Consider the following 115,343-nt stretch of genomic DNA (forward strand, 5'->3'; position numbering starts at 1 on the left):
CGTTCGACTTCGTTCCGTCGCGGCGAAACCGAGCTGGTGATTGTCATCACGCCCTATCTGGTCAAGCCGGTGAACGGCAATGACATCGCGCTGCCGACCGACGGCTATCAGAGCCCGAACGAGTTCCAGCGCATGTTGGGGTTCCAGCAAAACGGTCCGACCGCCGATCCGGCTGCGACCAAGCCGAGCACCCGCGAAGGCGATGCGCCTCCGCCGGCTGTCGGCTCGATCGAACCGCTGGCCGTGTTGCCCGGCTCGTCGCCCGAAGACGGCAAGAAGCCGAAAAAGAAGAAGCAGTCGGAAGACCGCGCCGAATCCGCGGCGCCTGGCTTCAGCCTCTAATCAGGGAGTGAGACCAATGACCAATCTCAAGCGCAATTTCGCCGGGCTTCTCACCCTGTCGGTCGGCCTGTCACTGGCTGCCTGTGGCGGAATGCCGCAGAACGCGACGCTGTACAGCACCAAGCAGCCGGTGGTCGAACGCACCAACTACACCTTCGACGTAAAGACCGATCGCGGCGGCCTGTCGATCCCCGAGCAGCAGCGCCTCGCTGGCTGGTTCGCGGCGATGGACCTTCGTTACGGCGATCGTGTGGCAATTGAAGATCCGATGATGAGCCCTTCGACCAAGGAAGCGATCAGCTCGCTCGCCGGTCGTCACGGCGTCCTCATCGCCGAAGGTGCGCCGGTAACCAGCGGCTATGTCCAGCCCGGCTTTGCCCGTGTGGTTCTGACTCGCTCAAGTGCGTCGGTTCCCGGCTGCCCGGATTGGTCGGTTCAGTCAGAAATGAACTACACCAACGGAACGCATCCCGGTTACGGTTGCGCGATCAACAGCAACCTCGCCGCCATGGTCGCCGATCCGGAAGACCTCGTCGCCGGGGATGAAGGCTCGGGCGAAACCTTTGTCCGCCGGTCTTCAAAGGCCGTCGAAGCATATCGTGATTCAGCCAGTGAAGGTGCCGGCGGCAAGCTGCCTGGCGGCGGTGTCGGAGGAGGTCAATAATGAACGCGCCCTGGAGTTCCGGCATGTCCGGCAATCGTGATCCATTCGCCGCTTATATCTGCGACGACACCGCGCTGGATATCCTGCGCCCCGTGGTCATCGAGATGGGCTGGCAGCCCGAGAAGTGCAACAAGGGCGGCCTGCGCAACGCTGTGCAGTCGCTCTCGGTCTCGGCCAGCCCCAACATCCTGATGGTAGACCTGTCGGAAAGCGGCGACCCGCTCAACGACATCAACGCCCTTGCCGAGGTTTGCGAACCCGGCACGGTTGTCGTGGCGATCGGGCAGGTCAACGATGTCCGCCTCTATCGCGACCTGCTCGCAAGCGGCATCCATGACTATTTGCTCAAGCCGCTTTCGGCAGGGCAGCTGCGCGACTGCTTGAATCAGGCCCAGGCCGTGTTCGCCGCGCCCAAGCACAGCGATCCAGATGCGGTGAAGCGCCACATCTCGACCGCTGTCGTGGGCACCCGTGGCGGTGTCGGCGCGTCGATGCTGACGACCTCGCTAGCATGGCTGTTCAGCGACGATCACAAGATGCCGACGGCACTGCTCGACCTGGATGTCCATTTCGGCACCGGCGCGCTGGCGCTCGACCTCGAGCCGGGTCGTGGCCTGACCGACGCAATCGACAACCCCAGCCGTATCGACGGTCTGTTTATCGAACGCGCCATGATCCGCGCCAACGACAACCTCGCTATCCTTTCGGCCGAGGCTCCGATCAACTCGCCGTTGATGACCGACGGGTCGGCATTCCTGCAACTGGAGGAAGAGTTCCGCCAGGCGTTCGAAATGACCGTCATCGACCTGCCGCGCAACATGCTGATCAACTTCCCGCACCTGCTCGCCGATGTGAATGTCGTCGTGCTGGCCACGGAAATGACGCTCGCATCGGCGCGTGACACGATCCGCCTGCTGTCGTGGCTGAAGAGCAACGCAGCCCACGCACAGCCGATCATTGTCGCCAACAAGGTGCAGACCGGCGCGATCGAGATCAGCAAAGCCGATTTCGAAGCCTCGATCGAGCGTAGCATCGACTTCACCATCCCGTTGGATGCCAAGGCAGCCGCCAATGCCGCCAAGCTGGGCCAGGTGTTTGCCGATGCCAATCGCAACGCAAAATCGAGCCAGGTCATCCGCCAGCTGGCGGAGCGCATCATCGGCGCTTCCGACGAGGAAGTTACCGACGGCACATCGGCCAAGAAGGGCTCGCTGCTCGGCAACTTCGACTTCAAGTCGCTGTTGAAGAAGAAAGAGTCCGCCAAGGAAAAAGCCACGGCGGGCTAAGGAATTGCCGCCGGAGGGAAGGCCCGCCCCTCCCTCCGGTTTGGCACCAGGTACGAGAAAGGCAGATCGCGCATGAGCATCTTGCAGCTCTTGCTGTTCGCAGGTGGCCTGATGGCCATGTTGGTGATCGGCTATGCCGCTTTATCCGGCCCTTCGGCAGCCAAGGAAAGCCAGCGTCGGCTGAACGCCGTGCGCTATCGCCATTCCGAAAGCACGGATGCGAAGGTCGAATCGCAACTGAAGAAGGCCATTGCCGCGCGCAAGCCCAAGGCGATGAAGCTGGCCGGGTCGGGTTCGCGGCTGGAAGCCCTGGAATTGCGGCTCGACCGGACCGGCAAAGGCTGGACCGTCAGCCAGTATTTCTATGCCTCGCTGGGGATCGGCCTCACTGTCGCGGTGCTGATGTACCTGCGCAGCGGCGCCGCGATGATGTCGCTCGTAGTCGGCGTTATGGTGGGCGCAGGGTTCCCGCACCTTGCGGTCAATTTCATGATGAACAAGCGTACCAACGCCTTCAATGCGAAGTTTCCCGACGCCATCGAATTGCTCGTGCGCGGACTGCGCTCGGGCTTGCCGGTGACGGAAACACTGCAGGTCGTGGCGCAGGAAATTCCCGGCCCGGTCGGCTTCGAATTCAAGGCAATCGTCGACCGCATCAAGATCGGCAAGCCGATGGAGGAAGCGTTGGCGCAGACGGGCGACAAGCTCGGCATTGCGGAGTTCAACTTCTTCTGCATCACGCTTGCGATCCAGCGGGAGACCGGGGGCAACCTGGCTGAAACGCTGTCGAACCTGGCCGAGGTGCTGCGCAAGCGAGGTCAGATGAAACTCAAGATCAAGGCGATGAGCTCGGAATCGAAAGCTTCGGCCTACATCGTCGGCTCGCTGCCCTTCATTGTTTTCACCATGATCTGGTGGATCAACCCCGAGTACCTCAGCGGCTTCTTTACCGAAGATCGTCTGATCGTGGCCGGACTGGGCGGCATGGTATGGATGAGCATCGGCGCCTTCATCATGGCCAAGATGGTCAGCTTCGAGATTTAAGGGAGGGACGGTCATGATCAACAATCCAACCGGCCCGACCCTGCTCGGTTTCGACGTCATCCTTGTCGGCACCATCCTCGCCGGGGTCGCCGCCATGGCAGTGATGTTCGCGATCTACGCCGCGCTGACGGTCAAGGATCCGATGGCAAAACGCGTCAAGGCACTCAACGAGCGTCGCGACGAGCTCAAGGCCGGCATCGTCAAGGCCAGCGGCAAGAAGCGCCAGAGCCTGGTCCGCAAGACCGACTCGACCGAAAAGGTCAAGGACACGCTGAAGAACATGAAGGTTCTACAGCAAAGCCAGGTCGAGATCGTGCAGCAGAAGCTGGCCTGGGCCGGCATCCGCAACAAGGAACTGGCGGTCTACGTCATCGGTGCACGACTGGTCTTGCCGATCGTGCTTGGCATCGCGGCTGCGGTGGTGATCTACTGGATCGACTATTTCCCCAAATGGGGCGAGTTCAAGAGGTTCGGTGCTCTCGCTGCAGTCCTGTTTGCAAGCTACAAGGGACCTGAATTCTATCTCAAGAACCTTGCGACCAAGCGTACCGACGCCATCCGCAAGGGCCTGCCCGACGCGCTCGACCTGTTGGTCATCTGCGCCGAAGCCGGTCTGACGGTCGACGCTGCCTTCAACCGCGTCGCCAAGGAGCTGGGCCGCGCCTATCCGGAACTGGGTGACGAATTCGCCCTGACCGCGATCGAGCTGTCGTTCCTGACCGAGCGCAAGATGGCGTTCGACAACCTCGCCTACCGCGTCAATCTCGAGGCTGTGAAGGGCGTGGTGACGACCATGGTCCAGACCGAACGCTACGGCACCCCGCTGGCGAGCGCGCTGCGCGTGCTCTCGGCAGAGTTCCGCAACGAGCGTATGATGCGCGCCGAAGAGAAGGCCGCGCGCCTTCCGGCGATCATGACCATCCCGCTGATCCTGTTCATCCTGCCGGTGCTGTTCATCGTCATTCTCGGCCCGGCGGCCTGTTCGATCAGCGACGCGTTCAAGATGTAGCGCGGCGGGTTCTCCAGCCCCCGAGGGTCGAATCCTCCAAGGGCGATCGGGCGGCGGAAAGCGACTTCAGCTTTCCGCCGCTTCGATTCCACCCGCTGCGATCCGCATGCGGCTCAGCAGGTCGCGCAGCACCTCCCGCTCCTCGGCCGTGAACGGTTCAAGCAATTGGGCTTCGACATCGCGCGCCAGCGGCATGATCTGGCCATAGATCGCCCTGCCCGCCTCCGTCAGCGCAACATGGTGCGAACGGCCATCCTGTTCATTGGGGCGGCGGCCAACCAGCCCGCGGTCCTCCAGCACCTTGCAGGCCCGGTTGACCGCGACCTTGTCCATCAGCGTCAGCGCGGAGAGTTCGCGCTGGGTGCGGGCCTCGGCTTCGCCCAGCACTGCCATGATGCGCCATTCGGCGATCTTGAGGTCGAATCGGGCCTGGTACAGTTCGGCGATCCGCCCGCTGACCGCGTTGGACGCGATCGACAGCTGGTAGGGCAGGAAGTCCGCCAGCACCGGGAGATTGCTCGTCTTGGTCGCCATCAGACTGGTTTCTACGGAAACCATCGCCGCTGGCAAGGCAAGCAATGCTTTATCCCAATACGCGCCCCGCTACCGCATCGAGCTTGGCCATCAGGACCGGATCGCGCTGTTCGGGCGCGGTGATGATGGCGTATTCGAGCGCGGTATCATGCGGGCTCGGCTCGCGGGTCTTGGGCAGCGTTGCCAGCAGGTGTTGCAAGCTGTCGCGCGCCATCTGGGCATTGTCGCTCAGCACCTTGAGGATGTCTGCTGTCTCGACCCCGGCTTCCTCGTCACGCCAGCTGTCATAGTCGGTGACCATGGCGAGCATGGCGTAGGGCAGCTCGGCCTCGCGCGCGAGCCTGGCCTCGGGCATGCCGGTCATGCCGATCACATCCCCGCCCCAGGCGCGGTACATCCGGCTTTCGGCGCGGGTCGAGAACTGCGGCCCTTCCATCGCGATATAGGTCCCGCCGCGATGGACTCTGGCCCCCGCTGCCTCTGCCGCATCGGCGGCGAGCGCCGAAAGCCGCGCGCAGACCGGATCGGCCAGCGCCACATGCGCCACCAGGCCCTCGCCGAAGAAGCTGCTCGCCCTGCCCATGGTCCGGTCGATGAACTGGTCCACTGCGACGAAGCTGCCGGGTGCCATTTCCTCGCGCAGACTGCCGATGGCGCTGATCGCCAGCAGGTCCGTCACCCCACAGCGCTTCATCACATCGACATTGGCCCGGTAATTGACCGTGTTGGGACTGAGCCGGTGCCCGGCCCCGTGCCGCGCCATGAAGGTCAGCCGGACATCGCCGATCCGGCCGGTGGTGACCGGTCCGGACGGCGCGCCGAACGGCGACTTCACTTCGATCACCTGCTGTTCCTCCAGCGCGATGCCTTCGTAGAGGCCCGATCCGCCGAGGACGCCGATATGCCATTTGCTCACTTGTGTTTGCTCACTTGTATTCGGGCTCATCCCACCAGGGGTAGAAGTCCGGCATATCTTGGCTCGGCCGTCCGGGATAGGCCGGGGCGCGCTTTTCGAGGAAGCTGGCGATGCCCTCGGCAGCATCCTTGCCGCGCGACAGGCGATAGATCGCGCGGCTGTCGATCCGGTGCGCTCCCATCGGGTGGTCCTCGCTCGGCAGCCGCCACATCATCGCCCGGGTCATCGCAACCGAGACGGCCGAGGTGTTGTCGGCAATCTCGCGTGCCAGTCCGCGCGCCATATCCATCAGTTCGCCCTGCGGATGGACCGAGCGGACCAGCCGCCCGGCAAGCGCTTCCTGCGCGTCGAACACGCGGCCCGAATAGCACCACTCGAGCGCCTGCTGCACCCCGACCAGCCGGGGCAGAAACCAGCTCGAGGCCGCTTCCGGCACGATCCCGCGCCGGGCGAAGACGAAGCCGTAACGGGCATTGTCCGAGGCCAGCCGGATATCCATCGGCAGCTGCATGGTGATGCCCACGCCCACCGCCACACCGTTGCAGGCGCTGATCAGCGGCTTGGTGCTGTCGAACAGCCGCAGCGTCAGCCGCCCGCCGCCATCGCGCACACGCTCGTCGGACAGATCGTCGACCTCGGTCGGGTCGGAGAACACCCTGCCCCCGCCCTCGGGCGTCAGATCCGCCCCGGCGCAGAAGGCCCGGTCCCCTGCCCCGGTGAAGATCACCGCGCGCACATGGTCGTCGGCGTCGATATCGTCCATCGCGGCGATGATCTCGTTCATCATCGTGCCGGTGAAGGCGTTCATCTTCTCCGGCCGGTTGAGCGTGACTGTGGCGATGCCCTCGCTCTTGTCGACCAGGATCTGGGTGTATTCGCTCATCGTGCCTCTCCTCCGGGCGCCGTCGGACTGTTGGACATGGACCACATGTTACACAGTCCTGGCGAAAAAAAATCCGCCGCCCCCGCCCGCATGAAAAGCCCATGCGAATAAGGAGCGGCGGATCGTCATTGTTCGATCCTAGCCACGCACACGCCGTGTAGGACAGTCAAATCATCGCCCTCAGCGCGGGGCCATGCGGATGGCCCCGTCGAGACGCACGTCCTCGCCGTTGAAATAGCCGGTTTCGATCATGCACATGGCGAGCTTGGCATATTCGGTCGGGATACCGAGACGCTTGGGGAACGGCACCGAGGCGGCCAGCGCGTCACGCACGTTCTGCGGCGCGGCGGCGAGCAGCGGGGTGTCGAAAATGCCCGGCAGGATGGTGTTGACGCGAATGCCTTCGTTCATCAGGTCGCGCGCGATGGGCAGGGTCATGCCGATGACGCCGGCCTTAGAGGCCGAATAGGCCGCCTGGCCGATCTGGCCGTCTTCCCCGGCCACCGAGGCGGTGTTCACGATTGCCCCGCGCTCGCCGTTCTCGTCGAGCGGATCGAGCGTCAGCATACCGGCCGCCGACTTGGCGATGCAGCGGAAGGTGCCGATCAGGTTGACCTGGATGACGAAATCGAAGGCCGAAATCGGGAAGTGCTTGATACTGCCGTCTTCCTTGCTGCGGCTGGCGGTCTTGATGGCATTGCCGATCCCGGCGCAGTTGACGAGGATGCGTTCCTGGCCATGTGCTTCGCGCGCCTTGGCGAAACCGGCATCGACATCTTCATCGCTGGTGACGTTGACCTTGCAGAAAACCCCGCCCAGCTCGGCGGCCATGGCGTTGCCCTTTTCCTCGTTCATGTCGAAGATGGCGACCTTGGCGCCCTTGGCGGCGAGCGCACGGGCGGTGGCGGCACCGAGGCCCGAGGCGCCCCCGGTGACGACGGCGGGGGTATTGGCTGAAACTTCCATGGTTCTCTCCTGAACTGTTGATCCGTTCGCCCTGAGCCTGTCGAAGGGCAGCCACAAGGGAGCGGCTGGGCTTCGACAAGCTCAGCCCGAACGGGCGTGGGTTACTGGTATCGTGATTAGACCCGCTCGATAATGGTCACGTTGGCGACGCCGCCGCCTTCGCACATCGTCTGCAGGCCGAATTTCTTGCCATGGCGATGGAGCGCGTGAACCAGCGTCGCCATCAGCTTGGTGCCCGAAGCGCCGAGCGGGTGGCCGAGCGCGATGGCACCGCCATGGACGTTGAGCCTCTCGGGATCGGCGCCGGTGTGCTTGAGCCAGGCCAGCGGCACCGAGGCGAAGGCCTCGTTCACTTCATAGAGATCGATATCGTCGATCTTCATGCCCGCGCGCTCGAGCGCCTTGTCGGTCGCGAACAACGGCTCTTCCAGCATGATGACCGGATCGCCCGCCGTGACCGTCAGATTCACGATGCGGGCCAGCGGCGTAAGACCGTGTTCCTTCAACACGCGCTCGCTCACGATCAGCGCTGCCGAAGAACCGTCGCAGATTTGGCTGGACGTAGCGGCGGTGATGCGACCTTCCGGGCTGAGCAGCTTGACGCCGGCGATCCCTTCGAGGCTGGCGTCGAAGCGGATGCCCTCGTCGACGGTGTGCATCTCGGTGCCTTCAGGAGTCTCGATCTCGACCGGCACGATCTCGTTCGCAAAGGCACCCGAATTGGTCGCGGCAATGGCCTTCTGGTGGCTCGAGAAACCGAAGCGGTCGAGATCCTCCTTGGAGAAGTCGTGCTTGCGCGCGATCATCTCCGCACCCATGAACTGGCTGAAGTTGATGCCGGGGAATTTCTCCTCCAGCCCTTTCGCCTTGCTCAGCAGGCCTTCCTTCATGTGCAACGTGACGTTCGAGCCCATCGGCACGCGGCTCATGCTTTCCACGCCGCTGGCGATCACCACGTCCTGTGTTCCGCTCATCACTGCCTGGGCAGCGAACTGGATCGCCTGCTGCGACGAACCGCACTGACGATCGATCGTCACCGCCGGAGTCGACTGCGGGAGGTTCTTCGAGGCGAGGACTGCCATGCGGCCAATCTGCAGGGCCTGTTCGCCAGCCTGGCTGACGCAGCCGGTAATGACGTCATCGATGGCCTTGGGATCGATCCCGGTCCGTTCGACCAGCGCATCGAGCGACCTGGCGAGCAGGTCGACCGGGTGAACGCCGGCAAGGCGCCCTCCGCGGCGGCCCCCGGCCGTGCGCACGGCGTCGACGATATAGGCGGCGGTCATCGAGTCTCTCCTCAAACGTTTCGATTTGCCACTGGCCTAGGGTCGCCTTACGTTTGCGTCAACTGGCATTGTCGCCTGCAATCGGCCAGCGGTTGCCAAGCTGGAGGCCATCGGAATAAAGCGTGGCAGGATCATGACCAAGAAACTGTTCGAGATAAACCCGGAACTCGACCGGGCGGAACTGGCGGCCCGGTTCAAGCGCGATACGCGGGTGCAGGTGCACGACTTCCTGACGCGCGAGACGGCCGAGGAAATCCGCATGATCCTGCAGAAGGCGACCCCCTGGGGCCTGGCCATGCAGGCCGACGGCAGCGAATTCAAGGGCGCACAGCAGGTCCTCCCGCGCGACATGGGCACGCCTGACGGGCAGCGACGCGCGCAGGCGCTCGGCGCGGCGACCGATGCGGCGGCGGGACGCGGCGATTACGCCTTCCGCTATGCCCAATACCCGATCCTGCAGGCGATCCAGGAAGGCTGGGCCCCCGGCAGCCCGCACGAGCTGATCCTCGAATACATCAACGCGCCCGAATTCATCCAGCTGGCGCGCGACATCACCGGTTTCCAGGATCTGGTGAAGGCCGACGGGCAGGCCACCCTGTTCGCCAAGGCGCAGTTCCTCGGCCTGCATATCGACAGCCACGTCGCCGAGGGGTGGAAAGTCGCCTATGTGATGAACTTCACCATCGACGGCTGGAAGCCCGACTGGGGCGGCTACCTCCAGTTCTTCGATGACAAGGGCAATATCACTCAAGGCTTCCTGCCGCGCTTCAACACGCTCAACATGCTGCTCGTTCCGCAGCCGCATTCGGTCAGCATGGTCGCACCCTTCGCGCCGCTGGGCCGCTATGCCATCACCGGCTGGCTGCGGGATCGGTGAGCAAGACGCCGCCGGAAAGCTGGCATGCGCGGGCCGTTGCTTTAGAGCGCGGCGGTGATCCGGCAGGAGCCAAGTCGCTGCTCGAACAGGCTTTGGCAGAGCATCCGGGCCATGCCGAGCTGCTCAACAGTGCAGGCAACCTTGCGATGCGCCGGGGCGAACAGCTGGAGGCCGCAAGTCTTTTCCAAGCAGCTCTGGCGGCAAAGCCCGGGTCACTCGACTTCGCGCTCAACCTTGCGATTGCGCTGACAGGGGCGGGCCGTGCCGGGGATGCGGTCCGGGTGCTGGTGCCGTTCGAGGATCTGGGCGCACAACAGCCGCGCTATTGCTCGGCGCGGGCGGCGGCAGAGCGCGCCGCGGGCCGACCGGGGGCGGCGGCGCGTTGGTATGATGTCTGCCTCCGGCTCGACCCCAACCACCAGCGCGCCCTGCACGGTCGGGCGCGGACGGCCATCGAACGCGGTGAGCCGGGGGCGTTGGCGCGGGTCGATGCGGCGCTTGCCGCCAATCCTGCCGAGGCCGACCTGTGGCTGGCGCGGGCGCAGGCTCTGGACGTGGCAGGCGACGCGGCAGGCGCTCGGGAGATTGCCGAGCAATTGGTCGAGCAGGCCCCGCAATGGCTCGAGGGGCTGCGGTTTCTTGCCCAGTTGCGCCATGCGGCAGGGGAGAAGAATTGGGCCTCGCATTATGCCATGGCGGCACAAAAGGTGCCGCGCGACGCGACTATCGCGGCAGACCATATAGCCGTGCTGGCCGGTCTCGATTTCGCGGCCGAGGCGGCGGAGGTTGCCGCGGCGGCACAGGCGCGCTTCCCGGCGATGGAGCAGTTCGCCTTGCTGGAAGCGGTCAACGCCGGGTTCGCCGGGGACGATGCGCGGGCCGAAGCCATCTTTGCCGACCTCTCGGTTCAGGGAGCCGACCGATGGCTACAGGAGGCGCGCCATCGGATCAGGCAAGGTGATGCAGAGAGCGCACTTGCGGCGCTCGACAAAGCGCTCTCGGAGCGTCCGTGGGACATCGCGGCCTGGGCGCTGCGCGGCATCGGCTGGCGCATGGCTGGCGATGACAGGGCCGCGTGGTTGCACGAACAGGAGGGGCTCGTCTCCCTGCTCCCGCTGTCCGACGCGGATGCGATCCTGCCCCCAGCCATCGAGCGACTGCATACGTTGCACGACCGCTCGCCGATGCCGCTGGGGCAGTCTCTGCGTGGTGGATCACAGACGCGGGGTATCCTGTTCCACCGGCTCGAACCCGAATTCGCCCGGCTCCAGCAAGCAATTCTCCGGACGGTGGAGGACTACCGTGGCCGGTTGCCGGGTGCGGATTCGAGCCATCCCCTGCTGCGCCATCGGGAAGCGTCGTGGCAAATGCTCGGCTCGTGGTCGGTTCGCCTGCACGGCGGTGGTGACCATCACGCAGCGCATATCCATCCGCAGGGAATTCTCAGTTCGGCATGCTACCTGATCCTGCCTGAGGGACGTGGCGCCCGTGACGGGGCGCTGGAGATTGGTCGCCCTGCCCCGGACCTGCGGGTCGATCTCGGTCCTGTCCGCGTGATTGAGCCGCAGGTCGGCCATTTGGCGCTGTTCCCCAGCACGCTCTACCACGGCACCACGCCTTTCGGGGAAGGCCGACGAATGACAGTTGCGTTCGATGTCGTCACGGGCAATGATGCCCATGCATGACAGTTGCTGACGAGAAGGCCTGGGGGGACTTCTGGTCGCAGCAGCGGGGGCAAGGGAGCGGGGGCTGTCTTCCCGAAGGCTGGCGCGGCATCGAGGCATCCCAACGCGCGGCATGGCGGGCATTTGTTCGCCACTTGCCTAGTCGAGTTCGCCTGCTCGATCTAGCCACTGGCGATGGTCGCGTGATGTGCTGGCTCCGGGAGGAGCTCCCGAACCTCCATGCAATCGGGATCGATATTGCGCCGCAACTCCCGCCTGCGCCAGCGGGGACACAAATCCGGGCCGGTGTATCGATGGAACAACTTCCATTCGAAGACGCCAGCTACGATGCCGTCGTGAGTCAATTCGGGTTCGAGTACGGTGATATCGCCAAGGTCGCCAACGAAATTGCCCGTGTGCTCGCTCCGGACGGAGTCGTCGGCCTCCTGACCCATCGGATCGACGGCCCGATCATGGTCCACAACCGCGAACGGCAGCGGCAGATTGGCTGGATCTTCGAGCGGAAAAACCTGTTCGCGCTGGCGCACGAAACATTGGCCGCACGGGGCCGAGCCTTTGCAGCGACGCCAATGGCCATTGCCCAGATTGTAGAGGAAGGCAGCTGGCGGTTCGGCCCACAGTCGGCGGCTTGGGAGATAGCTGAGGCGGTTCGGCGCACCTTGGTCATGCAGGCCGACATTCGGACTGAGGAAATCGCAGTCTTGCTGCGCCAGATCGAGGCGCTGGCCACCAATGAGTTAGAACGGATCTCATCGTTAGAACGGGCCTGCAAGACAACAGAGGACACTGCCGCCTTTGACGCGGCACTGGCCGCTGCGGGACTTCAGGCTGAAACCGTCGAAGTTCTGCATGACCACGCGAGCCAAAGGCCCTGCGCCGACTTTCGCATTCTTCGCCTTGCCAACCAGTCAAGCTGACGGGGCGGGAATACCCATACCCTTTGCACAACGAAAAAGGGCGGCGGAGCCGAAGCTCCACCGCCCGATTTCTGTTTCGCGTGACGCGCTTCTTAGAACTTGAAGCCCACCGAAGCGAAGAAGTCACGACCGAGCAGGTCGTAGGTGCTCGGGTAGGTGTTGGCCTGCTCCTGGTTGTCACCAAGCTGGACAGTGCCTTCTTCGAACAGGTTGTTGACGCCGACTGCCAGGGTCACCTTCTCGTTCACGTCGAACGAGAAGGTCAGGTCGATCACGTCGTATGCCGGGATACGCTCGACGACGAAGTCGGTGCTATCGTCGTCATCGCGAACCGAGCTGAGGTGACGCCAGCGGATCGAGGTGGTCAGCGGACCGTCGATGAACGAGGCGCGGCTCGTCCACTTGTACGACGCGGTCGGTTCACCACAGATCAGACCGAAGCGGCCTGCGCACTCGTCAGGAACTGCACCCGGGAACGCCTCGAACAGGTTGCTCTCGGTCCAGGTGCCGAGGAAGCTGAGGTCGAGGGTCTGTTCACCGGTGTCGGTGAGCAGCGAGAACGGCAGCGTCGTCGAGTAGTTGACCTGAAGGTCAACACCCGAGGTCGAAAGCGTTGCGATGTTCTGGCCACCCAGTGCCGGCGGATTCGCAGTGGTGATCGAGCCACCAGCGTTACGGATCGGACCACCACCGAAGAACGGGGCGCAAACGTTGGCGTTCTGGTCCTGCACCTGGATGAAGCACAGGTCGAACGACTGCTGCAGCGAGACCGTCGTGATGAAATCTTCGATCTTGATGTCGAAGTAGTCAGCAGTGATGGTCAGGCCCGGCAGGAACGACGGCTGCAGAACGACACCGGCAGTCCAGCTGTCCGAGGTTTCTTCCTGCAGGTTCGGGTTGCCGCCGAAGAGCGCCGGGATCTGCGTGTTACCGAGCTGGAGCGCCAGGCCGGTACCCAGGTTCGCCGCCGGCACGCCGTTGGCAAGACACAGGTTACGCAGGTTGCCGGCCGGAACCGCAGCGGCGGTGCCGCACGGATCGGTCGCACCCGGGAAGCCGATGGCGGTACCGCCGAACAGTTCGCCCACGTTCGGAGCGCGAACCGCACGCTGATACTGACCGCGCAGGGTCACTCCATCGACGGGAGCGAACTCGACGCCAGCAGCGTAGGTCCACACACCGCCAACCGCATCGAGCGAGTAGTCGGAGTAACGGCCTGCACCGTTGACCTCGAGGCGGAGGCCCGAGTCGGTTTCGAGGATCGGGATGTTCAGCTCGCCGAACAGCTCGGTCACGCTGTACGCACCTTCGGTCGCGTCACCGGCGTTGAAGCCGATCACGTCACCCGACGAAAGGGCCGTATCAGGGATGAACTGCGAAGCAACGCGGCGGTATTCGACACCGACTGCGAAGCCGACATCGTCAGCACCCATACCGAGGTTGCCGACGAAGCCCGACAGGGCAGCGTTGGCGACTTCGAGGGTCGAGATATCGCCGTTCTGCGCCTGGATCGAGATGGCATCGACCATTTCCGGCGTCAGCGAGTTCAGACCGAAGACGTTGATCGGGTCAGCCGATCCATCGAGGCCAGCCTGGAAGGCCGAGCGCGAGATGTTGCCCTTCTGGACGTTGGCGTTACGGGTACGCGCATACATGTAGTAGGCGTCGTAGTTCAGCCAATCGGTGATGCCGCCACGGACACCGCCGAGAACGCGGAATGCGTTACGCTCGTCGAGCGTGTTACGCGGACCGGTTTCAGTGGTGCGCTTCTGGAGGAAGAGGTCCAGGAAGCCGTCACCGGTGCCGGTGGTTTCGGTTGCATCGAGCTGGGCCAGCTGTGCATTTTCCGACGCACCGAGGAACGGAGCGATGGCGGCGAGGCTGACGTTGAACGTGCCGGTCACCGGAGTGGCGGCGAGTTCCTGCGCAACGCGGTTGTTGACGAACGAAACCTCCGTGTAGGCGGTGTGGCCGTCGGAGAATTCGTAGTCGGCATAACCGCCGATCAGGTAACGTTCCTGCGGGATCTGCAGGTAGTTGACCGGAGCGAAGTTGTAGAGATCACCGGCACGCGGACGGAAATCACCCGGGACATTGTCGAAGACGACAGCGCGGTTGGCTGCGAAATCGGTACCCGCGCGGTTGCCGTCACCGAAGTAGCGGATCACGCCGTTCGGCAGGGTCGACGAACCGGCCGGGGTGAGGCCGTTCGCACCGTCACCGAGAGCGAAGGTCGAGAACTCGCGGTCGCCCTGGAAGATCGAGTCGCGCTTGTAGTACTCGGCGAAGACGGTCGCGCTACCGCGGCCATCGTCGAACGAGGTGCCGATCGCGCCGTAGATCTGGTAACGGGCGCCGTCACCTTCCTGGGTCAGCGAGTACTGGCCGCCGAGCTCGAGGCCTTCGACCTGCTTGAGGCGGAAGTTGACAACACCGGCGAGCGCGTCCGAACCGTAAACGGCCGACGCACCACCGGTCACCACATCGACGCTGTCGATGAGGAAGCTCGGGATGGTGTTGAGGTCGACGATCTGCGCAGTATCGTAGAACATCCAGCGACGGCCGTTGACCAGCACCATGGTGCGGGTCGAGCCGAGGCCGCGCAGGTTCAGCGTCGAGGTACCGGTGCCCGGGTTGTTCGAAGCCGACGTGAAGCCGGGAACGACCTGCGGCAGGGTGTTGATGACGTTTTCGACGTTGACGGTGCCGGAGAGCTTGAACTCTTCGTCCTGCACGACCGCGATCGGAGCGGCGGTTTCTACGTTACGCTGCTGAATGCGCGAACCGGTAACGACGATCAGGTCGCTTTCGGCGGCAGCGGCTTCTTCGTCCTGCGCATAGGCAGGAGTAGCGAACATCGCGCCGGCCATGACGGTCCCGGTAAGCAATGCTGCCTTGTTAAATCGGTTGGACATTAGAATCCCCTTGATCCCGCGTGCCCACCTTGGGCACGCCTTGCACGGTTGGTCCTTCGGACACAGTTATCCGAATGATGCGCGTCTAGGACAGGGCCAAGGGTCGCTTCAATCGGGAAACGGCGGATTCCGGCGATGCGCGGCCATGTGTGACTTTGAAGTTACAGTTGGCGGAGCGGCCCGGATATGGCACTTCGGCCCTACTTTCATGCCCTCAGTTGCGGAGCCGACATGTCGCGCCACATCCCATTAGCCTTGCTTGCCGTACCCCTTGTTGCCCTGGCGGCGCCATTGGCGGCGCAAGAGCAAGTCGTGCCCAATGCCGAAGATACGATCGACGAGTTGAGGGCCTGCCGCGCGATCGACGATGCCGATGCCCGGCTCGCCTGCTACGACCGTGAAGTGGGCAAGGTCATCACGGCAACCGAGGAAGGCACCTTGCAGGTGGTCGACAAGGCGGATGTCGAAGAGACCAAGCGCGGCCTGTTCGGTTTCACCTTGCCCAAGATCAAGCTGTTCGGCGGCGACGATGGGGATGAGTTGACCGAGTTGGAGACCACCATCACCAGCGTCCGCCGCGATGGCCGCGAGGCGTGGGTCTTCACCACCAAGGAAGGTTCGGTCTGGCGCATCGCCGAGACCAAACTGGGCTGGCGACCGCCGCAGGAAGGCCAGACGGTGGTGCTCAAGAAAGCCGCCATGGGCAGCTTCTTCATCCGCGTGAACGGTCAGATCGGGGTCAAGGGCAGGCGCATCGAGTAGCACGGGCACCCGCCAAACGACGGGAAGCAAAAGGAAAGGGGCGGAACCGCAAAGGTCCCGCCCCTTCCTTGTGCCACATCGCGTGTTGCCGCGATCAGAGCCCGCCCGGCCCGCAGTCGTTGGCCAGATAGTCCAGCATCTTGGTGTAGAACGCCATCTGGTGTTCGTACATCAGCGTGGTGTAGAAGTGGTCTGCGCCCTTCAGCGTCAGGTACTGGATGTTGGTCTTGCCCGCCTTGTCGGCAGCATCCTTGAAGTCCTTCATGTGATAGTACAGCACGCGGCGATCGACGTCGCCGTGCACCATCAGCATCGGGATATTGGTCTTGGCGACATCGTTGTAGGGGTGGATACCTGTGGTTACCCCGCGGGTCTTGAACCAGTCGTCGAGCGCCTTGGGCGCATAGGCATCGACCACGTCGCGATACCACACGTCGGCGCGGGTCACTGCCGCCCCGGCGATGGTGCACTGGTAGATATTCGGATCCCGCTGCGCTGCGACCACAGCAGCATAGCCGCCATAGGACCAGCCGAACATGGCGATCCGGTCTGGATCGACCAGCCCCCGCTCGACCAGGTAGAGCGCGCCGTCGTCCTTGTCGTCCTGCATGGCATAGCCGTGCTGGTCATAGGCGGCATCGAAGTGCTTCTTGCCCCAGCCGACCGTCTGGCGATAGCCCGGTTGCAGCACCATGTAGCCGGCATTGGCCAAGAGCTGGCCCCACTCGTCATAACCGATCACTTCGGGCACCGCCGGGCCGCCATGCGGCAGCACGATCAGCGGGAACGGCCCCTTGCCCTTGGGCTTGGTGACATAGGCCGGGATCATCATCCCGTCGCGCGCCGGGTAGCGGATGAACTCGACGTCGGAGAGCTGCTCGGGCTTGAGATAGGGGTTCTCGCTGCCGAGCTTGTAGATCTTGTCGTCCTTGACGTACCAGTAGGAACCAGGATCGCGCGGGCCGCTGTTGGTCACGATCATCGAATTGCCGTCGAGCGAACGGCTGGTGATGCGAACCTGCCACGCATTGGGGATCAGCTTGTTGAGATCGTCGTAGAGGGCTTTTTCCTCCTGGTCGAACCAGTGGTATTCCATCTTTTCGCCCGGATACACCGCCGCGACCAGCCGCTCGTCACCCGGGATCGAGCTCTGGATGATGCCCATCACATCGGCATTTTCTGCCTCGAACAGCTTGCGGGTGTATTCGCCGGTGTCGAAGTTGAATTCCCACAGCGCCGCCTTGTCGGCCCCGTCGCGGGCGTCGATCATGTAGCCGATATTCGGATTGTTGGGGTCGAATCCGGCCAGACCCTGGAAGCCACCGAGCAGGCGATAGAGTTGCTGCGGATCATTCTGGTCGAGCACATCGCCGAACTGCTTCCACGAACCGTCACCGGGTTTGCGGTAATAGGTGCGGATCGTGCCGTCCGGCTCCTGTCCCTGGGCGTAGCGAGGATTCCCGTCGGCATCGAACGAGGCGGACGGCTGCTTGGTGGTGCCCTTCAGAACCAGCGTCCGAGCGCCGGTTTCAAGGTTGTAGCGATAGTACGAGCGCGGGCGGAACAGATCGAACGGGTCCACACCCGTCAGGTCGCTGTCTCCCCGGCCTGTTTGCACGAGCACGGTGTCCGGCTCTTTCGGCAGTGTGCTGACGATCGAGAAGTTGCCTTCGACCTGGTTGAATTTGTTCTTCTCCAGATTGTAGGAATAGGTCGCGTAATTGCGGGAATCCTCCTCCTGCCGCTGGATCTTCTTGCGCTTCTGCTGCCAGGCAGTGCCGAAAATGTGGTTGTTGCTGACCCAGCGTGCGCTGATCAGTTCCATCGGGTCGGCGTTGAGGCGGCGCAGCGGCTTCGACATGTCGGCCGTGGCGTAGATTTCGAGGATGTTCTCGCCCTCGCGGCTCTCGTTCTTGAGCACGAGGATATGCTTGCCATCGGGCGAGAGGCTCATCGCGGTAATGGAATCGCGCAGTGCCCAGACCTCGAGCGGAACGGTTGGCTGGTTTTCGGGCGCGGCCACCACGGCCACGGGAGCCAGGGCCGTGCCGAGCGTCATGGCGGCGCCGGCGAGGGCGAGGCTGGCAGTTCTGAAAATTTTCATGGGGCGACTCTCTCAAACTTACCGATGGGGGAGATGTTACGAAAAGGGCGGCCCCGGCGCAATCGCACGGGGCCGCCCCTTTTTAGTCAAAGCAAGATGAACCCGCTTAGAACGACTTGCTGACGCTCATGAAGAACTCGCGTCCGTCGTAGTTGTAGCCGGCACCGATGGCGGTGTTGTTGATCGCCAGCACTTCGCTGCTGTCAACCAGCGGCGGAGCATTGTCGAACAGGTTGCTGACGCCGACCAGCAGGGTCCAAGTGTCCGCACGGTAGCGGAGCGAGACCGAATGCAGCCAGTAGGCATCGGCGAAACCGACGTCGCGGCAGAAGATGCCGTCGCCCGGGACACGGCCGTTCGGGACGAAGGCCCCGCCACCCGGGTTCGAACCCGAGCCGTTGCCGAGGCAGGTGTCGCCGGTAACGCCGGCCGGAAGGCCATCCGGACCGCGGCCGAAGGCATCGCTGAACGGATCGACACCGGTCGGATCCTGTGCGACCGGACCGGTATAGTCCACGGTGTAGGCCAGGCGGAACTTGTCAACCGACGCAGTGAACTGGGCGCTGCCAGTCCACTTCGGCAGGCTGAATTCGCCGGCGTCATCGTCGAAGGTTTCTTCGCCGAGATCGTCGATGAACAGGGTCGAACGCTCCATCAGGTGGTTGGCACGAATGCGCAGACCAAGCTCGACGTTCTCACCGAATGCGGTCACGTCGGTGCCGAAGAACGCATTGAAGTCCATCCCCTCTACCTTTTCACGGTTGAGGTTGATGAAGCCCGAGTTGACCCCCGAGACCAGCAGGCGGGTCGACGGATCGGTGTCCACTTCGATGCGGTCGCAGAACGGGCTGCGCTGGCCATCGTCGCGGGTGTAGCAGTCGTTGACGATGAACTGGCTGCTCGGCTCGACGATCGAGTCCTTCAGCTTGATGCGGTAGTAGGTCATGCCCAGGTTCACGTCGATGCCGGCGAAGGTCTCTTCGAACGAGAAGCCCGCCGTCAGTGCCGTCGAGGTTTCCGGATCGATATCGAGGCTGCCGCCCGAAGTGATTTCCACGCTCGACAGGTTGTTGGTGTTGAGCCCTGCGGCATCGATACCCACGCGGGTCGGGTCACGACCTTCGCGGATACAGTTGGCGAGGATCGACGGATCGCGGGTGTCGTTCGCCGCCACGTAGGCGCCGGCAACGAAGGCCGCACCCGGAACCGCACAGGGGTCGGACAGGGTGAGGAAGCCGCTCTGGCCGAGCAGGAAGTTCTCACGCAGGTTCGGCGCGCGAAACGACGTACCGTAGGTGGCACGCAGCAGCAGCGGTTCGATCGGACGCCAGCCGATCTGGCCCGAGTAGGTGTAGTTGGTGCCGTAGAACTCTTCGTCGGTGATACGACCGGCGAGCTTGACATCGAGTTCCTGGATGCCGGGAACACCTGCGAGGATGGGCAGATCGAGTTCGCCGAAGACCTCCTTGATCTCCTTGTCGCCGATGGCGCCCTGGTCCGAGAAGAAGCTGATCAGCAGGCCGTTGGAAGCCACATCGTCGGGACGCGAATTGATCTCGTCGCGGCGATATTCGAGGCCGACCACCGCACCCGCGGTGCCGCCGGGCAGCTCAAACAGGTCGCCAGTAAGGAAGGCGTTGAAGGTGATCTGCTTGTAGACCGTGGTGAAAACACGCTCGCCGAAGACATAGTCACGCTCTGCCTGGGTAGCGAAATCACCGACAGCACCGGTCAGCACGCTCGGAGCGAACATGTTGACGGGCACACAACCGGCTGCATTCAGGTCCGGCGCGGCGAGGCTCGGGTTGGCGAGGCCACCACCGTTACAGACGCCGATCCACTGCGGATCGCCGAAGATGCCGAACACGTCGAGGTTGTTGTTGTAGTCGTCGGCGATGCCGTCGCCATTGTTATCGACGATGCCGTCGCCGTCGTAGTCGGCCGTCGGGTCCAGACCGAGGGCGAGAGCAAGGCGGTCTTCACGGATACCGATGCGGCTCGAGACACCCTTGGCGCGGGAATAGACGAGCGAGGTATCGAAGGTCCAGCTCGGGCCGAAGATCGGCGCATCGCCGCGCATGCCCACAACCGCTCGGATCTGTTCCTGCACAACGTCGATGTTGTTGCGATCGCCGCGGATCGAAACGATCGGTTGCACCGGCAACGGGAACCCCGTCGACAGCGGAATGAACGGACGACCATCCTGTGCCTGAAGCGCGTTGTCGGTCGCGCGGCAGTCGACACCGTTGGGGTTGGTCAGGAAGTTACAGGGGTTGAACGGGTTGAGGTCCGGCACGAACGGGAAGAGCTGCGCATTGAAGGTCTCTTCACCGGAAATTTCGGCGCGGCTGTAACCGAGTTCAAAGTACGGCGTCAGGTTGATGTCGCTGGGAATGGTGTACTCACCATAAGCCATCACGTTGATCAGTTCCTGGCGCGGAACAAAGACTTCGTTCTGATTCGAGCCGTTGGTGTTGACGTTCTGGAAATCGACATCGCGAACGCCATCACCATTGGTGTCGAGGTCACGACCAAAGAAATTGTTCGAATCGCCGAAGTTGAACGGACGACCGGTGAACGGATCGTTCGGGAAGTTGGCGATGTTGCCATTGCCCGGGAAATAGACCGAACCGATGCGGGTGAACGGAATGAACACGCGGCCGCTGATGCCGCCCTGCTTACAGGCGCTTTCCTGCACCGAGACACCCGGGGTGCGGTTACCGACGATGGCATTGTCGGCCAGGCCAATCGTCCGGATATTGCCTTCGGAGTCGATTTCGTAGTGGCGATCGCAACCGCCAAAGAAATCGCGGTCCTTCAGGCGGATTTCGTCGCGCAGCGAATACTCCGCGCCGATGCCGAAGAAGCCGCGGTCGCTGTTGACGCCCCACGATGCGCCAAGAGTGTAGTCGTCACCGCCGCCCATCGGGTTGATGTTGCCGTTGGCCGACAGTTCGAGACCGTCGAAATCCTTCTTCATCACGACGTTGACCACACCGGCAACGGCGTCCGAACCGTAAACCGAGGATGCACCGTCGAGCAGCAGGTCGAAGCGTTCGATCAGCGTGCCCGGCAGCAGGTTGATCGACGGGTTGGTCGGCGCACCTTCCACACCGGCCGGAGCCATGCGGCGGCCGTTGATGAGGATGAGGGTACGGTCGGCACCGAGGCCGCGCAGGTTGATGGTCTGCGAACCCGGGCCGTTGTCGAGCACGAAGCCCTGGAAAGTGGCGTCGATCTGCTGGCCGGCGGCCGCTTCCGAACGCTGGAGGATCTGCGACGGGTCGAACAGGCCGGCGTCGTTCTGTTCCTCGGTGGTGAGGATTTGCAGCGGCGAAATGCTGGAGAAGGTGTCGCGCTTGAGGCGCGAACCGGTCACGACGATCTGGCCGCCGCTCGAAGCAGGCGCGGCCTCTTCGGTGATGTCGCAGCCTTCCGGCAGGTTGCCGTTGGCGTCGGCGACACATTCTTCCTCAGCACCGGCATCCTGCGCAAAGGCGGGGGCCGAAACAGCAAGAGCGACCACGGAAGCGGAGACCGCGAGACCCTTGATCGAAGTGACGTGAAACTTTTTCATGATTTCTCCAGTCGCGATTGCCGGTTCTGGAGGGCCCCTCGAACAGCCATAGGCGGAAGGCTTGCCCCCTTGGCACCCTTCCCGGCTGACCCGAACATGCTGGAACCCCCAGTTCCTGCGATTGCATACGTGTGCATCAGGGCAGGAAGTGCTGTCAAAGCGGTAGGGGCCACTTTGGTTCATTGTGCGGCAATGTTGTTGCGCATTTCCCACATTTTTTGCGCAGGGATGAAATCGGCCTAATTTTGTTGCGCGGAGGCAGCAGCAAGCGCAATCACGTTGCGCCTGTTGCCGGAAGAGTTTGTTCGATTTGTTGCAACGCAGCGAAGTCGGCCAGTTATCCGCGCGAATCTGTCGCGAATCTCCAAGCCCGTTTGCCGGATCAGCTGACAGTCATTTCCAATGCGCCGTCGCCCTCGTCGATCTTCACAGTGCTGCCATCGGGCACCTTGCCCTCCAGCAGCATCTCGGCCAGCGGATCCTGCAGATAGCGCTGCACCGCCCGCTTGAGCGGACGCGCGCCATAGACCGGATCGTAACCGACCCGCCCGAGCCACTTTTTCGCGCCCTCTGTCAGGTCGAGCACGATCTTGCGGTCCCTGAGCAGCTTCTGCACCCGGCCGACCTGGATCTCCACGATCGGGGCCATGTGTTCCTGGCCCAGCCGGTGGAACAGGATGATCTCGTCCAGCCGGTTGAGGAACTCGGGCCGGAAGTGCCCGCGCACCACGTCCATCACCTGCGGCTCGACATCCTCGACCTTCTGGTTATCGTCCATATTGGCAAGGTACTGGCTGCCGAGATTGCTGGTCAGGATGATCAGCGTGTTGGCGAAGTCCACCACCCGGCCCTGCCCGTCGGTCAGACGGCCATCATCGAGCACTTGCAGCAGCACGTTGAAGACATCGGTGTGTGCCTTCTCGACCTCGTCGAACAGCACCACCTGATAGGGCCGCCGCCGCACAGCTTCGGTCAGCACGCCGCCTTCCTCGTAACCGACATAGCCCGGAGGCGCGCCGATCAGCCGGGCGACCGCGTGCTTTTCCATGAATTCCGACATGTCGATCCGGACCATCGCCGTGTCGTCATCGAACAGGAAGCCGGCGAGCGCCTTGGTCAGCTCGGTCTTGCCGACGCCGGTGGGGCCGAGGAACAGGAAGCTGCCGAGCGGGCGGCCCGGGTCCTGCAAGCCGGCCCGCGCACGGCGCACTGCCTTGCTGACGGCCTCGATCGCCTGCGCCTGGCCGATCACCCGCTGGCCGAGGATTTCCTCCATCTGCAGCAGCTTGTCGCGCTCGCCCTCCAGCATCTTGTCGATGGGAATGCCGGTCGCGCGGCTGACGACATTGGCGATATCGTCCTCGGTCACTTCCTCGCGCAGCAGCGCATTTTCGCTGTGGCCGGATGCTTCGGCCAGCTTCTTCTCCAGTTCCGGGATCCGCCCGTATTGCAGCTCCCCCGCCTTGGCGAGATCGCCGATGCGCTGCGCCTGTTCGAGCTCCAGCCGCGCGGCATCGAGCTCTTCCTTGATCTTCGCTTCGGCGTGGATCTTGTCGCGCTCGTTCTGCCACCGTGTGGTCAGCTCGCTCGATTGCTGCTCGAGTTCCGAAAGTTCCTTGCGCAGGGCCTCGAGCCGGTCCTTGGACGCAGTATCGGTTTCCTTCTGCAGCGCCTGCTCCTCGATCCGCAGCTGGATGATGCGGCGATCGAGGCCTTCGATTTCCTCGGGCTTGCTCTCCACCTCCATGCGGATGCGGCTGGCGGCCTCGTCCATCAGGTCGATCGCCTTGTCGGGCAGGAAGCGGTTCTGGATGTAGCGATGGCTCAACTGCGCGGCGGCGACGATGGCGCCGTCGGTGATGCGCACCCCATGGTGCAGTTCGTACTTGTCCTTGATCCCGCGCAAGATGCTGATCGTGTCCTCGACGCTCGGCTCGTCGATATAGACCGACTGGAAGCGCCGCTGCAGCGCCGGGTCCTTCTCGACATACTTCTGGTACTCGTCGAGCGTGGTCGCGCCGATACAGTGCAGCTCGCCCCGGCTGAGCGCGGGCTTCAGGAGGTTCGAGGCATCCATGCTACCTTCCGATGCCCCCGCCCCGATCAGCGTGTGCATCTCGTCGATGAAGAGGATGATCTGCCCGTCCGAATTCTTGACCTCGTCGAGCACGGCCTTGAGCCGTTCCTCGAACTCGCCGCGATACTTCGCACCCGCGATCAGCGCGCCGAGGTCGAGGCTCATCAGGGTGCGGCCCTTGAGGCTGTCGGGCACGTCGCCATTGGCGATACGCAGCGCCAGCCCTTCGGCAATGGCAGTCTTGCCGGTGCCCGGTTCACCGATCAGCGCCGGATTGTTCTTGGTCCGGCGGGCGAGGATCTGGATGGTGCGGCGGATCTCTTCGTCGCGGCCGATCACCGGATCGAGCTTGCCGTCGCGCGCGGCCTGGGTCAGGTCGCGGGCATACTTCTTCATCGCGTCATAAGCCTGTTCGGCATTGGCGCTGTCGGCCGTCTTGCCCTTGCGCAATTCGCCGATGGCAGCCTCCAGCGCCTTGGGATCGACGCCCGCCGCCTTTATCGCCTGCCCCGCAGACGTGGTGCTGGCGAGGGCCAGCGCGACCAGCAGCCGTTCGACCGTGACATAGCTGTCGCCCGACTTTTCGGCGATCTGCTCGGCCTGGTCGAGGACCCGGACGCTGTCATTGTCGAGACCGGGAGTGGCCTGCGCTCCGCCGCCCGACACCGCCGGGATCTTGGCCAGCGCGGCATCGACTTCATCCTCGACCGCGCGGGGATTGCCGCCGGCGCGCGCGATGAGGCCCGAGGCCATGCCTTCGGCATCCTCGATCATCGCCTTGAGAATGTGCGCCGGCGTGATACGCTGATGGTTCATACGGATGGCAACCGTTTGCGCCGCCTGCAGGAAGCCCTTGGCCCGGTCGGTGAATTTCTCGAGATTCATGTGTCCCTCACTGTGTTACCCGAGATATGTAATGTGGCATTTATGCAACACAAGCCTCGATGCCGGTCAAAAGCTCAGGTGTGTTACCCGCATATAGGGGTATGCCCGCAGGCTGCGAGGGGGAAGGCGAAATTTTTGCGAGGCTATCCAGAAAGCCGGGCGCTTGCGCGCCTCAGTCCCACCAGAAATACCACCATTTCGAGGCACTCAGCGATGCCGCCAGATTGCTGATCGTCTCGACCCCCTGGTCGACGATATCCTCGCAATAGGCATATTGCTCCCGCGCCAGGGCCATGGCTTCGCCCCGCCCTGTCGGAGAGCGCGACACGCGGATATTCATGCAGTCGCTGCTGATTCCGACGAGCTCTGCCCCGTAGCGCTCGTTCCACACTTTCAGCGCTGCGACATGGACTTCCGGGTGCGGATTGGCATTCCAGCCGCCCCAGGATAGGTACGCCGGCACTTCCCAGCCGTTTTGGGTGGGGAAGGTGGCGATAGAGACCCGCGCGAACGGCTGCCCGGTCAGGATGTCTGCGTGGACCGTCAAAGCGGGGCTTGCCGGCACCACGGTCGGCCACTCGCCCACTGGCTCCTGGTAGAATCCCTCGGCGACCTCTTCGGCATAGTCTTCGGGGTAGCTGGCCGCGTACTCCGCCTCCGCCTTGCGCCTCATTTCGAAGATGTGATCGGGGAAGGAGATCCCTGCAGCCTTGGCCAACGTTGTCTCGACCGGCGGCAATTCCTCGAGGCCAAGGACTTCGGTGATCATCCCCAGCGCTTCATCGTCACCAAGGATCACCGGATAGCCGTCGCCATCGGCCCGCATCCGTTCCCACTGCGCCAGCGCTTGCTCGCCGCGCACGGCGATCAGAGGAAAGGGAAAGCCCGCTTTTTCCTCGATGGTTGCAGAGGTGGGTTCCTCGGCGGCGGCGCGCGACCCACCGAGCGCTGCCACAAGCGATCCGATCAACCCTTTCATCACAGTGCGCCTTTCGATCATGGCGGTCTCATGGGCCTGTCCGGACTGGCCGGTCAACAACCTGGTGTGGCAGCAATAGATGAGGCGAAGATTATTCGGCAGGGACGCTGTCCAGCGCCGGAACGGAAATGCTTCGCCCGCCGCCGAATTCCTCGCGCACAACGACCAGCCCCAGCCGTTCGAGATGTTCCAGCAGGCGGCGTATGCGGCCCGGCGAGCTGGTGCCATAGACGCGGGCGAGTTCTTCCTCGCCGGGTGCCGGATAACCTTCGGCCGCCGCCGCAGCGATGGCGAGATAGGGCGCGACAACATCGTCATCGACCCCCTCGCCCAACGCCAGTACGCGGGCCCGAATAGGCTCATCGAGCCGTTCCAGCCGGGCGCTGGCAATGGCGAAGCGGCGGCGGAACACCGTCATATCGAGCGGCACCCCGCCGATGCCCTCGGCCCGGCAGCGCACCATGAAAGTCTGATAGAGCTGGCTGGCAGGCTGGAAGGTGGCGCTGTCTTCCCGCGCCAAGGCGGCCAGCACCCGTTCGATTCTCTCGGCACGCTCGACGGTATCGGGCGCGGCGACTGCTGCCATAGGCGCGCTGGCCGGGACCAGTTCGGCGGGCCTGGGTGCCGGGTGTGGAGGCGGCGGGGCCTGCACCCGCACCTCGTCCGACAGGCGCTGGGTAAGCAGCGCTTCCATCCCTTCGCGCGGGGCATCGGGCAGCGGCATGAGCCCGTCGGCACGGGCCTTGTGCCCGGTCTGCACGGGACCGATCTTGACTGCCACCGGACGGCGGCTGATTGCAGGGCCGAGCGCAAGGAAATGGCCGCGCTCCAGATCGCGAATCCGCTCGGCCTGTCGCCGCTCCATGCCGAGCAGGTCGGCGGCGCGCTGCATGTCGATGTCGAGGAAGGTCCGCCCCATGAGGAAGTTCGAGGCTTCCGCCGCGACATTCTTGGCCAGCTTCGCCAGCCGCTGCGTCGCGACAATGCCTGCGAGCCCGCGCTTGCGACCGCGGCACATCAGATTGGTCATGGCCGAGAGCGTCATGCGGCGCGTGTCCTCGCCGATCTCGCCAGCCACTGCAGGGGCAAACATCTGCGCTTCGTCGACCACCACCAGCGCCGGGAACCAGAACTCGCGCGGGGCATCGAACAGGGCATTGATGAACTGCGCGGCGCAGCGGATCTGCTGCTCCACCTCCAGCCCCTCAAGCGCGAGCACGACCGAGGCGCGGTGCTCTCGGCAGCGGCGGGCCAATGCCTCGATCTCGGGCGGCGAATAGGCTGCGCCGTCGATCACGACGTGGTCGAACACCTCCGCGAGGCTGACGAAATCGCCTTCCGGGTCGATGACGACCTGCTGAACCATACCGGCGCTTTCCTCCAGCAGGCGGCGCAGCAGGTGCGACTTGCCCGAGCCGGAATTGCCCTGCACGAGCAGGCGGGTCGCGAGGAGTTCCTCGATATCGAAGCGCACCGGATCGCCGCCGGGTTCGTTGCCTATGGTGATTTCGGATGCCACGATTCGCTGGCTAGCGCGGCGAGGGGGCGCACCCAAAGCCGGGCTAGCGACTTATCCCGATTCGATTTGCCCCCTTCACCGCCGGCCCCCTGCCCGCTAGGCCGTACGACGACTGGAGAGGTTGGAATCGATGAAGAAATGGCTCGTGCGCATCAGCGCAACCCTGGCGGCCCTGGTGCTGGTGGCGCTGGTGGGTCTGATGACATGGGAGCCATTCTTCGCGCGGACGGCGGAGACGTCACACAGCGGCAAGGCTTATGCCGCCGACCTTGGCGGTAGCCAGCCCATTACCTACACCGCCGAAATCATCCGCGACGAATTCGGCGTCCCGCATATCCACGGCAAGACCGATGCCGATGTCGCTTACGGTGTTGCGATCGCACAGGCGGAGGACGATTTCTTCACCCTGCAGGATGTCGTGGCCATGGCGCGCGGCCGCTATGGCGCGATCGCGGGCGAGGAAGGCGCGCAGGTCGATTACGCCTATCACCTGCTCGACGCGCGCGGCACGGCGGAGCGGCATTACAGCAAGCTGCCTGCCGATACCCGGGCGCTGTTCGAAGCCTATGCCAGCGGCCTCAACGACTATGCCGCCACCCATCCTGGTGAGCTTAAGCTGGCCAGGCTGTTCCCGGTCAATGGCGAGGACATCGCCGCCGGTTTCGCGCTGCGCCAGCCGTTCTTCTTCGGGCTCGGCAACATCATCGGCAATCTTGTCTCCGGCAAGCCACTCGCGCCGGAATTCGGCCCGGACATTCCCGGCTATCCCCGCGCTGCAGAGGGTCAGTCCGGCTATGATCCTACAGGCAAGCAGGCCCGCGCCTTCCCCCTGCCTTGGGGCGAAGACGGCGCGCTGTCCGGCTCCAACGCTTTCGCCGTCACCCCGGCCAAATCCGGCGGACCGAGCGTGCTAATTTCCAACAGCCACCAGCCGCTCGAAGGCGGGGTCGCCTGGTACGAGCTGGTGGTCGAGAGCGACGAGGGCTGGCACTTCGCCGGGGCCAATTTCCCCGGCAGCCCTTTCCCCTTCCTCGGCCACAACCGCCATCTGGGCTGGACCAACACCGTCAACCGTCCGGACATGACCGATGTCTACCGGCTGGAGGTCGATGCCACCGGCACCAAGTACAAACTCGACGGGAAATGGCTTAAGCTCGAGCAGAAAACCGTCACCCTGCCGGTCAAGATGGGTCCGGTGGTGCTGCCTATCCGCCAGACCATCTATCGCAGCCAGCATGGCCCGGTGATCAAGAACGACAAGGGCTATTTCGCCATCCGCTACGGCGGGATCGACCGCATCGACCAGCTCGATGCCTATTACCGGCTCAACAAGGCCAGGAACCTCGAGGAATGGCAGGCGCAGCTGGCGCGCATGGCGATCCCCAGCACCAATTTCATCTATGCCGACGAGGCGGGTAACATCGCCTATGTCTACAATGCGGCGATCCCCGACCGGGCAAAGGGCGAGAATTGGCGCGGTATTCTCAATGGCACCGACAGCAGCCTGATCTGGGACGGGCCAGTAGGCTACGAATGTCTGCCGAAGCTCATCAATCCGGCCTCGGGCTGGCTCTACAATTCCAACAACGAGCCGTGGACCGCTGCCGGTGCGGGCAGCGACCTCAAGGCGGCGGACTTCGCGCCCGAGCTCGGCATAGAGACCAAGCAGACGAACCGTTCGCGCCGCGCCTACCGGCTGCTGAGCGAGGCCGGCCTGCTCGACCGCGCCGCGCTGGAGCGGATCAAGTACGACACCGCCTATGCCCGCGAAGGCTATGTCGCGGATTTGTTGGCTGCGCTGGCGAAGCTCGATCTCCGCCAGGAGCCGGATCTCGCCAGGACGCGCGATCTGCTGCTGCAATGGGACTTCAACGCCGATGGCAAGGGCGCAGGCGACGCGCTGGCGCTGTTGATGATCAAGGACTTCATGTCCGCCGAATACCAGAACAAGGGCCTGCCCGACGCGGAGGAGAAGCTGCGCGCGGCGGCGGACCATTTGCAAAGCCATTTCGGCCGGCTCGATCCGCCGATGGGCGAGCTGCTCCGCCTGCGCCAAACGCCGGGTCCGTTCGCGGTCGACCTTCCGCTTGACGGCGGGTCGGACACGCTGCGCGCTTCGACCACATGGGATGTCGATCCCGACGGACGGCTGGCACTCAAACATGGTGACAGCTTCATCATGTGGGCCGAATGGTTGCCCGGCCAGCGCGTAACCTCGCGCTCGATCCAGCCCTTCGGCGCGGCGATCACCCGGCCGCACAGCAAGCACTTCACCGACCAGTCTCGGCTGTTCGTCCGCAAGCAGTTGAAGCCGGTGTGGTTCTGGCGCGAGGATGTTCTGGCCAATGCCATATCCCGAAAGACCGTGACCAGCCGCCGCTGACCGGTTAGACCACACCTATTCTTTGTCGCAGAAACCACTGACTGGAGAGATCATGCTTCGTTTCGCTTCGACCAGCCTTACCGCACTTGCCACCGGACTAGCCCTCGCCGCGGCGACCCCCGCCCTGGCCGACCATCACGGGGAAAAGCCCGTGGCAGCAGAAGTCGCTGCCGAAACCATCGCCCCGCTCCCGGAGCTGATCGACCAAGTCGAGATTCCCTACGAGAAGTTCCAGCTCGACAACGGCCTGACGGTAATCGTCCATGAAGACCGCAAGGCACCCATCGTCGGCGTAGCGGTGTGGTACAATGTCGGTTCCAAGGACGAACCCAAGGGCAAGACCGGCTTCGCGCACCTGTTCGAACACCTGATGTTCAACGGTTCGGAGAACGCCCAAGCGGACTATTTCCAGTACCTGCAGGAAATGGGCGCGACCGATTACAACGGCACCACCGATTTCGACCGCACGAACTATTTCCAGACTGTGCCGCGCGGCGCGCTCGAACGGGCACTGTGGCTGGAAAGCGACCGCATGGGCTATCTGCTCGGCGCAGTGACGCAGGAGAAGCTCGATAACCAGCGCGGCGTCGTCCAGAACGAGAAGCGCCAGGGCGACAACCAGCCGGGCGGGCTGGTGTTCTACGAAATCCTCGAAACGCTGTTCCCCGAAGGCCATCCCTATCGCCATTCGCCGATCGGCTCCATGGCCGACCTCGACAGCGCCTCGATGGAGGATGTCCGCAACTGGTTCATCGACAACTACGGACCCAACAACGCTACGCTGGTGCTGGCAGGCGATATCAATGCAGCCGAGGCGCGGCCGCTGGTCGAAAAATACTTCGGGCCGATCGCACGCGGTCCGGTCAACGAGCCGGCGCAGGCAGCCGTGCCAGAACTGGCCGAAGATGTCCGCAAGGTCATGAAGGACCAGGTTGCCGCGACCAATATCTCGCGCCTCTGGACCGCGCCCGGCCTCGACAGCCGTGACCTCGTCGCCCTGACCGTAGGTGCCAGCATACTTGGCGGGCTTTCCTCCAGCCGGCTCGACAACAAGCTGGTGCGTGACGAGAAGATCGCGGTCAGCGTTTCAGCGGGCAATTATTCGTGGCAGCGCATCGGCCTGATAGAAGTCGGTGCCACTGCAGCACCCGGGGTCGACACGGCGACGGTCGAAACCCGCCTCAACGAAATCATCGCCGAGTTCATCGAGCAAGGCCCGACCGAGGACGAAGTGCGCCGCGCCGCGACGCAGGACGTCGCCGGGACCATCCGCGGGCTCGAGCAGGTCGGCGGCTTCGGCGGCAAGGCCGTGACCCTCGCCAGCGGGCAGGTCTATGTCGGCGATGCCGATTTCTACGCCAAGCAGCTGGAAATCCTCGCCACGCTGACGCCGGCTGAAGTCCAGGCGGCCATGAAAAAGTGGATGACGCGTCCGTCGATGACTCTGGTGCTCGAGCCGGGCGAACGTGATGCCGAGTATGAGGAAGCCGCTTCGGTCGCCGCCGATGGAGCAGAGGCAGCCCCGGCCGACAACACCGTGACGGTTTCGGTGGAACGCCCGGCCCCGCCGCTCGAGACGCTGGCCGAGCTCGACTTCCCCGATGTAACCGAGACAACTCTCAGCAACGGGATGAAGGTTTATTACGCCCAGCGTGATGCAGTGCCGGTTACTCGCGTGGCCCTGTCGTTCAACGCCGGCTCGGCTGCCGATCCGGTCGACAAGCGCGGACTCGAAGGTCTCGCCATGAGCCTCTTTGACGAAGGCACCACCACCCGCAGCTCGCAAGACATCGCCGAGGAGCGCGAGCGACTGGGCGCGGTCATTTCGACTGGCGGCGGCGTCGACAGGTCGACCTTCACCCTGACCGCACTCAGCGCCAACCTCGCTCCGTCGCTGGACCTGATGGCTGACATCGTCCGCAATCCGGCCTTCGATGCGGATGAGCTGGAGCGGGTGCGGACCCAGACCATCACCGGCATCAAGCAACAGATGCGTTCGCCGCAAGGCATAGCCGCCATGACGCTGACCCCTCTGCTTTACGGTGCGAACAGCCCCTATGGCGACAGCGGCAGCGGCACGGTGGAGTCGGTCTCGTCGATCACCCGTGACGACCTGGTCGGCTTTACCACCCGCTGGATCCAGCCGGACAATGGCACGCTGTTCGTGGTCTCCGATCTTGCGCTCGACCAGATCAAGCCGCAGCTGGACGAAGCCTTCGGCAAGTGGGCCGGCAACCGCATGGCCCGCGGCACCAAGGACTTCTCCACACTTGCCCCGGCACCCGAGGCGGCGCGCATCGTTCTGGTCAACCGCCCGAACTCGCCGCAAAGCTTTATCTATGGCGGGTTCCTGAGCGGGGTCGACCCCAAGGACGAGAACATCGTTGACCTGTTCAACGCCAACAACGCGCTGGGCGGCAACTTCCTCGCCCGGATGAACATGAACCTGCGCGAGACCAAGGGCTGGTCCTACGGCGTGCGCGGCGGCGTGTCGCAGCGCGAAGGGGCTGTGTCCTACATCGTATCGGCCCCGGTTCAGTCGGACCGGACCGGCGATTCGCTCAAGGAGCTGATCCGCGAGATCTCCGAATTCACCACCACCAACGGGGTGACCGAGGAAGAGCTGGTCCGCATCGTCAACAACGAAGTGTTCGAACTGCCGGGTTCCTATGAAACCTCGGACGCAGTACTGGCTACGATGCAGAGCAACGTACTCTATGGCCGTCCGATGGACTATGCCGAAACGCTCGCCGACAAATATCGGGCGCAGACCGTGCAGAGCCTCGACGCCGCCGCGCGCGAAGCTATCGACGTTGGCCGCTTCACCTGGGTGATTGTTGGCGATGCCGCCAAGGTCCTGCCGCAGCTGGAAGGGATCGACCTGCCGATCGAACAGGTCGAACTTCCGCCGGTTGAGTGATCGCGACTAATTGACAATAATGTAAGTAACGGCGATGGCCCGGCAGACAATCCGTCAGGCCATCGCCTCACAACCCTAAGGGAGAATGCCAATGTCCGTTTCCGGTACCTACAACACCACCGTCAACAGCCCGATGGGTCCGCAGAGCGGCACTCTCACGGTCGAAGACAAGGGCGACGGCACCTTCAGCGGCAAGATGGCCGGTGCCATGGGCGCAATGGATATCGACGGCGGCACGGTGGACGGCAACACGATCAAGTGGTCGATGAACATGACCGTGCCGATGCCGATGAAGCTCGATTGCGAAGCCACCATTGACGGCGACACGCTGACCGGTGCTGTCAACGCCGGCGCCTTCGGCTCGATGCCGCTGAGCGGAACGCGCGCCTAAGATTTTCGCCCGTCCGGGCAAACAAAAGGCCCCGCTGCAGCGATGCGGCGGGGCTTTTTTTGTGCTCACTGTGTCTCCAACCTACTTTAGCGAGGCGGTATCCACCAACGTCAGGAAATCACCCACATTCTTGTCGTAGTAGTGGAGTCGTGGAGCGTCGAAGGTGATCATATAGAGCTTATCCGCAATGATCGACGCCCTCGCTTGCCCCTTCCGAGTAAGACCATCATTATCGGCGTACTCGTAGGTGAACGCCACGCCATCATGGCCGAGAAACTTCGTCGGCTCGATAGAAGTCACCTGGAACGCGACCACGTTCTTGTAGGGCCGATATGTGCCCTCGAGGAGTTCAGGAATCTCGATTAGAAGTGTCTCTGCGGTAAATTTAGGCAGAGGTTCTCGCTTCTTGTTTCTTTCTTTGACCAAGGGTTTTCCGGGAAGGATTCCGCCATAGAAAGTGATATCGTTCAACTGCGGACCATCAAGCGTCCAGGTTTCGACATTCTTGCCGATGGACCCGCTGAGACGGTTCCACTTTCTGCTTGGCACAACAGTCAAGCCTGACTTCGCAACAGCGACAGCCTGCCCTTCCTCAATTAATTTGTGCGCGAGCAGTGGCTGAGGCAGCGCGACCGCAAGCGCAGCCGAAACCAGCAGCGAACGGGCTAACGATCTCTTCATCTGCTTACTCTCCTGTTGGCAGCATTAGCCTGATCATTTTCGTGTCCGATGCCTCAGGCTCTAACTCCAAATAGCGTGTCAGCGCTGCTTGCCCTTCGCTTGTACGCCCAGTCTTAATAAGCGAAAGTCCAAGCCCCCGGTATGCACCAGCAAGCTCAGGGTCCTGCTCGATCGCTCCACTGTAGAAGTTGATGGCATTGACGAGATCACGCTGGGCACCACGGGCACGATAGAGTTCGCCTCGTGCGAATAAGAGCGGCGCGGTCCAACCATGCTCAGCGAGGTTGCCTAGGATGTATTCCGTAGCCCCGAAATCGTTGAGTTTAACCTGATCATCGAGAAATATTGGCAGCCACGGTGCAAGCATCTCGCGATAGCGTGCTTCTCCGTCGTCCCGAAGGTACCCTTCAGGGTCTGCAAACAAGGATAGGTAAGTGGCGCGCTCCGCGTTTGGCGGATGCGATGCAGCGAAAGCTATTGCCGTGAAATTCGGCTTCTTGAGACCGCGGACACTTGCAGAGGCTTCAGCTTCTCCGATGACATTCAGCCATACGCTGGAGGCGGCCTGCGGTCGAAGACCACTTTTGTTCAGGTAGCTGACCCCAAGGAGGTCGGCTTCGCGTTCCTGATCTCTACCATACCGGTAAATCTCACCGTAAACTGCAACTTCAAGTTCACGATAGCTTTGACGAACATCACGACTAGGCGCCATCGCAGCTAGAACAGAAGCCCACGCCAGAATATCCGTTCCGGTGCGCTTCTTCTTAAACTCATAAAGAGAATGCCTTTTCTCGAAGTGACCGAATTCATGCCCAAGAATTGCGCCAAGTTCTGCTTAGTTTCGGGTTCGAAGAAGCAATCCACTAAAGACTCGCATTGTCCCGTTGGGAGTCATGGAAGCATTGAAGATCGGCTCACGTATCAAGTAAATTCTAACCGAGCTGCAACGATCATCGCCGACCGTTTTGCACAGGACGCTTCGAACGTACTCGGTTAGGGCCTCATCTCTGATAAGCATCGGTGACGCAGTGAGGACACGCTCTCGCTCGTCATCGCGACGCCATAAACCGACCTCATCAACACCGATGGGCTGATACACACCTTCATATGTTGGCGGCAGAGGCGGCTCTTCCGCCAAAACAGAAGAACTGAAAATACCAATCGCCGCAGCCGCGAGAAGGAGCTTTCGAACCATGGGCTCTATTTTTCCTCCTCGATATCGCTGCCGGGAAACTCTTCAAGCAACTGGCGGACGCGCTTCTGAGATCCTTCTTGATCGCGAACGTCACCGCCCATTTGCCCATCAGCATTAAGCCACAAGATGTCGCCGGTTTTGAGGTCAACTAATCCGGCATAGCCCTTGTGCTCGCCCGAAGTCACAGCGATACCCGCTCCAAGGATTGCCACAACCTGCAGAATCTTACGCCCCGTAGATCCGTACATATCCTTGTTGTAAATGAAGAGTGCATAGTCAGCCTGATCTGCACCAGGCAGATCGACAACGCTAGGTCCGAGCGACCAATCGAACACGCCTTCCTTGTTTTCGCGTTTCTTAGTTGGAAGCCGATTACCGATGAAGAACTGATACTCTATGACGGCGTCGGCAATAGCAGCAAAGAGGGCCATATGCTCTTCAACGATTACGGCATCTTCCCCATAAACTTCCGGAGCCACAATGATCTCGTTCCCAAGCTTGGTCTGATACTCCAGCAGTGACGCTTCGATGTTCGCCTTGGCTTGCTCGGTCCATTCGGCATTGGGTTCGAATATCCCTCCAGTCGATTGTGCGCCTACGCTCACCTTTGGCCGGAATACGAGAATCTTCTTTCCGCTGTTCTCCTCAAGCACAAAGCCGTCGCGAGTAGCAGTGCGCTCTTGCGCCGTGACTGCCTGCGAATCGAAGGTAATAAAGAGAATCAGCGCCGTGAAAATCAAGCGCACAACACGAGCCATCATGAATCGCCCCCCCTTTCTTAGCGAAGGCAATCTAGCTTAGTAAAAGCGTCGGGCAACAACGAACTTATTGTGTCCAGCGAAAAGCGAACCTACCCCAGCTTGCCCTTCAAAATCTCGTTCACCACACCCGGATTGCCCTTGCCCTGCAGCGCTTTCATCGTCTGGCCGACGAAGAAGCCGAACAGCTTGTCCTTGCCGCTGCGGTATTCCTCGACCTTGTCGGCATTGGTGGCGAGGACTTCGTCGATCACTGCCTCGATCGCGCCGGTGTCGCTGAGCTGCTTGAGGCCTTCGGTCTCGGCAATTTCGGCCGGGGCGCGGCCGGTCTTGAGGACGATCTCGAAGATTTCCTTGGCCTGGCCGCCGCTGATCTCTCCCTTGTCCTGCATGGCGAGGATCGCGGCCTGGGCCTCGGCGGTGGCGTGAGCGGCATTGCCTTCATCGCCGAGCGCCTTGATCACCCCCGGCGCGACGGAGAGCGCCCAGTTGGCGACCGGTGTGGCAACCGCCGCTTCGGCCTTGCCGATGGCGCTGGCGGTGGCAGCCAGCAGCGTCTCGAAGCGGGCGTAGGTCTCGACCTCGGCGGTCAGTTCGCGGGCATTGTATTCGCTCAGCCCTAGTTCGCCGACATAGCGCGCGCGCTTGGCATCGGGCAGCTCGGGCAGCGACGCACGGCATTCCTCGAGGAAGCTGTCGTCCAGTTCCAGCGGCAGCAGGTCCGGATCGGGGAAATAGCGATAATCATGCGCGTCTTCCTTGCTGCGCATGGTCCGCGTGGTGCCGGTGCCGGGATCGAACAGGCGGGTTTCCTGCTCCACTGCGCCGCCGCTTTCGATCAGGTCGACCTGGCGGTTGGCCTCGTATTCGATCACCTGCATGACGAAGCGGACCGAGTTGACGTTCTTGGTCTCGGTGCGGGTGCCGAATTCCTCGCCCGGGCGGCGGACCGAAACGTTGACGTCGGCCCGCATCGAGCCTTCTTCCATGTTGCCGTCGCACGAACCGACATAGCGCAGAATCGAACGCAGCTTGCGCACGTAAGCCCCGGCCTCGGCGGGCGAGCGCATGTCCGGCTTGGACACGATCTCCATCAAAGCCACGCCGCAGCGGTTCAAATCGACATAGGACATGGTCGGGTGCTGGTCGTGCATCAGCTTGCCCGCGTCCTGCTCGACATGGATGCGCTCGATGCCGATGACCTTGTCTTCGGGAATGCCGGCCTTTTCGTCGGCGTCGATGGTCAGCGCGCCCTCGCCCACCAGCGGGTGGTAGAGCTGGCTGATCTGGTAGCCCTGCGGCAAATCGGCATAGAAGTAGTTCTTGCGGTCGAACCGGCTCCACCGGTTGATCTGCGCCTCGATCGCCATGCCGGTGCGGACCGCCTGGCGGATGCACTCGCGGTTGGGCACGGGCAGCATCCCGGGCATGGCCGCATCGACGAGGCTGACTTGCGTATTGGGCTCCGCGCCAAAGGCCGTCGCCGCGCCGCTGAACAGCTTGGCGCTGGAGGTGACCTGGGCATGGACTTCGAGGCCGATCACGACCTCCCATTCGCCGGTTGCGCCCTGGATGCGGTAGCTCACGTCAAATCACTCCTGATCACTTGTGGCCCGGTATGATCCGGCGGGCCGCGATATAGGCCCCCCCTTCGCGGATCACCACGCCCAAGGCAACAGAGATTGCCGTCCCCAGCATACCGTATTGCGGCACCAGCAGAAGGATGCACAGCACCGAGCTGAGCAGGCTGGCGATAGTCAACTGGCGGAAGATATCCTCGCGGTGGGCCATGGTCAGCATGATCCCTGAAGTCGCCGTATAGAGATTGAGCAACAGCGAGGATGCCATGATGGCCAAGGGTACCAACCCGGCCCGGAACTCCTCGCCAAGGAAACCGAGGATTGGCTGGCCCAGAGCCACCATCGCCACTGTGCCTGCACCGCCCATGAGGAGCAGGAACTGGCGGTCGGCCCGATATCGCTCCCATACCGCATGATATTCCTCGCGCGCCAGCATTTGTGCGTAGAGCGGGCTGACCGAGAAGGCGAAGGCGGAATAGACCAGCTGGAACGGCAGCAACAGCTGCACACAGACCCGGAACACCCCCATCGAAGCAGCATCGGTCCACAGGCCCAGCGCAGCGATTTCCGCCCAGTTTGTGAAGGCGATGATGAGCCCGGCAAGGCCCATGCTGTAGGCATCCGGAGCGCGCGACTGGAACGCCTCGGGCTCGCTAGCCGGCCACTGGCGCACGACCCGCCACAGCAAGGCAGCACCAAACAAGGCTGCCAGCGCGAGCGAGGCCATATAGGCATCGCCCAGCGGTTCGAACTCCCGTGCCCAGCCCTCGCCCCAAAGCAGCACGAACAGGGCGAGCAATATCGCTGGTTGCAGCGTCAGCACGCCTTGCGCCATCCGCATATGCATCGCTCCGCGCAGGGCGGCGGCGGTCATTCGCAGCAGCGCGAAGGCCAGCACCGCCAATGGCAGGAACCATCCCGGCATGGGCGGAAAAGCGATTCCTTCCAGATGGGGGCTTGCCAGCGCAGCGATGACCCCGGCAATGATAACACCCAGGGCAACCCGGCCACCATAATGCCGCAAAGCAGCGCGCGCCTGCCCGATCCGCTGCTGCGCCAGCTCGCCCGAGACAGCCCGCGTCAGGGCCTGATCATAGCCGAAAATCGCGGCGATCCCGGCGAACAGCACGGTCTGGCTGACGGCGGCGTAGTGGCCTGCCATGGTCGCCCCGAGCCCGCGCGCCAGCACCAGAATCGCCAGCATGGCAAAGCCCGCGCCGACCAGTTGCAGCGCCATGGCCTGCCGCTCCGGCGGCGCCAGCAACGCCGACAGGCGGCCTAGGCCCACCACTTCTCCGGCCTCGCGCTGAAGCAATTGCGCTGTTCAATAGCGAGACCGGCGTTGAGCACGCCCTGCTCGTCGAACGGCTTGCCGACCAGTTGCAGACCCAGCGGCAGGCCGTCGCGGTTGAGACCGGCGGGTACGCTCATCGCGGGCAGGCCGGCGAGCGACGCCGGAACGGCGAAGACGTCGTTCAAATACATCGCCAGCGGATCGGCCTGCATCTCGCCCAGCGCAAACGCGGCGTTGGGCGTGGTCGGGGCGAGGATCAGGTCGCATTCGGCCCAGGCGCGCTCGAAATCGCGGGCCACCAGCGCGCGGACTTTCTGCGCCTGGTTGTAATAAGCGTCATAGAACCCTGCGCTCAGCACATAGGTGCCGATCAGGATCCGGCGCTTGACCTCGTCGCCAAAGCCCTCGGCGCGGGTGGCGGCATACATGTCCTGCAAGCCCGCCCCCTCGGGCAGATCGCGCAGGCCGTAGCGCACCCCGTCATAGCGGGCGAGGTTCGACGAAGCCTCCGCCGGGGCGATAATATAGTAAGCAGGCAGCGCGTATTTGGTGTGCGGCAGGCTGATATCGACGATCTCGGCCCCGGCGTCCTTGAGCCAGCGGGCGCCATTGTCCCAGCTGTCGAGGATGTCCTGCGGCGTGCCTTCCATGCGGTACTCGCGCGGAATGCCGATTTTCTTGCCGCGCAGATCGGCGGAAAGGTTCGCTTCCCATTCGGGCACCGGCAAGTCGAGGCTGGTCGCGTCCTTGGGATCGAACCCGGCCATCGCTTCCAGCATGATCGCGCAGTCCTGGACGCTGCGCGCCATCGGCCCGGCCTGGTCGAGGCTGCTGGCGAAGGCGACCACGCCCCAGCGGCTGCAGCGGCCATAGGTCGGCTTGATCCCGGTGGTGCCGGTGATCGCGGCGGGCTGGCGGATCGAGCCGCCGGTATCGGTTCCGGTCGCCGCCGGACACAGGCGCGCGGCGATGGCAGCGCTGGAGCCGCCGGAAGAACCGCCCGGCGTGAGCGGCGCGTTGCTGCCCGGCTTCTTCCACGGGCTCAGCACATTGCCGAAATGGCTCGTCTCGTTGGACGAACCCATGGCAAACTGGTCCATGTTGAGCTTGCCCAGCATCCCCGCCCCGGCGCGCCACAGATTGGCGCTGACGGTCGATTCATACTGCGGGACGAAGCCTTCGAGGATATGGCTGGCGGCGGTGGTCTGGACGCCTTCGGTGGCGAACAGGTCCTTCATCCCGATGGGCACGCCCGCCATCTTGCCCAGTGGCTCGCCCCTGGCGCGCGCGGCATCGACCGCATCGGCGGCGGCGAGTGCCTTTTCCGGCGTGGTGACGATGAAGGCGTTGAGCTGGCTCCCAGCAGCGACCTGCGCATTGAACGCTTCCGCCACTTCGCGCGCGGTGAAGGTGCCTGCGGCAACCCCATCGCGGATCTCGGCCACGCCGAGTTCGGTAAGGTCAGTCATAACAAATGTCCGTCATCCCAGCGAAAGCTGGGATCGCTATCGGTTTCGTGCTGTGTCGAGATAGATCCCAGCTTTCGCTGGGATGACGCGTATGCCCGCACATCACTCGATCACCTTGGGCACGCCGAAGAAGCCGTGCTCGGCGGCCGGCGCATTGGCCAGCACCTTGTCGCGCACTCCGCCGCCGGTCAGCGGGTCGGCATCGACCACATCGTCGCGCAGCCGCAGCGTGTTGGGGATGACCGCGGTCATCGGCTCGACTTCGCTGGTGTCGACCTCGCCGAGCTGCTCGACGAAGCCGAGGATCTTGTTCAATTCGGGCGCCATCCGCTCCAGCGCGGCGTCATCAAGCTTGATGCGCGCCAGCGAGGCGATCTTGGCCACGGTTGCCTTGTCGACGGACATGGGGTTTCTCGTCGCTAGAGGGTTGTCAGTTCGAAGGGGCTGCGGGTTCCTCGGCGGGCTGGTCGCCACCTTGCGCAGCCTGGGCCGCCTGCATGGCCTTTTCCAGCGCCGCCATCTTGGCGTCGGCATCGGCGCGGCTCATGAAATCGACCATCTCGACTTCGAACACCAGATCCGAATTGGCCGGGATCGCCGGGCTGGGCGAGGTTTCGCCATAGGCCAGCGCGGCCGGAATCTCGAGCTTGTACTTGCCGCCCTTTTCCATCTGCTGCAGACCCTGGAAGAAGCCTTCGATCTGCTGGCCCGGTTCGAGTAGCATCGGCGTACCGTCGGGGAAGATGCCCGGCGGGATCGGCAGCGGGCGCGAACGGTCGAATTCGGTGCCGTCGGGCAGCTTGCCGACATATTTGATGAAAACCACGTCGCCGATCTTGGGCGTGCCGCCCGTCCCTTCGGTGATAGTGTCGAGATCGATGCCCCTGGGCACTGCGGCAAAGGCGATACCGGCACCGATCAGTGCAGCGACGATAACGCCCAACCACAGCTTGGTCAGCGAGCCCTTGGCGATGGGCTGGATCGGAACGCGGGTTACTTCGGTCATGGTTTATCCTGACTAATGCGCCAATCGCCGTAAAAGCGAAGGGCGCGGAAGATGTCTCTCCCGCGCCCTTTGGCGTAAGCCCGCCGCCACTTCAAGCGGGGCGAAGCAAAGAAATGCGATACAGCTTACTTGATGCCGTCGCGTTCCATCCGCTTGCGCTCCATCTTGCGGGCGCGGCGGACGGCAGCGGCCTTTTCACGGGCACGCTTCTCGCTCGGCTTTTCGAAGTGGCGACGCAGCTTCATTTCGCGATACACCCCCTCGCGCTGCAGCTTCTTCTTGAGCGCGCGGAGAGCCTGGTCGACATTGTTATCGCGAACCATGATTTGCATAAAACTCGTCACCTCGTGTCAATGGGGAGAGCCCGCGCCTGATGGCGGGATACACCGCAAATTTCCAATTAGAATCACGCCGAATCCGCCAAGCGGTCGGCCACTACGAGCGCGCCCCTACACAAATCGCCCTGTCAAGGCAAGCGCACGGATGTGGCTTTGCGGCAACGCGCCATTCGGGCGAGACGGAAAACTTGCCGCTTGGCGAGCATGGGGCGCAGCGTCTAAGGCCACCCGGTGAGCACGATCCCCCCTCTCTATGCCAGCCTCAACGTCGCCCTCGGCGGCGCGATCGGGGCTGTCCTTCGCTATCAGACCGGCCGCTGGATGACGGGCTGGATGGGCGCGCAGGCAATGACGATCTTCCCCTGGGCGACGCTGGCGGTCAATGCCGCGGGTAGCCTGCTGATGGGATTGCTGGCCGGCTGGTTGGTCAAGACCTCGCCGGCAGGCAGCGAGCAGATGCGACTGCTGATCGGCACGGGCATCCTCGGTGGGTTCACCACCTTCAGCGCCTTCAGTCTCGAACTGGCCATGCTGATCGAGCGGGGACAGTTCGCGATTGCCGGGCTCTACGCGATACTATCGGTCTCGCTCGGCGTGACCGGGCTCATATTCGGCCTCACGGTGTGGCGGATGGTCGGATGACCAGCGCGAGCCCTGATACCGTTCGCCAGTTCACTGTCGGCGAGGACGACGCCGGCGTGCGCGTAGACCGATGGTTCAAGCGCCACCTGCCGCAGATCGGCTTCGGTACCGTCAGTCGCTGGGCCCGCACGGGCCAGTTGCGGGTCGACGGCAAGCGCGTGCGGCCCGAGGACCGGCTCGAACCGGGCCAGGTGCTGCGCATCCCGCCGGGCGGCGAGGATGCCGAGCGCAAGGCTGGCCCTGCCCGCCGCGCACTGACTGCCGAACAAGTGGCCGAAGCCCGCGCCATGGTCATCAAGCAGACCAAGAGCGCCATCGTCCTCAACAAGCCGCCCGGCCTCGCGACGCAGGGCGGGACCAAGACCAACCGCCATGTCGACGGGCTGCTCGATGCCTTTGTGGAAGGCGACGAGCCGCGCCCGCGCCTCGTCCACCGGCTCGACAAGGACACTTCCGGCGTCCTGCTGGTCGCCCGCACCCCGGGCAGCGCGGCGTCCTATTCCAAGCGTTTCTCTGGCCGCTCGGCCAAGAAAGTCTACTGGGCGCTGGTCGTGGGCGTGCCCGAAGTCCACGAAGGCGAGATCGACGCCCCGCTCGCCAAGCAGCCCGGCACCGGCGGCGAGAAGATGCATGTCGATCACGAGAACGGCCAGCCGGCCAAGACCCGCTACCGCGTGGTCGAACGCGCCGGCAACCGGGCTGCCTGGGTCGAACTGGAGCCGATGACCGGCCGCACCCACCAACTGCGCGTGCATATGGCCGCGATGGGCAATCCCATCGTCGGCGACGGCAAGTATGGCGGGCAGGACGCGTTCCTGACCGGCAGCATCAGCCGCAAGATGCATCTCCACGCCCGCCGCCTGCTGATTGCCCAGCCGGAGGGCGGAAAACTCGACGTCACCGCCGAACTGCCGACGCATTTCGCCGAATCGATGGAGCAGCTCGGCTTCGATCCGTCGCTGAGCAAGGCCAGGCCGCTGCGCGAGGATGTGACCGAGCGTACCCCGGCCGAAAAGAAACTCGCCGCCAAGCGCCACTTCAAGCAGGCCCGCAAGGAAGCCCGCGCCCCGCGGCGTTCCCGCGGCGGCGATGCACCGAAGCAGAAGCTCGGCAAAAAGAGCGTCGGCAAACCCTCTGTCGCGAAGAAGGGCGGGAAGCCGAAGGGCAAGCGCTGATGCATCCCAACCCGCTGTTCCGGAGCGATGACAGGCAATGGCTCGGCGCGCTGATCGACCGGGTCGGCTTCGGCATGGTGTTCCTGACCACGCCTGACGGCCCTCGCGTCGCGCATATGCCGCTGCTGCGGTGCGGCGAGGACCGGCTGCGCTTCCACCTTGCGCGCAGCAATGCGCTCACCCGCCACCTTGATGGCGCCAAGGCGCTGGTGGTGGTCAACGGACCCGACGGATACATCAGCCCGCGCTGGTACGATGACCGCGCCACCGTACCGACATGGGATTACGTTGCGCTGGAGCTGGAAGGCCGGATCCGTCAGCTCGCCTATGATGAGCTGGAAGGACTGCTCTACCGTTCGATCGAGGAGAACGAGAATCGCCTCGATGGCGAACCATGGACCGCCGATGAGACGCCGCAGCAGTTGTGGGACAAGCTTGCTGGCGCCATCACAGGCTTTGAACTGGCGATCGAACAATGGCGCCCGACGCTCAAGCTGTCGCAGAAGAAGACCGTGCCGGAACGCGAGCGGATCGCCGCACAGTTGGCCGCAAACGGCAATGAGCCGCTTGCTGCCATGATGCGCGAGGTCCGGTCATGAAGCTGGCGGTATTCGATTGCGACGGCACGCTGGTCGACGGGCAGGCCCCGGTGTGTGATGCGATGGAGGCGGCCTTTGCCGCCGCGGGGCTCCCCGCTCCGGACCGGCACGATGTGCGCCATATTGTCGGGCTCAGCCTGCCGGTGGCCATCCGCCAGCTGGCCTTCGATGCCAGCGATGAGCAAGTCGCGCATGCGGTCGAAGCCTACAAGACCGGCTTTCGTACCGCACGCGAGCAAGGCATGGTGGCAGAACCCCTGTTCGACGGGATCGTGCCGTTGCTCGACCGGTTGCAGGGGGCCGGCTGGGCCCTTGCCGTAGCAACGGGCAAGTCCAATCGCGGGCTCAACCTGTGCCTGACCGAACATGGCCTGATCGACCGTTTCGCAAGCCTGCAAGGCGCGGATTTCCATCCGTCGAAGCCGCATCCCGCGATGTTGCAGATCGCGATGCAGGAGGCTCTCGCCGAACCTGCGCACACGGTCATGATCGGCGACACGGTCTATGACATCGAGATGGGTATTGCCGCGGGCACCCGCGCCATCGGCGTTGCCTGGGGCTATCACCCGGTCGAGGCGCTGCTGGATGCCGGGGCCGAAGCGGTGGCGCAAACACCGGAAGAATTGGGAGACATGCTCGATGGATGAGCGCGAAGCACTCGCCCGCAAACGCTTCTTCATGTTGCAGATGATCCGGCTGAGCGGTGCATTCCTTGCCCTGCTGGGCGCAATCATCATTTCCGGCCGTCTGATCGATATCCCAGAGCTCGGCTATGTCCTGCTGGTGATCGGCGCGCTCGACCTGTTCCTCGTCCCCAACATGATTTCGCGCAGCTGGCGCAGCAAGGACCGATGAAGCGTTTCTGGAAAGAGGTGACTGTCGAGCAGGTAGGCGACGGGTGGCAGGGCGCGCTCGACGGGCGGCGGCTCAAGACGCAGGGCAATCGCCCGCAGGTCGTGCCAAGCCGCGCCCTGGCCGAACTGCTGGCGGGCGAATGGGCCGCGCAGGGCGAGGACGTCGATCCCGCCGGCTTCGCCCACCGCGACATGGCCGATTACGCCATCGACATGATTGCCAGCGGCGAGGACGACATCGTCGCCAAGTTGCTCGGCTTCATGGAAACCGACACGCTGTGCTACCGCGCCGATCCCGACGAGCCGCTCTATCGCCGCCAACTGGAAGTGTGGGAGCCGTTGGTGACGGCATTCGAAGTGCGCGAAGGCGTCAAGGTCGAGCGCGCCAGCGGTATCCTGCACCGCCCGCAACCGGCCGGAACGCTCGCCGCTCTCAAGGACAGGCTGGAAACCCTCGATCCGCTGGTGATCGCGGCGCTGTTCAGCCTGACCTCGCTCAGCGCCTCGCTGATCGTGGGGCTGGCGGCGCTGGAGGATGATGCCGATCCGGAAACGCTATGGAACGCCGCCAATCTCGAGGAAGACTGGCAGATCGAACTATGGGGCGCGGATGAAGAAGCCATGGCCCTGCGCCAACGCCGGCTCGGTGAGTTCACCCGGACAATGGCGTTTGCGCGGGCGGCGAGGGGGTGAGCCCGGGGGCCGGATTTGGGGGAGTCCGGACGCCCATTCGAACGACTGACATGAGGGTGGTTTCCTGCCGTCGGCGAGTATATGTCCGATGGCATGACCAGCCAAGCCCAACTCCCTGCTTTCGAAGTTGAAACGCTGGGCGAAAGCAGCGGCCATTGTGGTTGTTGTGGAAATGAAAGCCGCCGTGTCTGGGGTATGGTTCATCATCAAGGCGGCCCCACCGTGGCCGCATACTGGATGCACTGGACAGCCGGGCATCTTAGCGAACCGGGAGCCAATCTCGACCTTGTTATCGGTAAATGGGGCGATGGCACGGATGCACACGACCGGGTCGGCGTCGCATTGGTGCATCGCCAACTGGAAGACGGCACTCCCTCCTTCATGGTCGTCGATGCGGACGACAGGTTCAGCAATGTAGATTTGGCTTCCACAGCCTTGAAGCGACGCGATGTGATAAACACGCATTTAGCCGAGCAGGTGTTTTCAGTCGTGGACGCGATCTACCTGCAAGGCAGCCGCTTCTTTTGAGTTGGCCCATGTCCGGAGTGGGGTCGTTTGCGGACCAACCGCATTGCCCAACCGACACCGGACATTCCGCTCCCCGCCTACTCTCCCATCCAGTCGGCGACCTGTCCCGCCACGTCGTTCGCCGCGCGGTTGAGCGCTTCACCCACCGGGGCGGGTTCGGCGGCAATACCGGGTATGACGCTTTCGAACCGGCGGGTGGCGACCAGGCCCCCGGCATCGTCCCGGATCGCTTCGAAGCGAACGACGACCGACGCGCTACGCGCATCGTAGCCGAAATCGAGAATCCGTCCGCGCAGGCGCTGGTCGGTCTTGATGGTCGGGTCGAGCCCGTCGATCACGATCCGCCCGGTCTTGGCCGCGATCGTTTCCGAGAGCAGGCGGCGAAACAGGCGCGCCGGCTTTTCGACCCACATCGCGTCCTGCAGATAGGCGACATTGGCATCATCGACCTGTACCGGCACCCGTGTGACGGCGATGCTGGCGGGCGCATCGGGTTCGACCACGGTCAGCGCATCCTTGCCGGTGCCGCTGGCCCCGCTGCCGGCCGGGGCCGCTGCATCGGCGGTCAGGGTGAGCAGAGTGGGCGGCGGTTCCGCCCCGCCGAGGCTGATGCAGCCGGTCAGCGCAAGGGCGGCGAAGGGTGCGAGAAGCAGGCGCATCATTTCCCTTTCGGTTTGTAATCGGGCAGCGGCTGCGCGCCGAGCACGCCTGCGGCACCCTCGTTCTCGATCCGCTCGGTAACGACGCGCAGCGCCTTGCTGGTTTCGCGCAGCTCTTCCAGCGCCGCCTGCGCCGCGGGCAGGGTTTCCTCGTTGAAGGTGCGCGCGGCAGGCTGCGCGCTGTCGAGCGTCTTGCTGAGCGATTGCAGGGCCGTGCTGGCCGAAGCGAGCGTGGCGCGAAGTTCCTTTGCCAGCGCGCCGCCTTCCTGGTTGATCACCGCATCGGTCGAGTTGGTGACCTTCTCGAACGCGTCGAGCGTCTCGCCCGCTTCGCGCAGGGTGTTTTCCATTTCGCGGATCGTGCCAGCGAGCTGTGGCGAAGCAGCGGCCAGATCGGCGCTGACCTTGTTGGTGTTCTGCAGAATCCCGGCCAGCGCGGCCTGGTTTTCGTCGGACATGACCAGCGTAAGGCGCTCAGTCAAGGTTGCCAGCCGTTCGAGCAGCAGCGGCGCATTGGCGACCAGCTCACCCAGCCCTCCGCGGCCCGGCGGGATGACCGGCTTGCCTTCGGGGCAAGCGGTCGTCTCGCACGTGATCTTGGGGGCATCCTTGCGCGCCCCGTCGAGCATGATGGCGGAAACCCCGGTAAAGCTGGCCTGGATCGTCGCCGTCGTTCCGACCAGCACCGGAACATCCTCGCGCACCTTGATCCGCACACGCACGAATTCGGGATCGGCCTCGGCCAGCTCGATCTCGGTTACCTGGCCGACCGGCACGCCGGTGTAGGTGACCTCCGACCCCTTGGCGAGGCCGGAGACCGACTGCTTGAAGAAGATGTCGTATTCCTGGCTCGCCCGTTCGCCCCAGCCCGCCAGCCAGACGATGAAGCCCGCCAGCAGCGCCAGCAGCAACAGAGTAACCGCCCCGACCCAGATGTGATTTGCCCGCGTTTCCATCTGCTATCCCTTTGCGCCATCGGCAGGGGGATTGTCCATGCCCTTGGCCGCCATTCCCTGTGCGCGCGACTGGCTCGCCTGCGCCGCGCGGCCGCGCGGGCCGTTGAAATATTCCTCGATCCACGGATGCCCGGTCTCGAGCAGTTCGGGGATGGTGCCGACCGCGACCACTTTCTTGTCTGCCAGCACCGCGACCCGGTCGCAGATTTCGTAGAGCGTATCGAGATCGTGGGTGATGAGGAACACCGTCAGGCCCAGCGCCTTCTTGAGCTCGCGAATCAGGTGATCGAATGCCGCCGCGCCGATCGGGTCGAGCCCCGCGGTCGGCTCGTCGAGGAACAGCAGTTCGGGATCGAGCGCCAGCGCGCGGGCCAGCCCGGCGCGCTTCTTCATCCCGCCCGAAAGCTCGCTCGGAAACTTGGTCACGGCGCTTTCGGGCAGTCCGCTCATCAGCACCTTGAACCGGGCGATCTCGTCGAGCAGCCCGCTATCGATATCGGGAAAGAATTGTCGGAGCGGGACCTGCACATTTTCTCCAACGGTCAGAGTCGAAAACAGTGCCCCGCCCTGGAACAGCACCCCCCAACGGCTGCGCACACCGAGATACTCGTCCGGCTCGGCCGCCGAGATCGACTTGCCGAACACCTGGATACGCCCGGCTTCGGGGAATTGGAGGCCGATGATGGAGCGCATCAGCACCGACTTGCCGGTGCCGGACCCGCCTACCACGCCCAGAATCTCGCCGCGCCGCACCTTGAGATCGAGATCCTCGTGGACGGCGAATTCGCCGAACCGGTTGACCAGCCCCTCGACCACGATGGGAAATTCGCCGCGAAAGCGCTTCTGGGCCTGGGCCGCTTCCTCCGGAGAGATATCTTCGCTCATCCCCAACCGATCTCGGTGAAGAACACCGCAAAGAAGGCGTCGAGCACGATCACCGCGAAGATCCCCGTCACCACCGCCATGGTCGTGCGCAGGCCGACTTCCTCGGAATTGCCCTTGACCTGCATCCCGTGATAGCAGCCCGCCAGCGCCACGATCAGGCCGAACACGGGCGCTTTCACCAGCCCGACCCACAGGTCGTAGATCGGCACCACCTCCTGAATCCGTTGCAGGAACGTGGCAAAGGGAATGCCCAGCATCAGGTCGCCGACCACGGCGCCGCCAATGATGGCGACGATCGAACTGTAGAAGCCGAGCAGCACCATCATCAGCGTGCAGGCCAGCACCCGCGGGATCACCAGTGCCTCGATCGGCGAAATGCCGATAGTGCGCATGGCGTCGATTTCCTCGGTCAGCTTCATCGTCCCGAGCTGTGCGGCAAAGGCGCTGCCCGAACGGCCCGCCACCATGATCGCGGTCATCAGCACGCCCAGTTCGCGCAAGGTGATCCGGCCGACCAGGTTGATGGTCAGCGTTTCCGCCCCGAATTGCTGCAATTGCACCGCCCCCTGCTGGGCGATGACGATGCCGATCAGGAAGCTCATCAGGCCGACTATCGGCAGGGCCGAGACGCCGACCAGTTCCATCTGCCGCACCAGCGCCCGGCCGCGGAAGCGCGAGGGATGGCGCAGCAGGGTGGCGGAGGCGAGCAGGATCTGGCCGAGAAAACCGATCACCCCGACCATGCCCTGGCCGAACTCGATTACCAGCTCGCCGATGCGCTGGGGTACCCGCTGCCACAGGATGTCGCGCGGGGCGGCGACATCGTCGTGCAGCTCGGTCTGCTCGAGCGCTGCCAGCAGCCGCCCGGCCCGTTCGCTGGCTCCCGTCACTTCGGCATCACGGGCGTGCGACAGGCTGCTGGCCACATAGGCACCCACGGTGTCGATCTCGGTCACGCCCGACAGGTCGACCCTGTCATAGGGAGCGTCGAGGGCCCGCAGGTCCTGGTCGATCGACCCGATGGTCGCCACGACGTAAGGCCCCTTGAGCGCCAGCACCGTGGTGCCATCGCCTTGCTGTTGCAGCGTAAAACTCGGCAAATCCGACATTGCGCCGAACTATGCGGACATTTGCCGGGCTTCACAAGCAGCTATCGGCCTCGTTTTCGTTGCATTGCACAAATGCCGCTGGCAAGGCGCTATGCTTTGGCGGTGCCGGCCCGCTCCCCCACCCAGCCACCCGATAGCGTGACGGTCATCATACCGGGTGGCTGGGTGAGGGAGCGGGCCGGAGCCGCCGGTGAGCGTTAGCGAACAGAGAACATGAGCACCGAACTCGACAAGACTTTTGACCCCGCCGCCATCGAGGCGAAGTGGTACCAGCATTGGGAGCAGAACGGCCTGTTCCGGCCCGCGCGCCCCGACGCGGAGCCCTTCACCATCGTCAACCCGCCGCCGAACGTCACCGGCAGCCTGCATATCGGCCACGCGCTCGACAACACGTTGCAGGACGTGGTGATCCGTTACGAGCGGCTGCGCGGCAAGGATGCGCTGTGGGTGGTCGGCACCGACCACGCCGGTATCGCGACACAGATGGTGGTCGAGCGCCAGCTTGAACAGCGGCAAGACAAACGCACCAATTATTCCCGCGAGGATTTCATTGCCAAGGTGCGGGAGTGGAAAGAGGAGAGCGGCGGCACCATCACCCGCCAGCTGCGCCGCCTCGGCTGCTCGATGGACTGGTCCAGAGAGCAGTTCACCATGGACGAACACTTCACCAAGGCGGTGCTCAAGGTGTTCGTCGACCTCTACAACAAGGGACTGATCTACCGCGACAAGCGGCTGGTCAACTGGGACCCCAAGCTCAAGACCGCGATCAGCGATCTCGAGGTCGAGACGCAGACGATTTCCGGCGGCTTCTGGCACTTCAAATATCCGCTCGCCGATGGCTTCACGACGGCAGAGGGCAAGGATTACCTCGTCGTCGCCACCACACGGCCCGAGACGATGCTGGCCGATATGGCCGTGGCGGTGCACCCGAGCGACGAGCGCTACGCCAGCGTGGTGGGCAAGGAGATCATCCAGCCGATCACCGGCCGCCGCTTCAAGGTGGTGGCGGACGAGCACGCCGATCCGGAGCTCGGCAGCGGCTGCGTCAAGATCACCCCCGGGCATGACTTCAACGACTTCGAAGTCGGCAAGCGCGCCGGGATTGCGCCGGGCGAGATGCTCAACATGCTCGATGCCGAAGCGAATGTCTGCCAGACTGCCGACGGGCTGGTGCCGGAGGAGTTCCTCGGCTTGCACCGCTTCAGGCGGGATGGTGTGGACGGCGCGCGCGAACTGGTGGTGGCGCGGATGAAGGAACTGGGCTTCCTCATCCCGCATGTGACCAAGGACAAGGAAGGCAACGAGGTCGAGCACGACGCCGAACCGCGCCAGATCGCGACGCCCTTCGGCGACCGCGGCGGCGTGGTGATCGAGCCGTGGCTGACCGACCAGTGGTACGTCAACGCCGCCGAGCTGGCGAAGAAGCCGATCGAAGCGGTGAAATCCGGCGAAGTCGAGATCGTCCCCAAGACATGGGAGAAGACCTTCTTCAACTGGATGGAGAACATCCAGCCGTGGTGCGTGTCGCGCCAATTGTGGTGGGGGCATCGAATCCCGGCGTGGTTTGGACCTATTAAAGACGGCGAAACGACTAGATGGCATCACGAGGACACCAGCAAGAACAAGGTATTTGTCGCTGAGAACCACGATGCCCTGATCGCGCAAGTGAAGGGCTATTACGGCGCTGAACGCGAGTTCGTCGAAGTTGATTCCTTGCTGGACATGTTCAACGCGCACTCCGGGGTGGCCTCCGAAGATTTCATGCGTGAGCATGGTGGCAAGATCCCGCTAGTGCGCGACCCAGACGTCCTCGACACCTGGTTCTCCTCCGCCCTGTGGCCCTTCGCCACGCTCGGCTGGCCGGAGCGGACCGACCTGCTCGAAAAGCACTATCCCAACGACCTGCTGATCAGCGGCTTCGACATCCTGTTCTTCTGGGATGCACGGATGCTGATGGCGGGGTACTTCAACATGGGCCAGCGCCCGTGGAACAAGCTCTACCTCCACGGGCTCGTGCGCGCCGCCGATGGCCAGAAGATGTCCAAGTCCAAGGGCAATGTCGTCGATCCGCTCGGCCTGATCGACCAGTACGGAGCCGATGCGCTGCGCTTCTTTATGTGCGCGATGGAAAGCCAGGGCCGCGATATCAAGATGGATGAGAAGCGGATCGAGGGATACCGCAACTTCGCCACCAAGCTGTGGAACGCGACCCGCTTCTGCCAGTCGAACGGGATTGGGGCGAGCACCACTATTGCCGCGCCTGAGGCTAAGCTGGCGGTCAACCAGTGGATCATCGGCGAAGTCCAGCAGACGTTCGAAGCGCTCGACGCGGCGATGGCTGAGCTGCGCTTCGACGCGGCGGCGAACACGATCTATCACTTCGTGTGGGACCGGTTCTGCGACTGGTATCTCGAACTGATCAAGCCGGTCCTTTCTCCCCTCCCGCTTGCGGGAGGGGCTGGGGGTGGGCCAGAAACGAACGATGGTGGCTCCGCGCCCACCCCTAACCCCTCCCGCGAGCGGGAGGGGGAATGGTCTGCGCAGGAGGAAACCCGCGCCGTGGCCGGATGGGCGCTCGACCAGATCCTCGTCATGCTGCATCCCTTCATGCCCTTCATCACCGAAGAGCTGTGGCACGCACAGGGCGAGCGGCCCTACGAGCTGATCCTCGCCAAATGGCCAAATCCTCGCGCCAGCGTGTCGAAGGACGCGACCGACGCGATCGACTGGGTGATCGAGCTGACCACCAATGTCCGCAGCGCCAGGAACGAACTCGGCATCGCCCCGGGTGCCAAGCTGGCGGCGTTCTGTCCTGCCCCTTCGGGCCTCGCCCGCAGCACCATCGAGCGCAGCGCGGCGGCGATCGAGCGGCTCGCCCGCCTGACCCCGGTGACCATGGGCGAAGCGCCCGCAGGCCCGGCGATGCAGGTGACGGCAGGCGAGGATGTGTTCGTGATCCCGCTCGAAGGAATCATCGACATTGCCGCCGAAAAGGCCCGGCTGGAAAAGGCGCTTGCGACCTCGGAGAAGGAGGCAAAGTCGCTCGAAGGCCGCCTGTCGAACCCCGCCTTCGCCGAAAAGGCCAAGCCCGAAGCAGTCGAAAAGGCGCGCACCGATCTCGCCTACCACCAGGGCGAGGTCGAGCGCCTGACAGCGGCGCTGGCTCGGCTTGGGTAGGTTTCAAAGCTGCCTTCACGCGTCCAGTGTCAGCTTTCGGGCAAGGCAATCATGGTTTGGAATGCCGGGGTTGAGGGTGGGAAGTGAACTGCCCACCCACACACACGATAGTGATGGAAATCAAAAATCGGTCGAGCAAATATTGCGCTCAATTCCCCAACATGGCGCCGACCAGCCGGACCAAACCCCAGATCGGTAGTGCCAGCACGGCGACACCGATTAGCACGATATAGTTTTCGTTGATATCGCCGTTGCTGCCCGGCCTGCCTGCAAAGAAGATTGCCCAGGCCATCAGCCCGACGAAGAAGAACGGGAGGATAAGCAGTGTCATCAAAATCCGGAATGGCAACAGCAGCTTGTCGCGCGTCGTGCGTTGCGGGCGGCCGTGGCTGATCCGTTCGAACACGCCGTAACTGTCGAGATAGGCTGATATCGAAACGCCCTCGCCGGTTGCACGCCGCTTGGCTTGGTCGCGCGTCGGTTTGCTGTCGCTGAAATTGACAAGATTGAGCCCAGCCACTCCAAACGCATCGTCAATCGCGGTTTGTGCGAGACCATAGATTTCACCTGCTGGATCGCTGTCGATCTCAAAGCCGATTTCCGGACGATAGACCACCTCAACCCTGCATTCGTCACCGGGCGCATCCTTCAAGGTGGTGCGCAGCCGCAGATAGTGCACCGTGCCATTCTCTGCGAGCACCGCCATTCCATATTCGTCATCGGTGTCTTCGGCGACAAGCACCCGCATGCCAAGCTGCTGCGAAAGCGAGACCGCCTCGTGCATCAGTTCAGCGCTGACCTCCTGCTTCCGCAGGTCGAGTTCGGGCAAGTCGCCTGCCAGCAGGCGCTCAATCGGGCTGATGTCAGCCCTATCGGTGATCGTCCGGTCGAGGAAATCGCTGAAATCGGGCCTGCGCCCCAACGGTTCGCTGTGTGCAGTCAGAAAATAGAGCCCGCTGCGGCTTTCATGCCAGAGCTGATAGCCGTCTTTGACCCGCGCGAGGCCTTGCACGCTTGGCTCTTCATCCAGCACAACGTAATGCGACCGCCACATCTTTCCAACATATCCTCATGTGCAACGTCCGCAACGGGGCCGAAAGCGGAATGTCCGCATTCTGGATCACAAAGCCATCACACTACCAATCCGGCTTGGCCGTTCCTACTTCCCGAACATGTCGCCTTGGCTCGTTTTCTCCATTCCCCTGTTTATCGCGGCGGCATTGCTGTTCCGCCACGTATCGAAGCGGCAGAAGCGGAAGCGGCTCCTCGAAACACCGCTGACACCCGAACAACGCGCAATGGTCGAACGGCTGGTGCCGCTGGTCCGCCGATTGCCCCCACCCCTGCGGCTTTCGCTGGAGGGGAAAATGAACCTGTTCATGGACCAGGTCACCGTCCGCGGCCAGAACGGCATCGAGGTCAGCGAGGCGATGCGGCTTTCCATTGCCGCGCAGGCGTGCCTGCTCGTCGTCAACAGCCCGGCATGGTACGATACGCTGCGCAATGTGCTGATCTACCCGTCGGCCTACCTGACCGGCCGCAGCACCCATGACGGCTATGTCGTGCACGAGGGCAACCACGCCAATCTCGGCGAAAGCTGGGCGCGGGGGCCGGTGGTGCTGTCGTGGGACGATGCGCTGCACGGCGGGCTGGTGACCGATGACGGGCACAATGTGGTGATCCACGAATTCGCCCACCAGCTCGACGGCCTGTCCGGCCACACCGACGGCATTCCTGTCCTGCGCAAGGGCCAGGCCTATGCCGGGTGGGAGAAGGCCATGCTGGATGCCTTTCACGACCATGTCGAACGGCTAGAACGCGGCGAGCCGACGCTGATCGATCCCTATGGCGCGACCAATCACGAAGAGTTCTTCGCCGAAGCCATCGTCACTTTCTTCGAGAAACCCCGGGAGCTGCGGCGCGAAGAACCGGCCCTCTATGCCCAGCTCGCGCAATTGCTGGCACTCGACCCGGCGCAATGGGTGTGAGGGGAAGACAGAGCGGCCTCGCAACCTGCGGAATTTCCTACACGCCGCGATTGTGCCATGGGGCTGGCCATGTTTCGCAACGCCGCCTTCGCCCTTCAATCGGACCGCTCGATCACAGCGCCGATGTTTGATCGATTTGATTTGAACGCCTGGACAGTGGTCCAAGCGGTCCATGTGCCCTGTACGTACGACGAACCGAGGGGGGCACAGCCATGCCGCTGACGCTCGCCACCGACGATAGCGGGGGGCCGGAGATCTTCGCTTCGGTTCAGGGCGAAGGTGCCTCTGCCGGTATGCCTGTCGCCTTCGTGCGGCTTAGCCGCTGCAATCTCGCCTGCATCTGGTGCGACACCGCCTACACCTGGCATTTCGAGGGCGATAACCGCCCGCACCGGTCAGGCACGACCTTTGACCGCAAGGCCAACCAGGTGACGCTGGAAGCCGCCGACGTGGCGGAACGGATCATGGCCCTGCACCAGAACCGCCTCGTCATCACCGGCGGCGAGCCGTTGTTGCAGGCAGGCGCGCTGGCCGATCTGCTCGAACTGCTGCCCGACATGAGCGTAGAGATCGAGACCAACGGCACCACCAAGGCTCCGCCCCGGCTCGATATCCGCATCGACCAGTACAATGTCAGCCCCAAGCTGGGCCATTCGGGCAATGCGCCGGAATTGGCGCTGATCGAGGAGCGGCTCGACGCCTATGCGCTCGACCCGCGCGCCTTCTTCAAATTCGTGATCGCCGACCCGGTCGATATCGACGAGGTGACCGAGCTCCAGCGGCTCCACGCCATCACCTCCTCACGCATCTTCCTGATGCCCGAAGGGACCGACAGCGCCGCCCTACGCAGCCGGATGGACTGGCTGGTGCCGCTCTGCCTCGACCATGGCTGGCGGCTGAGCGACCGGCTGCATATCCACCTGTTCGGCGATACGCGGGGAACTTAACTCAGCCTTGCGCGCGCCAGCGCTGGACCACGCGCAGGACAGATTCCTCTTCGCCCCCGCTGTGGTTCCACAGTTCGACGAAGCTCGGGTCTTCCGAAGCAGGGCGCTTCGATTCCTCGAGGTTGTCGAAGGAAACGCGGATCGGGATGGCTACACCCTCGCCGCAGACGATGCACTCGCGGTTGCGCAGCGCCGGGATCGAGTCGAGGAAACCGCGCGCACCTTCGGGCATGGCCGCCTTGACGAAGGCCTGGTCGCGTTCGTTGTTGAGGCGCATCGAGATGATCGTGCCGCACTGCGACAGCACACCTTCGGCAAGGTCGGATGGCCGCTGGGTGATGAGGCCCAGGCTGATGCCGTACTTGCGCCCTTCCTTCGCAATGCGGCTGAGGATGTTGCCGACCGAGGAACCGTCGGCGTTCTTCTCGTTGGGCACGTAGCGGTGGGCTTCCTCGCAGACGAGGAGGATCGGCCGGGTCCGTTCCTCGCGCGCCCAGATGGCGTAGTCGAAGACGAGCCGACTGAGCACCGCGACAACCGTGCTGGTGATGTCCGACGGAACGCCGGAGACGTCGATGATGGCAATCGGCTTGCCGCTCGACGGCATGCGGAAGATCTTGGCGATGAAGTCCGCCATGGTGTCACCGACCAGCATGCCGGAGAACATGAACTGGTAGCGCGGATCGCCCTTCAGTTCCTCGAGCTTGGTCTTGAGGCGCATATAGGGGGCCGAGGTGTTGGCCTTGTCGAGCTTGCCCATCTCGTCGGCGATCGCCGCGCCGAGGTCGGACAGCAGGTAGGGGATCGGCGAATCGACCGTGATCTTGCCGAGCTGTTCCGCCAGCCGGTTCTTGCCCCTCGCCTTCAGCAGGCACTTGGCGAGGATCTCGGCGTCGGTCTCGCGGTCGTTACCGCTACTCGTCAGCAGGACTTCGCAATGCTCCTCGAAGTTCATCAGCCAGTACGGCATCTGCAGGTTCGAGACGTCGAGGATCATCCCGGTGTTCTTGAACGCAGCGGAATATTCGCCGTGCGGGTCGATCATCAGGATGTGGCCGTTGGGTGCCGCCTCGCAGATGCGGTGCAGGATCAGTGCCGCGCTGGTCGACTTGCCGGTACCGGTCGAACCGAGCAGCGCGAAGTGCTTGCCCAGCATGGCGTCGACGTAAAGCCCGGCACGGATGTCCTTGGTTGGATAGACAGTGCCGATCTGGATGTTGGAGCGGCCGTCGCTGGCATAGACCATCTTGAGGTCGGAAGTACTGGCCGGATAGATATAGGCGCCGGGGATCGGATAGCGGGTTACACCGCGCTTGAAGCTGTGGATGCGGCCCGTCAGCTTTTCCTCCTGACCTTCGCCAAGGAAGTCGATGTTGGCGAGGATGCTGCCGGCCTTGCGGTCCTGCTTCTGGTTGCGGACGCTGGCGAGCAGCCAGCTGTTGCCGACCCGGATCTTGATCTGGCTGCCGACCTGGCCGGCCAGCGCGATCGACGGATCTTCGTCCGCCATGCATTCGTTGAGCCGCTGCAGGTCGAGCGCGATCATCGAGCCGGAGCCGGCGATCTCCAGCACAACGCCGATCGGCCGCGCGGTGTTGTCGACCGCCCTGGCCGGCGGCTGCGAGACGCCTTGCGACGCCGAAGCTGCGGCAGGCGCTGCGGCGCCGAATTCCTGCTTGCCCATATCCGTCATCAGATTGACCCTGGTTCCCTCTTGCACAGTCGTGCGAGCGGCCTAGCCCTGTCTAGGTTAAGATCGCGTCAATCCTGTCAGGCCCATGGCGGCAAGGCGTGGTCAGATCATCGCGAACAGGCGTCCGGCCACCCATCCCATACCGACCGAAAGGCTGATGGCGATGAGTCCGTAGAACAGCGACCAGTATTGCGCTGCTGCTTCGACGAAGCGTTCGAACCCGACCTTTTCGACTTCCACCTCGGCAATAGCCGAAGCGACAACGCGGCCATCGCTGACGGCGAAGGTCTCTGCCGTGTAGGTTCCGACCTGCACATTGGAGGGCAGTGATATCCGCGCCTGGTAGAGCACGCCTTCCCGCAAGGTTACGCCATTGAAGTTCTGCTTGTAGAGACCCTGCCTTTGGCGCAGGTCGACCAAGCCGTCGCGGAACCGGGCCTGCTCTTCCGGATCGATCATGCCGCTGGGCGACAGCTGGATGAAGTCGGTCCCGAACTCGAAAATCGCCGCCGTACGGTCATCGACAATATCCTCGATCGGCCTGTTCGCAGCTACCGCAAAATACGACGGGGCCGACCGGAAATCGAGCGCATCGGCATTCATCCAGATGCCCCCGATCTGCTGCTTCTCGCGCAGGCGGATTTGTTGCGACGGGCCGCGCAGCACGACAATCACATCGTAGGGATTGTCCTCCCTGACGCCATCAGGTCCCAGCACGGCACCAAACAGCAACAGCGTGGTCCCGGTAAAGCCCTGCTGCAGTTCGATTTTGTGCTGCGAGACTTCCGGCACGAGCACGGGATCGCGCTGTGCGGAGAGAGCGAAGAACGCCAGCAGGACCAGCGCCACCCGCCTCACAATTCGGTCACCGAATAGATCTCGTCGGGCTGGACGCCCAAGCCGAACAGCATCCGCAGCGCGATCAGGATGACAATTGTCGCCAGCACCATCCGCAGCAGGTCCGGCCTTGCCTTGAGCGCGATCTTGGTACCGAACTGCGCCCCGATAACGGAACCGAGCAGCAGCAGGCCGGCAAGGATCAGGTCCACCGCCTTGGTAGTCAGCGCGTGAGTCATGGTCGTCGCCATGGTGACGAAGAGGATGTTGAACAGCGAAGTGCCGACCACCACCCTTCCGCTCATGCCAAGAATGTAGAGCATCGCGGGCACCAGCATGAAGCCGCCGCCGACACCCATCAGCATGGTCAGGATGCCGACCAGGAAGCCCAGGATCAGCGGTGCCAGCGGCGAAATGTATAGCCCGGATGCATAAAAGCGCCACCGATAGGGCAGCGACGCCACCAGCGGATGGTGCCGCCGCTTGGCCGCAGGCGGCGGCGCGCCGCTTCGCTGGGCGCGCAATGCGTCAATCGACTCGCGCATCATCAGCGCGCCGATGGTGCCCAGCATCAGGACATAAAGGATATTGATGACGACATCGATCTGCCCGAGCAGCTGGAACAACCGGAACAGGCCCGCGCCGACCAGTGCGCCGAGCACGCCGCCTACGACCAGCACTCCACCCATGCGGTAATCGACCCCACCCGCCCGCTGGTGCGCGAGCACGCCGGAAACGCTGGCTCCGGTTACCTGGGTCGCAGCAGACGCCGCTGCCACCGTCGGAGGAATGCCATAGAAAATCAGCAGTGGCGTGGTGAGGAAACCACCTCCGACACCGAACAGGCCGGAAAGGATTCCGGTCAGCATGCCAAGCCCGACGATCACCAGTCCGTTGACCGAAAGGTTTGCGATGGGGAGATAGACGTCCATGAGCGCATCTCCCGTAGCTTAGCGGGACACTCGATTAAAGCGGTACGGCGCTAGAATCCTCCAACAATCGTCACCGCTACGCCCGAGTCGGGCGCCGCATTGCCGGTGACCCTTGTTCGATAGTCGACCGAGAGGCGCAGCGGCACATCGCCGAGGTCGAATTCGAGGCTGGCCGTCGGCCCGACATCGAGCCGGGCAGCATCTTTCTGTGCCCCACCCCACACACCGGCGCCAAGCCGCAGCTCCGCACCCCCTACCTCCGCCACTTTCCGGTCGATCCTGACCTGCCCGTCGGCAAATGCGGTGGCATAGTCGCCCCCGATATAGCCGCCCTGCGCATAGGCCTCGACCCTGATGCGTTCCGAAAGCTGCCATGAGGGGAACTCTGTCACAGCCAAGACCACAGGCCGAACCAGCACCTTGCTTTGCGCATCCGTCACGCGCAATTCAGCCTGGAGGCTCAGGGGCAAGCTAGCGATCGGCCGCGCCCCAATGCCGATCCCGGCCTCCGATTCACCGCCGTCGATCAAGGCCTTGCTGACCCGGGCATAGGCGAAGGGCGCTCGGGGCGATTGCTCCGCCAGGCGGTAGCGGAGCGTTGTCCCCGCCTGGCTTCCGCCATAGCCGGAAAGCCGGCTGGTCGACGGCGAGCGGGCAAAGCCGCTCCCTTGACGCCAGAGAGCCCAACCGTCGACGCGCCATTTGCGGCTTTGCTCGGCAGTGCCTGGTGGGAGGTCGGTTGGCGATACGGTCTTCGTTGCAGACGGTGCGCCGACTGCCGATCGCGGCCGATTGACTGACCTGTCCGGCCGGGATGGCAATGTAATCATCGCATTCCAGTCCACATTTGACGGTGAGGACGCGGCGGCTGCCAGCGAACGCGCGGCTGGACGCGCCACAACGGGATTGAGCAAATCCCAAAAAACCCAATCGCGCCGCTTGGATAGGCGGGATGTAGAGGTTGGGTCGGCTTTTGGCATAGCCGCGGGCGCTTCGATTGAAGCAACCGGCACAGGCTGCGTTGTCGATTGGGACAGTGGCGCGGCGAAGGGCGAGCTCCATAGCAGAACCCGTGCAACCAGCCAGCCGCCCAGCACCACACCCAGGACCACAAGCGGCTGCCCTCGCCGCACAAACAAGTTGTTCAAGCAGCCACTCCCGCAAGTCCCGGTTGGGCCGGGTGGAGATGATGATCGGTCTTGTCCCAGCGGGGCCGCTTGCCGGCGAGACAGCGCAGATAGGCGACAAATGCGCGCCTGCCGGCCATGATCGCGATGACATTTGCGAAAGGTATCCGCAGGATCGCCCGCAGCCCTTCAACCAGACCATACTCCCGCGCCGTAAATGCAAAACGGAACAGGGCACGCCAGACCAAGCTCGCGAGATTCAGGACGACAAGCCACCACAACAGCGGCGAAAGCGTCATTTTGGGGCCGAGCCCGGCCACGCTCAATGCAAGGCTGAACCCGCTCAGTACGACTAGTACATAGGCTATCGCGAGCACGAGCGCGGCAAAGGGGCCGCGCCGGTCGCGCAGGCGCATCCAGCTTTCGACCGGCGACCGGCTCCAGCCCAGACGATCCCAGCCCTGGAAAGCGATGCCGTGGAGCCAGCGGGTCTTCTGCCGTACTGCAGCATCGATCCGGTCAGGGAAACAGGCCCGGGTCGCGACCAGTCGGCCGTCGCTGTGGCGCACCCGCAGAAACCGCATTCGTCCGCCCATCCGTCCGATGGCAAGGCCGAGCTGGTAGTCTTCGGTAAGACTTTCCGGATCGAACGGAGATCCGTCCGACCTTTCGGCCGCCAGCCGGGCGAGCTGCGAACGCGAGATGGCGCAGCCGACACCCGCCGATGGCAAGCCTGCGCCCAGCGCGTCCCGAACCACCATACTCTTGCCATGGGCCTCGGCGAATTCCTCACAATAATGGCTCGCAATCCAGCGCGATCGGTCCAGAGCCTCGGGCAGGACCGGCAATTGGGCGAAGTCCGCGTGATCCATTGCGGCGTCGAGCAGGGCCAAGGCGGCAGGATCGACCATGTCCTCTGCATCTTGGAGCAAGATCATCCGCCATGGCTCGCCTTGACGCATCTCGTCGTCTTCGACCGCGCGGTAGAGACGATTGAGGCAATCCGCCTTGGTCGTCGGCCCGGCAGCATCGTGGATAACCAGCTTCACCCTGGCATCCCCAGCCGCTGCATCAATGACCGCCATGATCGTAGGCGGATCATTGCGATAGCAGCCGACGTAGAGGGTCCAATCGGCATGTCCCCAGACTTTGAGGGCATGGGCAATCGTTGCGCCTATGACAGTTGCTTCCTGCCAGGCTGGAACAAGGATCGCGGCCTTGCCTTTTAAGGGTTTAGGGGGCTCCGATGCCTCGCTTGTCGGCTCCAATCGAAACGTCTCGACCCGGCCACGAAGTTTCAGCCACAGCCAAAGGCCATCAACCGCGAATTCGTCTATCGCACCAAGGAAGAAAAACAGGCTCGCAAAGAGCAGGAGCTCATGTTGAACGAGAAGCAGCCATTCGCCCGCGGTAAAGCCGGCAAGATACACGAGTCCCCCTGACTCTGCCCTCGTAAACCTGGTTAGCTGACCCTTTCGGCACTTGCAACGCGGGAAATATCAATCAAAAGGCGTCGCATGACCGACCAGAAACCTTTGCCGACCAAGATCCTTGCCCAGGCGTTCGCGCCGGTACGTGCTCTGTTCGTGGGCGATGCTTCCGCCGGGATCCTGCTGATACTCGTCGCGGCGGCAGCAATGGTGGCGGCAAATTCCGCCTTGGCCGAGACATATCACGGCTTGTTCCATGATTCTCTGGCGTGGACCCCGATCCCCAAGCTCGACACGCTTCATCTGTGGATCAACGACGGCCTGATGGCGATCTTCTTCTTCGTAGTCGGGCTGGAAGTGAAGCGCGAGTGGATCGAAGGCCAACTTTCGAGCGCCGAGCAACGCCGGCTGCCAGTGATGGCGGCGGTTGCCGGTATGATCGTTCCGGCGGCCATCTACTATGCTTTCATCACGGGCGAAGGTGCGGACGAGTTGGTCCGCGGCTGGGCCATCCCGGCGGCGACCGACATCGCCTTTGCCATGGGTGTGCTGGGCTTGCTGGGCAACCGGGTCCCGGCCTCGCTGCGACTGTTCCTGCTGACCGTTGCCATTGTCGACGATATCGGTGCGGTGTTGGTCATCGCTTTCTTCTATACCGCCAATCTCAAGGTGATGTGGCTGGTCGCTGCCGCTGTGACCGTGGCGGTCATGTATGGTCTCAACCGTGCCAAAGTTTCCGCCTACTGGCCCTACATACTGCTGGCGCTGGTGCTGTGGTACTTCGTTCTCAATTCCGGGGTCCACGCCACTATTGCAGGGGTGATGGCCGCGCTGACGATCCCCATGCGCGGCAAGGACAATGACACCATGCTCGAACATCTCGAACATGGCCTCGCACCGTGGAGTGCTTACCTGGTGGTGCCGGTGTTCGGTTTCGCAAACGCGGGGGTCGCCTTTGCCGGACTCGGCATGGAGGCCCTGCTCGATCCGCTGCCGCTGGCAATTGCTGCGGGCCTGTTCCTGGGCAAGCAGTTGGGCATATTCGGGATCGTGTTCGCAGCCGACAAGCTGGGTATCGCAAACCGGCCGGAGAATGCTAGCTGGCCGGAAATCTGGGGCGTTTCGATCCTGTGCGGGATCGGCTTCACCATGTCGCTGTTCGTCAGCGGGCTCGCCTTTACCGGCAACGATCTGCTGATCGAGGAGGCCAAGATCGGCATCCTGCTCGGCTCGCTGATTTCGTCGGTGGTCGGCTACACGATCCTGCGGATGACGAGCACGCACCCGGAAGAGGACAGACTGCCGCGCTAGGCTGGAACCGGCAGCCTACCAGCTGCCGGTGTTCTCCATGCTCGCCCAGGGTTCCTGCGGCGGCAGATGGCCGTCTTGCAGCAGTTCGACCGATATCCCGTCAGGAGATCTGACGAAGGCCATATGGCCATCACGCGGCGGGCGGTTGATGGTGACGCCGGCATCCATCAGCCGCTGGCAGGTCTCGTAGATATTCTCGACGCGATAGGCCAGGTGGCCGAAATTGCGGCCGCCGGCATAGATTTCGCCCTCGCCGTCTTCAGGGGGCCAATTGTAGGTCAGTTCAACCTCGGCCACTCCCTCCTGCCCGGGCGCGGCAAGGAATATCAGCGTGAAGCGCCCCGCCTCGACATCGAAGCGCCGCACTTCCTCCAGTCCGATCAGTTCGAAAAAGGCGACCGTCGCATCGGGGTCACTGACGCGGATCATCGAGTGAAGGTACTTGACCATGGCGGAAACCCTTAAGAGCTGCCGCGATCCTAGGATTCCTTCCGGACAAATGAAAGGCCCGCCACGCAGGAGCGCGGCGAGCCTTCCTGGTGTCCCCCTGCGGGAAAGACTACATGCTGTAGCCGAGCGTAAAGAAAATGCCTGCGTCGGTGAAATCTTCGACGGCGGGACCCTCGGTGTCGACGTAGTTCACCCCGAGGCTCAGGCTGTCGGTGATCGCCCACGAAGCGCCGAGGCCCCAATCGAAGGAGTCGCCGTCGCCCGCGGTGGCGAAGACGCCATCGGTGTAACCGAGGTGCGCGGTCAGAGTGATCGGCGTATTGGGGATGCCCATCTCGAAATCGGTGTAGATGAACAGGTTGTCATTGCCACCGAGCGAATCCTGGTCCCAGGCATAGGCCACACCCAGCGTTGCGCCGACCGGACCCAGCGTGGTGCCGATCGAGGCATAGGGCTCGAAGTAATCGGTGTCGACGCCGAGCAGGTTGGCCAACTCGTTCTCCGTTGGATAGATATAGTAGAGCAGGCCGACATCGACGGTCACCCCGTCGGAGACGTCGCCGCTCCAGCCCGCATAGACGTCCAGCTCGAGCTCACCATACGGACCACCGCCCGAGATCGTCGAGGCCCAGGTGCCGACATAGAAGCCGCTCGAGTGGGCCAGGTCGATACCGCCTTGCAGAGCCGGATCGCCGTCAGAGAAGGAGACGCCGCGGAAGCGGTAGTCCGACACCAGCGCAACATTGCCCGACAGTTCGAACGCACTTGCGGCTTCATCCTCGCCCTGGGCGTTAATGGTGTCTTCTGCGGGAATTTGTGCAGCGCGCTGCAAGGGTGCCGTGACGAGGCTTGCCTCGTCGGTCACGGCTGCCTCTTCTGCAGTAATGCCGGCGGTATCGATGGCAACATTTTCGTCAGCCGCATCGTCTGCGGCGAACGCCGGGGTGGCAATCAGGGCCGAACCGGCAAGAAAAGTAGCGGCGAGGCCGCGAAAGGACGTAAGCATGACAAGCTTCCTTAGCTCTGGTGTGTCGCTTCGTCCCACCTGCGCATCGAGCGGCTGCGGCTTTGCTGTCGCAATCTCGCCTCGATGAGACACAATGATGCACAGCCTTGCTGCAGCGCACAACAAAATTGTCGCTAAGCTGTAAACTCTTGCACCACCGTTGCCATTCAGCATCACTTCACGGCGCTGGAGCCACGCTTGTCCGTTGCGATTGGGCCGTCCAATCCCTATGTCGCCAGCCGCAATCCTGGAGTTGCAACCACCCCTGCCATGCTGAAAACCCTTGCCAATCTGTTCCGGGCCAAGTCCGTCCAGGCTGCACCTGCAGTCCCGGATGGCACGCGCTTTTACGTCATTGGCGATATTCATGGTCGCAATGACCTGTTCGAAGCCCTGATCCTGGAGATCGAGGAGGAAGCCAAGAAGGCTGCTGAGCTGGACCTGCGGGTCGTGCTTTTGGGCGACCTCGTCGATCGCGGTCCTGAAAGCGCACTGGTCGTTGCCAATGCCCGCGCGTGGCGGGAGCGCCGGCAGGTGGATATCGTCGCCGGCAACCACGAACAGATGTTCCTCGAATCCTTCGACAGCACGCAGGTGCTGCGCCACTTCATCCGGCACGGCGGGCGGGAAACCATACTGTCCTATGGTGTCCCCGAAGCGCGCTACAACGAAGCGACCATCGAAGAGTTGCAGGACCTCATGCAAGAACGCGTGCCGCAGGAAGACCGCGATTTCCTCAGCAGCTTTGACGAAATGATAATCGCTGGCGACTATCTGTTCGTCCACGCCGGTATCAGGCCGGGGGTCGAACTTGAGGAACAATCGCGCGAGGACATGATGTGGATTCGCGAGCAGTTCCTCGATCACGAGGGCCACTATCCCTACCATGTGGTGCATGGGCACACGATCTTCGAAGAGGTCGATGCGCGCCCCAACCGCACAGGAATCGACACCGGTGCCTATCGTAACGGACGGTTGACCGCACTTGTACTGGAAGGCACGTCGCGCCGGCTGATCCAGACGGTCGAGACGAACGGTGTCATAACCGTCGAGAAGAAGGATAGAGTTGCATGAAGATCGCGATGGTCGGTTCTGGCTATGTCGGGCTCGTCTCGGGCGCCTGCTTTGCCGATTTCGGTCATGACGTGGTCTGCATCGACAAGGATCAGTCGAAGATCGACCGCCTGCACGACGGGATCATGCCGATTTACGAGCCCGGCCTCGACGCACTGGTCGTCAGCAACGTCAAGGCCGGCCGGCTGAGCTTCACCACCGACCTTGCCGAAGGCACCAAGGGCGCGGCCGCGATCTTTATCGCGGTCGGCACCCCCAGCCGCCGGGGCGACGGCCACGCCGACCTGACCTTCGTCCACGAAGTCGCCCGGGAAGTCGGCGAAAGCCTCGCCAATGATGCGGTGATCGTGACCAAGTCGACGGTGCCTGTCGGCACCGGCGACGAAGTCGAGCGGATCATCCGGGAAAGCGGCACCAGGCATCGCTTCGCTGTCGTCTCCAACCCCGAGTTCCTGCGCGAAGGCGCCGCCATCGGCGACTTCAAGCGCCCCGACCGGATCGTGATCGGGGCCGAGGACGATTTCGGCCGCGAGGTGATGAGCGAGGTGTACCGCCCTCTGTTCCTCAACCAGGCGCCCATCCTGTTCACCAGCCGCCGTTCGAGCGAGCTGATCAAATACGCCGCCAACGCCTTCCTCGCGACCAAAATCACCTTCATCAACGAGATGGCCGACCTGTGCGAGAAAGTCGGTGCCAACGTCCAGGATGTCAGCCGCGGGATCGGCATGGACGGACGGATCGGTGCGAAGTTCCTCCATGCCGGGCCCGGCTATGGCGGCAGTTGCTTCCCCAAGGACACGCTGGCCCTGCTCAAGACTGCAGAGGATTACGACAGCCCGGTCCGCATCGTCGAGGCGGTGGTCAAGGTCAACGACAGCCGCAAGCGCGCGATGGGCCGCAAGGTGCTCGACGCGCTGGGCGGGATGGAGTCAGCGCGCGGCAAGAAGGTCGCGCTGCTCGGCCTGACCTTCAAGCCCAACACCGACGACATGCGCGACAGCCCGGCCATAGCGGTGGCGCAGACGCTGACCGATGCCGGAGTCGAGGTCGCCGCCTATGACCCTGAGGGGATGGAACTGGCCAAGCCGCTGATGCCCGAAGTGACCATGGTGGAGGACCCCTACGCCGCCATCGAAGGCGCTGATGCGCTGGCCATCGTCACCGAATGGGATGCCTTCCGCGCGCTCGATCTGAACCGGGTCAAGGACCTCGCCAAGGCTCCGGTGCTGGTGGACCTGCGCAATATATACCAGCCGGACGATGTCCGGGCGAAGGGCTTCACCTACATCAGCGTCGGGCGAGCTTAGCCGAACCAGCGACGACGGTTATCACGGTTGGCCAAGCCTCCAACTGTTGTCCCGATGACGAGTCCCGCGGCTCCCATGCAAGCCGCAGCTATCGCGCTCGCCTCTTGCCCACCAAGGAAATAGATCGCGAGCAATGCCCAACAGAGGACCAGCGCATACCATAAGTTCCCACGGCTGCGGCTAACCGCAGAGGCGGCAATTACTCCGCCAACGGCTACAAGACCCGCTGTGCGCAAGCTATCCTGCCCATCACCAATGCCACGGTAGACCAGCGAAGCGGTGACGTTGACGATGCTCGCCGCCGTCAGCCACGCTGCCAGCGCACTGAAAGCGATGCCAACGACCAGCCGCTCAGCCAGACTGAAATCGCGCTCGAAGCGAACCATGATCCGCAAGATTGCCAAGAGCCCGACCAACGAAACAAGGATAATCACGGCGCTCACAGCCGTCAGATTGGCGAACTGGGTGCAGGTTACCCACGCCCCCTGTGCCGCAAGTGCCAGCGCGGCCCACCCGCCGATCTCCCAACCACTACGGACGGTGGGCGCCATGAACGAGGGAAAACAGTGTGCCAGGGGGCCTGTAAGCCGGGTTCTGTCCTGCGACCGGTTTCGTTTCCGACCGGCGCCGCAGGGGCAGCCATTCATCTGGGCGGACGATTGCTCGTCGCGCTCTAGCAGCCAACCCGGACCTCTCGGAACGAAGCGTTCCTGCCTTTCAGCGCGAGGTCCCTATTTGGCCTTGCTCCGGGTGGGGTTTGCCATGCGGAGACTGTCACCAGCCCCCCGGTGCGCTTTTACCGCACCCTTTCACCCTTGCCTGTGCCCCGGACCTGATCCGGGGCCATCGGCGGTATACTCTCTGTGGCACTTTCCCTGACCCCGGATCGAGCCCGGGGCCGGCGGGCGTTACCCGCCACCCTTGCTTCGTGGAGCCCGGACTTTCCTCGCATACGCGCGGCTGCCCGGCCCCCTGGCACAGCGGCTATAGTAGCGCCGGTCGCTGTAGGAAAGCTGAAGCTGCCTCAGGGCTCGACGATTTCGAACAGCGGATCCGGCTGGTCGAGCGCGCCGAACATCGCCGCCAGAGCCATCGGATTGCCCTCCAGCTTTGCCGCACCTGCCTGCACCAGCGCGGGCAATGCCACCTGCTGCGCGAGCAGGCGGTTGAAGTCCGTCCGGGCGATTGTCAGCGTCACCGCAGGCGCATCTGCCGTTCCGGCGCGCGGAAACATCACGCTCTTGCGCAGGTCGACCGCGATGGCTTCGCCGGTGTCGGTAAAGGCGAATTGCAGCACGGCCTCCTCGCCCCGCATCTTGGCCGGATTCAACCGGGTGGCGAGCGAGTTGAACAGATCGAGCGTGGGGATCGAGGCAATCAGTTCCGCAGAGGTGGTGGAAAGCACCTGCGCATCGCGCGGACTGCGCAAGTCTTCCGCCGCAGAGAGGTAGATATTGCGCCAGGTCCCGCCCTCGGCCTGGAAACCGAGCTGTTCGTAGGTCGAGGCCAGCCATGCCCGTGCATCGGCATTGGCCGGATCGGCAAAAACCAGCGTTTGCAGCAAGGTCGCTGTCCAGCGGTAGTCGCCTGCTTCGAACGCCACCTGTCCCTGTTCCAGCGCCTTGCCAGCTCCGCCCAGTGCAGCGATCCAGCGTTTGGCTTCTTCGACCTTGGGCAAGGCGTCGTAGTCTGCCGGGACAGCGTTCCACCACCCGAAGTAGCGTTGGTAGACCGCCTTCGAATTGTGCTTGAAGGTGCCGTAGTACCCGCGTGTGCCAAAGTCGGCGGTGGCAAAGTCCGGTTCGCCGATCAGCTCCGCGATCTCGTCCATGGTGTAGCCCTGGTTCGCGAGCCGCAGCGTCTGGTCATGAGTAAAGCGATAGACGTCGCGCTGGTTGCGCAGCTTCTGCCGCACCTCTTCCTTGCCCCAGCTGGGCCAGTGGTGCGAGGCGAGCATGACATCGCTCTTGTCACCGAAGCGAACCAGGATTTCATCGATCTTGCGGCTCCACTGCAGGCTGTCACGTACCAGCGCCCCGCGCGGAGTGAGGATATTGTGGAAGTTGCGGGTCACGACCTCGGCGGTGTGGAGCGCGCGGAACTGCGGCAGGTAGAACACGAACTCGGACGGCGCCTCGGTGTGGCCGGTATCGACGAACTCGAACACCACCCCGTCGATCTCCAGCACCTCCCCCTCGCGCGACAGTTCGCGCGTCGGCGGCAGCAGGCCGATCGGTCCGGTGGCAAGCTTCGGTCCGAGCCCGACTCCGATCACACCCTGCGGCCCGGTGGGCACCTTGTTGCCGAACTGGTACTGCGCCCGGCGGCCCATGGCAGCACCGGCCAGCACACTTTCACCGACAGTTTCGCCCATAAAGCCTGCGGGGGCAAATATCTGGACATCGCCCCTTTGCAGTGCCTCGCGGCTGGTCACACCCAGCACCCCGCCGAAGTGGTCTCCATGGCTATGGGTGTAGATCACTGCCACCACAGGCCGCTCGCCAAGCGTGCGATTGGCCAGCTCGAGCCCTGCCCTCGCCGTGGCGGGGGTCAGCAGCGGGTCGATCACCACCCAGCCGGTCTTGCCGGAGATCAACGTCATCACAGAGATATCGTAGCCACGCAGCTGGTAGATCCCGGGGACGACTTCGAACAGGCCGTGGATCGCCGTCAGCTCGCTCTGGCGCCAGAGCGAGGGATTGGCCGTGTCCGGCGCATCGGCATCGAGAAACTCGAATGCGTTGATGCTCCACGCCACAGTACCATCGGGGTTGACGATATCTTGGTCCAGCTGCGCCAACAGCCCGCGCGTTGCATCCTCGAAATCGGCCCGGTCGTCGAGCGGGAGGCGTTCGCGCACTGCCTCGTTAGCTGCTGCCGTCTGCTCGGTTGCAGTTCCGACCGGCGGCGTATTGCCCAGCAACGCAAGCGCCAAGGTCAGCAAGGCTGCCGTTCCCGGTATCCGCATTGTATCCTCCCTGTTTGCCGCTTGTGGGGCGTCTAGCGTGTCATCCCCCGGTCGCGGTCCAGCAGCAACTGGAACAGAATTGCCCGCACCTGCCCGCAAATCTGCCCGTCGATGGTCTCGGGCCGCCAGCGGCGCTGGAACGCCTCGACCACCTTGTGCCCGTCGGTGATGTCGTAACCATAGCGCTCAAGCGCGAGGTAGAAGGCGGCATCGTTGTCGAAGGGATCGCCCTGCTCCAGCTTCTCCGGTCGCGGCAGACAGAGGTGATATTCGGCCAGGCGTTCCCATGGGAACAGCTCGCCCGGATCCGTCTTGCGCTGCGGCGCCACGTCGGAGTGGCCGACCACATTGGCGCGCGGGATGTCGTAACGCTGGATGATCGAATGCAGCAGCGGGATCAGGGCGTCGATCTGCGCCTCGGCAAAGGGGCGATAACCGAGGCCGTGCCCGGGATGGTCAAGCTCGATCCCGATACTGGCCGAATTCACGTCGCGAATCCCGCGCCAATAGGAAACTCCCGCGTGCCATGCCCGCTTGTCTTCGGGCACCAGCAGGGTGACTTCGCCCTCCTCGCTGATGACATAATGCGCGCTGACCCCTGCTTCGGGATCGCAAAGCCGGTCGAGCGCAGTTTCGACGGGCTTCATCTCGGTATAGTGCAGTACGACCATGTTGATCGGCAGCTTGCGATCATTGCAGTTCGGCGAAAGCCGCTCGCGATGCACCAGTTCGCCCATCAGCCGGGAAGCACGGCGCCCAGCACGAGGGCATCCTCGCTGAGATGATACTGCAATTCGCCCTCGCAGTCATAGGCGAGGAGAGCCAACATATGCGCAGGTGCGGTGCGCCCGGACAGTCCCTCGGCGGGCAACTCGCCCTCCAGGGCCTGGCCGATACTTTCATCGAATGCGACCTTCGGGCCACTGGCACGGACAACGATCTCGCTCGCCCCGTCGCGGCGTTCGGCCCCGATATCGAGCGTGCCCCCGCGCACCAGCGCGTCGAGCCCCATCTGGGCGAAATTGAGCAGCACCTTGACTGCCGGTTTGGGCAGGCTGTCCACCGCCAGCGCCCAGTTGATTTCTACGCGCCGCGCATCGGCCGCCAGCGCCTCGATCAACGCCTTGGGCTCGGTCATGTCGATCCGCTCGCCAAAGCCGCCCGCAGCGCCATAGGCAAGCCGGAAGAACTTGAGCTTGTTGGCGCTGGTCCGCGCGCTCTGTTCGAGCAGTTCCATGCAGCGCTGGCGCATTTCCGGATCCTGCTCGTCCGCCATCAGCTCCAGCCCGTTGCTGAGCGCGCCGACCGGCGAAAGCAGGTCATGGCACAGCCGCGAACAGAGCTGGCTGGCGAGAGTTACGGCATCGGTTTCGTTCATATAGACCTATCGTTTGGTGAACCATGTCACACATGTCACACTGTCCTAGAGCAAAAATGCGGCCCTGCCAGCCGCATGTGTCAAGGGTTGCGGCAGAGAGTGCCCGGACGCAGTTCATTGCCGCGATCTAGCTTGCCGAGACGCGGTAGGAAAGCGGGACGAAACCTTCTGGCGCATCACGCCAGATCGTGACCGTGCCCGCCGCCACAATGGCCCAGATGCTGCCATCGTGTGCGGCCTGCCGCCTGTCCGTGGGGGATGGTTCTGCATGGCCATTGGGATGCGAATGGTAGTAGCCGGCAACCCGCGGCCCGCCATGGCGTGCAGCGCGGTGCGCATCGATCAGAGCCTGCGGATCGATCTCGAAGTGGTTTTCGGGCTGGGGGTGGACATTATCTGCGGGAAGGAATGCGGTGATACGCCCGTCCTTCCCCAACAGTATTCCGCAACACTCGCGCGGGTGGGCATCGGCAGCGTGGCCTAGAATGCCGGCAACAACCGCGCTTGAGACTTCTCGTATCATGGCCCATGGCCCTAGCATGCGTGACAACGAAGTCATCACCGGAACCCTCGCTGCGGCGGGCCGCGTCGACAAGCTACTGGCCGAAGCGACTGGCCTGTCGCGCGAGCGGGTCAAGGCGCTGATGGTGGAGGGCGCGGTGACCGTGGGCAAGTCGCTGGCCGCCAACCCTTCGGCGAAGATGCAGGCCGGGGCCCACTTCGAGATCCGCCTGCCCCCACCCGAACCGCTTGCCGCCGAGCCGCAGGATATCCCGCTCGATGTGGTGTTCGAGGACGAGCATCTGGTCGTCGTCAACAAGCCGGCCGGGATGGTGGTCCATCCGGCAGCGGGCAATCCCGATGGCACGCTGGTCAATGCGCTGCTGTTCCACTGCCGGGGGCAACTTTCCGGCATCAACGGCGTTGCCCGCCCCGGCATCGTTCACCGGATCGACAAGGATACTTCGGGCCTGCTGGTGGTGGCGAAGACCGACGCCGCTCACGAGGGCCTCGGCGCGCAGTTTGCGAAGCATTCGATCCACCGCCGATACCTGGCGGTCTGTGCGGGTCACCCTCATCCATCGGAAGGCACGATTGATGCCCGGCTTGGCCGCAGTGATCGCGACCGCAAGAAAATGGCCGTACTCGCAAAGGATTCCTCGCGCGGCAAACACGCGGTTACGCGGTACAAGACGCTTAAGACGATGGCGGATTGCGCATTGATCGAATGCCGGCTGGAAACCGGGCGCACCCACCAGGTCCGCGTTCACTGTCAGTCAATGGGCCATCCGCTAATCGGTGACCCTGTGTACGGCAGCGATCCCAGGAGCTTGCGCCCCTTGCTCAAGCAGCTCGGGTTTGCCCGTCAGGCGCTCCATGCTGCCGAGTTGGGCTTTCTCCACCCTGTGACAGGCGAGAAGGTGCAATTTACCGCCAGTTTACCTGCCGACATGCAGGAACTCATCGACGAAACCGAACGTATTTATCGATGAATGTCGGTGCAAAGATTGGCGAATTCGACTATATGTAACCGTGTGGCCCAGCCGCGCGGATGCCCACCAGGGGTCCGGGCAATCGGGTTGACGCAGAAAGGTTAGGGAAAGAGTGAGCAACACCAAGGCATTGAGCGTACCGGCGCTCGGCGGAGAGCAGAGCCTCAACCGCTATCTCTCGGAAATCAAGAAATACCCGATTCTCACCGCCGAGCAGGAATACATGCTTGCCAAGCGGTACGAGGAGCACGAGGATCCCGAAGCTGCGGCGCAGCTCGTGACCTCGCACCTGCGGCTCGTGGCCAAGATCGCCATGGGCTATCGCGGCTATGGCCTGCCCGTGTCGGACCTCATTTCCGAAGGCAATGTCGGCCTGATGCAGGGCGTCAAGAAGTTCGAACCCGATCGCGGTTTCCGTCTCGCGACCTACGCGATGTGGTGGATCAAGGCCTCGATCCAGGAATACATCCTGCGCAGCTGGAGCCTCGTGAAAATGGGCACCACCGCCGCGCAGAAGAAGCTGTTCTTCAACCTGCGCCGGATGAAGAAGAACCTCGATGCTTACGAGGACACCGATCTGCATCCCGACGATGTGACCAAGATCGCCACCGATCTGGGCGTGCCGGAGCAGGAAGTCGTCAACATGAACCGGCGCATGATGATGGGCGGCGACGGATCGCTCAACGTGCCGATGCGCGGCGGCGAGGAAGGGTCCGGCGAATGGCAGGACTGGCTGACCGACGATCGCCCGCTGCAGGACGAAACCGTGGCCGAAGCCGAAGAGGCGCATGTCCGGCATGAGATGCTGGTCGAGGCGATGAACTCGCTCAACGAGCGCGAACAGCACATCCTCACCGAACGGCGCCTGACGGACAATCCGCAGACGCTCGAGGAACTGAGCCAGGAATACAACGTCAGCCGCGAACGCATCCGCCAGATCGAAGTGCGCGCATTCGAGAAGCTGCAAAAGGCGATGCAGCGCATCGCCGGCGAGCGGCTGCTGCCCGGTATGGCATAAGCGCCAGCACTTATCCGGATGAATTTGAGCGAAGCCCCGGCCATGTTGGTCGGGGCTTCGTTGCATTTGGGAATGGGCGAATCTAGGTCTCGCCGATGATCTGGTTCGCCAAGCTTCTTGCCAAAATCATCTTCGGCTTCCTGGTGGCCAGCCTGTCGCTGGTGCTCGTTTTCAAGTTCGTCCCGGTGCCCTTTACCGCGACTATGGCGATGGACCCCAATCCGGTGACCAAGGATTGGACCGCTTTATCGGATATCGACCGCACCATGGTCCGCGCGGTGATCGCGGCAGAGGATGGCAAGTTCTGCACCCATGCCGGCTTCGACACCGAAGCCATCGCCAAGGCCGCCGCCAGCAATGCCCAGGGCGGGCGTATCCGAGGCGGATCGACGATCAGCCAGCAGACCGCCAAGAACGTGTTCCTGTGGCAGGGCGGCGGTTATGTCCGCAAGGGCTTCGAGGCCTGGTTCACTTTCCTGATCGAGAAGATCTGGGGCAAGCGGCGGATCATGGAGGTCTATCTCAACGTGGCCGAGACCGGCATCGGCACCTATGGCGTGGAGGCCGGAGCGCAGCGTTACTTCAACAAGTCCGCTGCCAGGCTGACCCCGCTGGAGGCGGCTCGCATGGCTGCTGCCCTGCCGCTGCCGAAGAAGCGCGCGGTTTCCAACCCGAGCGGCTGGCTACGCCGGCATGGCAACACGCTTGCCGCTCGCGTCGGTGTCGTAAGGCGTGACGGATTGGATTCCTGCGTCTACGAATAAGACCGATGGGCGCAGCACACTCTCATTCGCATGATCATGCTCACGCCCACCCGCATGGGCCTCACCACGGGCATGGACATTCCCATGCGCCGAAGGATTTCGGCCCCTCCTTCGCCATCGGCATCCTGCTCAACATCGCTTTCGTCGCGGTCGAGGCGACCTATGGCCTTATCTCCGGCTCGATGGCGCTGGTCGCCGATGCCGGGCACAACCTTTCCGACGTGCTGAGCCTGCTGCTGGCCTGGGGCGCATCGGTGGCGGCCAAGCGGCCCGCACAGGGCCGCTACACCTTCGGCTACAAGAGCTCGACGATCCTCGCCGCCATCGCCAACGCAGCGCTGCTGTTTGTGGCCATCGGGATCATCCTTTACGAGACGACTCACCGGCTGATGAACCCGGCCCCGGTCGAGGGCTGGACGATGATCGCGGTCGCCGGCATCGGCGTGGTCATCAACACGGCCACCGCACTGCTGTTCTTGCGCGGGCAGCACGATCTCAACATTCGCGGAGCCTTTCTGCATATGGCTGCCGATGCGCTGGTCTCGCTGGGCGTGGTGGTGGCGGGCATCGCCATCCTGCTTACCGGGGCAATGTGGATCGATCCGGTCACCAGCCTCGTGATCGTCGGCGTGATTGCCTGGGGCACGTGGGGGCTGGCCAAGGACAGCGTCAAGCTGGGCCTTCATGCCGTACCCGATGGTATCTGCGAGCAGGAAGTGCAGCGTTTCCTCGTCGGTCAGGCCGGCGTCAGCATGGTCCACGACCTCCACATCTGGCCGATGTCGACCACCGAAACCGCGCTGACAGCCCATCTCGTCATGCCCGGCGGCAGCAGCGGCGATGGCTTCCTGCGGCAACTTGCGCACGACCTCGAACATCGCTTCGGCATCCACCACATCACCGTCCAGATCGAGCGAGAGCCCGAATGCGGGGGCGGCTGTTGACCAGCGACGCACAAAGGGAGGCCTTGAAGGTCGCGATGCTCCGCCTCGCCGATGGCGACCGCGAAGCGCTGCGCGAGATCTACGATGCGACGCAGGCGAAGCTTTTCGGCATCTGCCTGCGTATCTTGGGGGACCGCAAGGAAGCCGAGGATGCATTGCAGGACGTATACCTGACCCTGTGGCGCCGGGCCGACCGGTTCGATCCGGCCCGCGCCAGCCCGATCAGCTGGCTCGCCACCTTCGCGCGCAACCGCGCGGTGGACCGGCTGCGTGCGGGCAAAGTGCAACGCCGTGCGGTCCCGGTCGACGAGGCCATGGAGATCGCCGATGACGCCCCGCGCGCCGATGCCTTGCTTGAAGGTGCGGAGCGCACTGACCGGATCCACCATTGCCTCGGGCAACTCGAGGAACCGACCCGCTCTTCGATCCGCACAGCATTCTTCGAAGGCCGGACCTATGCCGAACTGGCGGCGGCGGCAGGCGAACCGTTGGGAACGATCAAGAGCCGCATCCGGCGCGGCCTGGCAAAACTCAAAGCCTGTCTCGAGCATGACGACGATGACTGACACGGACCATCTCGCTGCGGAATACGCACTCGGCCTGCTCGAAGGCGAGGAATTGCTGCGGGCACGCAGCCTGGAGGCGCGTGACCCGGTCTTTGCCGGGGCGGTTGCCAGATGGCAGGCGCATTTCGCCCCACTGCTCGATGCTGTGCCGGAGGCAACGCCGCGCGCCGGTTTGTGGCGGGCCATCGAGGCGGCGATCGGTCCCAATCCCGCCAACGACAATGAGCAGTTGGCAGGGCAGCTGCGCCGCTGGAAATGGGCAACGGCTTTCGCCTCTGCCGCTGCGGCGGTGCTGCTGGCGATCACGCTTGTCCCAACCGGCAATGCGCCGGTGCCAGATGCGCCTGAACTCGCCGCTTCAATCCCGGTCGGTGACGGCGGCCTTCGGCTCGAGGTTACCTACATCGGAGATTCTCACGAGCTAGTGGTTGCCGCAGCGGGCCTGACCGCCGACGGTGTCCATGATCACGAGCTGTGGCTGATCCCCGCAGAAGGCGATCCACTTTCGCTGGGGGTCATCCAGCCGGGGGCCATTCGCAAAGCCCGGCTCGACGATGCGCTGGCCGCGCAGCTGGCTGATGGCGGACAGATTGCCGTTTCGCGCGAGCCGCTGGGCGGTGCTCCGGAGGGCGCCGTCCCCGGCCCCGTGGTCGCTCAGGGCGTACTGACCGAGCTGTAGGCGGCCGTTCAGGCCGACCGAAGAAATTTCTCCTGCAGGATGCATCCCGACACAACCGCGCTCCGTATCTTCGGGCGCAGGACGGGAAAGCTTGCAAAATCAGGAGAGTTCAATGTCGATTACCCCCAAGACACGGTTCACCGCCATGGCTGCGGCGGCGCTTGCCGCGACCCTCGGCCTTGCTGCGACGCCCGCCACCGCCGACGGCCACAAGGACAAGATGGCGGAAAAGCAGAATGTGCCGATGGTCGGCGGTGCAGCCATGTATCCGACCAAGAACATCGTCGAGAATGCCGTCAACTCGAAGGATCACACGACGCTCGTGGCCGCCGTGCAGGCCGCAGGGCTGGTCGAAGCCCTCACGGGTCCGGGCCCCTTTACTGTTTTCGCACCGACCAATGCTGCCTTCGCCAAGCTTCCCGCAGGCACCGTGGAGACGTTGCTCAAGCCTGAAAACAAGGGCACCCTGACCGGCATCCTGACCTACCATGTCGTTCCCGGCAAGGTTTCGGCCGCTGATCTCGTCGCCATGATCGAGCAAGGCGGTGGCAAGGCGGAACTGACCACGCTTAACGGCGGCAAGCTCGTCGCTCACATGATGGACGGCAAGGTCGCCCTGATGGACGCCGCAGGCGGTATGGCCACTGTCACTCAGGCCGACGTCTACCAGTCGAACGGCGTGATCCATGTCACCGATACGGTTTCGCTCCCCGGCTGACATTTCAAGGTCCCCCGCGGCGCCTACTCCGTACCTACCCCTCAGCGGCGCCGCAAAAGCGAAGCCCCGCCCGGCATGAACCGGGCGGGGCTTTCTCGTTCCAGTGTCGGCAGCCGGCTTTAACCGCCGAAATCGTAGCTGAAACGAAGACCGATGGTGCGTGGAGCGAGGACGAACTCGCCGAAGGTACGCTGGTACACCGGATCGCCGTTGATGTCGGCCAGGATCTGGTTGTAATCCTGGTTCCCGCGTACGCCGCCGACGGCGTATTTGTTGAAGGCGTTGTCGGCATAGAGCGTCACCGTCCAGGCATCGGTCTTGGCCGAGATCGAGAAGTTGTTGATCGCAAACCCCGGAATGACATAGCCGTTGCCGCGGTTGCCGGCGGTGCGCAGAACATTGGATTGCGCGGTCATCCCCCAGCCAAAGCGCAGGTCGATCGTATCGGTCAGCGGCGTTTCGTAGCTGGCATTGAGCGACAGCTTGCTCTTGGGCGAGCCAGGCAGACGATCGCCGGCGAGACCATCGAGCCGGTCTTCATTGCCATTGCCGTCGTCCGGCGCGCTGAAGCCCGGCGGGACGAAATAGGCGATAAGGTCGATCGCATCCTCGGTGAACTGCGGATCGGTGTAGGCATAGCTGCCGCCAATCTCCAGCCCCGGTACCGGCCGCCAGTTGAGCGCTAGTTCGAAACCCTTGGACTCAGCCGCTGCGCCATTGATGGTAATCGGCTGGCTGCCGTTGACCGTAGCCGAGGCGACCTGCGGGCCGTTCCACTTGATGTAGTAGACCGCGCCGTTGAGCGTCACCGTGTTATCCGCGAACTGGCTCTTGAAGCCGAGTTCGTAGTTGTTGGTGGTATCCGGGAAGTACTGGAATTCGTTGGGCAGCGCACAGACGATCTGCGTATTCGGCAACGGGGTCGGGCACAGCGCCACGCCATTGGCACTTCCGGTGCGGAAGCCTTCCGAATAGGTCGCATAGACCAGCACATCGTCGGTCACGTCGAACGAGGTGTTGAGCTTGAACAGGAAGCCATCGTCCTTCTGGCCGACTTCCTGGAAGTCGAGCACGATGGAGTCCGGTGCATCGCCATCGAACACGGTGCGGAAAAGCGGGATATCGACCGCCGATTGCGCCTGGAAATCGTAGTCGTAATAGCGCACCCCGCCAGTCACCGACCAGCGATCGGTGATACCAAAGGTGACCTCGCCGTAGAGACCGAGCTCGGTGAGCTTCTGCACATCGACCGAGAAATACTCGAGTGCGTCCGGGCGCAGCTGGATGCCGCCGAATTCGTCGACCGCGAACTGGTCGAAGCCCGGGGTAAATTCCTTGCTGAAACCATTGAACCGGCTGTTCTGGTAGAACCCGCCGACGATCCAGCTGATCGGACCGCCGTGGGTCGAAACCAGTCGCACTTCCTGGGTGAAGGCGCGGATATCGCTGTCTTCCAACGTGAAGCTGGTGAAGTTCGGGAAGGCTTCGTAGCTGTATTCGAGCGCGATCAGGAGGTCGGTCTGATCACGCTGGCCCGTCTCGTCCTCGGTCGCCCAGCCGGTTGCGCTGGTAAGCTGCGCAAAGCCAAGATCGGCAGTCGCTTCGATCGAGAACAGCTGGGTCTTGCGATCGTTCGGTTCCGGCACGCGCATGGCCGATTCATACTTGCCCAGGTTCACCGGCAGCGTGTCGATGCCGCGATTGGAAAGCTGGCGACCACCGGTTTCCTGATCCTGCAGCGTATAGGCCAGTTCGAATTCGAGCCAGTCGGTCGGTGCCGCCCCCAGCACCGCTCGGGCGGTGAGGGTCTGTTCGTCATTGACGTCCTTCAGCGGATTGAAATTCGTCGGGTCCGCGAAATCGTCCGGGTTGGACACGCCAACCGTGCGGACCGCGTAGGGATAGTCGATGAAGCCCTTGTCATCGAGATAATCGAGCGAGCCGCGGAAGGCGAGCACGCCGGGCACGATCGGCAGGTTCAGTGTCACACCGGTATCGTGGCTGATACCGTCACCGCTCTTGATCGTGTAAAGGTCGGCGCGAACGCTGGCGCTGAACTCGTCGAGGTCGGCCTTGTTGGGAATGTAGCGGATCGCACCACCCAGCGTGCCCGAACCGTAGAGCGTGCCCTGCGGACCGATCAGGAATTCGACACGCTGCACGTCCTTCAGGCGAAGGTCGACCAGCAGCGGGACTTCGCCGAGATAGGTGCCGACCGTGCCGCCATTGCCGCCGCCATCGTTCGAGCCGAGCGGGTCGGCGCTGAGGCCGCGGAAAACGACCAGCGAATTGTTGCGTGCGCCATTGTCGACGAAGAACACGCCCGGGACGAGGCGCGAGGCCTCTCGCAGGTTGAAGGCACCGGCTTCGGTGAGGTCCTCTCCCGAAACGGCCGAGATGTTGAACGGCACGTCCTGCACCGATTCTTCGCGCCGCGTGGCGGTCACGACAATGACATTGTCTGCGGTGGCGCCTGTCGCAGTCTCTTCCTCGATTTCCTGTGCCGACCCGGGCGTGGCCCATGCAGTCGCGATTATGGTGCTGCCGAGCAGCGCAGCGCGCATCATCTGGCGGGTATTCGCGATGTTCATGTTCTGGATTCCTTATCGCTTGGGGGTTAGGTTGCAGTCCCCATGCTGCACAGCAACATGGGGCTAAGAGCCGCGCAGCGCGCAACTTGTCAATTCCGCCAAGGGGCAAAACGCCATTTCTGTTGCTGATTCCCCGCTCACCCGTGCAAGAATGCAACTATTTGCAGGTCAGTTTCAAGCTGCCCATGCTGCAGCGCAGCAAGCGGTGCGCGAAGATCCGGACTGCGCCGAGGCGGTACTGGTGATGGCGGCGATCGCGGTGGAACACGGCAACGGGCCCGGCGCCGAAAAGCTTTGCGCCATGGTCGCAAAGGCCGGGCACGATAGCTGCTGGCTGGCTTTGCTCGAGGCACGGGTGGCCCTGCTCAAGCAAGATCAGGAGCGGGCGCGTGAGCGGGCGCTGACAGCCTACCGTCGCGGCACCGACGATCCGCATATCGCCAACCAGCTCGGCGTGGCGCTTTCGCGTACGGGGCGCCATGCGGAGGCGGTTGGTCCGCTGGCGCAGGCCGTCGCCGGCGTGCCGGCCAATCGCGACTATCGCTACAACTACGGCGTGGCCCTGGAGTTCGCCGGTGACCTCGAGGGTGCCGAGCGTGAGCTGCGGTCACTGGTCGCAATGCAGCCCGATCACGCCAAAGGCTGGGTCGCGCTGGTGCAATTGGCCAAAGTCCCCGACCCTGCCTGGGATGCGCAACTCGAGTCCTTGTTCGAAGGTTCGCGTGATTCCGAGACGCGGCTGGTGATCGGTCACGCCCTCGCGCGTTTGGCCGAGGAACGGGAGGCATGGGATGCCTCGCTGCAATGGCTCGACCGGGCGAAGGCCGCCAGGGCGCGAGAAGTCGCGCATGACCGCGCTGCCGCCGAAGCCTTGGTCGAGGCAGCGATTGCGGCCGCCAAGATCGGCAATTTCGGAGCAGAGCGCGAAGGCGACGAGCGCCCCATCTTCATCACCGGCATGCCGCGCAGCGGGACCACGCTGGTCGAACGGATCATCTCCTCGCACCCGCAGGTGACTTCGCTGGGCGAACTCTCCGACTTCGCCATCCTGCTGAAACGCCAACTGAAAACGCCTGGACCGCTGGTGCTGGAGCCAGCCCTGCTGGAGGCTGCATCGCAGGCAGGCGACCTGTCCGCGGTCGGAGCTGCCTATCTCGACCGGACGGGCCAGCTCGCGGAGGACGCGCCGCATTTCATCGACAAGATGCCGTTCAATGCCTTCTTCGCTCCTGCAATATTGCGGGCATTGCCGAGGGCGCGGGTGATTTGCCTGCGTCGCTCACCCTTCGACGTGCTGTTCGCCAATTACCGCCAACTCTTCGCCACCGGTTTCAGCTATTACAGCTATGCCTATGATTTTGGCGACGCGGCGCATTTCGTCGCCGGGTTCGAGCGGATGGCCAGCGCATTTGAGACTACCCTGCCCGTTAGCCGCTTTCTGCCCATCCGCTATGAGGACATCATCGCCGACCAGCGCGGCCAGACCGAACGCCTGCTCGAGTTCTGCGGCCTGCCGTGGGACGACGCCTGCATGGAATTCCACCGCAACGCCCAGCCGGTGGCAACGGCCAGCGCGGTGCAGGTCCGCTCACCGATCTACAGCAGCAGCATCGAGAAATGGCGGCGTTACGGCGAGGGCAGCAGACGCGCCCTCACCGAACTCGCCAGATACGGGATCGAGCCCTGAGGACGAGGCAGCGCTAGGCTGCCTCATCCTTCTTGGCCTTTACATCGTCATTGGCGACGACGCGGACAGGCTCCTTCTTGCCGGCCACCACGTCGGCGTCGATCACGACTTCGCTGACGTCTTCAAGGTCCGGCAGGTCGAACATGGTGTCGAGCAGAATGCCCTCGACGATCGAACGCAGACCGCGCGCGCCGGTCTTGCGCAGGATGGCGCGTTCGGCGATCGCCCGCAGCGCTTCGTCGGTGAAGGTCAGCTCGACATTTTCCAGATCGAACAGCTTGCGGTACTGTTTGACCAGTGCGTTCTTCGGTTCCTGCAGGATCGTCACCAGCGCATCGACATCGAGATCGTTAAGCGTCGCGATCACCGGCAGGCGGCCGACGAATTCGGGGATCAGCCCGAACTTGAGCAGGTCTTCCGGCTCGCTCTTTTCGAGCAGTTCGCCCACCTTGCGCTTGTCCGGATCGGCGACATGCGCGCCAAAGCCGATGCTGCGCTTCTGCAGGCGGTCGGCGATGATCTTGTCGAGACCGGCAAAGGCGCCGCCGCAAATGAACAGGATGTTGGTCGTGTCGACCTGCAGGAATTCCTGCTGCGGATGCTTGCGCCCGCCCTGCGGCGGGACGGAGGCAGTGGTGCCTTCCATCAGCTTGAGCAGCGCCTGCTGCACGCCTTCGCCCGAAACGTCGCGGGTGATCGAGGGGTTTTCCGCCTTGCGGGTGATCTTGTCGATCTCGTCGATATAGACGATCCCGTGCTGGGCCTTGTCGACATTGTAGTCGCTGGCCTGCAGCAGCTTGAGGATGATGTTCTCGACGTCTTCACCGACATAACCGGCTTCGGTCAGCGTGGTGGCATCGGCCATGGTGAAGGGCACGTCGAAGGTGCGTGCCAGCGTCTGTGCCAGCAGCGTCTTGCCGGAACCGGTTGGCCCGACCAGCAGGATGTTCGACTTCGCCAGTTCGACATCGCCACCCTTGCCGCTGTGCTTCAGCCGCTTGTAATGGTTGTGCACCGCGACCGAAAGCACGCGCTTGGCACGGTCCTGGCCGATCACATAGTCGTTGAGGGTGGCGCAGATTTCCGACGGGGTCGGAACATCGCCTTCCTTGCGGCCTGTCAGTCCGGCCTTGGTTTCCTCGCGGATGATGTCGTTGCACAGCTCGACACATTCGTCGCAGATGAACACCGTTGGCCCGGCGATGAGCTTCCTCACCTCGTGCTGCGACTTACCGCAAAAGCTGCAGTAGAGTGTCGACTTGCTATCGGTTCCGCTCAATTTCGTCATACCTTAGGCTTTCGGACCTTTTCCGCCGCAATACCAGCGGATTCGGGCGAAACTATCGCGCCCGGTCCGTTTTGCAACCACACCATATAGGGAACACACCTTGCCCGTGGCTGAAAGAGCACGGTTTCCCACTTGTTTCGCCCGCTTGTTTCGAGCGCCTGTCCCGTCAAGGGGCGGCGGGGCGGACCGAGCTTACTCAGGCGCGCCGCCCGAACCCTTCTCGCCATCCGATACTTCGTTGTCGGGGCGGGTCTCGAAGACCTTGTCGACGAGACCGAACTGCATTGCTTCCTCGGCCTCGAGGAAGGTGTCGCGATCCATCGCCTTCTCGATCTCCTCCAGGGTGCGCCCAGTGAACTTCACATAGAGGTCGTTCATCCGCGCACGGATGCGCAGGATTTCGCGGGCCTGGATCTCGATGTCGGAGGCCATGCCGCGCGCACCGCCCGAAGGCTGGTGGATCATGATGCGCGAGTTGGGCAGCGCAATGCGCATGCCCGGCTCGCCGGCAGCCAGCAGGAAGCTGCCCATGCTCGCAGCCTGGCCGATGCAAACGGTCGAAACGCGCGGCTTGATGTATTGCATGGTGTCGAAGATCGACAGACCAGCCGTCACCACCCCGCCGGGCGAGTTGATATACATGCTGATCGGCTTCGACGGGTTTTCGCTTTCGAGGAACAGCAGCTGCGCCACGATCAGCGAAGCCATGCCGTCTTCGACCTGGCCGGTCACGAACACGATGCGTTCGCGCAGCAGGCGGCTGAAGATATCGAAGCTTCGCTCGCCCCGGCTGGTCTGCTCGACCACCATCGGCACCAGCGCGCCGGTCACCGGATCACGGGTAAACTGCCCCTGGGTGCCGTAGGTTTCGCCAAGCTGGTCGCGGAGATCAATCATGAAAGGTCCTTTGTCGTGTCGGCGCTATATCTGTGCTGCCAGCGCCGGGTTCAAGCCTTGAATCTCTGGGCTTGAATATCGGCTTATCGTTGCGATGTGGTGCACGTAGCGGTAACCCCGACACCAGATCAACAAAAGGCCTGCCACATGTCCTCACTTCCGTTTTCCTCGCTCGACCCCATCCGCGCAGACGACGAAGAGGAGGGCACCGAGGACAAGGGCATGCGCGCCGCGATGATGAGCAAGTTCCTGGAGGCGCGCACGGTGATGCTGTTCGGCGGGGTCGACCAGAAGCTGGCCGAGCGGGTTTCGATGCAGCTGCTGTATCTGGATCACCTGTCGCACGATCCGATCAAGCTGATCGTCAATTCGCCGGGCGGCCACGTCGAATCGGGCGATACGATCCACGACCTGATCGGCTATATCAGCTCACCCGTGGCGATCATCGGCACCGGCTGGGTCGCCAGCATTGCCACCCACATCTTCCTCAGCGTCCCGCACGAACGGCGTTTCTGTCTGCCCAACACCCGCTTCCTGATCCACCAGCCGTCGGGCGGCGCCGGTGGCAAGGCGTCCGACATCGCCATCCAGGCGCAGGAAATCGTCAAGATGCGCGAACGGATCGCGCGCAAGATCGCCGAAGCTACGGGTCAGGACTATGAGAAGGTCCTGAAGGACATCGACCGCGATTTCTGGATGGGCACCGACGAAGCCAAGGACTATGGCATCCTCGGCACCGTCATCAAGCATGCGAGCGAGGTGACGTTCTAGGCAGGGGCGGACTGTAAACCTGCTCACGTCGTTGCGGCGTTTCTCCACCTGCGGGGTGACGATGGCTGCTGCCCTTCCGGCAAGCTGGCCCGACAGTGCCCGGGCAAGAGAGAGCGGCGCGTCGACGTTACCGCAGCGGAAACCTGGTTACACCTAAGATCCCGCCTATTTCGAACGCTTCGTCCGGCCCAAGGGCTCGCTGGCGCTGGCATGGAGCAAGGGCGACGGGGTCGATGTTGCGCTTCGAGATCCGCCGGCCGGTGATCTGCGACCCTTCTCGGACGGTTCCGACCGCGAAGCCGGGACCGAACTGCGGCAGGATATCCCCGGCAGTGACATCGCCGGGGGCAACCGTCTGCGTTACGATCGCCAGCGCGGCTATGCCCGCACCAGCGGGATAGGCCGGATGCAGGACGGCCCGATCCTGCGGTTCCATATCAGCGGGAATTTCTGGGCCTTTTCAGTCCCGAAGCCGTTCGACCGCCAGAGTTTGCCGTCTGTCGGACAATCCTCCACGCGGCACGACGCTGGTCCTGTGCTGGTGTCAGCCGGTCGATGATTACTTTTGTAATCGCAACGCTCTGGCAAACCGGCTGGACCAGAGGAGAGAGGACTGACCAACGTGCCCCCACACGTCCATACCCGTTTGCATAAACAGTCGCCCAGGCATTCAATCGCGCTTGCCCTGGCTTTGGCCGTGACGCCGGCCCCCTTGCTGGCCGAAGACACCGACGCGGATGCCGCCACTGAATCCGCTTCCGCTCCGGAGGGGTCGCTTGTCACCAACGGCCAGGGCCAGGTTTATGAACCGACCTATTTCACCCAGTTTGCACCGCGCACCGCGTTCGACATGGTCAGCCGTATCCCCGGCTTTACCATCGATGATGGCAACCAGGGCCAGCGCGGGCTCGGCCAAGCAAACCAGAACGTATTGGTCAACGGCCAGCGCTTTTCCAGCAAGTCGGACAGCCTGTTCGACCAGTTGCAGCGCATCTCCGCTGGCGACGTCCTGCGGATCGAGATCGTCGACGGCACCGCGCTCGACATCCCCGGCCTCTCCGGCCAGGTCGCCAATGTGGTCTACAAGAGCACCCGGACGAGCGGCCAGTTCCGCTGGCGCAGCGGATTCCGCCCCTACAACACCGAGGCGCAGCTCTATGGCGGCGAAATCTCCGTCACGGGGCGAAGCGGAAAGCTCGGCTATACCGTGTCACTTTCCAATGAAAACAATCGTTTCGGGGCTGACGGGCCGACAATCGTCACCGACGCGAGCGGCGCGGTGATAGAGGAACAGTACAACAAGTTTTCCGGCAAGTACGACAATCCGAAGCTTGCGACCAGTTTCAGCTACGATTTCGGCGGCGGGATACTCGGCAATCTCAATCTCAGCTATGGAGCTGATTTCCAGGAGATCACCGAACCTGAGACCGGAATCTATTCCAGCGGTCTGGTACGGACGCGCGAATTCATGCTCGACGACCAGGGGCCAAAGTACGAAATCGGTGGCGATATCGCCTTTCCAGTCGGGCCCGGCACGCTCAAACTGATCGGGCTGGAGCGGTTCGAGCGGGACGAGGTCGCCACCACCCTGGTCGACCGCTTCGATGACGGCCGTGACGCATCGGGCTTCCGGTTCGAACAGACCGGGAAGACCGGTGAGCGGATCGGTCGGTTCGAATATGGCTGGAGAATGTGGGAGGCCGACTGGCAGGTTTCGGGCGAAGCCGCGTTCAACCGGCTCAATCTCGCCTCAAGACTGTTCGAGCTGGATCCATCGGAGAACTTCGTCGAACTGCCATTCCCAGGAGGCAATGGCGGTGTGACCGAGGATCGCTATGAAGGCATCCTGAGCATTTCGAAGCAGCTCACCCCCACGCTCTCGCTGCAATTCACCGGCGGCGCGGAATATTCAAAGATCGAGCAGACCGGTTCTGCTGCCAATTCGCGCAGCTTCCAGCGGCCAAAAGGATCGCTCTCGCTGACGTGGAAGCCGAAGGATGATTTCGACATCACGATCGAAGCGCGACGCAAGGTTGGCCAGCTGTCCTTCGGCGACTTCCTGGCCTCGGTTTCGCTGCAGAACGACAACCAGAACGGCGGCAACAATGGCCTCCAGCCTGACCAGAGCTGGAACCTTGATGCCGAGATCAACAAGGGCCTGGGCGCATGGGGTTCGGCCAAGCTGGTGGTCCGCCATGCATGGTTCGAGGACTTCGTCGACTTCTTCCCGCTGGCGAATGGCGGCGAGGCAAGGGGCAATATCGGCGATGCCAGGCGACTTCATGTCGAGCTGAACACGACCATCAAGGGCGAGCCGATTGGCTTCAAGGGTGCGCGGCTGGAGATCAAGGCAGTGAAGCGCTGGATGGACGTAACCGATCCCTTTACCGGCGAGAACAGACCGTTCTCCTACGATCTCAACAGCCTGCTGGAGCTCGACTTCCGGCATGACATTCCTGGAAGCGACTGGGCCTGGGGCAGCGGCCTGTTTACGGCCGACAACGCTCCCTATTCGCGCCGCCGGGAAGTGGGCCGCGACTGGGAAGGTCCGACCTTCATGAACGTGTTCGTCGAGAACAAGGATGTGTTCGGGCTGACCGTGCAGGCGCTGGTCGGCAACGTGCTGGGCGCTCGCAACAAGTTCGAGCGGACAGTGTTCGTGGGTGACCGGCCTGGCGCGGATGTGGCCTTCGAGGAGGTCCGGAACCGCCGCATCGGCCCGATCTTCCGTTTCACCGTCAGCGGGAGCTTCTAATCCGCTTGCATTGGCGGCGGGCGGTGGCAACGTGCTGGCCATGAAAAACACCGTTGTTCTTCCCGTTCTCGGCCTCTTCGCTCTCGGTCTCGCCGTCCCGGCAGCGGCCCAGGATTCTGCCATTTCCGCGGGTACTGCGGGCGACGCCGATCCCTGTTCCTATCCGCGCGGCATCGGCGAGGCCGAGCGTGCGGCATGGGATGCGATCAAGCGGATCGAAGAACTCGACGATGCGGGCCCCCGGCTCAATGCGGTGATTGCCGTGGCCGAGGATGCCCCGTGCCGGGCGTGGCAGGCCGAGCGGGCCAGTTTGCCGCTCGCTGGGCGAACCGTGCTGATAAAGGACAACATCGAAACCCGCGAACTGCCGACGACCGCCGGTAGCCTTGCTCTGGCCGCCAACGCCACTGGCCGCGACGCGCCGCTCGTGGCGCGGCTGCGCGAGGCGGGCGGCGTGGTGCTGGGCAAGACCAACCTCAGCGAATGGGCCAATATCCGCAGTGATGCTTCGACGAGCGGCTGGAGCGCGGTCGGCGGGCTGACCCGCAACCCCTATGCCACCGATCGCAACACCTGCGGCTCGTCTTCCGGCAGCGGGGCGGCGATTGCGGCCGGCTTTGCCTGGGGCGCGATCGGGACCGAGACCAACGGTTCGATCACCTGCCCTGCCTCCGTTAACGGTCTGGTCGGCCTCAAGCCGACCGTCGGCTTCGTCAGCCGGACGCATGTTGTGCCGATTTCCAGCACGCAGGACACGCCGGGCCCGATGACCCGCACGGTGATGGACGCGGCCCTGATGATGAACGCTATAGCAGGTAGCGACCCACTCGATCCCGCCACCGCAGAGGCGGATGCACGCAAGGTAGACTTCACCGAAGGTCTCGGCAGCGCCACCCTTCAGGGCGTGCGGGTCGGTGTCATGCGCAAGCAGGTCGGCAACCGGGCCGACCTCGCGGCGCTGTTCGACCAGGCACTGGCCGACATGCAATCGGCGGGCGCGGAGCTGGTCGATATCGAGTTCGAACCCGACCCGGCGATGTATCGCGACAGCTTCACCGTGCTGATGTTCGAACTGCGCGAAGAGATGGGCAAGTATCTCGCCAGCCTTCCAGGTGAAGACATGCCCCGCTCGCTCGCGGACCTGATCGCCTTCAACAAGGCCAATGCCGATACCGAGATGCGCTGGTTCGGACAGGAGCTGTTCGAGCTCGCCCAGACCACCACCGACCGAGACGCTTACGAAAAGGCCCGCACCAACGCGATCAAGATCGCGGGTGCCGAGACCATCGACCGGTTGCTGGCCGACTTCAACGTCCGCTTCCTGGTCGTCCCGACCCGCGGCCCGGCCTGGACAAACGACCTAGTGAACGGCGACAATTTCAACGGCTCGATCGGTTTCGGGAGCCCGGCGGCGATCGCGGGCTATCCGCATCTGACTGTGCCGATGGGCGCCATCGAGGGCCTGCCGGTCGGCCTCTCGATCATGGGCGCCAAGTGGGACGACCACGCCGTGCTCAAGGCAGGGGCGGCCTTCGAACGGGCGCGGACCGCGGCTCTTCCCGAGCCGACGTTCGAACCATGGCAGCCCGTCGAAAGCGATGCTCCGAAGCCGGCGGAGTAACCCCTACCGCCCGTCGTAGATGACGGTCGGTGAACCAGGTTTCCTGACCGCACTCAAGATCGCGTAGATCCGTGCGTCGGTGAGGCCGGCCCGGCGGATCTCGCAGCGCATGCTGTCGAGAGCATCGCTCTCGGTCGCAATCCAGCCGTCGTTCATGAAATCGACGAAGGCATCGGGCCGCAGGTTCTCGCACTGGGGCGAGAGCTGCTCCCACCCACCATCCGAACGGCGGCTCATCATGCCCAGCGTGCGCTCTTCGGGATTGTCCTTGATCGACTGGGCAAGGAAGGTGTTGGCCGGGATGCCCGGACCCTTGAGAGCGCGCAGGCGATAGGCTTGGGTCGTGGGGGAGCTGTCGTCGCCGTCCCAGGTCCGCAATTCATAGCCCCCTGCGGGAAGCCGGGCGATTTCGGCCCGCATGCACTCCCCGCCTTCCTCGCATTCCTGCGCTGCGCCCGTCTTCAGCGGATAGGCAAGGCTGGCTGCGGGGATGATCGGATCGGCATCGTCGTTTTCGGCCACGAAACAAGCCGACAGCATCAAGGCACAGGCAACAAGCGCAGTGCGCGCCATAACAACTCGCATCAGACAATCCCTCCAACTCGCGTCCCTGGCAAAGGAAATACGGTTGAACCGGCTTGCTGCAAAGCCCTGAATCGACGGCCAAACGAAAAGGGCGGCGCATCGCTGCGCCGCCCTTGCATCGTAAATGACGCGCCTGGCCCTACTTCTTGGCGGCAGGCTTCTTGGCGGCAGGCTTCTTGGCCGCAGGCTTCTTCTCGGCGGCGGCCTTCGGCGCGGCTTCCTTCTTGGGAGCAGCAGCTTTCTTGGCAGGAGCCTTCTTCTCGGCCGGCTTGGCTTCTTCCTTGGCGGCAGCTTCCTTCTTCGGAGCGGCCTTCTTGGCGGGAGCCTTCTTCGCTGCTGGCTTCTTGGCCGGCTTCTTCTCTTCCTCGGCGTCGGCTTCGATCGCCGCTTCGAGCTCCTCGCGGGTCACTTCGCGGTCGGTGATCTCGGCCTTGTCGAACAGGAAGTCGACGACCTTGTCTTCATACAGCGGCGCGCGCAGCTGGGCCGCCGCCATCGGATCGTTGCGGATGAATTCGACGAACCGTTCGCGGTCTTCCGGGCGGTACTGCTGCGCTGCCTGGGTCATCAGCATGGTCATTTCCTGCTGGCTGATCTGGACGTTGTTGGCCTGGCCGATTTCCGACAGCAGCAGGCCGAGGCGCACGCGGCGTTCGGCGATCGAACGATAATCGTCCTTCTCGGCCTCGATTTCCTTCATCGCGGCAGCGGGGTCTTCCTCGCGCGCGGCTTCCTGTTCGAGCTGGGCCCAGATCTGCTGGAATTCGGCATCGACCATGCCCTGCGGCACGGCAAAGTCATGGCCCGAAGCAAGCTGGTCGAGCAGCGAGCGCTTCATCGCAGTGCGGGTCAGGCCGCCGGTTTCCTGTTCCAGCTGGCCGCGGATCAGTTCCTTGAGCTTGTCGAGGCTTTCGAGGCCGAGGTTGGTCGCGAACTCGTCGTCGATGACGGTATCGGTCTCGACCTTCACCTGCTTGACGGTGATGGCGAACTGCGCGTCCTTGCCGGCCAGGTGATCGGCCTGGTAGTTTTCGGGGAAGGTCACGGTGATGGTCTTTTCGTCACCGGTCTTCACACCCACCAGCTGCTCTTCGAAACCGGGGATGAAGGTGCCCGAGCCGAGCACCAGCGCCGCGTCTTCGGCCTTGCCGCCGTCGAATTCGACGCCATCGATCGAGCCCACGAAATCGATGATCAGCTGGTCGCCGTCGGCCGCCTTCTTGGTCTTGGGAGCGTCCTTGTAGCTCTTGTTGTTGCCCGCGATGCGGGTGATCGTCTCCATCACCGCTTCGTCGGACACCGGCACGGTCAGGCGCTCTAGCTTGAGGCCTTCGATGCTGGGCGTGTCGATTTCGGGCAGGACTTCCAGATCGATGGTGATTTTGGCGTCCTTGCCCTGTTCGTAGTCGTCATTGAGAGCGATCGACGGCTGCATCGCGGGACGCAGCTTGTTGTCGGCCATTACCTTGTCGACCGATTCGCGGATCGTATCGTTGAGCACCTGGGCGTGCAGCTGCTCGCCATGCATCTTGCGGACGAGGTTGGCGGGCACCTTGCCGGGGCGGAAGCCAGGCATGCGCACCTGCGGTGCGATCTTCTTCACCTCGGCTTCGATCTTCGCATCGATGTCCTTGGCGGTCAGCGTCAGCTCATAGCCGCGCTTGAGGCCCTCGTTGGTGGTCTCTTTGGTCTGCATGGGGATGTCTTTGTGCCTTATCGAGTATTGCTATGCGCGAGAGGCCAGCCAGGGGCGGATTGGTGCGGGCGAAGGGACTCGAACCCCCACATCTTTCGATACTGGTACCTAAAACCAGCGCGTCTACCAATTCCGCCACGCCCGCTAGCCCGAACGAAGCCGCGCGGCACGCCGGGGGCGCACCGCGTTGAACGCGCGCCTCTAATGGCTGGCGCGGCAAAGGGCAAGCGCCGGATGGGCCAATTGCGCATGGCGTTCGCCAAGATGGCTGCGATGCGTGCTTGCAGTGCAAGCCCCACCCGACTATCGGCGCGGCCCATGAGCGACGAGAACACCAACGACAGCGCCCCCGCAACCGGTGGCGCCGACACCCCGCCCGATCACCTGTCGGTCCATCCGCGCAGCCCGCATTTCGATGCCGAAGTGCTGCGTCGCGGCGTCGGCATCCGGTTCAAGGGCCGTGTCCGCACGGATATCGAGGAATATTCGATTTCCGAAGGCTGGGTTCGGGTGCAAGCCGGCAAGACGGTTGACCGCAAGGGCCAGCCACTGACGCTCAAGCTGAGTGGCGAAGTCGAAGCCTGGTTCGAGGACCTGGGCGAGAATCCGCCGGTGGCGAAGAAGGGTTAAGACCTGACCTCAGTCATACTGCGCGAGGACTGCGGCGTAGGGGTCACTCTGCGGCGCAGGTTTTGGCTTCACCGGTGGCAGGGCTACCGGCTTGCGCGCAATTGGCGGCGGAGCCGCTCGCGCGGGCGCGGCCTGAGCCGTCACCTCGCGCCTCGCCGCCGGCGGGCTGGCCGGTTCAGTCAGGGCGGCAAAGGCTTTGCTGAAATCGCTTGACGGCTTGGTCGTGGCCGGAGCGGTCAGCGAGACTTGCGGTTTCGGCGCGGGGGCAATCGCGAGGCGCGTATCCGGCTTGGCCTTCTTCGGCTTGCCATCGGCATAGATGAAGCCGGCGACGGGCCAACGGGTAGTGCCGAGATCCTGCAACGGTGCATACCAGACTCGCACTTCGCTCCAGTCACCCTTGGCAGAAACATCGACCGCCTTGACCCCGCGCTCGATCTGGCCGCGGCGGCCGTTGATCGGCGACCAGTTGGCATGGTCGAGCAGCACGGTGCGCTTGTCGATCACCTTCACCACTGTGGCGACATGGCCCAGTTGCATCCGCTCGGTCGGCACGAAAGCCATGACCGCACCGACCTTGGGCTCGTTGCCGCGCAGGTACTTTCCTTCGGCCTGGTCCCACCAAGTATAGGCGTCTCCGAAAATCGCGATGCCGCTCACCTCGCGGGCGTAGGGCACACACTGGAGATAGGGCGGCAGTTCGCTGGTCTGTGCCGGGGCCATATCTGCCGAACGGGCATACACCACCCCCTCGGTGGCGGCACCCAAAGCGGCGAGACCGGCGATGATGGAACACAGATTGAGCGGCAATTTCATGTCGCCGCTAGTGCCCGGTTATCCTTACGATCGGCCTCCGCATTATGGTAAACGCGAATTTACCCTGTTTTACAGGCGGGCGGTCTCCAATGCGCGCTTGCCAAGCGGCCCGCGAGGGGCCACCTGCGCCCTGTCATGTCCGCGCGCAAACCCACCGTCATCATCATCGGCCGTCCCAATGTCGGCAAGTCCACCCTGTTCAACCGGCTGGTGGGCAAGAAGCTGGCGCTGGTCGACGACCAGCCCGGCGTGACGCGTGATCGCCGGATGGGCGATGCCGAACTGGCCGGGATGCAGTTTACCGTGGTCGACACCGCCGGGTGGGAGGACGAGGATCCCGATACCCTGCCTGGCCGGATGCGGGCGCAGACGCAGGTCAGCCTAGAAGGGGCCGACGCGGCTCTTTTCGTGATCGACGCGCGCGCTGGCGTGACCCCGCTCGACGAGGAAATCGCCCGCTGGCTGCGCACCGTCAGCGTGCCGGTGGTGCTGGTCGCCAACAAGGCCGAGGGCAAGGCGGGCGACGCCGGGCTCTACGAAGCCTATGCGCTGGGCCTGGGCGATCCTGCCCCGATCTCCGCCGAACACGGCGAAGGCGTGGCCGACCTGTTCGAAGGCCTCTGGCCGGTCATTGGCCATTTCGAGAAGGAAGCCGAGGAAGAGGCCGCCGCCCGTGCCGAGGCCGGTGAGGAAGCCGGGGACGACGAAGACGCCCCGCTCGGCCCGCTCAAGCTCGCCATCGTCGGCCGCCCCAATGCCGGCAAATCCACCCTGATCAACCGCCTGCTGGGTGAAGACCGGCTGTTGACCGGGCCCGAAGCCGGGATCACCCGCGATTCCATCGCGGTCGACTGGCAGTGGACCGACCCGAAAGACGGCGAGACTCGCGACATCCGCCTGATCGACACCGCCGGCATGCGCAAGCGCGCCAAGGTGGTCGAGAAGCTGGAGAAGCTTTCGGTCGCCGATGCGCTGCGCGCGGTCGATTTCGCCGAGGTCGTGGTGCTGTTGCTCGATGCCACACAAGGGCTGGAACACCAGGATCTCAAGATCGCCAGCAAGGTGCTCGAAGAGGGGCGCGCGCTGATGGTCGCGATCAACAAATGGGACGTGGCAGGTCAGACCGGGACACAAGACGCCTCTTCGCTCTTCAACGGCATCAAGGGCGCGCTCGACGAAGGGCTGGCGCAGGTGCGCGGCCTGCCGGTGATGGCGGTCAGCGCGAAGACCGGCAAGGGTCTCGACGACATGCTGCGCGCCGCCTTCGTGTTGCGCGAGGCGTGGTCGAAACGCGTTTCGACCTCCGCGCTCAACCGCTGGTTCGACGATGCGCTGGAAGCCAATCCGCCCCCCGCCCCCGGCGGCAAGCGGATCAAGCTGCGCTATATCACCCAGGCCACCACCCGCCCGCCACGCTTCGTGGTGTTCGGCACGCGGCTGGAATTGCTGCCCAAGAGCTACGAGCGCTACCTCGTCAACGGCATCCGCAAGAACCTCGGCTTCGACGCAGTGCCGGTGCGGGTGGTGCTGAAGAGTTCGAAGAACCCCTACTCGAGGGATTGAGCCGATGCTCGACCTGCTCATGCCGAGCGGCAATATCGCCACCGAACTGGTCCAGCGCACCTCCAGCACGGTGATCGTGCAGGAGATCGTGCGGCTGAGTCTGGCCCCGGCGTTCCTGCTCGCCGCCATCGGCGCGGTCATGAACGTGATGATGAGTCGCCTGATCTGGGTTGCCAACCGGATCGAGCGGCTCGAGGAGCGGATGGAAGAGGATCACACACCGAAGGAGCGGCGCGAGCTTGTCCGGCTGCGCCGTCGTCGCCGTTATGCCCAGCGGGCGATGATGTTCAGCACCGGCGCTGCGTTGACAATCTCGCTCGTCATACTGCTGCTGTTCGTCAGCGCCTTCATCACCCCGCAAATCGGTACGCTCACCGCCATCGCATGGATCGCGACCATGCTGCTACTTATCGCCGGTCTCGTGCTGTTCGCGGTCGAAACCGCCATCGCCGTAGGCGGCCAGCGCCGCGAGGGGCAGGACGAGGGGAGCTAACGGTTCGCCGCGCGTCCGACATCGCTGACACGGTCCGTCGCTCTTCCGCTACCGGCCATCCGCGACCCTCCGCACGGTAAATCTGCGAGCAAGGTCATTGGCGAAGAATGCCAGGCAAACGGGGGCGAAAGAGGAGAGAACGATGTCGACTCTAGCCGTCACGGTAACCTACAAGTGCGGCTCCGTCGCCCGGTTCGACGTGCCCGATGTGGGCACCGCGCTCGTCGTGGCGGAGATCAATCTCGATGAAGGCACGGCCGAGATAACCGGGGAAACCGGGCTGTTGGCCCGGCTGCGCCGACGGGTGCAGGGCACCGCAGGGTTCTGGCAAATCAATCCCTAAGGCCGGGAACTGTCATTCCTCCGCCGGTTTGCTTTGCAGCTGGACGTAGTTCTGCAGGCCCATGCGTTCGATCATGTCGAACTGGGTTTCGAGGAAATCGACGTGCTCTTCCTCGCTTTCGAGGATGCGGGCGAAGATCTCGCGGCTGACGTAGTCGCGGACTTTTTCGCAATGCTCGATCGCGTCGCGTAGCAGCGGGATCGCCTCATGCTCCATCGCGAGGTCGGCCCTGAGGATTTCCTCGACCGTCTCGCCGACCTTGAGCTTGTGGATGGCCTGGAAGTTGGGCAGCCCGCCGAGAAACAGCACCCGTTCGGCGAGGATGTCGGCATGCTTCATCTCGTCGATCGATTCGTGCCGCTCGTATTCGGCCAGCTTGTGCACGCCCCAGTCGGCCAGCACGCGGTAGTGCAGCCAATACTGGTTGATCGCGGTCAGCTCGTTGGTGAGCGCCTTGTTGAGGAAATCGATGACGGTCGCGTCGCCCTTCATGGCCCATACTCCTGCGGGGAACTATGGGTCAAACATAGGCGCTAATGGCCGCGTGCCACAAGGGCGAAATACCGAAAAAATGGCGGAATTCCGCCATTTGCAAGCGATTATCAGTAGCGGGTTTCCAGTTCAGGCTGCGACGCGTTTGCAGCAGACCATGCGCTCGTCATCGAGTATTTCGTCCGCCTCGCACAGGCAGGTGCCGCACTGCGGGATCTTGCCCAGCGCCGCGTAGGCCGCCACCGCATCGCCGCCTGTGCGATGGGCGACGGCCCGCAGGTCGGTTTCGCGGATGGCATTGCAGACGCAGACGTACATCTCAGCGGCTCTCCTGCGAGTGATTCGCAAGAGGTAATTTATGCGAATTATTCGCAATAGCAAGTAAGTTTAACGCCTCAACGCGAACACCCGGCCATAGGTCAGGCAGCGCCACAGCCATTCGAGCGGGCCATAGCGGAACCGCTCCAGCCAGGGCTTTGACCACAGCAGCATCAGCACCCAAGCCAGCAGGACCACGAGATAAAGCTGCGGGCGGTTCAGCTGTCCGAACAGCCCCAGCGCCCAGCCGTGGAAGACGAACATCATCACGATCGAGGTGCCGAGGTAGTTGGTGAAGGCCGACCTCCCCGCCGCCGACACCCGCTGGCCCAGCCAGCCGGTCGCACGCGGACCATAGAGCGAAAACAGTGCTGCAAGCCCCAGCACCATCGCCAGGCGCGGCAGCACCGTCATGCCCATCATCCCCGCCAGCGTACTCCAGTAGGAAAAGCCCGCCGCCTTGACCCAGAGGCCGATGGCAAGATGGCAGAGGCCGCCTGCCAGAACTCCGATCCAGCCCCACAGGCGCATTCGTCCCGGGTCCATGCCGCCGCTGAAAAGGCCGAAGCGGTAGAGCGCGATGCCGAGCAGCATCAGCGGGAAGGTCTCGAAGAAGAACATTACGATCCCGACCAAGGGGTCTTCAAGGTGCGTATCGAAACGGTGCGCGATCAGGCCGCCATAATTGCCTGCGGTCTTGAGGCCCGTATCGACCTTGTCGTCGTCAAGTGCGTGCGCCTTCTGCTCCTCCGCATTCTCGCGCATTTCCGCAAATGCCGGCTGCTCGCCAAAGGGCGTCTCCGCGACGAAGTACATCGGCACCATCATCCCGGCCAGCATGATCGCGCCGACAAGGTAGCCAAGCAGGCCGACCACCAGCTGCGTCTTCGCGCTCCACCGCAGACACAGCAGTGCGACCATGCCGACGATGGCGTAATAGGTCAGGATATCGCCTCGCCAGATGAGGTAGAAATGGATCAGCCCGAACACCAGCAGCCAGCACAGCCGCTTGAACTGCAACCGCCGGTCGAGGCCTTTCTCCCATGCTTTCTCCATGAACAGGTACATCCCCGCCCCGAACAGCAATGAGAACAGCCCGCGCATCTTGCCGTCGACCAACACCAGCTGGGTGATCCACAACCAGCCGCCCGGGTCGCCTGGGGGCACAAGGAAACTTTCAGGGAACATGTAGGCCGAGAACGGTTGTCCGAAGGCAACGATATTGGCGGCAAGGATGCCCATTACCGCTATGCCCCGAATGAAATCGAGGCTGGAGAGCCGGGTGCCCTCCTTTGCGGAATTCGGCGCTATCGGCTGGTCGCCTTCGACATTCGCTGTAGTCGCCATGGTCACCCCCCTTGATGGAGGGGGCGTATCACGCGCGGCATTTTCGCCAAAGCGGCATTGGCGAATGGCGATGAATTGCCGGTGGAAAGCCTATTTCGTGACGAGACAGCTCTGGCCGCTGCGCTTGAGCGCGTTGCACGTCGCCTGCGCTGCCGACTGGCTGGCGAAACCGCCCGCCTGCAGCTTCGTCAAATTGCCTGCAGGGACCAATAGCTTGGTCGCCCCGGCCAGTTCGGCCTTGCCCGACAGTTGCGCCCACAGCTTGTCCGCATTGGCCTTGATCGAGAAAGCCCCGAGCTGGACCTTCCAGGGCCCACCGCTGGCAGCGACCGAAGGCTTCGGTGCCGACGCCGGCTTTGGCGCTGGCGGCGGGGCCGCGGCAACCCGCACCGGCTGGTCGACCGCCGGCCGCGGCGTCGGAACCGCTGCGGGGCTCCCCAACGTGTAGCTCGCCCCGGCTTCGGCCGGGCTCTGGGTGCCGGTGACACGGCCTGCTTCGGCCAGCGCGGCCTGCGCGGCAGCGACCGAAGGAGCAACCGGGGTCTGGGGGATCGGCTGCGGAATGCGCGCGGCCCCGGGAGGAAGCTTGGTCGCATCGGAGGGCACCGGGCGCGGAGCCGGCGGTACGGCAATGGCCAGCTGCGGCCCATCGGTCCCGAGATCGGCCGCAGCCATCTGGCTGGAGCGCCGGGCATCGGCTTCGCTCTTGAGCCGCGCCGCCAGCGGTTGCGCCTGCTGGCGCTGCTCCAGCGGGATGAAATCGTCCATCTGCTGCAATGCCGGGGCGGCCTGCGGCAGACCCGCCGAGTTAGCCAGCGTCAGCAGGGCGTAAGCGCGGACCCAGTCCTTTTCCACCAAGTCGCCGTTGAAGTGGGCAATACCGAGCAGGTACTGCGCACGCGGATCGCCGCGATCGGCTGCGGCCTTTACGTAAGGCATGGCCGCTTCGCGCTGGCCACCCTGGAACAGCAGCAGGCCGAGGTTGTCGGCGGCCTTGATATGGCCCTGCGCCGCAGCCTTGGCGTAATAGAGTTCGGCCTGCTTGCTGTTCTGCTCCACCCCGCGGCCCAGGCGATAGGCCTGGGCGAGGTTGAACTGGGCATCGGGATCACCCTTGGCCGCCGGGTCGCGCCATTCCCTGACCGCCCGTTCGTAATCGCCCGCGCTCCACGCATCGACCCCGGCCTTGACGTCAGCCAAAGCTGCGACAGGCAGCGCCAGCAGCGACACTGCGAACAAACCTCTCACTGCACACGCCATGACCATGATGTGCTGCAAACCCTTTCGGCAACTAGCTTGAGCCACCGTGGGATAGAGTGACATAGTGAATATGCCGTTAGCAAAGATTTTCTAACGCATTACTGCCACAAAGGCCCCAGCCAAAGGCAGATCGCCGCACATCTTTGCGACGTCGTTAACCCAAAATTAGGGGTATACTGCGATCTCCCCTGATGAAAGCCCGCGACAGGCGCGGGTCATCGAAGCAAATCAGGGGGACCGACCTGTGCGAGTATTGGCACTGGCTTCGCAAAAAGGCGGATCGGGCAAGACGACCCTTTCGGGGCACTTGGCCGTACAGGCACAGCGCGCAGGCGCTGGACCTGTGGTATTGATCGACATCGACCCGCAGGGCTCGCTGGCAGACTGGTGGAACGAACGCGAGGCCGAATATCCGGCCTTCGCCCAGACCACGGTGGCCCGCCTGGCCAACGACTTGCAGATCCTGCGCCAGCAAGGCTTCAAGCTCGCGGTTATCGATACTCCTCCCGCTATTACCATGGCGATCCAGTCGGTCATCGGCGTGGCTGAACTGATTGTCGTGCCGACCCGCCCCAGCCCGCATGACCTGCGCGCCGTGGGGGCCACCGTCGACCTGTGCGAACGCGCCGGCAAACCGCTGGTGTTCGTCGTCAACGCCGCGACTCCGAAAGCCAAGATCACCAGCGAAGCCGCAGTTGCCCTGTCGCAGCACGGCACCGTCGCTCCGATCACCCTCCACCACCGCACCGACTTTGCCGCCTCGATGATCGATGGCCGCACCGTGATGGAAGTCGACCCGGAAAGCCGCAGCGCCGCCGAAGTGACAGCGCTGTGGGGCTATATTGCCGACCGGCTCGAGAAGAATTTCCGCCGCACCGTCTTTGCTGCCCCCGGTTCGGTGTCGCAGCTGCCGGGCGCACGTCCGCAGGGTGGCTTCGGCCGCCGCGTGGCCCAGTAAGAAGGACACGCGCGGGCCATGAACGAAGCTTCCTTCGCCTCTCTCAATCCCAGCCTGCTCGCTCGCAAGGGCGGGGCCAAGCCGGCAATGCGTCCGCAACTGGCCTCGCTGAACGCCGCCGGATCCAACGTTGCCGCCAACCTCGAAGACCTTGGCTGGAACGACATGGGAGACGACGCTGACGAAGAGCACGGCCACCACGGCCAGATTCTCCAGCTGACGCCCGAACCTGCCAACGAAGCGGCCCAGGCCGAAGCGCGGGCGGTCGACAAGGCATCACAGGATGCACTGGCTCACAAGGGCCCGGTCGAAGTCCATCGCCAGCAAGCCGAACTCGCCGAGCGCGTGGCCGCGCCGGTTGTGGCTGCCGTTCCGGTGGCCAGCCCGGTGGTGCGCAAGCATGCGCCCGTCCAGCGTCGTTCGGCACTCGATCGCGGCAAGCGTGCCGCCTTCACGCTGCGGCTGGACGAGGAACGCCACCTGAAGCTGCGCCTGCTCAGCACCGTCCAGGGCAAGAGCGCGCAGCAGATCGTAACCGAAGCACTCGACGCCCTGCTCGATGGCATGGCCGAAATCGAATCACTCGCCGCGCAGGTCAAGCGGCGCTGAGAACCACCGTTAGGGGGAAAGACCAATGGCACGCATCAATCGCAACGCAGCGCTGGCACTGACCACCGCCCTCGGCCTGGTCATGCTGGGCGGGTGCACCGCACAGGGCGCTCCGCGGGCTGACGTATCGGCCAGCAAGGCGCAGGTCGCGCTGCAGCGCGGCGACAGCGACAAGGCCATCGCCAATGCCGAAGCCGCCGTACTCGCCGAGCCGCGCAATGCTACGTATCGCGCCATGCTCGGTGCCGCCTATCTCAACGCCGGCCGGTTCGATTCGGCTGCCACCACCTTCGACGATGCGATGAAGCTGGGCGACACCTCGCCCCGCACCGCGCTCGGTTTCGCCCTTGCTGCCATTGGCAAGGGTGATAATCGCGCAGCCGTCGCTGTACTGGAAGACTGGCGCGACGAAATCCCCGCCGCCGACCTCGGCCTTGCGCTGGCTCTTGCTGGCCAGGCGGATCGCGGCGTCTCGGTGCTCGGCAACGCGCTGCGTGCCGGCGAGAACACGCCGAAGCTGCGTCAGAACCTGGCCTACGCCTATGCCCTGCAAGGCAATTGGCAGGCTGCCCGCGTCATGGCCGCTGAAGACCTGACCGGCAGCGCGCTCGACGCCCGTATCGGCGAATGGGCCCAACTGACCCAGCAGGACGCTTACCAGCGCCGCGTTGCCGGACTGCTCAACGTTCCGGTCCGGGCCGACGCAGGCCAGCCGGCCCAGCTGGCGCTCAACGCCACACCGGGTGTTGAGCAGTTCGCTTCGCAGGCCGCGGCGGTGGACAGCCCTTATACCCGCGCCGGCGAACTTCCGCCGACCGACGGTTTCATTGCCAGCGCGCCGACCCCGGTGCGTGAACTGCCGCCGATCGACGGTGTGACCGTGGGTGCCAGTGCGGCACAGCCTGCCCCGCAGGTTGCCGCCGCCGCACCGCCAATGCGCGCTCCGGAAACCTTCCAGGATGCCTTCCAGGCCGATGCACCTGCCGGTGCTTCGATTGCCGAAGTCGCTTCCAGCGCTCTCAAATTCGTTTCCAGCCCGGTCGTCCAGGCTGCGCCGAGCCGCGCGGGAGGCGCCCCGCGCCCGGTCGAGCGTGCCGCACCGGTCAAGTTTGCCGCCGACGGCTCGCACCTGATCCAGCTGGGCAGCTTCAGTTCGGAAGCCGGGGCGCGCCGTGCCTGGGGGATCTATGCAGCGCAGTTCCCCGAACTGGCGAACTACAAGATGGTGATCACCAAGGCCCAGGTGCGCGGCAAGACCTATTTCCGCGTTTCGGCCGGTGGTTTCGACGTGGCTTCGGCTGCCAGCACCTGTGGCAAGGTCAAGGCCAAGGGGCAGGGCTGCATCGCCTGGGCCGACGGCAAGCCGCTGCCCGGAGCGGTCGACAAGGGATACCGCCTCGCCAGTCGCTGATCCGGCTTGCCAAGGCAAAGATAAGGCCCCTTCCGGCGGACCGCCGGAAGGGGCCTTATCGTTCTGGCACGCGCGCCTGATTGGCTGCGTCAGTCTTCCCAGCTATCGTATTTCGACGGGACTTCCGAGCTGAGATGGGCGCAGATGTGGTCATAGACCGAATCGTGCAGCGGCTGTTCGAACCGGACGCCGTTCACGTGATTGTCCCACCAGCGCACGATGGCCGGAATCGGGCCGACAGTGCCGATCTTGATGGTGATTGCCTTGCCTTGCTGCATGGTGCCAAATTTGTCGTAAAAGCGACAGCCGGTCTTTGACAGATCGGTGATCCACACATCGCGCGGCACGCCCGAACCGGTGCGATAGCGACCCTCGATGCCTACTTGTTGGCGCGCGGCCAGCCGTTTGCCGACATTTTCGTCCTCGGTCACAGCGTCACCCCTTTAATCGATCTGCAGATAATCGTTCAAGCTTATGGTCGGAGTTTACGACCGACGTGTTAACCTAGCACACTATGAGATAATTAAGGTCGGTTAACCTCCACTCCTCCCTTGAATACGCGGGTCGCGCGGCCCTGCATGGGCTGGCCGTCAAACGGCGTATTCCCGGCACTTGCGGCCATTTTGGCGCTTGAGACAACCCAGGGTTTGTCCGTATCGACCAGTGCGAGGTCGGCCTGCTGCCCTTCGGCCAGAGTGCCTGCGTCGACTCCGAGCAACATCGCAGGCGTTGCGGCCAGAAGGTCAAAAGCGCGTTCCAGCGAAATCACCCCATCGCGCACCAGCGTCAGCGTGCAGGCCAGCAACGTCTCGGCCCCGGCCATGCCGGCTTCGGCATCGGCGAAGGGTAGGCGCTTGTCCTCCGGCCCGCGTGGATCGTGGCCGCTGGCGATGACATCGATGGTACCGTCACCGATCGCCTCGACCACTGCCAGCCGGTCGGCATCATCACGCAAGGGCGGCGAGAGGCGGGCAAAGGTGCGGAAGTCGCCGGTCGCGAGATCGGACAGCATGAAATGGGCCGGGGTGACGCCTGCCGTGAGATTGACGCCGCGCGCCTTGGCCGCCCGCACGAGCTCCAGCGCCGCCCGGGTCGTGACCTGCCGGAAATGCAGCCGCGCCCCGCTCATTTCGGCGAGCGCAATATCGCGCGCCACCGCCAGCGCTTCGGCCTCGGCCGGCGCGCTGGGCAGCCCCAGCCGTGTCGCCATCTCGCCCGCCGTGGCCACTGCCTCGCCTGCGATCCCGCCATCCTCGGCATGGGACACAACCACCAGATCGAGCATCGCGGCGTAGCGCAGGACGCGCAACATCACGCCGCTATCGGCGATCCAGCGCCGCCCGGTGGCTATACCCCGAGCGCCTGCCTCGCGCATCAGCGCGAATTCGGCGAGGTCGCTGCCTGCCAGACCCTTGGTTGCGGCTGCCAGCGGATGGACCCACAGGTCGGGCTTGCCGCTCTTGGCGATGTAGGAAACCCGGCTCGGCAGATCGAGCGGCGGGGACTGGTCGGGCATCAGCGCGGCGCGGGTGATGCCGCCGAAATGGAACGCTGGCTTGTCGATCGCGAACACGCCGAAATCGATCAGACCGGGCACCACCAGCTGGCCCTTGGCATCGATCACTTCGTCCCCGTCCTGCAACTCGCGCTCGCCGATGGAAACAATGCGTCCATCCTCGCAGGCGAGCGCCGCCTCGATGACGCCCTGCGGCGTGACAACCCGGCCATTGGCGACGATCAGGGGGCGTTGCTGCTTCATACCCATTGCCCCCGGCCGAGATCGCTTTGCCATCCGGCCACGCCCCGCGCCTTGCGGGTCAGGATATCGAGGCAGGCCATCCGCACCGCCACGCCCATTTCGACCTGTCGGGTGATGATCGAGCGGTCGAGCATGTCAGCCACGTCGCTGTCGATCTCGACCCCGCGGTTCATCGGCCCGGGGTGCATCACCAGCGCATCGGGCGCACACCGGTCGAGCCGCGCCTTGGTGAGGCCGTACAAATGATGATACTCGCGCGCCGAAGGGATGAACTGGCCGCTCATCCGCTCGTTCTGCAGGCGCAGCATCATGGCGACGTCGGCTCCCTTAAGCGCGGCATCGAAATCGTGGAACGGCACCGCCCCCATCCGCTCGATGCCCTCTGGCATCAGCGCCGGCGGAGCGCAGACATGGACTGTCGCACCCAATGCCTGCAAGCACAGGATGTTCGAGCGGGCGACCCGGCTGTGCAGGATATCGCCGCAGATTACCACAGTCAGCCCGGTGAAGTCGTCCGCGCCCTCGCCCCGCTCCTCCAGCGCATGGCGCAGCGCCAGCGCATCGAGCAAGCCTTGCGTCGGATGTTCGTGCTGCCCGTCACCGGCGTTGAGAACCGGGCAATCGACCTTGCTGTCGATCAGATCGACCGCGCCGCTACTGCCGTGGCGAATGACGATCGCATCGGCGCGCATGGCGTTCAGCGTGATCGCGGTATCGATCAGCGTTTCGCCCTTCTTCACGCTCGATTGGGCGGCGTGCATGTTGACGACATCCGCCCCCAGCCGCTTGCCCGCAATCTCGAAGCTCAGCAGCGTGCGGGTGCTGTTCTCGAAGAAGGCGTTGATGATGGTGAGACCGCCCAGCAGATCGCAATGCTTGTCACGCTGGCGGTTGAACTCGACCCATTGTTCCGCCTCGTCGAGCAGGTAGAGGATCTCGTGCCGTTCGAGTTGGGCAATGCCGGTCAGGCTGCCGTGCGGAAAGGCCTGTCCGCCCGCTGGATAGCGTCCGGAAGCCGGGGTGTTGCCGTCACTTGTCATTAAAGCCGAGCCCTTAGTCGAGCGCGGTCGCACCCTCAAGCGGTTTCCTGTGGCACCGGCCGCCGGGACTTCCTATGTCCGGCCCGGATAACAACGAGGTTCGACAGAGTAATGGCATTCGCGCGCAAGGTCTGGAAACTGCTGGTCGCCATCAAGGACGGCCTCAGCCTGCTGTTCCTGCTGCTGTTTTTCGCGGTTCTGTTCACCATCCTGACCGCCCGCCCCGGCCCGGCGCAGATTCATGGCGGCGCACTGCTGCTCGAACTCGATGGCGTGGTGGTCGAGGAAAAGAGCGCGATCGACCCGATCGAGGCCTTCCTCAGCGGCACCGCGCCGATGGGCGAATATGACGTCCAGGACGTGGTCCACGCCATCGACACCGCGGCCACGGACGACAGGATCAAGGTCATCGTGCTCGACATGTCGCGCTTCCTGGGCGGCGGCAGCGTGCACATGCAGGACATTGGCGAAGCGCTCGACCGGGCCCGCGCGGCCAAGAAGCCGGTGCTGGCCTATGCCATGGGCTACGGCGATGATGCCATGCGGCTCGCGGCTCACGCCAGCGAGGTCTGGATCGATCCGCTGGGGGGCGCGGTGATTGCCGGGCCGGGCGGCAACCGGCTCTACTATGGCGCACTGCTCGAACGCTTCAACGTCAACGCCCGCATCTACAAGGTCGGCACCTACAAGTCGGCCGTGGAACCCTATGACCGCAGCGACATGTCCCCCGAAGCCCGCGAAAACGCGCAGGCACTGTACGGCGCGCTATGGGAAGAATGGCAGGCCCAGGTGAAGAAGGCGCGGCCGAAGGCCGACATTGCCCGCGTAACCAAAACGCCGGTGGCATGGGTCGAGGCAAGCCAAGGCGACCTGGCCCAGGCTGCCCTCGCCGCCGGACTGGTCGACAAGATCGGCACCGCGGTCGAATTCGGCCAGCATGTGGCCAAGCTGGTGGGCGAGGACCCGATGGACGACACGCCAGGCAGCTTCCGCCACACTGCGCTCGGCCCCTGGCTGTCGGGCAACCCGCGTGACACCTCGGGCAAGGCGATCGGGGTCGTTACCATTGCGGGCGAGATCCTGGACGGCGAGGCCGGCCCCGGCACCGCCGGCGGCGACCGGATTGCCGAACTGCTCGACGACGCGCTGGACGATGACCTTGCCGGGTTGGTCGTGCGGGTCGATTCGCCGGGCGGCTCCGTCACGGCCAGCGAAGTGATCCGTGACGCCATCATGCGGCAGAAGGCCCGCAAGATCCCGGTCGCAGTCTCCATGGCCAATGTCGCGGCCAGCGGCGGCTATTGGGTGGCGACCCCGGCCGACCGCATCTTTGCCGAGCCTGAGACGATCACCGGTTCGATCGGCATCTTCGCCGTCATCCCGACCTTCGAAGGACTTGCTGCCGAATACGGCGTCAATTCCGACGGGGTGCAGACCACGCCCCTGTCGGGCCAGCCGGACCTGATCGGCGGCTTCACACCCGAGGTCGATACGATCCTGCAGCGCTCGGTCGAGAACGGCTACAGAGACTTCCTCACCCGCGTTGCCGAGGCGCGCAAGATGACGCCCGAGCGGGTCGATGCGATCGGCCAGGGCCGCGTCTGGGACGGCGGAACAGCACGCCAGATCGGGTTGGTCGACCAATATGGCGGGATCGATGACGCGCTGTCGTGGGTGGCGGCACAGGCCAAACTCAAGGACGGCGACTGGCACGCCAAATATCTCGGCAGCGAGCCTCCGCCCTACGACAACTTGCTGCGCTCGATCCTGTTCGACGACGAGAGCGAAGCCGAGCGCACCGGCGACATCTTCGCCACGCTGGCGGCACGGCAACAGGCACTGCTGGGCCAGGCCGAGGCCGATCTCACCCGGCTCACCGGTGCCCGGGGGATGCAGGCCTATTGCCTCACCTGCCCCGTCGAACCCCGCGCCGCTGCCAAGGCGCAGCGAGATGACGGTTGGCTGAAAGGCTTGCTGCGATTTTTGGCGGATTGATTGCGCTGGCGCGGAAGCGGCACGTTTCAGCTTTACTGAAACAGATTCTTGGTGCTTGTCAGGAGAGCCTGCCTTGCGTAAAGGCCCGCCCCTGCCCGGCGGTGAGACTGATCTGCCAGCGAAACGGGCGGGCGCGTAGCTCAGCGGTAGAGCACACCCTTCACACGGGTGGGGTCACAGGTTCAATCCCTGTCGCGCCCACCAGTTTTCGGGACTGAGGCCAATCCGGCCGACTGGTCTGGCCGAAAACTCCCGAGCGCAAGCGAAGGGCCATTTGCCCCCTCGGCTACCCCTGCGCCTTCAGCGTCCCGCGTCCGATCACCTGCGCCTGGATCTCGCCCGCCCCTTCGAAGATGTTGAGGATGCGCGCATCGCACAGCACCCGGCTGATCGGGTATTCGAGCGCATAACCATTCCCGCCATGGATCTGCAGCGCGTTGTCGGCATTGGCCCAGGCGACCCGCGCCGCCAGCAGCTTGGCCATACCGGCCTCGATATCGCAGCGTTCGCCCTTGTCCTTGTGGCGCGCAGCGGAATAGGTCAGCTCGCGCGCCATCACCAGTTCGGCGACCATCAGCGCCAGCTTGTCGGCCACGCGCGGGAAAGCCAGCAGCGGCTTGCCGAACTGCTTGCGTTCAAGCGCATATTTCAGGCCGAGGTCGAAAGCATTCCACCCGACCCCGATGGCGCGGGCGGCGGTCTGGATGCGCGCGCCCTCGAAGGTGCGCATCAACTGCTTGAAGCCCTGCCCCTCGCTGCCGCCCAGCAGGCCGCCCTCGGCCACCGCAAAGCCATCGAAACCGAGCGCATATTCCTTCATCCCGCGATAGCCGAGCACTTCGATTTCGCTGCCGTCGATGCCCGTATCAGGAAACGGTTGCTCATCCGTGCCGCGGGTCTTTTCCGCCAGCAGCATGGAAAGCCCGCCATAGCCGGGCGTATCCGCGTCAGTGCGGCACAGCACCGTCATCAGATCGGCGCGGGCGGCGTGGGTGATCCAGGTCTTGGCCCCGGTGATGGCCCAACTGCCATCCGCCTGCCGCACCGCGCGGGTGCGGACCGAGGCGAGGTCGGAGCCGGTATCGGGCTCGGTAAAAACGGCGGTGGGGAGGATCGAACCGTCGGCGAGCAGGGGCAGCCACTTGGCTTTCTGCTCGGGCGTGCCGTTCTCGCCTATCAGCTCGCCAGCAATTTCCGAGCGTGTGCCGAGCGAGCCGGCACAGATCCACCCGCGCGAAAGTTCCTCGGAAACGAGGCACATGGCGGTCTTGCCCAAGCCCAACCCGCCGTATTCCTCGGCGATGCAGACCCCGAACACACCGAGCTGCGCCATTTCCTCGACCACTTCCAGCGGGATCAGTGCGTCGGCCAGATGCCAGCCATGGGCATGCGGCGTGATCCGGTCGGCAGTGAAGCTGCGGAACTGCTCACGAATAAGGTCGAGCGTTTCATCGCCAAAGGCCTCGTCCGGCACCGCGCCCTTCGCCAGCAGCGCGGCCAGCCGCGCGCGGGCTTCGGCGGTGTTGCCAGTGGCCATGAAGCCTGCCGCAGCGGGGTCGGCATTGAGCGCATCGGCGGCGTGCCCGATTCCCAACTCTGCGGGCCGGACATATTCGTTCTGGCTCATTGGCACCGCGCTGGCGAGCTGGTGGAGATACTCACCGAAGCCGATCCTCAGCGCCAGTTCCTCGACCTGGCCGAAGCGGTCGGCCTTATGCGAACGCGCAGCCCAGTCGGCACAGGCCTCCAGCGCCGCCACAGAGGTCCCGATCCAGGCGTAGCCGTGGACCAGCCGCTGGTGCTGCTCGACCAGCACCCCATCGGGCGATCCATCGGGCGCGACCACGCCCGCCACCGCCGCCCGCGCCGCTTCGCGATAGTCCTGTGCCGCTTTGCAGGCACTCCGCGCCGTCTCGATCCATTGGTTCATGGCTGCAGCCGTAGCCCGATGAGTTGCAGAACTGAACCCGATATTATGGCCCTACCAAGTAGCTAGCGATACGTGCGCGCGCGGCGGTTCATTTCCGCTTCAACGGTGAAGCTGCGCGGCGGCTGGTCCCACTCGCCCTCGGCCAAGACGACCAGGTCTTCCGGCGCCGTGTCATCCGCCGCATAGCGGTCCCATGCCTCGTGGATCATGTCGGGCGGGCCGAACACGCGCACCGCGTTCCAGTAACGGTCGTCGCGAAAGCCGACGAAATGGACGAGGCGAGCCTTAGCTCGCGCGGCGGCGGGCGGAGGTGACAAGCGGGGTCTCCATCGCCACGTCGAAGCGCTCGACATAGCTCTGCATTCGCTCGCGCACCTCACCGGCATCGAGCCCGAACATCCCCAGGCTATAGCGGTGCGGACGGCGCTTCAGTTCACGCGAACGCTCCAGATAGTTCTCCATCCCGGGCACAGCGGGCTCGATATCGAGATCGAGGAAGCGGTAAACCCGGTCCATCGTTCCGCGCCAGTCGCACTCCATGTCCTCGTACTGGACGTCGATCATCCGCTCGGGCGCGATGTGCTCGCGCGCGGCCATCATGCGCTCGACCTGCAGCTGGGTCTTGCGCAGCCATTGGCGGCCGATCTCGTTCGCATCGGCATGGTCGGAATAGATGATGGTCTGGTTCCAGGCGAGCGAGGCTGCGCTGCCGACCACCTGCTGCGGATCGCGGTGGGTGAATATCAGCCGCGCATCAGGGAAAACATTGAGCAGCGCCGGCAGGTCGAGCATGTGTTGCGGGGTCTTGAGGATCCACGGGCGCAGGGTCGAGGCCTGCTGGCTCCAGCCGACCAGCCGCAGCTGGTCCGCCATGTAGCGATAGGCCGGCGTTGCGTCGGTGCCCTCGCACCATGCGGCGTAGCTGGGCACATGCCATTGCGTCTCGTGCTTCATGCCATAGAGGCTGCCGCACAGCAGGCCGAGTTCTTCCTCGGGCTCGAACGGCCCCGTCGGATGGATGGACAAGGTGCGCGGATTGGCGAGGCGGGCGACTCGCATGACCCGCTTGGCGAGGATCGGGCGGAAGTCCTTCGCCTCACCCGCCAGCACTCCCTCGAAATCCTGCCGCGGAACCGGGCTGATGGTCTCGAAGCTGCGCATGTGGCTGAAACGGCGGTCGGCGGCAAGCAGGCGGTGAAGCCGTGTCGTGCCGGATCGCATGGGGCCGACGATCACCACGGGGCGCTTGAGCGTACGGTCGAGAATCTCCGGATGTCGCTTGAACCACCATTCGCTGAGCAAGCGATGCATCAGCACCTGGTTGAAATAGAGCATGGCGGAAAAATCGCCTGCCGCGTTGAGCCGGGCTTCTTCGCGCACGGCATCGAGCAGCACATCGAACGGCCTGTGGAACCACGGATCACCGAAATCGTCGAGCCCGATTTGCCTGGCAGCCTGTTCGAGCAGGTATGCCTTTTCAAGGCGAGCCGGCCGCATCCGGCCCAGTTTGCGCCCGGCACGGATGACGCGATCGGCAATCGAAATGAACGGTGCCCTGCGGGGCGGTGTGTCGTTGATGCTTGCCAAGAATTCCGCCCTGCTGCCGTGATAAATCCGCGCCCTTCGATGCCCGCAAAGGGTTCTAGTGTTTGGGAAAGAGCGCACAAGGCCGCGACCGGTTCCTGTCCCAAGGCAATTGCCTACTGGCAATCGATCTGGGAGCGGGGCATAGGCGCGGCCATGCACGATATTCGCCAGATCAGGGGCAATCCCGCTGCCTTCGACGCCGCCCTCGCCCGCCGCGGACTGGACCCGGTTGCACAATCGCTGGTCGAACTCGACGAACGCCGCCGCGCCGCCGCGACGCGGGTGCAGGAAGCGCTCGCCCGCCGCAACGAGGCCTCGAAGCTGATCGGCCAGGCCATGGGCAAGGGCGACAAGGACGGGGCCGAAGCGCTCAAGGCGGAAGTTGCCGAGCTGAAACAGACGCTCCCGGCGATGGAAGAGGAAGAGCGCACACTCGACGCCGAGCTTGAAGGCAAACTCGCGATCATCCCTAACCTGCCCGCCGACGATGTGCCTGATGGCGCAGGCGAGGAAGACAATGTCGAGGTCAGCCGCTGGGGCACTCTGCGCGAATTCGCCTTCACTCCGCAGGAACACGCCGACATCGGCCCCACGCTGGGGATGGACTTCGAGACCGGAACGGCTCTTTCCGGCGCGCGCTTCACCTTCCTGCGCGGCCAGATGGCGCGGCTCCACCGGGCGATCGCGCAGTTCATGCTCGACACGCAGGTGGACCGGAACGGCTACACCGAGTGCAACCCGCCGGTGCTGGTGGGCGACGCGGCGATGTATGGCACAGATAAGCTGCCGAAATTTGCCGAGGACAGTTTCCGCACCACCGACCGGCGGTGGCTGATCCCGACTAGCGAAGTCAGCCTCACCGCTTCGGTCGCGGACCAGATCCTGCCCGACCTTGCCCACCCGATCCGCCTCACCGCCCAAACCCTCTGCTTCCGCAGCGAAGCGGGCGCGGCGGGCAAGGACACGCGCGGCTTCATTCGCCAGCACCAGTTCGAGAAGGTCGAGCTGGTCAGCATCTGCCGGCCCGAAGACAGCGAGGCCGAGCATGAGCGCATGACCGGCTGCGCCGAGGGCATCCTGCAGGCGCTCGGCCTGCCCTATCGCAAGGTGCTGCTGTGCACCGGCGACATGGGCTTCGGCGCGCGCAAGACCTATGACTTGGAGGTGTGGCTGCCCGGCCAGGGCGCTTACCGCGAGATCAGTTCGTGCTCCAACACTGGCGATTTCCAGGCCCGCCGGATGAACGCGCGCTACCGGCCCGAGGGGGAAAAGAAGACCGCCTTCGTCCACACGCTCAACGGCTCCGGCCTCGCGGTCGGGCGCACGCTGGTGGCGGTGCTGGAGAACTACCAGAACGAGGACGGCAGCGTGACTGTGCCCAAAGTGCTGCTGCCCTATATGGGCGGGGTGACACGGCTGGAGCCGGCCGCCTGATGCGCATCCTCCTGACCAATGACGACGGTATCCACGCCCCCGGCTTCGCGGTGCTGGAGGATATCGCCCGTGCCATTTCCGACGATCTCTGGGTCTGCGCCCCGGCGGAGGAGCAATCGGGCGCGGGACATTCGCTGACGCTGCACCATCCGGTCCGCCTCCGCCAGCTCGGCGAGCGACGCTATTCGGTCACGGGCACGCCGACTGACAGCGTGATGCTGGCGCTGCGCACCGTACTGGAGGATCACAAGCCCGACCTCATCCTCTCCGGTGTGAACCGCGGGGCCAATCTGGCCGACGACATCACCTATTCGGGCACCGCCTCCGCCGCGATGGAAGGCGCGCTGGCTGGCATACGCTCGATTGCGCTGAGCCAGGTGCTGCTGCGCGACACGGATCATGAGCCATTTTCCGCAGCGCGCGCCTTTGGCGCCCAAGTGGTAGGCAAGTTGCTTGACGCACCTTTTGGCGATCGCACCTTCATCAATGTAAACTTTCCTCCGCTTCCGGCGGAAAAAGTGCAGGGAATCCGCGCTGTACGGCAAGGTTTCCACGACTACTCGCGCGGCAGCGTGGTCGAAGGGCGTGACCCGCGCGGACTAAAGTATTATTGGTTCGGGCTATATTCGATCGAGCACACGCTCGATCATGGAACCGACCTGGAAGCCATCGACGAGGGATATGTGTCCGTGACCCCCTTGCAGCTCGACCTGACCCAGCATTCGCTGCTTTCCGTTCTTGGCGAGCGGTTCTACTGATGCGGCGCGCGGCGCTCCTCCTGCTCGCGGCGCCGCTGTTGCTGGCAGCTTTCGATCCCGCGACGGAAACCGAGCACAAGGTCAGGGAAGGCGAGACGCTGTCCGGTATTGCAGAGCGGGCGGGCGTCCCGGCCTCGGTGATTGCGGCGGCCAATGGCATCCCGGAACCCTATTTGGTCCAGACCGGCGAGACGTTGGTCATCCCGCGCCAGCGCACCCACACGGTGAAAGAAGGCGAAACAGCCTTCGGCATCGCGCTGGAGTACGGCGTGCCGCTGGAGAACATCGCCGTAGCCAATGGGCTCGACGCCGATCATACGGTCAAGGCCGGGCAGAAGCTGATCATCCCGGCGATGCTACAGCCCAAGCTGGCGGCGCGCCGCTCGATCCCCTCCATCCCCGCATTCCGCTGGCCGCATGATGGCAAGGTGCTGCTCGGCTTCGGGCCGAAGCATGACGGGATCGATATCAAGGTCAGGATCGGCGACATGGTCCGCGCCTCGGCCAGCGGCACCGTGGTGTTCGCCGATATCGAGAAGACCCGCTTCGGGCGGCAGGTGCTGATCGACCATGGCAACGGCTGGTTCACCTCCTACGGCCATCTTTCGCGCATAACCGTCGAGAAGGGCGATGTGGTGAAAGCCGGTGAGCGGATCGGGCTGGCCGGCGACGCCGGCAAGGCCACCAAACCGGAGCTCCATTTCGAAATCCGCCACGACGGCGAGGATGTCGACCCGGCGACCAAATTGCCCCCGCGCGGCAAGTAGGCTAGCCCGAGCATCACAATGAGCGAAAGGTTGCAGCGGATCGGGCTGAAAAGCCAGAAAGCCAAGGCGCGCAAGCCGAACTTCCAGCCTTTGCGCCGGGCCGTCAAGGTGCCGGTCTGGGGCGATGTCACCATCAGGTTGGGGCTGGCATTCTTCCTCATCATGATGGTCGTCATGATCCACTGGTGGGATCGCGAAGGCCTGGTCGATCATTACGACGGCGACGTCAGTTTCCTCGATGTCGTCTATTTCACGATGATCTCGGTAACCACCACCGGCTTCGGCGACATCGCCCCGATCAGCGACCGCTCGCGGCTGGTCGAGGCGCTGATCGTGACCCCTGTCCGCATCGCCGTGCTCTTCATCTTCATCGGCACGGCCTACACTTTCGTCATCAAGCGCAGCTGGGAGAAATGGCGCATGGCACGCATCCAGAAGCAGCTGACCGACCACATCGTAGTGCTGGGCTATGGCGTCTCGGGCTCAGAGGCGGTCGGCGAACTGATTGAACGCGGGGTCGATCCCGGCTGCATCGTGGTGATCGATCCGGGCGAGGAGCGGCTGCGCGAGGCAGAGAAGCTGGGCTGCAATGTCATGGCGGGTGACGCCACCCGCGACGACACGCTCAATGCGGTGCGCATCAACGAGGCGCAATCAGTGCTGGTCTCGGCCGGTCGCGACGACACCTCGATCCTGATTGTGCTGACCGTCCGCCACCTCGCGCCCGACGTCCCGATCAGCGTGGTCGTGCGCGCCGACGACAACGAGTTGCTCGCGCGGCAGGCCGGGGCGGACAATGTCATCAATCCCGTCCGTTTCACCGGATTGCTGCTGGCCGGGAGCGCGAAGGGCGCGCACATCGCCGAATACATGGCCGACCTCGCCAGCGTCAGCGGCAAGGTCCAGCTGGTCGAACGCAAGGTGACCTCCGCCGAAGTCGGCAAGCCGCTGTCCCAGAGCTGCGGTGAGGGTATCGGCCTCAGGATCTATCGTGACGGGAAAGCGCGGGGCTATTGGGAGCCGGAATGCTCCGCGCTTCAGGAAGGCGATGTGATCGTCGAAGTCGTCCCGACCAGCAACGGCGATTGAGGCCTGGCTAGTTCATGAGGGCAAAGACCCCGCCCATCGCACTCATGCCCAGGATGAAATGCCCGGCATCGATTGCGAACAATGTGCCGCTCTTGCGCTGGTAGAGATAGTTGATCCCGATTGCCGGGGTCATCACGAAGGCCCCGAACCCGATCGAGATCATCATGATCGCCCGGTCGCTCGCCCCGGTCATCGCGAACTGGTGCGCCAGCACCAGCGCGATCAGCAGCTCGAACGCCAAGGTCAGCCCGAAGATCAGCGCCATGTTGCCGCCTTTGAGCTGCTCGTCGCTCAGCCCCGCCTCGCGTTGCCAGACCTTGCCGAACAGCACACCATACCAGACCGCCCCGATTACGAAGAAGGCCAGCGCGGCAAGCACGATGGTCAACAGATTGAGTTCACCCATGTCTAAGTCCTCCCTGCGGCAGGGGATAGCGCAAACGCCCGCACAGGTGTAGGGGCCGCGCCGACATGTCCATCACCACTACCTCGATAGCCGACCAAAAGAAGGTCGGCATGGTTTCCCTCGGCTGCCCCAAGGCGCTGGTCGATAGCGAACGCATTCTCACCCGGCTGCGGGCCGACGGCTATGCCATGTCCCCCGACTATGCCGGGGCCGACGTGGTGCTGGTCAACACCTGCGGCTTCCTCGACAGCGCCAAGGAAGAAAGTCTCGCCGCCATTGGCGAAGCGATCGCCGAGAACGGCCGGGTCATCGTCACCGGCTGCATGGGCGAGGAGGCCGAGGCGATCCGCGCGGCGCATCCGAGCGTGCTGGCGATCACCGGCGCGCATCAGTACGAGGCGGTGGTCGAGGCGGTGCACACCCACGCGCCGCCAAGCCAGGGGCCGTTCATCGACCTGATCCCGCAGACGGATGTAAAGCTGACCCCGCGCCACTATAGCTATCTGAAGATTTCCGAAGGCTGCAACCACTCCTGCGCCTTCTGCATCATTCCGCAACTGCGCGGCAAGCTCGCCAGCCGCCGGATCGACGCGGTGCTGCGCGAGGCGGAGAAGCTGGTCGCGGCGGGCACCAGGGAACTGCTGGTCATCAGCCAGGACACCAGCGCCTACGGCGTCGATACCCGGCACGAGGCCCGGACATGGAAGGGCCGCGAGGTCCGCGCGCATATGACCGACCTGGCCCGCGAGCTGGGCCAGCTGCGCACCCCGGAAGGCGCACAGCCGTGGGTTCGGCTGCACTATGTGTACCCCTATCCGCATGTCGATGCGGTCATCCCGCTGATGGCCGAGGGACTGCTGACACCCTATCTCGACATTCCGTTCCAGCACGCCTCGCCCTCGGTCCTGCGCGCGATGAAACGCCCGGCCAACGAGGCCAAGGTGCTCGAGCGGCTCAAGAGCTGGCGCGATATCTGCCCCGACATCGCGGTCCGCAGCAGCTTCGTGGTCGGTTTCCCCGGCGAGACCGAGGACGACTTCCGCTACCTGCTCGACTGGCTCGAGGAAGCGCAGCTCGACCGCGTCGGCGCGTTCCGCTTCGAACCGGTCGAAGGCGCGCAGGCCAATGCCCTGCCCGATCCGGTGCCCGAAGCGGTCAAGGAAGAACGCTATGCCCGGATCATGGAAGTGACCGAACGCATCAGTGCCGCCAAGCTTGCGGCCAAGGTCGGCAAGGTGTTGCCGGTGATCATCGACGAAGTCGGCGAGCCCGACGAGGATGGCGATATCGGCGCCACC

At 63.8% G+C, this 115,343-nt stretch carries 104 protein-coding genes, 2 tRNA genes and 1 other RNA gene (2 of these 107 only partly in view); 50 read left to right on the top strand and 57 right to left on the bottom strand.

All coding sequences use genetic code 11. From position 1 onward, the window contains the following. From LY632_RS12730 to LY632_RS12750, 5 genes are all read left to right on the top strand, one after another. Positions 1-342, top strand: the 3' end of a protein-coding gene (locus tag LY632_RS12730) for a type II and III secretion system protein family protein (protein ID WP_234091501.1). The gene continues 1,203 nt to the left of window position 1, outside the view; only the last 342 of its 1,545 coding nucleotides appear in the window; the start codon falls outside the window, past its left edge; the stop codon is at positions 340-342. A gap of 16 nt (positions 343-358) precedes the next feature. After that, on the top strand, positions 359-1,006 hold the full coding sequence (locus LY632_RS12735; RefSeq protein WP_234091502.1) for a CpaD family pilus assembly protein: 648 nt from the start codon (positions 359-361) through the stop codon (positions 1,004-1,006). Then, the gene (locus tag LY632_RS12740; protein WP_234091503.1) at positions 1,006-2,292 is read left to right on the top strand and encodes a pilus assembly protein CpaE; all 1,287 of its coding nucleotides are present in this window, start codon (positions 1,006-1,008) and stop codon (positions 2,290-2,292) included. Before LY632_RS12735 ends, LY632_RS12740 begins: the two co-directional genes overlap by 1 nt. Before the next feature lie 72 nt (positions 2,293-2,364). Then, positions 2,365-3,336, top strand: a complete 972-nt coding sequence (locus LY632_RS12745; protein WP_234091504.1) for a type II secretion system F family protein — start codon at positions 2,365-2,367, stop codon at positions 3,334-3,336. A 13-nt stretch (positions 3,337-3,349) separates the two neighbouring features. After that, a complete protein-coding gene (locus LY632_RS12750) occupies positions 3,350-4,345 on the top strand; it encodes a type II secretion system F family protein (RefSeq protein WP_234091505.1) in 996 nt (331 codons plus the stop codon). 66 nt (positions 4,346-4,411) lie between these two features. Here LY632_RS12750 and LY632_RS12755 read toward each other — a convergent pair whose 3' ends face one another. The 5 genes from LY632_RS12755 to LY632_RS12775 all read right to left on the bottom strand — a co-directional run bounded on the left by LY632_RS12755 (position 4,412) and on the right by LY632_RS12775 (position 8,930). Further along, positions 4,412-4,879: a MarR family winged helix-turn-helix transcriptional regulator gene (locus LY632_RS12755; RefSeq protein WP_234091506.1), complete on the bottom strand. Its 468-nt coding sequence runs from the start codon at positions 4,877-4,879 to the stop codon at positions 4,412-4,414. Between the two features lie 49 nt (positions 4,880-4,928). Next, positions 4,929-5,795 (bottom strand): S-methyl-5'-thioadenosine phosphorylase, encoded by an 867-nt coding sequence (gene mtnP / locus LY632_RS12760; RefSeq protein ID WP_234091507.1) that lies wholly within the window; start codon positions 5,793-5,795, stop codon positions 4,929-4,931. Positions 5,796-5,805: 10 nt separating this feature from the next. Beyond that, positions 5,806-6,678 carry a crotonase/enoyl-CoA hydratase family protein gene (locus tag LY632_RS12765; RefSeq protein WP_234091508.1) on the bottom strand — a complete coding sequence of 291 codons (873 nt, stop codon included), beginning with the start codon at positions 6,676-6,678 and terminating at the stop codon, positions 5,806-5,808. A 180-nt stretch (positions 6,679-6,858) separates the two neighbouring features. Next, on the bottom strand, positions 6,859-7,644 hold the full coding sequence (locus LY632_RS12770) for an SDR family NAD(P)-dependent oxidoreductase (protein ID WP_234091509.1): 786 nt from the start codon (positions 7,642-7,644) through the stop codon (positions 6,859-6,861). 116 nt (positions 7,645-7,760) lie between these two features. Further along, positions 7,761-8,930, bottom strand: a complete 1,170-nt coding sequence (locus LY632_RS12775; protein ID WP_234091510.1) for an acetyl-CoA C-acetyltransferase — start codon at positions 8,928-8,930, stop codon at positions 7,761-7,763. 133 nt (positions 8,931-9,063) lie between these two features. On the opposite strand from LY632_RS12775, the gene LY632_RS12780 reads away from it, so the two are divergent. The 3 genes from LY632_RS12780 to LY632_RS12790 are packed head-to-tail and all read left to right on the top strand — an operon-like array spanning position 9,064 to position 12,409. Further along, complete coding sequence (locus tag LY632_RS12780) at positions 9,064-9,807, top strand: 2OG-Fe(II) oxygenase family protein (RefSeq protein ID WP_234091511.1); 744 nt, start codon at positions 9,064-9,066, stop codon at positions 9,805-9,807. Further along, complete coding sequence (locus tag LY632_RS12785) at positions 9,804-11,492, top strand: tetratricopeptide repeat protein (protein ID WP_234091512.1); 1,689 nt, start codon at positions 9,804-9,806, stop codon at positions 11,490-11,492. The genes LY632_RS12780 and LY632_RS12785 overlap by 4 nt, the downstream gene beginning before the upstream one ends. Continuing rightward, the gene (locus tag LY632_RS12790) at positions 11,489-12,409 is read left to right on the top strand and encodes a class I SAM-dependent methyltransferase (RefSeq protein WP_234091513.1); all 921 of its coding nucleotides are present in this window, start codon (positions 11,489-11,491) and stop codon (positions 12,407-12,409) included. Before LY632_RS12785 ends, LY632_RS12790 begins: the two co-directional genes overlap by 4 nt. Before the next feature lie 92 nt (positions 12,410-12,501). Here the strand turns inward: LY632_RS12790 and LY632_RS12795 are convergent, their stop codons facing one another. Next, positions 12,502-15,324 carry a TonB-dependent receptor domain-containing protein gene (locus LY632_RS12795; RefSeq protein WP_234091514.1) on the bottom strand — a complete coding sequence of 941 codons (2,823 nt, stop codon included), beginning with the start codon at positions 15,322-15,324 and terminating at the stop codon, positions 12,502-12,504. Positions 15,325-15,555: 231 nt separating this feature from the next. Here LY632_RS12795 and LY632_RS12800 point away from each other — a divergent pair, with 231 nt between their 5' ends. Continuing rightward, complete coding sequence (locus LY632_RS12800) at positions 15,556-16,086, top strand: hypothetical protein (RefSeq protein WP_234091515.1); 531 nt, start codon at positions 15,556-15,558, stop codon at positions 16,084-16,086. A 94-nt stretch (positions 16,087-16,180) separates the two neighbouring features. On the opposite strand, the gene LY632_RS12805 is transcribed toward LY632_RS12800, so the two are convergent. The 5 genes from LY632_RS12805 to LY632_RS12825 all read right to left on the bottom strand — a co-directional run bounded on the left by LY632_RS12805 (position 16,181) and on the right by LY632_RS12825 (position 27,227). Then, positions 16,181-18,190 (bottom strand): S9 family peptidase, encoded by a 2,010-nt coding sequence (locus tag LY632_RS12805; protein WP_234091516.1) that lies wholly within the window; start codon positions 18,188-18,190, stop codon positions 16,181-16,183. Between the two features lie 106 nt (positions 18,191-18,296). Continuing rightward, positions 18,297-21,767 (bottom strand): TonB-dependent receptor domain-containing protein, encoded by a 3,471-nt coding sequence (locus tag LY632_RS12810; RefSeq protein WP_234091517.1) that lies wholly within the window; start codon positions 21,765-21,767, stop codon positions 18,297-18,299. Positions 21,768-22,149: 382 nt separating this feature from the next. Beyond that, positions 22,150-24,729, bottom strand: a complete 2,580-nt coding sequence (gene clpB, locus LY632_RS12815) for an ATP-dependent chaperone ClpB (RefSeq protein WP_234091518.1) — start codon at positions 24,727-24,729, stop codon at positions 22,150-22,152. A 172-nt stretch (positions 24,730-24,901) separates the two neighbouring features. Continuing rightward, positions 24,902-25,708, bottom strand: coding sequence for a DUF4253 domain-containing protein (locus LY632_RS12820; protein ID WP_234091519.1), 807 nt, complete (start codon positions 25,706-25,708; stop codon positions 24,902-24,904). A gap of 91 nt (positions 25,709-25,799) precedes the next feature. Beyond that, positions 25,800-27,227 carry a helicase HerA domain-containing protein gene (locus LY632_RS12825; RefSeq protein ID WP_234091520.1) on the bottom strand — a complete coding sequence of 476 codons (1,428 nt, stop codon included), beginning with the start codon at positions 27,225-27,227 and terminating at the stop codon, positions 25,800-25,802. 130 nt (positions 27,228-27,357) lie between these two features. Between LY632_RS12825 and LY632_RS12830 the strand changes: the two genes are divergently transcribed. The 3 genes from LY632_RS12830 (at position 27,358) to LY632_RS12840 (ending at position 32,921) form a co-directional block, all read left to right on the top strand. Next, entirely contained in the window at positions 27,358-29,610 is a 2,253-nt protein-coding gene (locus tag LY632_RS12830) for an acylase (protein ID WP_234091521.1), read from the top strand. 52 nt (positions 29,611-29,662) lie between these two features. Beyond that, positions 29,663-32,530 (top strand): pitrilysin family protein, encoded by a 2,868-nt coding sequence (locus tag LY632_RS12835; protein WP_234091522.1) that lies wholly within the window; start codon positions 29,663-29,665, stop codon positions 32,528-32,530. Positions 32,531-32,621: 91 nt separating this feature from the next. After that, positions 32,622-32,921, top strand: coding sequence for a hypothetical protein (locus LY632_RS12840; protein WP_234091523.1), 300 nt, complete (start codon positions 32,622-32,624; stop codon positions 32,919-32,921). Between the two features lie 81 nt (positions 32,922-33,002). Here LY632_RS12840 and LY632_RS12845 read toward each other — a convergent pair whose 3' ends face one another. The 9 genes from LY632_RS12845 to rpsU all read right to left on the bottom strand — a co-directional run bounded on the left by LY632_RS12845 (position 33,003) and on the right by rpsU (position 41,236). Then, a complete protein-coding gene (locus LY632_RS12845) occupies positions 33,003-33,602 on the bottom strand; it encodes a hypothetical protein (RefSeq protein ID WP_234091524.1) in 600 nt (199 codons plus the stop codon). A gap of 4 nt (positions 33,603-33,606) precedes the next feature. Continuing rightward, the gene (locus LY632_RS12850) at positions 33,607-34,422 is read right to left on the bottom strand and encodes a M48 family metalloprotease (protein WP_234093241.1); all 816 of its coding nucleotides are present in this window, start codon (positions 34,420-34,422) and stop codon (positions 33,607-33,609) included. 380 nt (positions 34,423-34,802) lie between these two features. After that, on the bottom strand, positions 34,803-35,558 hold the full coding sequence (locus LY632_RS12855; RefSeq protein ID WP_234091525.1) for a hypothetical protein: 756 nt from the start codon (positions 35,556-35,558) through the stop codon (positions 34,803-34,805). A gap of 89 nt (positions 35,559-35,647) precedes the next feature. Then, entirely contained in the window at positions 35,648-37,141 is a 1,494-nt protein-coding gene (gene gatB / locus LY632_RS12860; protein WP_234091526.1) for an Asp-tRNA(Asn)/Glu-tRNA(Gln) amidotransferase subunit GatB, read from the bottom strand. Positions 37,142-37,157: 16 nt separating this feature from the next. After that, positions 37,158-38,423: a lipopolysaccharide biosynthesis protein gene (locus LY632_RS12865; protein WP_234091527.1), complete on the bottom strand. Its 1,266-nt coding sequence runs from the start codon at positions 38,421-38,423 to the stop codon at positions 37,158-37,160. Next, the gene (gatA, locus tag LY632_RS12870) at positions 38,414-39,898 is read right to left on the bottom strand and encodes an Asp-tRNA(Asn)/Glu-tRNA(Gln) amidotransferase subunit GatA (protein WP_234091528.1); all 1,485 of its coding nucleotides are present in this window, start codon (positions 39,896-39,898) and stop codon (positions 38,414-38,416) included. The genes LY632_RS12865 and gatA overlap by 10 nt, the downstream gene beginning before the upstream one ends. Positions 39,899-40,000: 102 nt before the next feature. Beyond that, on the bottom strand, positions 40,001-40,303 hold the full coding sequence (gene gatC / locus LY632_RS12875) for an Asp-tRNA(Asn)/Glu-tRNA(Gln) amidotransferase subunit GatC (protein WP_234091529.1): 303 nt from the start codon (positions 40,301-40,303) through the stop codon (positions 40,001-40,003). 25 nt (positions 40,304-40,328) lie between these two features. Beyond that, a complete protein-coding gene (locus tag LY632_RS12880) occupies positions 40,329-40,904 on the bottom strand; it encodes an FKBP-type peptidyl-prolyl cis-trans isomerase (protein WP_234091530.1) in 576 nt (191 codons plus the stop codon). Between the two features lie 125 nt (positions 40,905-41,029). Then, entirely contained in the window at positions 41,030-41,236 is a 207-nt protein-coding gene (gene rpsU / locus LY632_RS12885) for a 30S ribosomal protein S21 (RefSeq protein WP_234091531.1), read from the bottom strand. Between the two features lie 237 nt (positions 41,237-41,473). Between rpsU and crcB the strand changes: the two genes are divergently transcribed. The 7 genes from crcB to LY632_RS12920 all read left to right on the top strand — a co-directional run bounded on the left by crcB (position 41,474) and on the right by LY632_RS12920 (position 45,733). Further along, a complete protein-coding gene (crcB, locus tag LY632_RS12890) occupies positions 41,474-41,884 on the top strand; it encodes a fluoride efflux transporter CrcB (RefSeq protein ID WP_234091532.1) in 411 nt (136 codons plus the stop codon). Then, on the top strand, positions 41,881-43,059 hold the full coding sequence (locus tag LY632_RS12895) for an RluA family pseudouridine synthase (protein WP_234091533.1): 1,179 nt from the start codon (positions 41,881-41,883) through the stop codon (positions 43,057-43,059). The genes crcB and LY632_RS12895 overlap by 4 nt, the downstream gene beginning before the upstream one ends. After that, positions 43,059-43,658, top strand: coding sequence for an FMN-binding negative transcriptional regulator (locus LY632_RS12900; RefSeq protein WP_234091534.1), 600 nt, complete (start codon positions 43,059-43,061; stop codon positions 43,656-43,658). The genes LY632_RS12895 and LY632_RS12900 overlap by 1 nt, the downstream gene beginning before the upstream one ends. After that, positions 43,655-44,305: an HAD-IA family hydrolase gene (locus tag LY632_RS12905; protein ID WP_234091535.1), complete on the top strand. Its 651-nt coding sequence runs from the start codon at positions 43,655-43,657 to the stop codon at positions 44,303-44,305. The genes LY632_RS12900 and LY632_RS12905 overlap by 4 nt, the downstream gene beginning before the upstream one ends. Next, a complete protein-coding gene (locus LY632_RS12910; RefSeq protein WP_234091536.1) occupies positions 44,298-44,513 on the top strand; it encodes a hypothetical protein in 216 nt (71 codons plus the stop codon). The genes LY632_RS12905 and LY632_RS12910 overlap by 8 nt, the downstream gene beginning before the upstream one ends. Beyond that, entirely contained in the window at positions 44,510-45,205 is a 696-nt protein-coding gene (locus LY632_RS12915) for an ATP12 family chaperone protein (RefSeq protein WP_234091537.1), read from the top strand. The genes LY632_RS12910 and LY632_RS12915 overlap by 4 nt, the downstream gene beginning before the upstream one ends. A gap of 81 nt (positions 45,206-45,286) precedes the next feature. Further along, complete coding sequence (locus LY632_RS12920) at positions 45,287-45,733, top strand: hypothetical protein (RefSeq protein WP_234091538.1); 447 nt, start codon at positions 45,287-45,289, stop codon at positions 45,731-45,733. A gap of 77 nt (positions 45,734-45,810) precedes the next feature. Here LY632_RS12920 and LY632_RS12925 read toward each other — a convergent pair whose 3' ends face one another. Genes LY632_RS12925 through LY632_RS12940 form a run of 4 tightly spaced genes read right to left on the bottom strand, consistent with a single transcriptional unit; the run spans position 45,811 to position 49,342 of the window. Continuing rightward, a complete protein-coding gene (locus LY632_RS12925; protein WP_234091539.1) occupies positions 45,811-46,395 on the bottom strand; it encodes an ABC-type transport auxiliary lipoprotein family protein in 585 nt (194 codons plus the stop codon). Continuing rightward, positions 46,392-47,348: an MlaD family protein gene (locus LY632_RS12930; RefSeq protein WP_234091540.1), complete on the bottom strand. Its 957-nt coding sequence runs from the start codon at positions 47,346-47,348 to the stop codon at positions 46,392-46,394. Before LY632_RS12930 ends, LY632_RS12925 begins: the two co-directional genes overlap by 4 nt. A 3-nt stretch (positions 47,349-47,351) precedes the next feature. Further along, the gene (locus tag LY632_RS12935) at positions 47,352-48,233 is read right to left on the bottom strand and encodes an ABC transporter ATP-binding protein (protein WP_234091541.1); all 882 of its coding nucleotides are present in this window, start codon (positions 48,231-48,233) and stop codon (positions 47,352-47,354) included. Beyond that, a complete protein-coding gene (locus LY632_RS12940; protein ID WP_234091542.1) occupies positions 48,230-49,342 on the bottom strand; it encodes an ABC transporter permease in 1,113 nt (370 codons plus the stop codon). The genes LY632_RS12935 and LY632_RS12940 overlap by 4 nt, the downstream gene beginning before the upstream one ends. A gap of 213 nt (positions 49,343-49,555) precedes the next feature. Here LY632_RS12940 and LY632_RS12945 point away from each other — a divergent pair, with 213 nt between their 5' ends. Continuing rightward, a complete protein-coding gene (locus LY632_RS12945; RefSeq protein ID WP_234091543.1) occupies positions 49,556-52,519 on the top strand; it encodes a valine--tRNA ligase in 2,964 nt (987 codons plus the stop codon). Positions 52,520-52,667: 148 nt separating this feature from the next. On the opposite strand, the gene LY632_RS12950 is transcribed toward LY632_RS12945, so the two are convergent. Next, positions 52,668-53,531: a hypothetical protein gene (locus LY632_RS12950; protein WP_234091544.1), complete on the bottom strand. Its 864-nt coding sequence runs from the start codon at positions 53,529-53,531 to the stop codon at positions 52,668-52,670. A 160-nt stretch (positions 53,532-53,691) separates the two neighbouring features. Between LY632_RS12950 and LY632_RS12955 the strand changes: the two genes are divergently transcribed. Continuing rightward, positions 53,692-54,507 carry a zinc-dependent peptidase gene (locus tag LY632_RS12955; RefSeq protein ID WP_234091545.1) on the top strand — a complete coding sequence of 272 codons (816 nt, stop codon included), beginning with the start codon at positions 53,692-53,694 and terminating at the stop codon, positions 54,505-54,507. Positions 54,508-54,719: 212 nt separating this feature from the next. Further along, complete coding sequence (locus tag LY632_RS12960; protein ID WP_234091546.1) at positions 54,720-55,454, top strand: 7-carboxy-7-deazaguanine synthase QueE; 735 nt, start codon at positions 54,720-54,722, stop codon at positions 55,452-55,454. 1 nt (position 55,455) lies between these two features. On the opposite strand, the gene LY632_RS12965 is transcribed toward LY632_RS12960, so the two are convergent. The 5 genes from LY632_RS12965 to LY632_RS12985 form a co-directional block, all read right to left on the bottom strand. After that, on the bottom strand, positions 55,456-57,147 hold the full coding sequence (locus tag LY632_RS12965; protein WP_234091547.1) for an ATP-binding protein: 1,692 nt from the start codon (positions 57,145-57,147) through the stop codon (positions 55,456-55,458). Positions 57,148-57,249: 102 nt separating this feature from the next. Next, positions 57,250-58,008, bottom strand: a complete 759-nt coding sequence (locus LY632_RS12970) for a TIGR02186 family protein (protein ID WP_370636578.1) — start codon at positions 58,006-58,008, stop codon at positions 57,250-57,252. Continuing rightward, complete coding sequence (locus tag LY632_RS12975; protein ID WP_234091549.1) at positions 58,002-58,916, bottom strand: sulfite exporter TauE/SafE family protein; 915 nt, start codon at positions 58,914-58,916, stop codon at positions 58,002-58,004. Before LY632_RS12975 ends, LY632_RS12970 begins: the two co-directional genes overlap by 7 nt. A 50-nt stretch (positions 58,917-58,966) precedes the next feature. Next, positions 58,967-59,356: a hypothetical protein gene (locus LY632_RS12980; RefSeq protein WP_234091550.1), complete on the bottom strand. Its 390-nt coding sequence runs from the start codon at positions 59,354-59,356 to the stop codon at positions 58,967-58,969. A 704-nt stretch (positions 59,357-60,060) separates the two neighbouring features. Next, positions 60,061-61,473 (bottom strand): glycosyl transferase family protein, encoded by a 1,413-nt coding sequence (locus tag LY632_RS12985; protein ID WP_370636531.1) that lies wholly within the window; start codon positions 61,471-61,473, stop codon positions 60,061-60,063. 87 nt (positions 61,474-61,560) lie between these two features. On the opposite strand from LY632_RS12985, the gene nhaA reads away from it, so the two are divergent. After that, complete coding sequence (nhaA, locus tag LY632_RS12990) at positions 61,561-62,784, top strand: Na+/H+ antiporter NhaA (protein WP_234091551.1); 1,224 nt, start codon at positions 61,561-61,563, stop codon at positions 62,782-62,784. Positions 62,785-62,799: 15 nt separating this feature from the next. Here nhaA and LY632_RS12995 read toward each other — a convergent pair whose 3' ends face one another. After that, positions 62,800-63,234: a VOC family protein gene (locus LY632_RS12995; RefSeq protein WP_234091552.1), complete on the bottom strand. Its 435-nt coding sequence runs from the start codon at positions 63,232-63,234 to the stop codon at positions 62,800-62,802. Positions 63,235-63,343: 109 nt separating this feature from the next. Then, on the bottom strand, positions 63,344-64,240 hold the full coding sequence (locus LY632_RS13000; protein WP_234091553.1) for a TorF family putative porin: 897 nt from the start codon (positions 64,238-64,240) through the stop codon (positions 63,344-63,346). Positions 64,241-64,438: 198 nt separating this feature from the next. On the opposite strand from LY632_RS13000, the gene LY632_RS13005 reads away from it, so the two are divergent. Together LY632_RS13005 and LY632_RS13010 are read left to right on the top strand one after the other, a co-directional pair. Next, complete coding sequence (locus LY632_RS13005; protein WP_370636532.1) at positions 64,439-65,314, top strand: metallophosphoesterase family protein; 876 nt, start codon at positions 64,439-64,441, stop codon at positions 65,312-65,314. Next, on the top strand, positions 65,311-66,621 hold the full coding sequence (locus tag LY632_RS13010) for a UDP-glucose/GDP-mannose dehydrogenase family protein (RefSeq protein ID WP_234091554.1): 1,311 nt from the start codon (positions 65,311-65,313) through the stop codon (positions 66,619-66,621). The genes LY632_RS13005 and LY632_RS13010 overlap by 4 nt, the downstream gene beginning before the upstream one ends. Here the strand turns inward: LY632_RS13010 and LY632_RS13015 are convergent. From LY632_RS13015 to LY632_RS13040, 6 genes are all read right to left on the bottom strand, one after another. Beyond that, the gene (locus tag LY632_RS13015; RefSeq protein ID WP_234091555.1) at positions 66,618-67,172 is read right to left on the bottom strand and encodes a hypothetical protein; all 555 of its coding nucleotides are present in this window, start codon (positions 67,170-67,172) and stop codon (positions 66,618-66,620) included. The genes LY632_RS13010 and LY632_RS13015 overlap by 4 nt on opposite strands. 16 nt (positions 67,173-67,188) lie before the next feature. Continuing rightward, an RNA gene (gene rnpB / locus LY632_RS13020) (RNase P RNA component class A) lies at positions 67,189-67,597 on the bottom strand. Between the two features lie 48 nt (positions 67,598-67,645). Continuing rightward, positions 67,646-69,589: an alkyl/aryl-sulfatase gene (locus tag LY632_RS13025; RefSeq protein ID WP_234091556.1), complete on the bottom strand. Its 1,944-nt coding sequence runs from the start codon at positions 69,587-69,589 to the stop codon at positions 67,646-67,648. A 32-nt stretch (positions 69,590-69,621) separates the two neighbouring features. Next, positions 69,622-70,326, bottom strand: coding sequence for an N-acetylmuramoyl-L-alanine amidase (locus tag LY632_RS13030; protein WP_234091557.1), 705 nt, complete (start codon positions 70,324-70,326; stop codon positions 69,622-69,624). Further along, complete coding sequence (locus LY632_RS13035) at positions 70,326-70,967, bottom strand: histidine phosphotransferase family protein (RefSeq protein WP_234091558.1); 642 nt, start codon at positions 70,965-70,967, stop codon at positions 70,326-70,328. The genes LY632_RS13030 and LY632_RS13035 overlap by 1 nt, the downstream gene beginning before the upstream one ends. A 127-nt stretch (positions 70,968-71,094) precedes the next feature. Further along, positions 71,095-71,490 carry a Mov34/MPN/PAD-1 family protein gene (locus tag LY632_RS13040; protein WP_234091559.1) on the bottom strand — a complete coding sequence of 132 codons (396 nt, stop codon included), beginning with the start codon at positions 71,488-71,490 and terminating at the stop codon, positions 71,095-71,097. Positions 71,491-71,506: 16 nt separating this feature from the next. Here LY632_RS13040 and LY632_RS13045 point away from each other — a divergent pair, with 16 nt between their 5' ends. From LY632_RS13045 to LY632_RS13075, 7 genes are all read left to right on the top strand, one after another. After that, a complete protein-coding gene (locus LY632_RS13045; protein ID WP_234091560.1) occupies positions 71,507-72,460 on the top strand; it encodes an RluA family pseudouridine synthase in 954 nt (317 codons plus the stop codon). A 112-nt stretch (positions 72,461-72,572) separates the two neighbouring features. Next, positions 72,573-73,478, top strand: a complete 906-nt coding sequence (rpoH, locus tag LY632_RS13050) for an RNA polymerase sigma factor RpoH (RefSeq protein ID WP_234091561.1) — start codon at positions 72,573-72,575, stop codon at positions 73,476-73,478. A gap of 95 nt (positions 73,479-73,573) precedes the next feature. Continuing rightward, positions 73,574-74,242 (top strand): monofunctional biosynthetic peptidoglycan transglycosylase, encoded by a 669-nt coding sequence (gene mtgA, locus LY632_RS13055; protein WP_234091562.1) that lies wholly within the window; start codon positions 73,574-73,576, stop codon positions 74,240-74,242. Between the two features lie 5 nt (positions 74,243-74,247). After that, the gene (locus tag LY632_RS13060; RefSeq protein ID WP_234091563.1) at positions 74,248-75,186 is read left to right on the top strand and encodes a cation diffusion facilitator family transporter; all 939 of its coding nucleotides are present in this window, start codon (positions 74,248-74,250) and stop codon (positions 75,184-75,186) included. After that, the gene (locus LY632_RS13065) at positions 75,168-75,752 is read left to right on the top strand and encodes a sigma-70 family RNA polymerase sigma factor (RefSeq protein WP_234091564.1); all 585 of its coding nucleotides are present in this window, start codon (positions 75,168-75,170) and stop codon (positions 75,750-75,752) included. Before LY632_RS13060 ends, LY632_RS13065 begins: the two co-directional genes overlap by 19 nt. Next, positions 75,745-76,431: an anti-sigma factor domain-containing protein gene (locus LY632_RS13070; protein ID WP_234091565.1), complete on the top strand. Its 687-nt coding sequence runs from the start codon at positions 75,745-75,747 to the stop codon at positions 76,429-76,431. The genes LY632_RS13065 and LY632_RS13070 overlap by 8 nt, the downstream gene beginning before the upstream one ends. A 112-nt stretch (positions 76,432-76,543) precedes the next feature. Further along, positions 76,544-77,149 carry a fasciclin domain-containing protein gene (locus LY632_RS13075; protein WP_370636534.1) on the top strand — a complete coding sequence of 202 codons (606 nt, stop codon included), beginning with the start codon at positions 76,544-76,546 and terminating at the stop codon, positions 77,147-77,149. A gap of 119 nt (positions 77,150-77,268) precedes the next feature. On the opposite strand, the gene LY632_RS13080 is transcribed toward LY632_RS13075, so the two are convergent. Next, positions 77,269-79,740: a TonB-dependent receptor gene (locus LY632_RS13080; protein ID WP_234091566.1), complete on the bottom strand. Its 2,472-nt coding sequence runs from the start codon at positions 79,738-79,740 to the stop codon at positions 77,269-77,271. Positions 79,741-79,891: 151 nt separating this feature from the next. On the opposite strand from LY632_RS13080, the gene LY632_RS13085 reads away from it, so the two are divergent. Beyond that, complete coding sequence (locus LY632_RS13085; protein ID WP_234091567.1) at positions 79,892-81,427, top strand: sulfotransferase; 1,536 nt, start codon at positions 79,892-79,894, stop codon at positions 81,425-81,427. A gap of 13 nt (positions 81,428-81,440) precedes the next feature. Here the strand turns inward: LY632_RS13085 and clpX are convergent, their stop codons facing one another. Together clpX and clpP are read right to left on the bottom strand one after the other, a co-directional pair. Beyond that, entirely contained in the window at positions 81,441-82,715 is a 1,275-nt protein-coding gene (clpX, locus tag LY632_RS13090; RefSeq protein WP_234091568.1) for an ATP-dependent Clp protease ATP-binding subunit ClpX, read from the bottom strand. Between the two features lie 192 nt (positions 82,716-82,907). After that, positions 82,908-83,612: an ATP-dependent Clp endopeptidase proteolytic subunit ClpP gene (gene clpP / locus LY632_RS13095; RefSeq protein ID WP_305040816.1), complete on the bottom strand. Its 705-nt coding sequence runs from the start codon at positions 83,610-83,612 to the stop codon at positions 82,908-82,910. 147 nt (positions 83,613-83,759) lie between these two features. On the opposite strand from clpP, the gene LY632_RS13100 reads away from it, so the two are divergent. Further along, the gene (locus tag LY632_RS13100) at positions 83,760-84,383 is read left to right on the top strand and encodes an ATP-dependent Clp protease proteolytic subunit (RefSeq protein ID WP_234091569.1); all 624 of its coding nucleotides are present in this window, start codon (positions 83,760-83,762) and stop codon (positions 84,381-84,383) included. A 127-nt stretch (positions 84,384-84,510) separates the two neighbouring features. Here LY632_RS13100 and LY632_RS13105 read toward each other — a convergent pair whose 3' ends face one another. Beyond that, positions 84,511-84,819: a hypothetical protein gene (locus LY632_RS13105; RefSeq protein ID WP_234091570.1), complete on the bottom strand. Its 309-nt coding sequence runs from the start codon at positions 84,817-84,819 to the stop codon at positions 84,511-84,513. Positions 84,820-85,080: 261 nt separating this feature from the next. On the opposite strand from LY632_RS13105, the gene LY632_RS13110 reads away from it, so the two are divergent. Both LY632_RS13110 and LY632_RS13115 read left to right on the top strand, forming a co-directional pair. Next, positions 85,081-87,138 carry a TonB-dependent receptor gene (locus LY632_RS13110; protein ID WP_234091571.1) on the top strand — a complete coding sequence of 686 codons (2,058 nt, stop codon included), beginning with the start codon at positions 85,081-85,083 and terminating at the stop codon, positions 87,136-87,138. A gap of 40 nt (positions 87,139-87,178) precedes the next feature. Further along, a complete protein-coding gene (locus LY632_RS13115; protein ID WP_234091572.1) occupies positions 87,179-88,759 on the top strand; it encodes an amidase in 1,581 nt (526 codons plus the stop codon). 3 nt (positions 88,760-88,762) lie between these two features. On the opposite strand, the gene LY632_RS13120 is transcribed toward LY632_RS13115, so the two are convergent. From LY632_RS13120 to LY632_RS13130, 3 genes are all read right to left on the bottom strand, one after another. After that, positions 88,763-89,344: a hypothetical protein gene (locus LY632_RS13120; protein ID WP_234091573.1), complete on the bottom strand. Its 582-nt coding sequence runs from the start codon at positions 89,342-89,344 to the stop codon at positions 88,763-88,765. Between the two features lie 139 nt (positions 89,345-89,483). Beyond that, positions 89,484-91,040 (bottom strand): trigger factor, encoded by a 1,557-nt coding sequence (tig, locus tag LY632_RS13125; RefSeq protein WP_234091574.1) that lies wholly within the window; start codon positions 91,038-91,040, stop codon positions 89,484-89,486. Positions 91,041-91,100: 60 nt separating this feature from the next. After that, positions 91,101-91,185, bottom strand: a tRNA-Leu gene (locus LY632_RS13130). A 173-nt stretch (positions 91,186-91,358) separates the two neighbouring features. Between LY632_RS13130 and LY632_RS13135 the strand changes: the two genes are divergently transcribed. Next, positions 91,359-91,670, top strand: coding sequence for a DUF3297 family protein (locus LY632_RS13135; protein ID WP_234091575.1), 312 nt, complete (start codon positions 91,359-91,361; stop codon positions 91,668-91,670). 9 nt (positions 91,671-91,679) lie between these two features. Here the strand turns inward: LY632_RS13135 and LY632_RS13140 are convergent, their stop codons facing one another. Further along, a complete protein-coding gene (locus tag LY632_RS13140; protein ID WP_370636535.1) occupies positions 91,680-92,486 on the bottom strand; it encodes a CHAP domain-containing protein in 807 nt (268 codons plus the stop codon). A gap of 135 nt (positions 92,487-92,621) precedes the next feature. Between LY632_RS13140 and der the strand changes: the two genes are divergently transcribed. The 3 genes from der to LY632_RS13155 all read left to right on the top strand — a co-directional run bounded on the left by der (position 92,622) and on the right by LY632_RS13155 (position 94,885). After that, positions 92,622-94,049, top strand: a complete 1,428-nt coding sequence (der, locus tag LY632_RS13145) for a ribosome biogenesis GTPase Der (RefSeq protein ID WP_234091576.1) — start codon at positions 92,622-92,624, stop codon at positions 94,047-94,049. A gap of 4 nt (positions 94,050-94,053) precedes the next feature. After that, positions 94,054-94,542 carry a DUF2721 domain-containing protein gene (locus tag LY632_RS13150; protein ID WP_234091577.1) on the top strand — a complete coding sequence of 163 codons (489 nt, stop codon included), beginning with the start codon at positions 94,054-94,056 and terminating at the stop codon, positions 94,540-94,542. Positions 94,543-94,684: 142 nt separating this feature from the next. Then, the gene (locus LY632_RS13155) at positions 94,685-94,885 is read left to right on the top strand and encodes a hypothetical protein (RefSeq protein WP_234091578.1); all 201 of its coding nucleotides are present in this window, start codon (positions 94,685-94,687) and stop codon (positions 94,883-94,885) included. A gap of 12 nt (positions 94,886-94,897) precedes the next feature. On the opposite strand, the gene bfr is transcribed toward LY632_RS13155, so the two are convergent. The 4 genes from bfr to LY632_RS13175 all read right to left on the bottom strand — a co-directional run bounded on the left by bfr (position 94,898) and on the right by LY632_RS13175 (position 98,290). Further along, on the bottom strand, positions 94,898-95,377 hold the full coding sequence (gene bfr, locus LY632_RS13160; protein WP_234091579.1) for a bacterioferritin: 480 nt from the start codon (positions 95,375-95,377) through the stop codon (positions 94,898-94,900). Positions 95,378-95,506: 129 nt separating this feature from the next. Beyond that, a complete protein-coding gene (locus tag LY632_RS13165; RefSeq protein ID WP_234091580.1) occupies positions 95,507-95,695 on the bottom strand; it encodes a bacterioferritin-associated ferredoxin in 189 nt (62 codons plus the stop codon). A 69-nt stretch (positions 95,696-95,764) separates the two neighbouring features. After that, the gene (locus tag LY632_RS13170; protein WP_234091581.1) at positions 95,765-97,042 is read right to left on the bottom strand and encodes a DUF418 domain-containing protein; all 1,278 of its coding nucleotides are present in this window, start codon (positions 97,040-97,042) and stop codon (positions 95,765-95,767) included. A 90-nt stretch (positions 97,043-97,132) separates the two neighbouring features. Next, complete coding sequence (locus LY632_RS13175; RefSeq protein WP_370636536.1) at positions 97,133-98,290, bottom strand: SPOR domain-containing protein; 1,158 nt, start codon at positions 98,288-98,290, stop codon at positions 97,133-97,135. 256 nt (positions 98,291-98,546) lie between these two features. Here LY632_RS13175 and LY632_RS13180 point away from each other — a divergent pair, with 256 nt between their 5' ends. The 3 genes from LY632_RS13180 to LY632_RS13190 are packed head-to-tail and all read left to right on the top strand — an operon-like array spanning position 98,547 to position 101,280. Continuing rightward, entirely contained in the window at positions 98,547-99,260 is a 714-nt protein-coding gene (locus LY632_RS13180; RefSeq protein ID WP_234091583.1) for a ParA family protein, read from the top strand. 18 nt (positions 99,261-99,278) lie between these two features. Beyond that, a complete protein-coding gene (locus LY632_RS13185; protein ID WP_234091584.1) occupies positions 99,279-99,869 on the top strand; it encodes a hypothetical protein in 591 nt (196 codons plus the stop codon). Between the two features lie 25 nt (positions 99,870-99,894). After that, entirely contained in the window at positions 99,895-101,280 is a 1,386-nt protein-coding gene (locus tag LY632_RS13190) for a tetratricopeptide repeat protein (RefSeq protein WP_234091585.1), read from the top strand. Between the two features lie 89 nt (positions 101,281-101,369). Here LY632_RS13190 and LY632_RS13195 read toward each other — a convergent pair whose 3' ends face one another. The 3 genes from LY632_RS13195 to LY632_RS13205 all read right to left on the bottom strand — a co-directional run bounded on the left by LY632_RS13195 (position 101,370) and on the right by LY632_RS13205 (position 104,079). Next, entirely contained in the window at positions 101,370-101,711 is a 342-nt protein-coding gene (locus tag LY632_RS13195; protein WP_234091586.1) for a hypothetical protein, read from the bottom strand. A 92-nt stretch (positions 101,712-101,803) separates the two neighbouring features. Next, positions 101,804-103,039 carry a dihydroorotase family protein gene (locus LY632_RS13200; protein WP_234091587.1) on the bottom strand — a complete coding sequence of 412 codons (1,236 nt, stop codon included), beginning with the start codon at positions 103,037-103,039 and terminating at the stop codon, positions 101,804-101,806. After that, entirely contained in the window at positions 103,036-104,079 is a 1,044-nt protein-coding gene (locus LY632_RS13205) for an aspartate carbamoyltransferase catalytic subunit (protein ID WP_234091588.1), read from the bottom strand. The genes LY632_RS13200 and LY632_RS13205 overlap by 4 nt, the downstream gene beginning before the upstream one ends. 111 nt (positions 104,080-104,190) lie before the next feature. On the opposite strand from LY632_RS13205, the gene sppA reads away from it, so the two are divergent. Then, the gene (sppA, locus tag LY632_RS13210; protein ID WP_234091589.1) at positions 104,191-106,074 is read left to right on the top strand and encodes a signal peptide peptidase SppA; all 1,884 of its coding nucleotides are present in this window, start codon (positions 104,191-104,193) and stop codon (positions 106,072-106,074) included. Positions 106,075-106,203: 129 nt separating this feature from the next. Continuing rightward, a tRNA-Val gene (locus LY632_RS13215) sits at positions 106,204-106,278 on the top strand. An 82-nt stretch (positions 106,279-106,360) separates the two neighbouring features. On the opposite strand, the gene LY632_RS13220 is transcribed toward LY632_RS13215, so the two are convergent. From LY632_RS13220 to LY632_RS13230, 3 genes are all read right to left on the bottom strand, one after another. Next, positions 106,361-108,004, bottom strand: a complete 1,644-nt coding sequence (locus LY632_RS13220) for an acyl-CoA dehydrogenase family protein (protein ID WP_234091590.1) — start codon at positions 108,002-108,004, stop codon at positions 106,361-106,363. A 62-nt stretch (positions 108,005-108,066) separates the two neighbouring features. Continuing rightward, positions 108,067-108,321 (bottom strand): hypothetical protein, encoded by a 255-nt coding sequence (locus LY632_RS13225; RefSeq protein WP_234091591.1) that lies wholly within the window; start codon positions 108,319-108,321, stop codon positions 108,067-108,069. After that, positions 108,290-109,591: a sulfotransferase gene (locus LY632_RS13230; RefSeq protein ID WP_234091592.1), complete on the bottom strand. Its 1,302-nt coding sequence runs from the start codon at positions 109,589-109,591 to the stop codon at positions 108,290-108,292. Before LY632_RS13230 ends, LY632_RS13225 begins: the two co-directional genes overlap by 32 nt. A 153-nt stretch (positions 109,592-109,744) precedes the next feature. On the opposite strand from LY632_RS13230, the gene serS reads away from it, so the two are divergent. From serS to LY632_RS13250, 4 genes are read left to right on the top strand one after another with little or no spacing between them, the layout of a single operon-like run. After that, positions 109,745-111,025: a serine--tRNA ligase gene (gene serS, locus LY632_RS13235; RefSeq protein WP_234091593.1), complete on the top strand. Its 1,281-nt coding sequence runs from the start codon at positions 109,745-109,747 to the stop codon at positions 111,023-111,025. After that, complete coding sequence (gene surE / locus LY632_RS13240; protein WP_234091594.1) at positions 111,025-111,783, top strand: 5'/3'-nucleotidase SurE; 759 nt, start codon at positions 111,025-111,027, stop codon at positions 111,781-111,783. Before serS ends, surE begins: the two co-directional genes overlap by 1 nt. Further along, entirely contained in the window at positions 111,783-112,550 is a 768-nt protein-coding gene (locus LY632_RS13245) for a M23 family metallopeptidase (protein ID WP_234091595.1), read from the top strand. Before surE ends, LY632_RS13245 begins: the two co-directional genes overlap by 1 nt. Before the next feature lie 18 nt (positions 112,551-112,568). Continuing rightward, positions 112,569-113,639 carry a TrkA family potassium uptake protein gene (locus tag LY632_RS13250; protein WP_234091596.1) on the top strand — a complete coding sequence of 357 codons (1,071 nt, stop codon included), beginning with the start codon at positions 112,569-112,571 and terminating at the stop codon, positions 113,637-113,639. A gap of 7 nt (positions 113,640-113,646) precedes the next feature. Here LY632_RS13250 and LY632_RS13255 read toward each other — a convergent pair whose 3' ends face one another. Continuing rightward, positions 113,647-114,045 (bottom strand): DUF1761 domain-containing protein, encoded by a 399-nt coding sequence (locus LY632_RS13255; RefSeq protein ID WP_234091597.1) that lies wholly within the window; start codon positions 114,043-114,045, stop codon positions 113,647-113,649. A 65-nt stretch (positions 114,046-114,110) separates the two neighbouring features. On the opposite strand from LY632_RS13255, the gene rimO reads away from it, so the two are divergent. Continuing rightward, positions 114,111-115,343: the 5' portion of a 30S ribosomal protein S12 methylthiotransferase RimO gene (gene rimO / locus LY632_RS13260; RefSeq protein WP_234091598.1), read on the top strand. Its footprint extends 141 nt past the window's final position; only the first 1,233 of its 1,374 coding nucleotides appear in the window; its start codon is at positions 114,111-114,113; its stop codon lies off the right edge, out of view.

It is taken from the genome of Erythrobacter sp. SDW2 (assembly GCF_021431965.1).
In the GTDB taxonomy this organism is placed as follows: Bacteria; Pseudomonadota; Alphaproteobacteria; order Sphingomonadales; family Sphingomonadaceae; genus Parerythrobacter.

Coding starts and splice junctions, on each gene's coding strand:
- LY632_RS12735 (WP_234091502.1), top strand. CDS start 359: ATGACCAATCTCAAGCGCAATTTCGCCGGGCTTCTCACCCTGTCGGTC.
- LY632_RS12740 (WP_234091503.1), top strand. CDS start 1,006: ATGAACGCGCCCTGGAGTTCCGGCATGTCCGGCAATCGTGATCCATTC.
- LY632_RS12745 (WP_234091504.1), top strand. CDS start 2,365: ATGAGCATCTTGCAGCTCTTGCTGTTCGCAGGTGGCCTGATGGCCATG.
- LY632_RS12750 (WP_234091505.1), top strand. CDS start 3,350: ATGATCAACAATCCAACCGGCCCGACCCTGCTCGGTTTCGACGTCATC.
- LY632_RS12755 (WP_234091506.1), bottom strand. CDS start 4,879: ATGGCGACCAAGACGAGCAATCTCCCGGTGCTGGCGGACTTCCTGCCC.
- LY632_RS12765 (WP_234091508.1), bottom strand. CDS start 6,678: ATGAGCGAATACACCCAGATCCTGGTCGACAAGAGCGAGGGCATCGCC.
- LY632_RS12770 (WP_234091509.1), bottom strand. CDS start 7,644: ATGGAAGTTTCAGCCAATACCCCCGCCGTCGTCACCGGGGGCGCCTCG.
- LY632_RS12775 (WP_234091510.1), bottom strand. CDS start 8,930: ATGACCGCCGCCTATATCGTCGACGCCGTGCGCACGGCCGGGGGCCGC.
- LY632_RS12780 (WP_234091511.1), top strand. CDS start 9,064: ATGACCAAGAAACTGTTCGAGATAAACCCGGAACTCGACCGGGCGGAA.
- LY632_RS12790 (WP_234091513.1), top strand. CDS start 11,489: ATGACAGTTGCTGACGAGAAGGCCTGGGGGGACTTCTGGTCGCAGCAG.
- LY632_RS12795 (WP_234091514.1), bottom strand. CDS start 15,324: ATGTCCAACCGATTTAACAAGGCAGCATTGCTTACCGGGACCGTCATG.
- LY632_RS12800 (WP_234091515.1), top strand. CDS start 15,556: ATGTCGCGCCACATCCCATTAGCCTTGCTTGCCGTACCCCTTGTTGCC.
- LY632_RS12805 (WP_234091516.1), bottom strand. CDS start 18,190: ATGAAAATTTTCAGAACTGCCAGCCTCGCCCTCGCCGGCGCCGCCATG.
- LY632_RS12810 (WP_234091517.1), bottom strand. CDS start 21,767: ATGAAAAAGTTTCACGTCACTTCGATCAAGGGTCTCGCGGTCTCCGCT.
- clpB (WP_234091518.1), bottom strand. CDS start 24,729: ATGAATCTCGAGAAATTCACCGACCGGGCCAAGGGCTTCCTGCAGGCG.
- LY632_RS12820 (WP_234091519.1), bottom strand. CDS start 25,708: ATGAAAGGGTTGATCGGATCGCTTGTGGCAGCGCTCGGTGGGTCGCGC.
- LY632_RS12830 (WP_234091521.1), top strand. CDS start 27,358: ATGAAGAAATGGCTCGTGCGCATCAGCGCAACCCTGGCGGCCCTGGTG.
- LY632_RS12835 (WP_234091522.1), top strand. CDS start 29,663: ATGCTTCGTTTCGCTTCGACCAGCCTTACCGCACTTGCCACCGGACTA.
- LY632_RS12840 (WP_234091523.1), top strand. CDS start 32,622: ATGTCCGTTTCCGGTACCTACAACACCACCGTCAACAGCCCGATGGGT.
- LY632_RS12845 (WP_234091524.1), bottom strand. CDS start 33,602: ATGAAGAGATCGTTAGCCCGTTCGCTGCTGGTTTCGGCTGCGCTTGCG.
- LY632_RS12855 (WP_234091525.1), bottom strand. CDS start 35,558: ATGATGGCTCGTGTTGTGCGCTTGATTTTCACGGCGCTGATTCTCTTT.
- gatA (WP_234091528.1), bottom strand. CDS start 39,898: ATGACTGACCTTACCGAACTCGGCGTGGCCGAGATCCGCGATGGGGTT.
- gatC (WP_234091529.1), bottom strand. CDS start 40,303: ATGTCCGTCGACAAGGCAACCGTGGCCAAGATCGCCTCGCTGGCGCGC.
- LY632_RS12880 (WP_234091530.1), bottom strand. CDS start 40,904: ATGACCGAAGTAACCCGCGTTCCGATCCAGCCCATCGCCAAGGGCTCG.
- rpsU (WP_234091531.1), bottom strand. CDS start 41,236: ATGCAAATCATGGTTCGCGATAACAATGTCGACCAGGCTCTCCGCGCG.
- LY632_RS12895 (WP_234091533.1), top strand. CDS start 41,881: ATGACCAGCGCGAGCCCTGATACCGTTCGCCAGTTCACTGTCGGCGAG.
- LY632_RS12900 (WP_234091534.1), top strand. CDS start 43,059: ATGCATCCCAACCCGCTGTTCCGGAGCGATGACAGGCAATGGCTCGGC.
- LY632_RS12905 (WP_234091535.1), top strand. CDS start 43,655: ATGAAGCTGGCGGTATTCGATTGCGACGGCACGCTGGTCGACGGGCAG.
- LY632_RS12910 (WP_234091536.1), top strand. CDS start 44,298: ATGGATGAGCGCGAAGCACTCGCCCGCAAACGCTTCTTCATGTTGCAG.
- LY632_RS12915 (WP_234091537.1), top strand. CDS start 44,510: ATGAAGCGTTTCTGGAAAGAGGTGACTGTCGAGCAGGTAGGCGACGGG.
- LY632_RS12920 (WP_234091538.1), top strand. CDS start 45,287: ATGTCCGATGGCATGACCAGCCAAGCCCAACTCCCTGCTTTCGAAGTT.
- LY632_RS12925 (WP_234091539.1), bottom strand. CDS start 46,395: ATGATGCGCCTGCTTCTCGCACCCTTCGCCGCCCTTGCGCTGACCGGC.
- LY632_RS12930 (WP_234091540.1), bottom strand. CDS start 47,348: ATGGAAACGCGGGCAAATCACATCTGGGTCGGGGCGGTTACTCTGTTG.
- LY632_RS12935 (WP_234091541.1), bottom strand. CDS start 48,233: ATGAGCGAAGATATCTCTCCGGAGGAAGCGGCCCAGGCCCAGAAGCGC.
- LY632_RS12940 (WP_234091542.1), bottom strand. CDS start 49,342: ATGTCGGATTTGCCGAGTTTTACGCTGCAACAGCAAGGCGATGGCACC.
- LY632_RS12945 (WP_234091543.1), top strand. CDS start 49,556: ATGAGCACCGAACTCGACAAGACTTTTGACCCCGCCGCCATCGAGGCG.
- LY632_RS12955 (WP_234091545.1), top strand. CDS start 53,692: ATGTCGCCTTGGCTCGTTTTCTCCATTCCCCTGTTTATCGCGGCGGCA.
- LY632_RS12960 (WP_234091546.1), top strand. CDS start 54,720: ATGCCGCTGACGCTCGCCACCGACGATAGCGGGGGGCCGGAGATCTTC.
- LY632_RS12965 (WP_234091547.1), bottom strand. CDS start 57,147: ATGACGGATATGGGCAAGCAGGAATTCGGCGCCGCAGCGCCTGCCGCA.
- LY632_RS12975 (WP_234091549.1), bottom strand. CDS start 58,916: ATGGACGTCTATCTCCCCATCGCAAACCTTTCGGTCAACGGACTGGTG.
- nhaA (WP_234091551.1), top strand. CDS start 61,561: ATGACCGACCAGAAACCTTTGCCGACCAAGATCCTTGCCCAGGCGTTC.
- LY632_RS12995 (WP_234091552.1), bottom strand. CDS start 63,234: ATGGTCAAGTACCTTCACTCGATGATCCGCGTCAGTGACCCCGATGCG.
- LY632_RS13000 (WP_234091553.1), bottom strand. CDS start 64,240: ATGCTTACGTCCTTTCGCGGCCTCGCCGCTACTTTTCTTGCCGGTTCG.
- LY632_RS13010 (WP_234091554.1), top strand. CDS start 65,311: ATGAAGATCGCGATGGTCGGTTCTGGCTATGTCGGGCTCGTCTCGGGC.
- LY632_RS13015 (WP_234091555.1), bottom strand. CDS start 67,172: ATGGCGCCCACCGTCCGTAGTGGTTGGGAGATCGGCGGGTGGGCCGCG.
- LY632_RS13025 (WP_234091556.1), bottom strand. CDS start 69,589: ATGCGGATACCGGGAACGGCAGCCTTGCTGACCTTGGCGCTTGCGTTG.
- LY632_RS13030 (WP_234091557.1), bottom strand. CDS start 70,326: ATGGGCGAACTGGTGCATCGCGAGCGGCTTTCGCCGAACTGCAATGAT.
- LY632_RS13035 (WP_234091558.1), bottom strand. CDS start 70,967: ATGAACGAAACCGATGCCGTAACTCTCGCCAGCCAGCTCTGTTCGCGG.
- LY632_RS13040 (WP_234091559.1), bottom strand. CDS start 71,490: ATGATACGAGAAGTCTCAAGCGCGGTTGTTGCCGGCATTCTAGGCCAC.
- LY632_RS13045 (WP_234091560.1), top strand. CDS start 71,507: ATGCGTGACAACGAAGTCATCACCGGAACCCTCGCTGCGGCGGGCCGC.
- mtgA (WP_234091562.1), top strand. CDS start 73,574: ATGATCTGGTTCGCCAAGCTTCTTGCCAAAATCATCTTCGGCTTCCTG.
- LY632_RS13060 (WP_234091563.1), top strand. CDS start 74,248: ATGGGCGCAGCACACTCTCATTCGCATGATCATGCTCACGCCCACCCG.
- LY632_RS13065 (WP_234091564.1), top strand. CDS start 75,168: ATGCGGGGGCGGCTGTTGACCAGCGACGCACAAAGGGAGGCCTTGAAG.
- LY632_RS13070 (WP_234091565.1), top strand. CDS start 75,745: ATGACTGACACGGACCATCTCGCTGCGGAATACGCACTCGGCCTGCTC.
- LY632_RS13075 (WP_370636534.1), top strand. CDS start 76,544: ATGTCGATTACCCCCAAGACACGGTTCACCGCCATGGCTGCGGCGGCG.
- LY632_RS13080 (WP_234091566.1), bottom strand. CDS start 79,740: ATGAACATCGCGAATACCCGCCAGATGATGCGCGCTGCGCTGCTCGGC.
- LY632_RS13085 (WP_234091567.1), top strand. CDS start 79,892: ATGCAACTATTTGCAGGTCAGTTTCAAGCTGCCCATGCTGCAGCGCAG.
- clpX (WP_234091568.1), bottom strand. CDS start 82,715: ATGACGAAATTGAGCGGAACCGATAGCAAGTCGACACTCTACTGCAGC.
- clpP (WP_305040816.1), bottom strand. CDS start 83,612: ATGATTGATCTCCGCGACCAGCTTGGCGAAACCTACGGCACCCAGGGG.
- LY632_RS13100 (WP_234091569.1), top strand. CDS start 83,760: ATGTCCTCACTTCCGTTTTCCTCGCTCGACCCCATCCGCGCAGACGAC.
- LY632_RS13105 (WP_234091570.1), bottom strand. CDS start 84,819: ATGGAACCGCAGGATCGGGCCGTCCTGCATCCGGCCTATCCCGCTGGT.
- LY632_RS13115 (WP_234091572.1), top strand. CDS start 87,179: ATGAAAAACACCGTTGTTCTTCCCGTTCTCGGCCTCTTCGCTCTCGGT.
- LY632_RS13120 (WP_234091573.1), bottom strand. CDS start 89,344: ATGCGAGTTGTTATGGCGCGCACTGCGCTTGTTGCCTGTGCCTTGATG.
- tig (WP_234091574.1), bottom strand. CDS start 91,040: ATGCAGACCAAAGAGACCACCAACGAGGGCCTCAAGCGCGGCTATGAG.
- LY632_RS13135 (WP_234091575.1), top strand. CDS start 91,359: ATGAGCGACGAGAACACCAACGACAGCGCCCCCGCAACCGGTGGCGCC.
- LY632_RS13140 (WP_370636535.1), bottom strand. CDS start 92,486: ATGAAATTGCCGCTCAATCTGTGTTCCATCATCGCCGGTCTCGCCGCT.
- der (WP_234091576.1), top strand. CDS start 92,622: ATGTCCGCGCGCAAACCCACCGTCATCATCATCGGCCGTCCCAATGTC.
- LY632_RS13150 (WP_234091577.1), top strand. CDS start 94,054: ATGCTCGACCTGCTCATGCCGAGCGGCAATATCGCCACCGAACTGGTC.
- LY632_RS13155 (WP_234091578.1), top strand. CDS start 94,685: ATGTCGACTCTAGCCGTCACGGTAACCTACAAGTGCGGCTCCGTCGCC.
- bfr (WP_234091579.1), bottom strand. CDS start 95,377: ATGAAGGGCGACGCGACCGTCATCGATTTCCTCAACAAGGCGCTCACC.
- LY632_RS13165 (WP_234091580.1), bottom strand. CDS start 95,695: ATGTACGTCTGCGTCTGCAATGCCATCCGCGAAACCGACCTGCGGGCC.
- LY632_RS13170 (WP_234091581.1), bottom strand. CDS start 97,042: ATGGCGACTACAGCGAATGTCGAAGGCGACCAGCCGATAGCGCCGAAT.
- LY632_RS13185 (WP_234091584.1), top strand. CDS start 99,279: ATGAACGAAGCTTCCTTCGCCTCTCTCAATCCCAGCCTGCTCGCTCGC.
- LY632_RS13190 (WP_234091585.1), top strand. CDS start 99,895: ATGGCACGCATCAATCGCAACGCAGCGCTGGCACTGACCACCGCCCTC.
- LY632_RS13200 (WP_234091587.1), bottom strand. CDS start 103,039: ATGAAGCAGCAACGCCCCCTGATCGTCGCCAATGGCCGGGTTGTCACG.
- LY632_RS13205 (WP_234091588.1), bottom strand. CDS start 104,079: ATGACAAGTGACGGCAACACCCCGGCTTCCGGACGCTATCCAGCGGGC.
- sppA (WP_234091589.1), top strand. CDS start 104,191: ATGGCATTCGCGCGCAAGGTCTGGAAACTGCTGGTCGCCATCAAGGAC.
- LY632_RS13220 (WP_234091590.1), bottom strand. CDS start 108,004: ATGAACCAATGGATCGAGACGGCGCGGAGTGCCTGCAAAGCGGCACAG.
- serS (WP_234091593.1), top strand. CDS start 109,745: ATGCACGATATTCGCCAGATCAGGGGCAATCCCGCTGCCTTCGACGCC.
- surE (WP_234091594.1), top strand. CDS start 111,025: ATGCGCATCCTCCTGACCAATGACGACGGTATCCACGCCCCCGGCTTC.
- LY632_RS13245 (WP_234091595.1), top strand. CDS start 111,783: ATGCGGCGCGCGGCGCTCCTCCTGCTCGCGGCGCCGCTGTTGCTGGCA.
- LY632_RS13250 (WP_234091596.1), top strand. CDS start 112,569: ATGAGCGAAAGGTTGCAGCGGATCGGGCTGAAAAGCCAGAAAGCCAAG.
- LY632_RS13255 (WP_234091597.1), bottom strand. CDS start 114,045: ATGGGTGAACTCAATCTGTTGACCATCGTGCTTGCCGCGCTGGCCTTC.